Genomic DNA, 115,343 nt, shown 5'->3' with positions numbered 1-115,343 from the left:
TCTCATAATAAATAATTCCTCCTTCGACTTGTTCTGGAATTATTGTACAGTCTCCCCATATGGGGAGAGTCAAGGCCCTTCTTTATCTTTTATGAATCATATTATCCCTTTCTTTTTCCTGCAAGCAGTACATTCATTGCCACATAGATCACTATGGCAATCACAATGGCACTGATCAGGATCACATACATATTGCTTAACGCTACTTTATCACCAAAAAAGTATAGATTACAATCTACGCTGTCACGGATAGCTTCCACTATTTCATCCGGAAATCCCTGATTTCCCATTTCTTCAAACACTCCTCGCAAAGCATGGTTACGCAACAGGCTGGTTCCGTATGTACCCGGCAGAAAAGAAATCACTTTCTGCAGCCCTTCCGAAAATTGAGAGATTGGCATATAGGCACCACAGACAAATCCATATCCTGCACTAACGATTGTTCCTACTGCAGAAGCCTGCCCCTGGGTAGACAGTGGGAAATTCACACAGGAAGACAGTGCTGTACCAAATAGTACCAGTAAAACCACATCCAAAAACAGCTTCGCAATATCACCAGCAGTCAGATACCATCCCACATATGACAGATACCCCAGACATACACCTGTAGCAATAAAACAGATCAGCATCGTGGAAATCAAAGTAGACAGATAATAACTCAGAGCCAGCGTGCTGGGTCTTACAGGTGCGATCGTTATATCTCTTCTGGCACCGGTGATCTTATCCTGCACCATAAGAAGGTTAGAACAAAATGCTACTGTCACACAGCTCACAGCCAGCAGGGATGAGACCAGTTCTCCACCGACACAGCCGCCGATCAGTTTATCGGACACAGTAGCTCCTGCCGCTTCTATGGCACTGCGGAATGTGTCCTCATAGACATTGCTCAAGAATGTGCCATACAGCACCAAAAGAATCAAAGGCGTGATCAGAGAAGTAAAAAACATCCCTTTATCTTTAAAATATAATTTAATATTACGCTTTACAAGTGCGCCAATTCCGGTCATCATTTCTCTCCACCCCCGATCAGCTTCTTGCCCGTCACGGCAAGAAATACATCATCCATCTTCCCTTTTGTAATCTCATAATCCTTGAAAAGTTCCGGATACTGTAAAATCAGCTTTGTTGCTTCGGCTGTATTCGGTACAGATATCCGATAAGCATCACGGATAGCCTCATAAGGAGCTCCTATCTCTTTGATCTGCGATTCTTGTATACCATATATCGTGATAAAATCCCCAGTATATGTATTTTTCAATGTCAGTGGCGTTCCCTCAGCAACAATCTTCCCGCTGTCCAGAATCACTACATAATCTGCATCTGCAGCCTCTTCCATATAATGAGTCGTAAGAAACACTGTCATTCCCTCATTCTTTCGAAGATCTCCAACAACTTTCCATAAAATATTTCTCGTCTGGGGATCAAGACCTGTCGTAGGCTCATCCAGGATTAATATCTTCGGTCTGTGAATCAATGCCCGAGCTATATCGACTCTTCGCCTTTGACCGCCAGAGAGCTTACCTACCGTACGCTTCAGCAGATTCTCAAATTCCAGAAGCTTTGCAAGCTCTGCCAGACGTTCTTTAAAATCCTTTCCGGTAATTCCGTACAAAGCCGCTCGGCTCTGCAGATTATCCCATACAGAGAGATCTTTATCCAGAACAGAATTTTGGAATACCACACCCAGACTGCGTTTAATACTGTCCGGATCAGTGTCCAGATCAGTGCCGCCAATATATACACTACCTGTATCCTTGGAAAGCTGCCCACACATGATATTAATTGTAGTGGATTTACCCGCTCCATTAACGCCAAGAAATGCAAATAATTCTCCATCTCTGACTTGAAAGCTTAGATCCTGTACCGCTTTTACTTCCACAAAGGTCTTGTTTAGATGACTGATTTCGATAATATTTTTCATTATATCTCTCCTTCCGGGCGGCGTGGAATAATAATAGCTGCAATAATATAAGCAAGGAAACCGCTTCCACCCATAGCGCAGAATAACACCCATCCAAGTCGAATCAGAGTGGGATCAATACCGAAATACTCTGCAATTCCTGCACATACACCGTCTATTATCTTATTTTGATTTGATTTATATAGTCTATCGTTCATCATTTTCATATCATTGCTCCTTCCTGGACATGCTTCTCATGTCTATACCAATATTATAAGAAATATTTTGATTATCCGATAGACATATTTTTCAGGTGAATGTGTCAGTTTTATAGGGAGAGGAATTTAGATTAGTTAGTTGGTAATTGGGAGGTGTACGGCGAGAGGATGGATGGGATGGTTGCCATTGCGGAGTCCTTCGCTAAGAATCCATAACCGAAAAAGAAGCAGATATTTTGTGACCAGGCTGATTCACCCCGAAATCTTGATGATTTCGAGGCTCAGCAGTCTTCTCAGATTTGGCTTGAGGCCAAATCTTCGCACAAAATATCTGCTTCTTTTCCTATGGTTCTGCAAACCGGGATTTACTTTATCGCCACAATTACTGAAAACTTATGGTATGAGTATACGCATCTTACTTCCGAATAATTGCTTCTTCGCAACATCTCTACCTCTTTCTCAACAGAACACTCTCTGTCTAATTTCCTGCGATCTTTCCACAATTCAATATCCCTGTCGGTTAATTCACTTTCCGTCAATTGTTTTTCCCAATACAGATCAAACCAGCGATTCATTTTTTCAGATCCGGCGCAGAACTGGTCGTAATTTACAAATACCCCGCCTTTCGGTAACTTGTCAAAAATCCTCTGAAACAATTTTTCTTTTTGATTGTCTTCAAGGTGGTGGACCGATAATGCTGAAATAACAGCATCAAATTCTCCCTCCGGCAATTTCTCGGTATAATCACAGATTACATGCCGTATGCTACTAATACCGGGAAATTCATCGCATTTCTTTCTTATCAATCAAACAATGTTAACTGTCTACCTACTTCTTTATCTTCAAATTGATGCATATATTCAAATATTTTTTCTGTTCTCCATTCTATTCCTGCATCACTGCATTCCTGACGCACCAGCTTCATCAACTCTTTTCCTCTTGGCACAGGCAATTCATATGCATTACCATATGTTTTTATATATCGTTCTTTCATTCCTGAGAAATGCTGATCCAGCTTCTGATAGAAGTACTGCCGGTTCCCATCTCTCAATGTTAAACCAATTCCAAAAGTCATGATCCCATATACTTCCGCTTTCCTGCATGCACTAAGAATGCTTCGGATATTCTCCTCTGTATCATTAATGAACGGCAGAATCGGTGTCATCCATACAATTGTCGGAATGCCTTCCTCACGTAGAATATTCAACACTTCAATTCTTCGCGATGTCGTACAGACATGGGGCTCTAATATCTGGCAGAGCCTTTCATCAAAAGTCGTCAATGTCATCTGCACCACGCATTTTGTTTTCTGATTAATTCTCTTCATAATATCCAGATCTCGCAGGAGCATGTCTGATTTAGTCTGGATTGCAAGCCCGTATCCATATTCATCAATTATCTCCAGACACCGTCTTGTCAGGCAAAGCTCTTTCTCCAGATGAAGATATGGATCACTCATGGCTCCTGTCCCTATCATACACTTTTTCCTTTTTCTGCGAAGGGCCTGTTCTAAAAGTTCCGGTGCATTCACCTTTACAGCAATGTCTTCAAACGCATGATCCATCTGATAACAGGTACTTCTGGCATCGCAATAGATGCAGCCATGAGTACACCCTCTGTATATGTTCATCCCATTCTGGGCAGAAAGGATTCCTTTTGCCTTCACTTCATGCATATTTTTCTCCTTTTCTCTCACATGGACGTGGTCTGTTACGTTTTGCATGGTGGGCTCTGCATTCATTGCATCTTCCGTGACGGATGCACTTTGTTTTGGGGCATGGACAGTTTGCATTTATTTCCATTCTGTATTCCATCGGTATATACTGAATGTCTCCATCGTTCTGCATCTTTCCTGTAATCACAAAACCTAGTTTCCTATGACTTAATCTCTTAATTTTCATCAGCTGACCACTGCTCCTTTGTGATATATGTGAAATGTTCTGTCCGAATATCCCCCATCAATTCACAGTGTTTATTCTCTTCTGTATGATGGTAGATAAATCCGCACTTTTCCTGACAACGTCTTGACCTCTCATTGCCTTCATAATAACCACACCACATTGCCTTACATCCCAGGTCTTCAAAAGCATGCCGCTGTAATCTTTTTACTGCTTCAGGAATGTAACCATTTCCCCAGAAAGGAACTCCAATCCAATATCCTACTTCGATCTCATCTTCTGCGGCAACTGTATGGGACTGCATTGGTGGTATAAGACCAATGCTGCCAATTGCTTTATTATCTTCCTTCAGGCACACAGCATATGTCTCTGGCGCCGATAAGACAGTTCTTATTATATCAAGGCTGTTTTCAACACTGGTATGGACCGGCCATCCTGCAATTGGACCAACTCTGGGATCTTTTGCATACTCATACAAACTCTCGGCATCTGTATCCTTCCAGGGACGTAAGATTAATCTTTCTGTTATTAATTCCACACTTCCACTTCCTTCCCCTATGATTCAGCCTCTCCAGATCAATGACAGGACAATTTCCTGTACCCCTTTACCTGGATAAACTTTGTTCTATGACATCCAGCTTCTTAAAATCCACAAAATCCACTTGCTTTCCATAAGTCTCAATCATCGCTCTGACTTCTGCATTCTTTTTATCCTCCGGGAGATTCTTAGCCTTTGTGTAAAGCAGCTTCATCATTGTCTTATGCGGGAAACTCAACTTACTATAATCAATTCCGCCTCTTAAGTGATATATTTCCGCCTTCTCATACACTTCAGCAGAAAGCTGGTTTTGTAAGGCATTGCGTATATTATTAATATTCTCTGCATCTTCTACATCCGCAAGACCGACTGTAACAATAACGAATCTTTTATACGCTGTCTTGCAAATTGCCGGCAGTGTCTCCTTTAATCCTTTTACTCCACCTGCATATAACCCGCCAAGGTAAACGATGACCTCACAATCTTTTGGTATATCAGCCTTATCATAAGAAGTCGCCGGAATATCCGTCTTTTTAGACAATTCCTCTGCATACCTTCTGGCTGTTCCATAGTTTGATCCATATATAATGATAGCTTTTGACATCTCATCCACTCCTACTTTCATTTTTCTCTTAATCTCAATCTATAAGCTAATCGTCCTCTTAACAATATTGTAACAGATATGCGCTTCCAGAGATATCACACCAATACAGATGTTTGTGTCAATTTTATAGATATTTTGTTGATATTATCTGGTCTGTTGCTCAAAATGTGCGCCGATGAAATAATCATTTACTTCGATTCACAATCAGAATTCCACTGCAGACAAGAATCAAAGCTAACAGTCCTTTCAAAGTAAATGCCTGATTTTTTTCACCTAACAATATAGCCGAAAGAATCACTCCGAACATGGGATTGCTGAATCCAAATACTGCCACTTTACCGACCGGATTATATTTCAGCAGAAGGCTCCATAAGGAATATGCAACTGAGGATATAAGACCTAAATATCCTATTAATAAAGTCGAAGCCGGTGTGAAACCTGTTACGCTTCCGCCATTCAGCAATCCAATCAAAGTCAAAACAATCCCTCCAAGAAGGAATTGATAACCGCAGAGCGTGAAAGTCTCTTCTTTTTCCGAATACTGCTTTATTAACACGGAAGAAAGTGCCGCTGCGAATGCCGATACGAACATCGCCCCTTCTCCGGTTAAAGACACCTGAAGATCTAATCCTCCACCTTCCAGATTAATAAAAATAACACCTATGAATCCAAGCAGGCATCCGACGAACTTATGAATTGACAATTTCTCAGAAAAAACAAGCGCTGACAGAAAAATCGCAATAAAGACATTGGATGCAGTTATAATAGAAGCTTTTACTCCCGATGTATGTGCCAGTCCCATATAAAAAAACACATATTGCAAAACCGTCTGAACAGACCCAAGTTTTATTACCATCGGCCACGAAGATTTCCTTGGATAAAGGAATTCTCTCTTTATGAAACTTCCTATCAAGATGACCATAATTCCTGCCAGTGTAAATCGATAACCGGCAAATAACAGTTGGGACATTGCATCTGCATCCGATATTTGAAAAAGGCGATATCCAATCTTAATACTCGGGAATGCACTTCCCCAAAGGAAACAACAAATCAGTGCAAATATGCAGACCAAATAGGGCTTTGTAAATATTTGTGACGTATCATTCCATTTTTTCATTTTCATTAACTCTCTCTTTGATATATTTTGATTATAAATCACGATCGAAGTATCTTTCCACCTTCTCTCGATTCTCATACAAAACGCAACCACCAACATGATCATCCAACAATGTTCCATTGCTTTGTAATTCCCTGAATAGACCAGAGTGCAATGCATCTTTTAAAGATGTGTCTCTTACATTCACATCCGAATATGGAGAAAATGGACATGGTTCTGCTCCTCCATGAGAATTGATATGGAAAAATCCTCTTCCTGCCGCAATACAGCCGCCGGATGATTTTTCATCTCCAGGGAAAGACAAAAAAATCATATCCTGATACTTTTCTCTGATTTCTACAAGACGCTGATTCATATACTCCCGTTCTGCATCTCCCGGCGCTAACTCCTTAAGCTCCGGTGTCATCGGCACAAATTCTACAAAAAATAAAGCTTTACAATCTCGTTCTTCCAGTTTTTTTATAAATGCATCAGACGTTACCTCTTCCAGATTATCTTTTGTAACCGTTACAGAAGAACCAAACAGCAGTTTCTCTTTCTGCATTTCTTCCATGGCAGTAAGAACCTTCTCATATACACCTTCCCCTCTTCTGGCATCCGTCTGTTTTTCTCTACCTTCAATGCTGAATATTGGAACCAGATTCCTGCATTTTTTTAACATTCTGAAGTATGTATCATTCATAAGTGTTCCGTTTGTAAAAATCGGAAACAAAATGTTCTGTCTGTCTCCTGCCTTCTCTATAACATCCCGTCGAATCATCGGTTCTCCACCTGCCAGAAGGATAAAGCTGATTCCCATCTCTTCTGCCTGTTCAAAAATATGATCCCATTCCTGCGCAGAAAGCTGCTCTTCCGGCTCTACATCTGCACACGAATGAACCGCCCGGGCATAGCAGCCTGCACAATGCAGATTACAACTGCTTGTAATACTGGCAATCAGAAAAGCAGGAATATGTTCTCCTTCCTTTTCAGACATCGCACGTTTTCTGGATGCTGCTTTCGCCGCCACTGCAAACCTGGTCATAAAAATACTCTGTGCCGGATTAGTCAAAGTAACTTTTACTGCATTTTTCATGATATTTTCAACACCAGCTGTCATATATTCCTGTAGATCCATCTTTCCTTCCATCTTTATGTTCCTCCACTTCCTAATCCTTCTTCCGATAGATTCGGAAAAATTCTTCTATCTGTTTATCAAGTATTTCAAGAGCTTCTTCCTTGTGTTCCGGTTGATTATTGTACATGGACAATAGTAAATAAATTGGAGAATAGAAATTGAGCGCCGCTGCTTTTGTATCTCCCCGATAGAATACGCCCTGTTCCATCATCTCCTCAAACAACCTTTCCTGATAGGAAATCGCATTTTCCATAAATATCTTCCTGAATATCGTATAGATCTTGGGATTTGTATACTGCTCCATATGGGCAATCCTCCAGAACTTGGAAATATATGGATCTGTAAGATAAAAGACAAATACCTCCCTCGAAAGGTTCTTGAGTCCTTCAAGATCCAATTTTTCATAAAACACAGAAGCGGATGTATATCCGTTATCGTACTGAGGCATTCCCAATGTCTCCGAAAGACCTGATATATGTTCCAAAATCAGCTCCACAATAGAATCAAAGATCTCCTGCTTACTCTTAAAATGGTTATATAACGAAGCATCTTTAATCCCGACTGCATCGGCAATATTCTTTACACTTGTTCCTTTATAACCCTTTTCTGCAAAGAGGGTTAAGGCTTCTTCCGTAATCCTTTCCTTAGTTGTCAAGTATTCTACATAAGTTTTTAGTATATCATCTTAGAAGAAATTTTTCCACCTCACTAATATCCAAGTTTGTGAAACAGTTTTTCTACATCTGATACTTCATATTTTTTCATATCTTAATCCCCGTATTATATCAATAGATATTGAAATATATTGAACAAATATCCAACCACAATAATGCCACCTGTACAAATTCCAACAAACAAGCCTAATAATCTTGGTTTTACCGCCTTTTTAAGCATAATGATGGAAGGAAGGCTAAGTGTCGTAACCGCCATCATAAAACTAAGAATTGTTCCAAGCTGAGCTCCTTTTGCCAGTAATGCTTCTGCAACCGGGATTGTTCCAAATATATCTGCATACATTGGAACACCAACTAACACAGCCAGAATGACTCCAAATGGATTATTACTTCCAAGAACAGTCTGAATGATATGTTCCGGTATCCAGTTATGGATCACGGCACCGACTCCCACACCTACAAGAATATATGGAAATACTTTCCGAAATGTGTCGGTCATCTGCTCTTTTGCATAAGTCAATCGGTCCTTAACTGTTAAATCCGGTGCTTCAATGTCTACTGCACTTGCAGTACGGATAAATTCTTCCACATATTTTTCCATGCGCATTTTTTCAATTAATGTACCACCAATAACAGCAATAATCAGTCCTACAATCACATAAACAACAGCAACCTTTGCCCCAAAAATGCTCATAAGAAGTACTAAACTTCCCAGATCGACCATTGGTGAAGAGATCAAAAAGGAAAAAGTAACTCCTAAAGGAAGTCCTGCACTTGTAAAACCAATAAATAACGGAATCGAAGAACAAGAACAAAATGGTGTTACTGTTCCAAGAAGCGCAGCAATCATATTCGCCCCTATTCCATGAAAGCGCCCCAGAATTCTCTTACTTCGTTCCGGCGGAAAATAACTTTGAATGTAAGAAATTACAAAAATCAAAAAGCACAATAACACAGTAATCTTAATTACATCATAGATGAAAAACTGTACACTGCCACCTGCCTTTGTTGAAACATCTACTCCTATCGCAAATAAACTGTTACGAATCACCACATTTAGCCATTTCATTCCCAATACCTGATCTTGAATAAATAGCCCTATCGTTTTTATAGCTTCCATTATTTCCTCTGCCATTTATTTCATCTCACATTCCTCAATTTTATAATCAGCCTATTTTTTACTCAATAAATATTCTCTCATTACAAGTGCAATGTCTTGTGCACAACATTTACCGCTAGGATTCAACTCAGAACATTTACAACTGCAACACGCACCTGTCATTCTTTTGATATCAGCAAGTGTTTTTGCTCCTTGATCCATAGCTGCAATTATCTCTCCCTTAGTCACATTATCGCAATAGCATATAAGTTCGTTATTTTCCATAATCTACTCCATTTCTTATCCTATATAGTATCACTTGAACCATAAGTATTAGTAAATTCAGATTGTAAAAATCCTTATTTCATTATCTTTGCCAATTCATCAGGCTTAGCAACTCTGCCTGATACTACTAATTTCCCATCAATCATCACTGACGGTGATGTCATAACCCCCAGTTTTACAATTTCCATTAAGTCTTCTATTTTTTCAACCTCAGCAACACATCCGGTTATCTTTAAAGCCTCTTGTACATTTGCATAGAGCCTATCACATTTTTCACATCCTGTACCAATTACTTTGATATTCATTGTTTCCTCCTAATTTCGCAACTTCATTTCTAAACCAACCTTATCTTCCCACGCCGCAAATATTTTCTTAATAATCGCCGGACCAATTTTAGATATGAATACCAACTGTGATTTTTCACAACTGTCACATTCTTTGAAATCAATCTTACTGCCCACAACATCTACCTGACTCCAGCCTTGTCCTTCGATTTTGAAAAATCCTTTGATGCGATAAACATATGGAATCATTTCATTCAAAAACGAAACAAGCACATCCTTTTTGATTTCACCTTCAAAGTCCATAAACAGTGTTTTCGGCTTTGTCTCTTCTGAATTCGTGGTTTCTTCTCCTTCTGCCCATTGATAAAGAAGTAAGTCTTCCCTTAAAAATCCATAATCCAGTTCCCCCATATTGCTGATTTCAATTTTGCAAACCGGATTAATTTCTCTGATTTTCTTCCTGAGTTCCTGAATTCTGTCATTATCAACAAGATCTGATTTTGTAATAACAGACAGATGACAATGCTTTAACTGACGATACACTGTCTCCAGATCATCCAATTGCTCCATAAAATTCACAGCATCAATCAAACAGATAACTCCTTTAAAATCATATTCTTTCCCCGAAACTGCCTGTGCTGCCTGAAGTATCTCCTCCACATTAGATGGATCTCCGAGACCGGAACTTTCCACAAATAAATATTCAAAATCCTGTTGTGCCATTTCACTCAGTGCATTTACGAAGTTAAGTTTCAGGCAAGAACAGAAAATCGAACCTCTGTTAATCTCCACCATCTGAATATCATCATTACGCAGAATAGTTCCATCTATTCCCAATTTTCCAAATTCATTCTGAATAATTCCTACCCTGTGTCCTTTTAATTGTTCTAGAATTTTCAAAAGAACCGTTGTTTTTCCTGCACCCAGAAAACCTGTCACTACATATAATTGTGTGTTTGCAGATTCCATTCTTTTTCCTCCTTACATTCATACATTCAAATCTTTCTATTTATTTTATATTTTTTTACCGGCATAAAGCCGGTTATTATCTATTTATTACAATCACAATCTACAATTTTCTGAAATTCATCTGGCACCATTAACTTGCCTATCACTTTATAAATTTCATTCATTTTTTCCAAATTCAAAGAGTAATGCATCCACTTTCCTTCTTTTCGTGAGATAACAACTCCTACATCACAAAGCAGTTTCATATCATGAGATAAAGTCGGCTGTGTAATCTGAAATTCTTCTTGTATTTTACACGCACATAATTCTCCATTAGACAACATATCAATGATCTTAAGTCTCTTTGGATCAGAAAAAACTTTAAAAATTTTCGAATACTGTATATAATCTATATCCATAATCTTTTCCCTTTTTTAATACATCGAACATCTTCTATGTATGATCATAATATTACTTACAAAGATATTTGTCAATACAAATATAGAATTTTTTCAATTTGATATTGACCTGTTCTAAATAAGGGCATATAATAACAAATAGAAATATTTCTATGATTAAGTAAGGGGTAAGCAATTTGGAACAAAGATATAAAGAATTAGGTAAGATTTTAAAAGCCATTTCAGATCCTAAACGTCTAAAAATTGTTGACATGTTATCATGTGGAGAATTGTGTGCATGCAAAATTCTGGAAGAATTCCATATCACTCAGCCTACGTTGTCTCATGATATGAGAGTATTGATTGAGGCAAATATTATAACGGATCGAAGAGATGGAAAAAATACTTACTACTCCCTGAACAAAGAACAATTGGATTCATTTTACCAGACTCTCGGACACATTTTTTCAGACAAGGCTGACTGTATATGCCATAAAATCAGTCATTGTGATTGCGATTGAAGCCGATGCTTTTTTTAAGAAACAATCAGCATCGGTTTTCATATGATCATCAAATAGAATAATTTCTATAATTCAATTTGAGGAGGAATGAATATGATAAAAGAAGAAAAAAATACAGATATTAATTTTTTCCAGCGATTCCTGACAGTGTGGGGATTCCTATGCATGATTGTTGGTGTCCTGCTAGGACATTTTGCTCCTGCACTTCCGACACTTTTGAACAAATTTGAATATGCCCGGATTTCTATCCCAATGGCTATACTTATCTGGGTTATGATCTATCCAATGATGCTGAAAGTAGATTTTCAGAGCATACAAAATGTCGGCAAAAATCCAAAAGGTCTATTTGTCACATGGATTGTCAACTGGCTTGTTAAGCCATTTACCATGTATGGATTTGCATCCTTGTTCTTTTTTATAATTTTTAAAGGATTTATCACACCAGAACTGGCAACCGAGTATCTGGCAGGAGCAGTTTTGCTCGGAGCGGCACCTTGTACTGCTATGGTCTTTGTATGGAGTACACTGACACATGGAAATCCGGCTTACACAGTCGTTCAAGTGGCAACAAATGATCTGATTATTTTGATTGCTTTTGTTCCTATTGTAAAGTTCTTGTTAGGTGTATCGAACGTAACAGTTCCTTTTGATACGTTAATCCTCAGTGTTGTGTTATTTGTAGTTATTCCACTAGCTGGAGGTATCCTCACCCGGATATTGATAACAAAAAACAAAGGTAAAGACTATTTTGAAAATATATTTATCCACAAATTTGATTCAGCAACAACCATTGGATTATTACTCACACTCATATTGATTTTTATGGGTCAGAGCGAAGTGATACTTGAAAATCCATTTCATATCGTGCTGATTGCAATACCACTGATTTTACAGACATTTTTCATTTTCTTTATTGCCTATGGAGCCTGCAAGTTACTGAAACTACCACATAACATAGCATCTCCAGCCGGAATGATTGGAGCATCCAATTTCTTTGAATTGGCGGTTGCAGTCGCTGTTGCATTGTTTGGTACAACCAGCCCTGCCGCACTCGCCACAACAGTCGGCGTATTGACAGAAGTTCCTGTAATGTTAACTCTGGTAAAAATTGCAAACAATACTACGCACTGGTTTCCCCAAAAGTAATCTTATGTTTATGGTTTCGCATGAATCACCGGTATTGGAACGCTTCGCAAGTATTCCATCAGGCAGATTGTACCTTTTAAGACGGCATCTGTAATCATCGGCAGTGTCTGGTTTTTATATCATGCCCCTGTGATTCTTTTTTCGAACTATAACAAGGGAAACATCCCCTATTCTTTGCTATGCTTCTTTCTCATGGTAATGGGATTTACGATTACAGCAAATTATCTATGTATAAAAGCACCGAGTTTTTGGCCCGCAGTATTGATTCATGCCAGTCATAATGTATTTGTGCAGTCTGTGCAGTCAATTTTTGATTCTATAACAGTAACCGGAAAATATACAAATTTTTTTACCTCCGAGTTTGGAATAGGGCTTGCAGTCGCATATATAGGAGCAGCAATCGCAGGACTCCTCATCCTCCATATGAAGGAATATTATCATAAATAATAATCAGAGGTTATTCATTAACTTTGTCAAGATTTTTCCATCCATAACGAACAATTGAGATGATCATTGAGCCTTCACTGAAAATCTCATCTAGAATTCCTGCCCATGAACCAACTATGATATCGTATATGATCCACAGAGGAGAATTTACAAACATACCTGCAATTCGTATTTTGCGTGCGTTATATGTATATCCTCCGATGGTTGATGCAATATTTGCTGCAACTGGCAAGAGAGATATCCACCCTGACCAAGTAATAATAAGTGCTGCAATCTGCAATGTACAAATAATCATGCACATTTTTTTGCTACGTGCGAATTCTATCTTACTTCCAAGACAAAATGAACGGAAAGTATTTAAAATATAGCTTATTCCGCCTGTAATCGCTCCTAATAAAAGAAGGTGAGTGGTATAGCACAAATATGATAAAAACTGCACTCTAAACAAATTCTTGTTGCTTTTACATTGGAAAGACATAAAAAACAGCATCGTACCAGCCAGTCCAATCGCCTGTATCCCCACATTACTTTCCATCTGCCGTTTCTCCTTCCGATTAGTTGTTCCAGTTTTTCACAAAATAATCTCATTTGCTCTTATGAAATATTATAATTCAATCCTATATTTTCATCAACATATTAAACAACTCAGAGCAATTGATCCGCCAACTTTTCAAAAATCTCGGACAGACCATACTGTTTCATTTTAATCTCGTTTCTCATATCACTCTTTTCTCCACCTTTCTTCCAATCATTTTCTTATATTATCACTGAACGAAAAAAACAGGTCTCCATCTGAATTCTTCCATTTTCTTCAATAATCGTCTTCAGCTTTGCTTCTACATCTGCATCATATTTTTTGTTTGCAAAGATACGGTAATACATATTCAGATTATATCCGCTGAAGGAGCGAAGCCCCTCTTCTGCCATGATGAGATAATTATATCTTGTAAATCCCAGATCATAGTCTCCAATCGCTGCAATCTCCAATTGTTTCCGACACTTCTCGCCACCGTCCCAGGTTACGACATCGATAACATCTCCTATGCTCAGGTCCGGATACCAGTGGAGCAGATTCTTATCTATGATTACTTTATTTCCACTCTTTAGCTCCTCGTAAGTGGCATTTCCTTCTATGATACCATCTTCCAGTAACTCTTTCCCGCTTTCAGGAACTCCGAGCATTCCTTCTCTGTTGCCATCAAATGCATCCGATTCCGCATCATTTCCCAGATAACATTCCACAGAATCGATTCCGTCAATCTGTAAAATCTGTTCTCTTAATTCTTCCGTAAGCGGATTGTTTTGCTGCACCTGACTCCACTCCAGTTCCGGATGCTCTTTGTCGTTGTTATCTATGATCGGAGCAATCTGATATTCTCCCATGACTGAATGATCTGCCGCTTCATTTGGATCGGCGCATGACAATACCGTTGCAACCACCATACATAATAATCCTGTAATGGCCATAGAACAGATCGTAATCAAGCTCTTTTTCTTATTACCCGCAAGATAAATCATGGCAAGACGAGTGACGGTAATATCAGAGTATCCTTTTCTGATTTTTTTCTTTGTCTGTTCACTCCGGTATCGCATAGCTTCCACTTCAGAGACCTTCGCAGCGATTCCCATAGGGCGAAGTAGTGACAGGAAAACCGTAAGCATCGCAACTCCGATTGCGAGCAGATAGATCCACGGGACAATCAGCTTAATTTCTCCTCTTTGAATCAGTTCCTGAATCGTAGACATCATCATATTCTCATTCTGGTACAGCTTGAAAATACATCCAAATACGTATCGGACTAACAGAGAACCCGTCAAAAGTCCGAGTGGAACTGCGATTGCGGCAACAAGAAATCCTTCCAGCAAAACGATTCTTCTCAACTGTCCTGTCGTTGCACCGATTGCTTTTATCTTTCCCAACTGCTTCTATTCCATGTACGTGTTTCAGACTAAAAATTACACGATTTAATTCTTCTATAGTAGAATCCTTTACAATTCCGTACTCCAGTTCTTTGGAAATTCGTTCATTTACCAACACACGTGTGTCATAGTCAGGCACAACAACCTCAATTCCTTTTTGAACGAAGGCATTTCTTAAAAAATCTTTCTCCATTGTAAAGATTGTCCCCAGAAGCCCAACACGATGATAACCTCTTGAATAAGCATATTCTGCTACTGTCTCCAGAATACCTCCTTCTCTGCTATACCATATTTTACAAAAATATTTTAATTGTGTATAGGTAATTATTCCATCCATATGTGTCAATTCTTCAGATATCATTTTTTACTTCTTATTTTGGACAGTAAAGAGGAAAACAAATCTCTACTTTTGCTCCACCGTTTTTTTTCGAATTTGTGAGTAATATTCTTCCACCATGAGTTTGGGCTATTGATTTTGCAGAAAATAGTCCAATGCCATAATGCACACCGCCGCTTCTGCTTGCATCATCCATAAAAAACTGTTCTGTTCCGTGCAGCAGTGCTTCTTTTGTAAAACCACTGCCGGTATCTTCCACTGTAAATATTAACTCTCCACTCTGCTCTTCGATATAAATATTTATTATTCCGCCTTTCGGTGTATGTTCTGCTGCATTTTTAATAATATTCATAACAGCCCTTACAACCTGGTCGTAAACAATATTTGCTGTTTCACTGATATATTGTTCTTCCCAGTTAATTTTCAGATTAAAAACTTCAGAGAGGCCTAATGTTTGTTTTTTGATGTCACCAAGTACATCTTCTGTCCTTATTTTTTCGAATCTATATTGATAACCATCTACGGACTTTGTTACTTCTATTATTGTCTGTACATAGTTTTGTATCTGCAATACACTGCTCGTGATATAATCCATATATTTTTTCTGTTCTTCTGTCATTTCCATTTCAGAAAGAAGTTCTGCATTGCCTCTTATGACCGTAAGCGGGGTTTTTATGTCATGCGCCAATGCAGACATTTGTCTGTTTTTTTCCTGCTCCGTCTTCCATTGTCGTTCCAGGGAATCCTTCAATGCATTTCTCATCTCATCTATAGATGACAGGCAATCATCAATCTCTTTCACCCCGGAATAAGACACCTCATATTCAAGATTCTGATTCTTGATTCTCTCTACCGCATTCATGACCGGTTGCATTTTTCGTTTCATCTTTTTTCCGAAGCTTAGAGATGGTAACAATATCATTGTAATTCCGCTCAGAATAACTATGATCGTCATCAGATTCTGTGGTTCGATAAAATGTTCTCTGAGAAACGCAGACTGATACTGTGGTGTCAGGCTGTACTGCAGAACAACAGATTCGTCCGGACGCGGAATCACCTTATAAAAATAGTCTCCTGATGCGGTTCCATGATTTGCAACGTTCCACGCAATTTTCACCGAATCTTCCGCCATATTTCCTCCAAGTACCTCGCCGTCCTCAGAAAAAATGACATAACGGCAAAGAACCGGTATCATCTCCTCCGTCACTTCATCTGCATTCTGAATCGTATCATAAGCTTCATTGATCTTTCTTTCTGCGTAATTAGCCGGATAAATACCTCCCAGGTTCACAAGAATATTAAATATAAGAGCTGTACATATCCCCAAAGTTAACAAAAGTCCAAGCATAGCCAGTACATACCTCAGAAAGATTCCACTAAGTGTACTGCTTCTTCTCTTTTCTACTCTTCCCATTTATATCCAATCCCCCAGACTGTTTTGATCGGCATGCAAGGAAATTCTGAGAGCTTTGTTCTTATATTTTTAATATGAGTCGTAATTGTACTTTCATTGCTCTCGCTGTCAAATCCAAATACCTGCTCCAGAATCTGTTCTTTTGAAAAAACCTGTCCACGGTTTCTTGCAAGAAACTCACAGATTTCATACTCCGCCTTTGTAAGCGGAATTTCCTTATCATCAACCATCATCTGTTTGAAAGATAAATGAAAGCAGACATGCCCAACGACCATTCTGACAGAATGTTCCCGGTGTTCTCTCCTAAGATGCGCAGCAACTCTCGCCCGAAGTTCCATAACCCCAAAGGGCTTACAGATATAGTCATCTGCTCCCAATGACAAACCATTTACCAGACTGCTTTCTTCTGTCTTTGCTGTAAGAAACAAAATGGGGCAGTCAACAAGCTGCCTGATTCTTGAACACAATACGAATCCGTCCATTCCGGGCATCATAATATCCAGCAAAATCAGATCATAAAGATTCACTTTTTCCATATTTATCTCAAGCGGGTTGCTTACTTTTGTGACCAGATGTCCATCCTTATTTAGAATTGTTCCTATCATATCAAGGATTGCTGTATCATCATCAACTACTAATATTTTCGCCATATTATCCCTCTATTCTGATATTTTACTTCCTTCCCAGTGGGATGACCAGAATAAATAATATACCATAGTAATCACTGTAAATACGCAAAATACTGGTATTACAGACTTCATTTCATCGATTGCTCCCGGTTCTCCGAAAGCAGTCTGTAAATATGTGTATGGTAATCTTCCGGTCCATGAAACAGGTATATACTTCCAGACATACATTCCAAGATTCGTGAGCATTAATGTACTGACAAGTCCGGAAATAATTCCTACTCCAATGGACACGCCTTTTCCGAATCGGAAGGCCAAAAGCATTTGCCAGATATATAACGGAATACTGCCACACCACATAACAAATACTGTCATCATATATGTCCCTGTACTTACTGTACTACACCCAAGGATTTTATGAAACCCGAAGCAAAAGATTCCTGCTGCTAAAAATACAGAAAACAAGCTGAATATAAGCAAAAGTATCACCTTAGACAAAAATGCTGTTGTCTTTTTTCGTAAGGTGAGCAGATTCTGGTATGCTCCGGCATTTTGCTCCTGTTCCATGATACATGCAGTAAATATTCCGATCAGAACAGGGAATCCTGCTCCAACTGCCTGGTAGAAAGCAATGATTTTTGTATTCTCATTCCAGGCAGAGAAAGCATAATACGCCAGAAACACCCCACTCGTTATAACAGGAATTAAAATATGCGCAAGCGTAATGGACAGCCCTTTCATTTTCAGCAAGTCCGCATGGAGGTTTCTTCTAAGCATTTCTATTTCCCCTCTCTCTTATCAAACCAGTTTAAGAACAAAAAAGTTGCAGCAATGAACCAGATAATGGATATGCAAATCCCCGGGAAAACGACTCCCGCATCCAAAAGCGGATTGCCTTCTTCTGCTCTGATTCCATTTGGTAATATATGAAGGAGTGGGCAAAGAATCCTCATCGGGATGGATGAAACAAAAAAATACCATTTTCCTGTCGGCGCTATGATAACGCCTCCAACCGTGAGAACCAAACATACCAGTAATTCCACAATCATTCCAAAGCGTTCACTTAAAAATAAAAGCAACGGTATCTCCCATAGCTGCGTAATCGTAAGAACCAATACTGCAGCCAAAGCTCCTCCGAACGGAACACAGGTGGTCAATAGAAATCCTCCGAAAGTGGCACCCACAAATATAATCATATCAGACACCAGAATCACACATCCCATATAGATGATTTTACCCATCACTAATTTTCTTTTGCTGATAGAAAGCGTCATGAGATGATAGTATCTTGTTTTTTTCTCCCGCATTATGGAAAGATAGCAGATAATGGCAAGCATTCCGGGCAGCAGCAGTGTATACCACCAATTCCAGACACTCTCTGCATATGCATTTGTCATTTCTAATGTAAGTACAAATGCCAAAGCAAATGTAATAATTGGAAATCCCCAGATCAGTACCCGTCCCATTGACTTTCTTGTTTTCAGATATTCTGCTCTCACAATACTAAGCACGACCTTCACCAGCCTTTCTGTTTTCTCTTACAACATTCATAAAGAGTTCTTCCAGATTCTCCCCCTGTTCCACTGGTCCTTCATATCCTAAAATACCATCTGAAATAATTCCCACATGATCGGCTAATAATTGTACTTCCGAGAGAATATGGCTGGAAAGTATGACCGTAATTCCCTGTGCCGGGAAGGATTGTATCAGCACTCGGAGTTCTTCGATTCCGATGGGATCTAACCCATTCGTGGGTTCATCTAATATTAGAAGCTTTGGCTCGCCCAGTAACGCCATTGCAATGCCAAGCCTCTGCTTCATTCCCAGAGAAAACTGCCCGACCTTCTTTTTTCCTGTATTTGCAAGAGAGACAATCTTAAGTACCTTATCAATCCTTTTTTCATCCACACCAAGCAGTAATGACCGGACTTTCAGATTTTCCCGTGCAGACAAATTCTCATAGACTGGTGGATTCTCGATCAATGCCCCAATTTCAGACAACGACTCCCTGCGCCATGGTTTTCCATCGAAATAAATCTCACCTGCTGTCGGTTTTAAAACACCGGTAATCATTTTCAGAGTAGTTGATTTCCCGGCCCCATTCGGTCCAAGAAGCCCATAGACTTTTCCCTTTTCAATATTTAGCGAGACTTTATTTACAGCCTTCTGTTTCTTAAATGACTTACAAAGATCTTTCGTTTGAAGCATCATTTCCATACTTATACCTTCTTTCTCTCGTTTCTATAGAAAGAGGATAACAGAAAAAAATAAAGATTTAATAAAGAACTCCATACCATTCTCGGTATAGAGTTCCTAACTATTATTTTGATAATAATTTTAAAAATCTCTTATCATTCATCTGCTCATTTGTAATATACTCACCATCACAGAACAACGCATAGGTTGTAATCGGTGTTGGTGCATTCTGAGCTTTTTCTCTACTCTTTATATGAATCGCCTTAAATCTGATATCTTTTTCTTTTGCAAGATTCTCTAAAACAGGAACATACTTTGCATTATAAGGACACTGATATGTGTAGAAAAGAACATAGCCTTTTTCATCGATATGCGGATGCCTGGCATTTTCCTTAAACTTTGGCGGCTCTGCTTCTTTTTCAAATGGCAGATACCAGAGCTGTACTCCATTGTCTGCTTCATCACAGGGGTCAAATCCTTTATATTTCAAGAACTTAGGATCTGAAAGAAACGGTTTCTTTTTCGCACACGATAAAATGCAAAGTCCTTTCTTTCCTTTCTGTTTACTATCTTCCATACAATAATTGAGCAGTTCGTTTGCGTACCCATGTCCCTTGAAAGAACCTGCAACCCACAAACAATCAATATACATATATCCTTTGGCATCAATTGGGTTCCACGCATACTCTGCAGGAATATATTCGATAAAACATTTTCCTCTCTCTTCACTTTTCAAGAAAACCAAGCCTTCATCAAATCGTTCCGAAAGCCATGATTTTTTCGATGTAACCTGTACATCCTTATTATTTGAGATTGCACAGCAGATGTGCTCTTTTTCCAAATTATCTTTTGTAACTTGGATAAATTCCATTTGAAATTCCCTCCCTCAACGCTCTTCAAGTGTCTATATTATTCTATATTAGAATGATTTTTTACATATTGGATGCCTGATTACAGTCTTCCACTTTTCAGGAGCAACCTTTCTTGCATCAGACATATATATCTCATGGTGAAACCTGTCATCGCTAAAGTCATTGCGGTATCCATGATCTTCCAGATATTTATCCATAATTGCAACAGTTGCGGGCTCATCATCAAAAGGTCCGTGATGCATAATCTGAACACACAACCCCTCATCAACTGTAAGGAATTCGGCTCTGGAACAATCCATTTTTTTCTTCGCAGATACAGTTCCCACCGCCCAATCAAAATCCTTCTTTGTCACAAAATCCGGAAGTCTGATGACTGATATCCAATAAAACTCAGCTTTTATACTGTAATCACAGCCATCCACTCCGTCTTGCCACCAAAAACCTTCCAGCGGCGGTACTACATACTCGAAAAATCCTTCTATCTTATAATCTGACTTATAGCTCATCTTCAAAGTATATGCTATCGCATATAATATGCCTACCGCCTGCTTGTACTCGCCACCTTCTTCGTTCGGATTACCTTTTCCTCTTACTGCGATGTAATTTGCCTTCGGAACAGTCACTATTTCCGGCTTGTTCTTTGGCATGTAAAATTCTTTAAATTCTTTCTTGAAATCAAATGCCATTTTCTCTCTACTCCTGATAATATTTACCTTTGTAAAAATTCTCTGCGCCTGTCTTTTCGACTGTCATTCGAAAGCATACACATCCGTCCGGACAAACATATTCCTTCACATTTGCTTCAATTCCTCCAATAAGTGTTAAATCTCCGCCACTTCTAACAGCCTGCATATCACCGTAAAGGATCTGCATCATTTTAGAACATATTCCATAGCCCTGCTCATTCACAGGACAGCCGTAGGTACAGGTGTATTTATCACCTATTTCTTCACCGTTCCTGCATAGGTGTTCTGTATGGTCGCCTCGCAGAAAACCTGTTACCTCTATTGAAAATCTATATTCTTCATCATACCATTTCTTCATTACCTTAGTCCCCCTTATTTCTGCAGACTCTGCATCATAGCAAAAAATTCATCTGCGTTGCCTGTACTGAAATACGCATACCAGTGTTCCAATGTATCTGCCGCAAATAAATCCAGGTATTCCAAAATCAATCTTGTCATATCAAGTGCGCCTGTAGCTGCAGCTGTTATCAAATTTCCGTCTCTGACAGCCGGCTTATCAATATAATGGTCTGTTCCCATATACTCCGGGCAAAACATATTTAAGAAACCTGCTCCGTTGCTCGTGTGCTTCTTATCATCCAAAATCCCGATATTTGCCAGTGCTACGGTAGCTCCACATATTGCAGCAACCAGTCCTCCGGCTTCCAGGAATTGCTTAGCAATCCCAAGAATCGGGGAGTTTTCAGATTCACTCCATCTGTCTGATCCGGGAAGAATCAGCACATTATCTTTATTTGCCTGGACATCCTTTATCGTCAGGTCCGGAACAATCGTAAGACCTCCCATGGATTTCACCGGCTCCTTTGAAAGAGATACTGTTTTCACCGAAATCTCTCTGGCGTCCTTCCTGAAAAACCTTTTTGAATGAAGTTCCGCAAGACAATAGCCAATTTCGCAATCAGCCATTGTATTCATTACATAAACATATACCGTTGTCATTTTGTCCTTCTTTCCTGTATTTTTCTGCAAGTTCAGAAGCGATACGAAACAGTTTCTCCCTTATAGATTCTGGTTCAAGAACAGTGACCGTGTCCCTACATGAAAGTATCCAGGACAACAGCCCCTCATCATCCGCATAATCATGTTCAAATAGAAGATTTCCATCCGGCATCTCTGCAAATGACTCTATACCATATTCTTCAATAAGATGCCATTTCATTGACGGATGAAAAACTGCTTTTACTTTTGCCTGTGGCGGAAACACCTTCTCATTTGATAAATCTGGCATTGGCACTGCACTTCTTTTTTCAAAATTTCTGCCATGCTTAAGCTCTGCCATTCGATTCAGTTTGAACATACGATAGTCGTTCCTTAGCAGACAATATCCATAGATGTACCAGCTTGACCATTTGAAGATCAGAAAATACGGTTCCATTTCCCTCTCCGTATTACCGCCCGGAGCATAATACTTAAACCTTAAGGTCTTCCCAAGCTCGATAGCATCCTGAATCAGCTCAATCTTTGGTGACAGAGAATCCTTATTCCATGATGACAGGTCGATAAGAACAGACTCATTTCCACTGACAAAATCAGATGATCCAGCCTTGAGCTTTTCCATAAGCCTAACATAATAATGGCTGCCACTTACGCTATCAAGACTTCGAAGACCTGCCATGATCATCTGCATATCCTTCGATGACAGAATCGTTCGATCCATCTTATAACCTTCCATTATGCTGATACCACCGCCTGCACCCTGTGATGTAAAAATCGGAATACCAGCTTTGCATAAATCTTCAATATCTCTGTTTATTGTTCTTCTTGAAACCTCAAATCTTTCTGCCAATTCCGGAGCAGTTATTTTCTCTTCCTGTAAAAGAATAGAAAGAATACCGATAAGCCTATCTATTTTCATATCACTTTCACTTCCTGATTCATCATACCACCTATAACACGACATCTATATGTCATGTTCAATTTATATTATACACAAAAAATAAGGTGTTACATTCAAAATCCTATCTTTTGAAAACTACTCCTGAAATAATTGACCCGGGAGTTTCAATTTTTCTTTTACCGGAAACTCCTTATCAAATGTTTCCACCTCAGCTTTATCCACAAAATATCCCTGTGGTGTCGCATACTCACCTGTAATCCCATCTAAATATCCCGGAATCAATTCCTTACACAAAAAGAAGGAGGCATCTTCGCTTTCCGGCAAACCATGATAACGAATGCCAAATTCACTGGCATAAGTAAAACCACTCTTTCCATAAAAATCAATGTTTCCTTCAAAGCAAACAGCGCCACAGCCAAGCTCCTTCGCTTTTTCCAGAGAGTAATCCAATAAAATCTATCCATACCCTTTTCTTTTCAGTTCAGGGGTAATGCAGATCGGTCCCATCGTCATGATGGGGATAGTCTTGCCATCATCAGCTTTGATATTTGCTCTCATAAACATGTTCTGACCAATCAGCTTGCCATCCTGTTCCACGATAAAATCAAGTTCCGGAACAAAAGCCGGATCATCTCGCAGCTGATTTAACACATAATGCTCAAAGCATCCCGGACGATATACATTCCAGAAGCTTTCTCTTACCAGATTTTCTACTTCCCGATATTCTTCTTTTTTCTCTAAACGAATAATAATGTTGCCTGTATTCATTTTTTCTTTATCCTTTCCTATTCCTTTTATTGATCTTTGCAATGTTCTTAAATTTTTGCCTTTTCTCAGCCAAATAACCTTGTGTATCTTTCACATACCGATTCTCATTCATCAGTTTCTGATAAGAGCGAAGTCGATCGATCGGTAATTCACCACGCTCTACCGCCTCTTGTACTGCACACCCTGGCTCACTGCCGGAATGAGTGCAATCACGAAAGCGACACTTTTGTGCCAGCTTCTCAATATCCGAAAAAGTCTGATCGATTCCGTCTCCGGCATCCCACATCCCCAGTTCACGCATCCCCGGTGTATCAATCACCATACCGCCGGATGGCAAAAGAGTCAGTTCACGAGAGGATACTTCAATCAGTTTACTATCTGGATTCTCGCACAAATCGCCTTTTGTCAGGACGACAACGGGCACTGCACCACTGTTCCAGGCAATCGCGACATAGCGCTCTAAACGCCTTAGATTAAAATCGTTATTCAGGGACATACACAAAAATACAGTATCAATATTGGTGGCAACGACCTGCTCCTCGTTTTTTTCACCAGCAGCTTTTCGGATAAAGGAGCTTTTTCGCGGAAGAACATAATGAATCACTGCATTTCCGCCACTTTTGTTCCAGTCAACCATAACAAAATCACCTACTGTCGGATAATCTGATTTTGCCTGTACGTCATAATGGTATCTGCCCGATATTTCTCCCCATTTTTCTCCCTGGGAAGAAATCAGCCGATATACTCCTTTTTCCTGTGAAAGAATTCTCGAAACAGTCAAATCCGCAAAACGTTCGGCCAACTTTTCGACTGTCTCAGACAGACCATACTGTCTCATAATAATCTCATTTCCCATATTACTCTTGTTCCTCTCCTGAATCCTTAACGTAATTCTCAGTAAAGTGTTTTACATGATTGCTGAGAATTGTAGCATAATCCTCACCTTCTCCGCTTTTATCGTACATACTGATAAGAAGAAAAAGTGGGGCGAAATATTCTACTGCAAGCTGTCTGGGATTTTCCTCTTTCAATACCTCTTTCTGAATCAGTTCACGGAACAGATCTTCCATATAGGCAACCGGTCCTTCGACAATACACTGGCTGTAAAGTTCTGCCATTTCTTTATTCCGGTATTGTTCCAAAGTTAACATTTTACGAAAGTAGGATGCAAACTCATCTTCTGTCCAGAACCTAAATTGTTCAACGGTATACTTTTGAATACTCTGCAAAGTAGTATTTTCATAAACATCCGGCTTAGTATCATATGCCTCATCCGGCATATGGTATTCCCTTGCTCTTTGAGCATCAATCTGTATCATTCTTTCTACAATGCAATCAAAGATATCACGCTTGTTTTTATAATGCCTGTATAAAGCACCTTTCGTCATATCGAGTTCCTCTGCAATGGTTCTAACAGAAACAGCTTCATACCCATCTTTTGCAAATAACTGTAATGCTGTCATCAATATCTTTTCCCTCGTATCCACCATATTATATCCCTCCACAATATAGTAACTGAATTCCCTTCTTCGCTGTAGTGAACGGTCGTTTACATTCATTTTAGTGAACGGTCGTTTATTTGTCAAGTATATTATCCCTAAAGAATTTGAATCTGACTATCAATATTTTCACAATATATGGATTTCGGCTGCTTGCCATGGCGTTCCACCATTTCAAGCGATGGCTGATTACTGATTTTTCTTGCAAATTCCATAATCTCATAAGTAAAACGATAGCTTTTAACATTAACTGTTTTACAAATAATTCTACGGAATTGTGAAGCACAGACACAAAGTGTTTACGATATTCCAGAGTTGCCTTTCCCTCTAAAATATAGTCACAATATCTAATCGCCCTTGCCCTTGCTTCGATCGCATTATTCTGTAAAATTTGATTTTTTATATAATTCATTTTACCTCATTTGGTAATAAGGTATTGTCAAAAACTATCTTCTCTAAATACTCCGACTTTCGTTTATCCCCCAAATCTGAGAACAAAGCGCTTGCCGCAACCAAAGCAGTTCTCATGTATTGTGTATTATCTTTAAATATATCGGATTCATCTAATGTTCCTTCATATCATTTATTAAAACTCTTTTGTTCTTCCACTAACCCCTCCGAAAAGTAAAAGGATGACTGGGTAGCCATCCTCTTACTATTTTTTCACAGTTTATTCTGCGATGGAATGGGTTTTCAGTCTCCATCCCGACCGCTGAGACAGGTTTTAGGTCTCTGACCCGACCATAATTAATATCTCTTTTTATAAGTATATTATCCTTTATTATATGTATTCATTCAAAGATATTTTCCATAAGAACAGAAAACCCCTATAAATAGCATAATCACTATTTATAGGGGTCTATCTTCATCATAATTCTAATGCAAAGTTTGCATTATGCGTTCATCTGATTTGCGACTTTTGGATTACATTCCAGCCTGATTTGTGAACTTTGAAATTATATTCTGCCTGTATTGCTACTTATATATAATACAGCTATGTATTTATCAGTATTTTCAAGAAATTGGTCTTTCCGGCTAATTAACGATTTCCTGTGTTCCCCAATTTTTTAAGTTGGGGAATGATTCTGAGCATTTGTTGCTTGATTTCAATTTCATTTTTTCTTATTTGGGGAATCCTTTTTATAAAGTTGGGGAGTATTTTCGTTCCCCAACTTTATAATCAGCAATGACTCATAGCTGAAATTCTCACTTTTCGAATTTCTTCATTATAATATTCTTCCGGTGTCTGTGTCTTCGCCACTCCAAATTTCTTAATTTCTTCTTCCATTATATTATCCAAGACATGTGTATAAATGTTTAATGTGATGCTGATACTCGAATGTCCCATCAACCTCTGGACAACCTTCGGTTCCATTTTCTTTTCAAAGCATCTTGTAGCAAACGTATGTCGTAAACTATGTGGGTGGAAGTCCCTGATCTCTCTGGGTTCTCTATTTTCTTGTACTGCCAGAACTCCTTCTTTTTCTCTCATTCTCTTTAAAGCCTTTTTTATTTCTTTCTCTACAACATATCTGACACAGGGACTTCCCATACCTGTTGTAAATACCAAATCTTTTAAATCATCCGTACTTCTCCAGCGACTGCCCAGTTCCTCTTTTAGCTTATTCTGTTTTTTCTTCTGAGCTTTTAATATTTCTTCCATTTCTCCTAAAAACGGAATCTCTCTGATTGAATTTACCGTTTTAGGAGTTACAAGCATCATTCTCTTTTCTCCATTATAATAACTACAACTCAAGGAACGTCTGACGTGAACTACTTTCTTTTTAAAATCTATATCGCTCCATTTCATTCCACCAAGTTCTCCAACTCGGACACCTGTCAGACACATGAAATAAAACATTTCTTTATACCAGCTATCCTCCATCTCACTCAGGAAATTGTCCTGTTCTTCCTGGGTTAATGCAATTTCTTCTTTTGATTGTTTAAATGTCCATGGTACTTCTACAATCAAACATGGATTTACTTTAATCAATTGGTTTCCTAATGCAAAATCTAAGCATTCTCTTAAACGCCCCAATGCTTCTCGCATTGCACTGTGCGATACATAATTCTGTTCCATTGCATTTAATGCTCTCTGAACATCCAACGGTTTAATATCTTTCAACTTCATTGAACCAATATAAAAGCCAAATGTTCTTTTGAAATTATTTTTCATCGGTGCAATACTCGTTTCCTTCACCCGGTGTTGCTTTACCTCTGAAAACCATTCTTCAAACCACTCATTCAATGTGATTCTGGTTTTTCTATAATCCAATGTATCCCTGGCATTTTCTTTTGCCTTTTCAAATTCTTCCATCAGTTCATTTAGATCTGTTCCATATAAATTGATTCTAATTCCGTTTACAACCGCTCTTGCTTCATATGAACCGTTCTTCTCTCTAACTCCTCTTGGTAATGCTTTTGCCATAATTGTTTCCTCCTGAAAAACTTCTTATCTGTTGCTCCTTCAAATTACCATTCATAAACGTGCAAAACAAACATGCGAATTTTTGTTTCGCATTCTTGACTTACTTTCTGACCTGTGCCAACAGCCATTTATCGAGTAAGAGCTTATGTGCATAATTACGATTGCCAATTCTGACAACAAATATTTTTTCATTTTCTCTCATCAATTCTCTAGTTTTCGTCATCCCAAGATTCAAGTAAGCTGCTGTTTCTTCTACATTTAAAAGTACCTTTTCTTGCTCCATATACTACCCTCACACTCGCTTCTTTCCTATATAATAGTCATATCCTTTTCTGATATTGCAAAACATACAAGTATCCTTATATCGCTGTTCTGGATTCACTCGCCGGATATAATATCCCGGCACATCATAAAAATTGCCTGCACATACTCTGCACAGGCTCACGACCAACGGTTTTTCAATGATCTTCGGTATCCCGGTACTTCTTCGGATTGCTTTATTGATTTTCTCCATTTCAGTACAATCTAAGGTACACACATAATTTTCCAACCGTCTTTTATCTAAAGTTCTAAGCTGCTCCAACAGCACTACAGAATCCTTTTCCAAACCTTCCATTTCCGGGACTGCAATGTGTGTCGGCAGTTTCATTTTTTCTTTACTAGTAATTGCTGCCACGATCACTGTCGGACTGTATTTATTTCCTATATTATTCTGAATCACCAGCACCGGACGATAACCGCCCTGTTCACTTCCAAATACAGGATCAAGGTCGGCGTGATAAATATCCCCACGCCTGACGTTTCTATCTTCCATCTTTGCTTTATCTCCTCTCGTCTTTCTAACTGTTGTTATCCCTAAATATGTAAAATACAAGCCTATTTGTCCCCGACGCCCCGACTTGTAATTGGGAAATCATCAGACGGCTGACTGCTAATCAGCTCCACAGGATTTTATCTAAAATAAATATATGGGATTAGGAGTTTTCCTCTCCAGGGATCTCCTGAAGCTGCCCTCACTTGTTGCGGCATCAAAGAAATATTTTGTATACACGACTTTATGACCGGACAGGAGTATCATTATGCCTGTTGTCTGTCATCGCCCTGCTAGAAGCAATCTGACAGTTATAACCAGATATTTTTCGCTCAACAGTCCGGGTAATACAAACTGAAATCAAAAGGAAGTATACGGGTGGGATTTCGCTGTCTTTACCCAGCCTGTGTTATGGCGTATCTGTTAATGTGGCTTACGCTCATCACGATAACAACAGGAATGTGTCTGATGAATGTATATGAATTTGTCAAGGTTCGTCCCGCTCCCCAGTCTTTTCGTGACAAAAGAAGAAACAGGCGGATCAGAATATTTCTCTTTCCACCTGTTTCCTCACTTAAACGCTATTTTTCAACCCACTATCTCAAAATCTTTTTCAAATTTCTGATTGCTGCTTTTACAGACTTTGCTACCATCTGAAAAGAGCAGCCTTCTTCCTGTGCAATCTGCTCATAATTCTTATCTTCAAAATAATACTTCATCAATCGTCTTCTCTGAATTTCCGACAACTGCTGGATTGCACTATGTAACCGTTCTGCTTCCAGTTTATTCAGAACAGTATCCTCTACACCTTCCTCTTTCTGAAATACTCGTTCATATAAACTGGAATCCCAGATTTCTGACTGTTCCAAATGCCTGTCCACAACATTCATATGCGACACATCCTGCAATTCAAACGTATTAAAAGCTTCATATACATTCTTTCCTATTTCCAAATCCTTGTACTCTTTTTCACCATTATGAAATGAAACATAATATTTTCCGTCCTTCTTATAGATTTCATATGGGTTGTATTTATCTTTTCTTCTTTTTGGCTGTCTGCCTTCCATGTCCTTTCCTCCGATCTGAATTTTTTTGAATTCAGATCAGTAGGCGGGGCACGAATACGAACAATCGTCCTTGTTAGGAATTGTTCATTCTCAATATTTAGGTAACAAAAAACGCCCTGACAGATTTCACTCCTATGGACGCATTTAATTCGATATTTTATTACCCTGGATTCATTATTGGCTCTTACCCTAGTTTCAATTCCAACATTTACTAATGAAATTGTTGAGATTTTTTTAATTGAATACCTTCTGTTGAACAGAATTTTTTAGCTGAACTCTTGCTAAGAACCATATTTTCTCCGGTTAGATTCCGGAAAAGAAAATAAGCATACAAATACTGCTCTTTCGGAATCTGTTTTTTTTAACCGAAAGAGATTTGTATGCTTTCTCATTCATTGGGTAATACCCTGTATTTTTTCTAATGTTACACCCTTTTCACTTTTCAAATTTAGGGTAATACACTAAGTTTATGGAGGTATATAAACATGGATATTCCAAAAACATTATTTGCCACTTTAGTAAAACAAGGGCGTATGGAAATGCATTTAACACAAGAAGCTCTTGCTGAAAAACTCGGAATATCGGCGGCTTATCTTGGAGACCTCGAACGCCATAAAGGCGGTCCCAGTCTGGAATTATTTTGTAAAACCATGCAGACTTTAAATATTTCTGCTGATGACTACGTTTATCCAAATCAGAATAAAAATAATTCTACATATGATCAGATTCTTCGGCTCTTAAATCAGTGCAATGATTATCAGTTACAGGTAATTCTTGCAACTACGACAGCTTTGCTAGATTCTAATCCTTTTATTTCTAACGTAGACACTACTAATGATACAGAATAAAACTTGTAAAATACCGATAAATAGCTGATAATTACCGATATTTAAAATTAGTGGAATAAATACTATTACCATATGTTAAAAACAGTTATGCTATATCATTACAACTTGATATAACATAACTGTTTCTTCTTTACGAACATCCTTTTATCTATCAAATACTACATTTTCCTCCACAACACACTTAATTGCTTTTCATCTCGCTAATTATTTTTTCCATATCCGTCGATTTTTTCAAGAGTCCTAAACCAGCCAATAACTGAATACAATCTACATATCCTTGACAATATGCCCTTTGTTCTGACACAAACGCTTCTTCTTCCAAAATTTCTCCATATTGCTTCAACTTCTCCCTGTCCTCATTACTTATATGATCGAGAAGTTTATTCACCTTTTCTTTTTCCATTTTCTTCTTCAACTGAATATTTGCAAGTTCTTGGAAATAGATATAACTTTCTCTGTTTATATTCTCACAACGCAACTGGTTCAAAAAAGAGGATATTTCATTCCAAATATCATTTTCCATAAAAATTTCTCCTGCTATTTTGGGTATCTTTACTTATTATGCCCAATTTTATATTCCATCATTTCATCAATTCACCATTAAATTTATATCCCATACCCCATACATTTAAAATGTATCTTGGTTTTGCAGAATCTGGCTCAATCTTTTTTCTGATTCTCCGAATTATGCCCATAACATTATCTTCTGCCCCATAATATGGTTCTTTCCACACCTGTGTATATATTTGTTCCTTTGAAAATATCCGTCCTGGATTTTTTGCCAGCAAATATAATATTTCAAATTCATAATTCGTCAATTGAACCAGCTCACCATTACTTTCTACAGAACGATATTCCGCATTTATTTTTAATGCTCCATAATCAAGTACCCTATTTTGTTTACCAGGCATCTCAGAGTATTTTTTAGCAGACAGAAAATGTAATAATTCATTTAATTTTTCTTCCTCATTTTCATCAAATGTTACAACAACTACCCTTCCCATTTTTATAAAAACCTTTCATATTCCAAATCTTACAAGTGTAATTTTTATATATTATTACATCTGTAAGATTTAAAGTCAAGTTTTTATTTCGTTGACAGAATAACCTTTTAAGATATATAATATTTTTATTACATTTGTAAGATTTGGAGGAATATCACATGAACAATCTGCCTCAAATTTCAGAAGCTGAATTTGAAGTTATGAAAATCGTTTGGAAATACGCACCAATCAGCACCAATGAAATTACTGAAAAATTAACACAAATTTCCCGTTGGAGTCCTAAAACAATTCATACATTAATTAAACGTCTCGTTTCTAAAAAAGCACTAACCTACGAAAAACAAAGCCGGGTTTTTGTCTATACTCCATTGGTCAAGGAAGACGAATATATTCGGCAGGAAAGTAATTCTTTTTTAAAACGATATTATAATGGTAATATCACTTCTATGCTTGCCTCTTACATTGAGGATGATAAATTGTCTGAAGAAGACATTGCCAGCTTACGGAATCTTCTTTCCAATCATTAACCATGGGAGGAGGAGCATATTTTGATATATTTTAGTTTTCGATTTTTACTGTGTAATGCCATCATTTGTATTTTTTTAGGTAGTTTACTGGGATTAAAAAATTTATTGCAAAGGCAATTATCCGCACGTATGCAATATAATCTTTCGATTATATTTCTTGCCGTTCTAATTGTTCCCTTTTTACCAATAAGCTCTGCCCCATCTTCTATATCGTGGAGCCATTTGCTGACAGCCAGTTCAAGTACCAATGGTGACATTCAAACCACTTTTCTTTCTGGTAATGGTTATAATTTGGATAAAATAAATGATTTTGCTGTCTCTGTCAGCACCCAAATACCAACTTTTATTCACACATTACTTGTATTTTTCTGGAGTATCGGTATATTCATAATGTTTTTTCTTCTCTACCGCTCAGTAAGACAAGTAAACGCCTTACATAGTTCTGCTTTACCTCTTCAAAATGAAGAACTAAACGCTCTTTATATAGAATGTTTAAACGAAGTGAACAGCAAGCATACCATTCCGATTTATAGTACAGCATTTTTGAAATCTCCTGTTTTGGCTGGTTTCCTGCATCCTCGCATTTATCTTCCAATTCACTTGATTTCAGATTTTAACGCTGGAACTATAAGCGCAACTGATATTCGATATATGCTTCTTCATGAACTGCAGCACTACAAGCATAAAGATATTCTAATTGGATATTTGATAAATACAGTACATGTTTTCTACTGGTTCAATCCCCTAATCTGGTATTTTCTAAAAAGAATACGGCAGGAACGCGAACTTGCCTGCGACAGTGCTGTATTACAATTATTGAAAGAAACAGAATACAAGTCATATGGAAATACACTGATTAACTTTGCCGAAACAATAGCTCTGTCTCCATTCCCTCTTACTATGGGAATCAGTGGAAATATAAAACAGTTAAAAGGACGCATTTTAAATATTGCATCATTCCACCAACCTACTTTTAAACAAAAAATTCGTGGATATCTTATATGCATATTCGTCTCTACTATCATCATTGGATGCATTCCCATACTTTCTGTTTATGCTTCTGATCAGACTGGCTATCATTTTGACACAACCGAAAAGAATATTACTCAGCTAAATCTTTCTTCCAATTTTGGGGACTACACCGGAAGTTTTGTTTTATATAATCAGTCTGCTGATAAATGGAATATTTATAATATGGATCATGCTTCCACACGTGTATCACCGAATTCGACTTATAAAATATATGATGCATTACTTGGCTTGGAATCTGGAATTATTACACCAGAACATTCCACTTTCACATGGAATGGAGAACCATATCCTTTTAATTCATGGGAAGCCGATCAAGATTTAACCTCGGCTATACATAATTCTGTAAACTGGTATTTTCAGGCAATTGATTCACAGGCAGGTTTTGAAGCCGTAAGAACATTTTTACAGACAATAAACTATGGGAATCAAAATACTGGAACAAATCTAAATCTCTATTGGACAGATTTCTCTCTGAAGATATCACCCATAGAACAGGTGGAATTGTTACAGGATTTCTATCAAAATAATTTTCATTTTGACAGTAAAAATATCCAGGCTGTAAAAAAAGCCCTGCTGCTTTCCACTACTTCTTCCGGTTCTCTTTACGGGAAAACAGGAACTGGGCGTGTCAATGGTAAAGATGTCAATGGCTGGTTTATCGGATACATTGAAACAGCGAATAATACTTACTACTTCGCAACAAATATTCAATCCTCTTCTGGTGCAACTGGAAGTCAGGCTACCGAAATAACAGAATCTGTACTTTCTAATCTTGGTATTTGGAAATAAATAAAGAGAACTGATAGCATAATTTCCTGTTATCAGTTCTCTTTATTTCATTCTTCTCTACTGATCAATTCTGCAAATTACCTAACCGGTACTGATACCTCGGTATATTATCAATACCATTATCTAAAATCCTGTTTCCAACATACTGAATCGTTCCATCATCCTGAATTTTCATCGTAAGTTCGTGTGTAATAACAGCATCATTACATACAACAGAATCACATACTGCATGAATTGTCAAAACAATGGTTCCATCTTCATTATGCCTGACTTCTGTTACTTCCGGTAAAGACAAGCCAAAATGTGTTGGTGAATAATTACCATATCCCAATCGTTCCCAGATAAACATATTACTTTGTTCATCGTAGACCGCCCATTCTTTCAATTCTTCTTTTGTAACAGGAAGATATGTCATAATTACATTTTCGAACTCTTCTGCTGGAATTCCCACAACCTCTTTTTCTGCCGTAAATTTTTCTCCATATTTCATTTGATAAAAATATTCATAAAGTCCATTATAATCCAACCCCTGCATATCCTCCGCATTCCAGTTTGAACATAACAGATTGTTTCCATGATAGCCGAACGTACTCACATATTTTTTTAAATATTCCCGACACTCCTCACTCAAAGGCTTTACCCGGATAATACAACTTCCATCTACAATCTCTGTCACTTCCGGTGGTTCAGGTACGCATAATTCATAACAGAAATTCCCATTTTCAGTATATGCCCATTCTTTTATTTTTGATAGCGATATGTATGTAAGTACAGGCTCTGTATCCTCACTCCAGATCATTTTTGCGGACATCACACTCATTTCTTTTCCATCATAACTATATTCTTTTCTGGTAATTCCACCATCTGTATCTGCTTCATATAAAATTACACTTCCTTTTTCTTCTTGTTCTGCAGATTTTAAAAATTGTTCCATCTTCTGATAATTATCCATAACAGAATAATGATCGGAACCAATGACCGGATTCCCATTTTGTTTGATAATTTCTTTCATCCGATTCATCATTTGCTCAGCAGTGTTCTGATCTGCTTCTTGTATTCCATTATATTCAGAATAAATATCTCGGATAATGCCCATAATTTCTTCACAATCGTTCACAGCTTCCTTTTTCTTGTCTTCATCGATTGGTAGATTATATCCCTTATCCGGATTTTCCATGGTAGTGTTTTTCTGATTCTTCTCATTTTTTACATCTGTGCTGTTTAACGATATCTTACTTTCACAGGAAGTCAGAATCATTCCTATACAAAGTACTAACAAAATACTTTTTCTTTTCATATTGCCCCCTAATTATTACTGTAATTCTCTTCCCACTCTTCTTCTGTTAACCTTGGCATATACCACCCTGCATTTGCATTTTGATCTGACTTGATTACCTTATTTGATAAATACTGGAAACTTCCGTCTTCCATAGGTTTTATCATCAATTCACTGGTGATTGCCTGATCTAACATTCTGATTTCCCATACTGCTTCTATCGTAAGTTTTAATGTTCCATCTTGTAATTTTTCATATGAGATAACTTCCGGATATGGCTCATATGGGAATTCACAATCATATAACCCTCGCGGTCTGTATCTAAAAGTTCTATTATCAGAGTTATAAAAAGTTCCTTTTTCAATCTCGCTATTACTAAATGGTAAATAGGTCTTTATAACCTCTTCAAACTCATCTTTTGGAACTTCATATTCTGCTCCACCATAATTTGCTTCATATGGAACTTGCTTTCCATATTTCATATAATACATTTTTTCATAAAGATCATAAAAATCAAGTTCCGTATAATTCTGGTTATCCCAATTTGTAATCAACAGATTATTAAGTGCATACCCCAACGGCATAACATATTTTCGATTCAATTCTCGGCATGTTTTATCTAATGGCTGCACTCTGAATCCAGTTTCACCCGGTGCTCCATTAAATCCCGGTGGGTGATATTCCTCCAGAAACAAGTATCCTTTTTCTGTATATTTCCACTCATATGCTTCATATTCATCATAATAATTAGCCTGTGGGCTATTATCCTTCCATTTAACCTGACATAATCGAACATTTATCTTTCCATTCATTGACTCTAAATGATATTGTATAATTTCCCCTTCATCAAATACAACAACAATATCTACTGCTGCCTGTTCTTCTTTCTCTGCTGCTTTGCAAAAATCTTCTACTTTTTCACGATTGACCATATCAATCTGATTATCACAATCTACTGCCGCATATCCTTTTTCTTCCAGACAATTGATAATTTTTCTTTTCGCCTTTAATGTATTTAACTCCGACTTCTCCTTCATATAAACAGACCGAAAAGTTTGCGCTGTTTTTTTTACTTCTGCATTCATTTCAGATTCTACGGTTTCTTTCTTTTCTTCTTTTTCCGTAATTCGATTTTGGCCGCATCCTGTAAAAACAATAAGAACTATCAATATCATCGCAATTTTCTTACATATGTAATAATTCCACATAAAAATTTTTTTATTCTTCAAAATACTCATCCAATATTGTTGCATCTTTTTTAACAACATAACCACTTCCACCGATTCCTTTCTTCTAATTTTTTTGTTCCTTAAATCTTACGCTTGTAATATTTAAAAATCAAGTCTATTTTCAGGAATTGTATACTCCAGATTCACCATCTTTATGTGCGATATATCCTATTTTATTACCATCCTCTATATCTTCTCCATTTTTGTTACCCTGTCATTTTAAAGAACATCCTTACTTACACTGTTACATATTTTTCCGCTTCTTCTTTGCACTTCAACGTATTTCCATGCCCAATTACATATTCCATACATTCTTTTCCCTGCTCTTCTTTTCCGATTCGGTAGTAACATACTCCCAGCAGGAATCTGCGTGTAACCTCATAATAAGGCAACTTTTCCGTATCATTTTCCAGTAATCTTACTGCTGCCTCATCTTCACCTTTCAGCATCAAATTTTTTGCCATAAACAGTGGATTCTTTTGAAATACTTTCCCTGCTTTTTCTAATGTAGCCGAATAACCTGCCGCATCTTTCTCCTGATATTTCTTCGACAGTTCGAGATTCGTCATGACCTGCTGCCAGGAACGTCCCTCTCTTTTTCCTTCCCATTCATTCTTTATATACTCTTCTGCCTTCTGCAACTGCCCATTTATGATCAGTGCAACTACATATTTAGACTCAGCTATCAGCATGACACTTTTTTGAAATCCATGATAATCCAAGCTCTTTCCGTACTTTATCAACTCTTCCAGCATTTCTGAATATTTTTCTGCATCACATTGCTGTGACAGAATCCGGTCAATTTTTGAAAAATCTCTGAGAATGTCCCTGATTAAAATGAATATACCTGCAATCAGATCAACCACCACGCAAATCCACAGAAGCCAGGGATCTGTCGTGACCCAGCCCGGCTGCTTCACATCGAAAAAGAGTACTGTCTCCTGATGCGGGAACGGATTTCCTTTGAAAATACTCACCACACAGATCAATGCTGCATAAATCAACAGCACATTCCGTATCATCCTGATGCGTCCATTTTTCTGCTTTTCATAAATCTTTTTTATCTGCTCTTCCATTTTCTCTACCTCGCTGTCACACTATTTTTGTACCTACAACATAATTATACATAAATTAATATTGTAGCGAATCTCTGTTCGGTTGTACAATATCTACTGCTGCCTGTTCTTCTTTCTCCGCTGTTTTGCAAAAATCTTCCACTTTTTCACGATTGACCATATCAATCTGATTATCACAATCTACTGCCGCATATCCTTTTTCTTCCAGACAATTGATAATTTTTCTTTTCACCTTTAATGTATTTAACTCCGACTTCTCCTTCATATAAACAGACCGAAAAGTTTGCGCTGTTTTTTTACTTCTGCATTCATTTCAGATTCTACGGTTTCTTTCTTTTCTTCTTTTTCCGTAATTCGATTTTGTCCGCACCCTGTAAAAACAATAAGAACTATCAATATCATCGCAAATATCTTACATATGTAATAATTTCCCATAAAAATTTTTTTATTCTTCAAAATACTCATCCAATACTGTTGCATCTTTTTTAACAACATAACCACTTCCACCGATTCCTTTCACATTCTCAACCATACTGATAAGAAGAATTGGTTTGTCCACGCTTTTATCTGCCGTAAACACCGAAAACCACCCGATTTCTTTGCCAGAAGTATCTTCTTTCGTTGCCTTCAACTCGGCTGTCCCTGTTTTTCCAGCCAGCAAAATATCGTCACGATGTGCAGCATATCCGGTTCCTTCCGGATCATTTACAACACCTTCCACCCCTTGCATAATTTCTTCTACATTTTCTTTGCTAAACGCATTTTCTATCCATGTTTCACCGGATGCTTCTTCTTTGTATTTCAAATACGGTTTTATCATATTCCCTTCATTTAAAAATGAAGTATAAATACTTGCCAGATGTAATGGATTTACAAGAATCTGACCTTGCCCATAACCACTATCTGCCAATTGTATTTCTGTTTCTATTTTATCTGTATTGGAATATGTTGATTCCTGCATCGCAATCTCAAACGGCATATTCTGATTAAATCCTATTTCATTTAAAGTATTCATAAAATTCTCACTACCAATTTTAAGAGCTGCCTTTGCAAAATAAATATTATCAGAATAGATAATTGCATTTTTCATAATAACCGGTTCATATTCATGAAGTGTTGTCACTTGATAAGATCCCCAAGACGAATCTTTCTGCCATGCCAAACCTTCATTTCCAAAATCTTCTTTTGGATCTATGCTTCCCGTTTTCAACCCAATTCCTGCCACAACTGGTTTAAATGTTGAGCCAGGACACCATACTTGACGGAAACGATTATATAATGGTTTCTTTTCATCTTCGTTTAATGATGTCCATTTCTCTGATGATATGCCCCGTATAAATTCATTATTATCATAAGATGGGGTACTTACCAAAGCCAATACTTCTCCCGTATAAGGATTCATTGCGACAGAACACCCCGGATCTTCTTTAAACTGCTCGTATAATGATTTTTGCAAATCGGAATCTATCGTTAATCTTATATCCATACCATCTTCTTTAAAAATACTTGCAAGAACCTCTTTTACTTCCCCATCACTATCCAAAATCTTTATATCACAACCATCTTTTCCTTTTAATTGCTTTTCGTATAACTTTTCCACCCCAGATCTTCCGATTACACTTTCTGCTGAATATCCTTCCCCTGGATGATTTTCCAAATCTTCTGCTGTTACAGACTGTACATAACCTATTAAATGAGCTGCTGCCTCCCCTAACTCATAGGTTCTAACTTCCACATCTGATAGCATAACCCCTGGAATTTCCAAAAGTTTATTCTGACAATCCTGCTCCTCAAGTGTCTTTTCTTCTGGCTGTATTTTCATTAAATCTATTTCTTCTACTTTCGGAATAGTTTCAATTGGTACAAAAGAATCTTCTTTTACCCACTTTGCTGTGAGTTTGTTATTTATTGTTTCTACATCTATCTCTAATAACTCCGCTATTTTTTCAATAGATACATTCCTGTCTTCCAGCTTTCCCGGTATAATGCCAACTGATGTTGCTACTCCTTTTCCTGCAAGCATTTTACCATCTCGGTCTAATATTTCTCCTCTCTCCGCTTTTGATGTAGTAACACTTATTTTATCATCACTCTCTAAATCTGGAAAAATCAGGCTATCCTGCCATACTAATTTATATCCCTGTTTCGTCTTCTTCAGTTCCGCCATATTGTCAAATTGTATTGTTCCGGCAATTGTATTACATGATGTTTCATACGAAAGCGTAACTGTATCTGCTTTTTTCTCTTTCACAGCTATATGACTGATTTTAATGTCACTGACCTCTATTCCTTCGTATATCTTAGAATTTCGTTGTATGTATTCTTCTTTTGTCAGATAAACTTTTTCATCTGAATCTATCATAGTATACATTACTTCATATTCCTTTTTTTCAATATGGTTCATATATTCCACAAGTGTGTCTTCTGGTGATTCCGTTATCGTCCTTTTTAATAAAACACCTCCTGAAACAGCAATTACTGTTATAGCTACTATCAGCCCAAAAATCTTACAAACGTAAGATTTTTGGATATTTTGCTTTTTTCGTCTTCTTTTCATAGATATTCCTTTCTTCTAATTTTTTTGTTTCTTAAATCTTACGCTTGTAATATTTGAAAGTCAAGTCTATTTTCAGGAATTGTATACTCAAGATTCACCATTAGACTATCACACTTTTTCTCCTGCCTTTTAATATGCCGGAACACCATATCCATAAATATTACTACTTCCGATACTGTAACTTCGTCTTGCCACTTTATCTCCACTGTTACCTTCTATGGTATTGACGGTTCCACCACTGACACTCTCTACAATTCCAACATGGTCAATCGTTCCATTATTCCCCCAGTCAAAGAAAATAATATCTCCTACCGCCGGGGTATAACTGGCGTCCCGGAACCTGCCTTTACTTTCAAACCATTTCACACCGTCCGAACAAAGAGAGAATTTTGGAATAGCTCCACTCTGGATATAACCACTCTGGTCTGCACACCATGACACAAAGCAGGCACACCACTCTACTCGGCTTCCAAATCCATACCAACTCCAGTAGGTTGTTCCGCCTTTTCCTTCCTGAGATGCTGCTACCTGAACGATTGCCTGATTACCGATGCCTGTCGGGATTCTTCCAAATGCATAATACTGAAGCACATGCGGTACATACTGCTTGTCCCCATAACTGCTCCACCCCATTCTCTGTGCCATCATATCAGAAAATTCTGCTGCATTTGCAAGGGTATATCCACCTCTGGCTTTCGCCCATTCCAGATATCCATTTCCATAGTTGTAACTTTGCAATGCCAGTTTAATATTTTCCATATCCAGAGGATTTTTTACCCCTGCACGTTCCAGACAGCTTTTTATTTCCTGCACACCACAAGAAATCGAATACTCTGGATCTGTGATTCCATTTGGCTGTCTGGGATATTTTGTATTAAAGCTCCCTTCTGAACACTGCATCGGGTCAAGTCCTCTCCCACCTGATTCCTGCATCATAATGGCTTTGATTAGTTCCACATACTCTCCAATGCCATATTGCTTTGCATACTGACGGATTAGTGGTTCGTATGCTTCTACTTCTGCACTAACCGAAGAAACCGTACTGGAATTATCCCCACCTGTCATGCATAGAAATCCACCAAATAAAATGACGATAATCAAAATCATAACCGCAATCCAACCGCCTGCAGTCAATGCACTCAGTAATGCTTTTGTAGCTTCCATCAACGCTTTTATCGCATGTGTTACCGCTTTTGCTGTCTTTTTCACTGCAATCGTGGTATCTCGTGCTGTCTGTCTTGCTGTCTGCACTGCTTTTTCTGCCTTTTTCATGGAATAATGCATTGCCTGGACATAAGCATTTGCTGTCTGCTCCGATGTTTTGATACTGGTCTTTGCCGTTTGTTCTGCAGTCTTGACCGCTTTTTCAGAAGTCTTGATAATACCTTTTCCGGTATTCTTTACAACCTGTTCCGATGCTCTCCCGGTCTTGATGGTTCTTTTATCCCGTTCAATGGTCTTGATTTTTTTGACAGCAAGTTCTTTTCCCTGCTTCTGTGCCGTTTCTCCGCCTGAAGACGGTACTGGTCGGATTTGTTCTTTCGGCTGGTAAACTGTTTCTTCGACAGGCGAAGAAACAGAAGTTTTCTCTTTCCTCCGTTCAATAATCTTTCCTGCCTGTCTGCGTACCTGATGCCCTGTTTCGTGAAAAATGTGGTCAGCATACTCGCTGGCCACATCTTCTGCATAACCTACCGGATTATTCTCTCTATCACTGGATTTCTCCGTCGATTGCATGACAGTTTCTTTTGTTCTGACATAAGACTGCTTAATATGGTCTGTCACTGTAACCGTCTTATCTAATACTTTAATATCCTTATGGACTTGGCGTGTTTTTATCTTACGATCCATCGCTTTCCTCCATTTGAATTTTTATCTAGCGTTCATGATTGGTTTCTTTTTTGCTCACCTGTGGCAACTCCCGACAGTATTCCGGGTACTTTATGCGGATTGCTTCATAGAAATATGGTGCATAACCACAATCAAACATCTCGTATGGAGTAGACAAACTTTCTTCTCCCTTCTCCACATATCCATTCCATAAGTTAAAAGCCAGTCTCGTCAATCGTGCCGATCCGCCTGTTTGCCACCCTTCATGCAGTGCTTCCGGTTTAATCAAACGCTCCTTAAAATCAAACATGCGATCAACATGATTTCTGGTATCTTCAGAAATTCCCACACAATAAAAAAATGAACTGTAATAACTGTCGTGCTTTCCGCATTTTGCTAACATCTGATAAAAAAACTTTTCGTGTTCCTTTGATGAAAATCTGATTTCTGACATAGTTGCCTCCTTTTCCGGCACTAAAAAAGCGCCACAAATTGTGACGATTTCCAGTGCGTTGCTTTTCATTATTCAAAATATTTTTAGTTTTACATTCTTCCCCGGTTGATACTGTCCTCTCCCGGCTTTGTGGTCATCAGTTTATACAACCTTGTATTGGTCGGGAATCTATTGACGAACGGTACAAGTGAACTTCCGTATTTCACCAAACCGCAACCGGCATCTGCATTTGTGATATATCCCATTTGCTCAGTGGAGATATTCAGAAGTGTTGCCAACTTTGCTCTGTCCGGCTCTGCCTGATTAAGCATCACGATATACTCACTGTTGGAAATCATCGTACTTGCAAGAACAGAATCTAACAGATATTCCACGTTCTGGGTAATTGCTGTCGGAAATGCATTACGCTTACGAAATCTTCGCCATGCAGAGTTAAAAAATGCTCCGGAATACTCATTTTCAAATACTACATGAAACTCGTCTAAGAAAATATGGGTTCGTTTTCCCTGTTTCCAGTTCTCCGTTACCCGGTTCAACATTGCATCAGTGATTACCAGAAGTCCCATAGTCTTTAACTGTTTTCCTAAATCCAGAATGTCGTATACCATGATACGGTTATTCACATCAACATTACTTTCATGTGCAAATGCGTCCAGACTTCCATTGGTAAATAATTCTGATACCAGTGCCAAATCCTGTGCTTCCGGTTCTTCCTGTTCTAAAAATTTTTCACGCAGCACCCGCAAAGTCGGCACTGCTCCGCCATGCTGATATTCCTCATAAACTTCTCCTACACATCGGTCAATAATGGAACGTTCCTTTGCATTGATTCCTTTTTTATCCAATTGCTCAAACAGAGATAAAATAAACTGTGACTTCTCAATCACTGGATCACCGCCATCTCCATATCCGTCTACCATATCCATTGCATTGATATGGTCCCGGCTTCCTGCAGCAATGCGAACCACTTCTCCGCCCATTGCTTCAACTAATGATGCATACTCTCGCTCTGGATCACAAATCAGGATATCGTCCTGCGTTGCCAGTGCCAGGAATACAATCTGCATTTTTGCATTAAAGGATTTTCCACTTCCCGGTACTCCTAAAAGGAATGAGTTTGGATTTAACAGTTTTTCTTTATTGCACATGATTAAGTTATGGGAGATTGCATTTTCACCGCAATAGATTCCTCCTGCGTCCATAATCTCCTGCACCCGGAATGGCATCAACACTGCTACACTCTCCGAAGTCAGTGTGCGGACTGCCGGAATCTTTCGGTGTCCGATGGGAAGTGCTGTATTTAGTCCGTCCATTTGCTGAAATTTCAAAACTGAAAACTGGCATAACTTTTTCCGTCCAATGGTCAGAAGTGTTTCCGTATCTGCGTCAAGCTGCTTTTTCGATTCTGCAGTATGCACCATAGTCAGTACACCGAACATCATACGCTGGTCACGTGTAGTCAGATCATCCATGAACTCTTTACTTTCTTTTCTCTGCTGTTCCAAATCATAAGGAATCACTGCGGAAAAGTTGTTATTCGCATTCTGCCGTCTCTGCCAGTTCGTGATATTTGTCTCCACACCAAGCAGACGTTTTTCCACTTCCTGTACTGCTTCATCAGTCGGGACCGGAATCACATCAATGCTCAACATCAGATTTCGATTCATGTCGGTCAGTTCTGCTATCATATCGTCTTTAATGTAAGAAGCATACTCCCGAAGAAAGAGTACCCTTCCGTAACGCTCTCCCATGCGGAAATAATCTTTTTCAAATTCAAAAGTATCCGGGCAGATATAATCTTTGAAGCTGTGCCCTTTTCTCATACTCTCCTGAATATCAAAATGGAAACCAGATTCTTCTCCTGTACGGTAAAAATCATGCAGAATCCGTAACTTATCTTCTCCATTTACCTCTGCACATTTGGAACCCAGTCTTGCAAAATGGCTGTTCAGCTCTGTTGTCACTCGTGCAAAATACGTTCTCGCTTCTTCGATCGTTTTCTTATAGCAGGATACTGTCACATATTTTTCCTGCACCATGCTGTTGGAACTGGTTGCCTTATCTAAAAGCATGTTGTTATACTCTTTCCGGTATAAATCCAATCCGTCCTCCTGCATCGGAATCAGAATTGCTTTTTCAAAATCCACTTTATTCAAGCGACGATTATTGATCGTTATTTTTGTTGTTCCACCGCAATCGAACGAATTTAATAAATCCATATATTCCAGGAACATTGTTTCCTTATCAACTTTGCTCGCCACTGCATAGTTAATATCGGTAAATTTATAAGTACGTACAAATTTATTTCTCCCGATTTTAAAAATCCCATCTGACCAGATGGTCTCGATGGGAATTACCTGCTGTACGCTTCTTGGAATTACAAATTTTTCTTTATCCTGCTTGAAGATATTACTCAGCGTTTTCATCATTTTTCTTGCGTCCCTCCTTCTTCAGACTTTCTTTCTCATATTTTTTAATGACTGGTTCTACCGCATCAAAATAAAGATTTTCTGACCGGAACACCAGTTTTTTCGGCATCAGGATTTCCGATTTAATCCATGCCCAGATAAACTGCTCCGCTGTCATTCCATGATATTTTACAAACCCGAACACTACACATGGGGCAGCTCCCAGTACACAAATCCAACTCACTGTTTCCATACTCATGTATGGGTGAAGCAAAAAATAAAGCCCAACGGCAATCCCGCAGGCTAATCCTGAAAAGATAAACTGTCTTAGGGACAATCCGAAAAAGATTGCTTCCGTGTAATCCCTGATTTCCTTGTTAATTTTTACTTCCAAAACGATACACCTCCAAATCGCACATTTGTTATATTTTTCCTGTTCTGTTACACTTTGGGTAAATGAAAGGGGGACTGACCTATGCCAATCACTGTTATGATTTCACTTGTTGTTACCGTTGCTCTATTCCTGATTTCTCTGCTGTTTCGGATTGCTGCCAGATTAAATCTGACCTTACCACTGTTATACTTCCTTGCTGTTTCCACGATTCTGAATCCATGGGCAGCAAGCCATGAGAAACTTGCATTTGCAATCCTCTATCTGCTGACTGCCTTTTCTATTCTTAGCTGGATTTCTGCTATACGACGCAAGTGGCAGGAACATCAATACTACAAAGCTATGAAAGACGATATGTCATTCCAGATTTCTCGTGCCAGACAGAAAGGGATTCCTTTAGATTCTGTTCATTTCGACTCTCAGGGAAATATGAGATATAATGACAGCAAAGACATTGTAGAATAGGCTCATAACATACTCTGTTTTTTATAATCCCATCATTTCCCGTACTACTCGGTCTGACATTTTCACTGCCCCGACCAGTACAAGCATATTAAAAATCAATTCCCCGATATAACTCCACACCATGGTCACTGCTGCTGCATCTGGATCAACTACTGGCGGTGATGATGCAAATAGTGAAAAAATAATGCAGGCAAGCACCACGATTGCTCCTTCCAGACACACTGCTGCATAAGACTTTAAAAAACTTCTTCCGATATTCTGGCTTGGTTCTCCTGCAAAGGAAGATAACGGAATCGGTGCAATGGCTGTATAAAGATATAATCGAAAAAATCTTCCATATACACTCATAATCATAATGAAGCTCAATACCGTAATGAACAGTCCACCGATCAGTGTCACCGCCCATAGTGGGATACTTTCAAAAAATCCACAATCTTCTACTGCCTTTATAATCTCGTCCGGTAATACTGTATCTTCCGTACTTCCAAATCCTGCTGTCTTCATAATCGTACTCGTTACTCCCTGTACAATATTAAAAAGTGCCATCATCAATTCCAATCCATACGTGACTACGCCTTTTGCAATCGCAAAGCGTATAAAAATTTTCAATGCGTGTTCCGGTCTTTTTACCTCTGTGAAACTGCCACAAGTCTTGACCACTCCGACTACAAAGAAAAGCACTAACAAAGCATAGCCGATTGCCTGCAATGCTCCATGGATCTGCACAATCACCTGCCAGATACCGCCACCCTTAAAGGTCTCCGGCGACTGTGTGAGTATCTGCCAGATTTCCGCAAGTTTACTGTTCCAGGTGTCCAAAGCATTTTGCAAGTTCTGTACTACCCAGTTATCTGACACGTTCTAAACACCTCCTGTCTTAGTCGGAACGGTGCGGCTCCATAAGGACCTGCACCGTCCCATTTCTTTTATTTTTCTATTCTTCTTAACCCGTAATCAAATTCAGGATTTCTTTTGCAAATGTAATGATTACACCACCTGCTAATGTTAAGAATCCATTGGCTCGCTGACTTGGATCGTGAGATTTCAGTGATAAACCAACCTGCACAATTCCAAATCCCAGTAAAATCATTCCGATAGCACGAATCAGTCCAAAGATAAATGTGGACAGATTATTGATTACGGTCAGTGGATCGTCTGCTGCAAATACGGTACTTGCTCCTGCTGTCATAATCAGTACCATTGCAATATACACTGCCATGGCACGTTTCATTTTTACTGTCATTGGCAGCTTTTTCGTTACTTTTATTGTTTCTTTCTTCTCCTGCTTCTTTCGCATATCTAATTTCATTTTTTGATTGCCTCCTATATATTTTTCTTGGATTTACACATATTTCTGGATAATTTCTTCCAAATCTTCATCAGATAATAATTCGTAATCTTCCGATTCCAGTGCATCGTCTGTGAGTTCACCTTCTAAGCTGTCTCCCAGTGAGATACTTGCCACTGCCCGGTCAACTGCTCCATGCAGATATGGTTTTCCGTTTCCGTCAGTTGTAAGTCCCACATTGGGGTGCTTTAAAATATCAAATTTCTCGTCTAAAATTGGTCTTTCTCCACGAATAAAAAGAATCGCATATCGGTTATCCAACATGCGAACTTCATCGGGTGTCATCAGCTCCCGCCCTGTATTCTGATAATTGGTGGAATAATTCCCAGAATGTCCCGTTGACTTTCCATAGGTGTTCGTGTCAATCGTTGCCTTTCCCAGAAGTTCGCTGACATATTTATGCGTCCCCTGCTCGTTGCCACCCAAATATAAAAATTCGTCACAGTTTCCCATAATGCTTTCCCACTGCTTTTCGAACAATGCCTTTAACTGTGCCAGATTCTGCAAAATAATACTGACTGATACTTCTCTGGAACGCATAACGGACAGAATCTTATCGAAGTCATCTGGCAGTGAAACATTTGCAAATTCGTCCATGAGGAAATGCACATGAACCGGAAGTCTCCCGCCGTATTTATGGTCTGCCAGATAGAACAACTGCTGAAATAACTGGGTATACAAAATTGACACCAGAAAGTTGTAACTGGTGTCGTTGTCCGGGATTAACGCAAATAAAGCCACTTTTCGCTCTCCCAGTGATGGCAGGTCTAAATCGTCCGTTGCGGTCAGTGCTGCCAGACTGGATAAGTTAAATTTTTCAAGTCTTGCTGCTAATGTGATTTGAATGGATTTTAATGTCTTGGCACTACCAGAGTGATAATCTTTGTAATACTTCACTGCGATGTGTTCCGGGTTCTTCATTTCCAACCGCTCGAATAGTTCATCAAGTGGTGACTGGTACTGGTCATCATCCTCTCTGACTTCTCCGGCACGTAACATTTCCATTACCATCGGGAAATTCTGTTCTTCCTCTGGTGCTTCATACCGTAAATAGAAAATCAGTGCCAGCAACAGCATGGAAGCTGCAGTATCCCAGAATGGATCGTTCGACTGACTTCCCTTGGGTGTAGTCGCTTTGAACAGGTTCGTTACCAATCTCTGCACATCGTTATCGTCCTTCAGATATACAAACGGGTTATAGCAATGGCTCTTTTCCATGTTGATCAGGTCAAGCACTCTTACCTCATATCCTTTTTCTTCCAGAAGATACCCAGTATCTCTTAGATTTTCTCCTTTTGGATCTAAAACCACAAAAGAAGTATTCGCCTGCATCAGATTCGGCTTTGCAAAAAATCTGGTCTTTCCGGAACCAGAACCGCCAATTACAACCGTCAATACATTTCGCAAATGTTTCCTCATGTTATAACTGATCTGCACATGCATGGTCAGCAACTTATTTTTTGTAAACCGCTTCTCCTTGTATCTGCGATTTATTTTCTTCACATTTCCCCATTTAGCAGAACCATGTTCTTCACCTCGTCGGTAATGTTTCTTGGTAGAAATATAAATCCCGATTCCCATGCCGTAAGACAGCAAAAAAATAAGGACAGTTTTTACACTGTCCCCACATAACCGAATGGAAAACGGATGGTTCATTGCTTCCGGGACTCCATCCAGAATCCCCATAAGACCAGACGAAAGATAAGGTGCGACAAGTAACGCAAACCAGATAACCGGGATAATTCCAATCACCGCCAACATCAGACTGCTCTGCTCATCATCGTTCTTCATGGCTTCTGCGTCCTCGCTTTTCCTTCTCCGGCGGTACTTCGATTTTCTCAATGACTTTCATTAAAACATCATCGACAAGCTCCGTATCTTTTCCCTCTTTCAGCATCTGATTCCGCTTGTCCTTCAGGGAATGGAACACTACACCGCTCTCATATTTGTCCAGTTCTAACGTAATCGTATCACTGCTCATTTTGCATTCTCCTTTCCCGAATTTTTCTAGCGTGCTTCTCCCCGGTCATGCTCCTGTGCTTTCTGTTCTCCTGTTTTTGCTTCAGGTTCTTTCTGCTCAGCTTCTGTCTTTCCCTGCTGGCGATAATTCAGATTTTTATCCTGTTCCAACACTCTCGCCATTCTTCCGGAAATTGCATTGGCTGCATCTCTCGCTTTGGAAAGTTCCCCTCTTACCTCCTGCGGTTCCATATTTTCAAAGAACTCTGGTGCATGGGTAAAATCAAACTGGCTGATATCCATTCCATACTTTTTAGACAACATATAAGACACACAATATGCATGGAATGCATCTTCATTCCGGTCATAGTGCGGATTGCCTTCTGCATATCCTGCAAATACCAGTTCCGGCACAAGACTTTGAAAAATTTCCTGTGCGTCCATACCTTTTCTCACATAAATGCAATTTTCTTCCGGTTCAAAATATGCCCCCTTTTCATCAGGCATCTGATCAGGCTCTGCTGCAACAATATTTGCCGGAGGATTGCTCACTAATGCCCGGATCAGGCTTCTCTCATCATACTGATTTTCTTTTGCCGTCTTATCCGTCATCGTTGTCTGGGAAATATCATACAACTTTTTCGCATTGTAATACGTTCCTATCGAACCGTCTTCACGTTCATAAGTCTTTCCCGGCTCCATGATCAAAATTGGATTTTGACGCTCCATACGTTTTACATAAGTTCCATGGTCTCTCCAATATCCATAATCCCCTAATCTCTGTGCATCTGGTCTCTGTGCAAGAATCAGAAGTGCATTATTTGCCGTATAACGGTCAAAGGTACTCTGCACGTCCAGATATTTCTGGAACATCTGACCGTCTGTCGCTACCTGTGCGGTTACCTGTTCTGACAACTCATAGCAACGATTCCGGTTATTCTTACTCTCTGCGATAAATGCCTGTACCTTATCGTCCTGTGGTACGGCAGATACATTTAATAAAGAATCAAAACTGTTATCCATAAAATTTACCTCTCTTTCCCTTTTCTTGGCTTTCGTTTCTGTTGTGGCTGTTGGTGGCGAATCTGATTCCGGTCTTTATTGCCCTGATTTCTCACCGGATCATTTCTATGCTCACGCCGCTCCGCTTCTTTCTTCCTTGCATTCTGTATCTCCCGGAGTTCTTTTCTGACCGATGGTTTCTCTGGTTTTTCCGGAGCGTATAACTTAGAAGTACCCTCTGCGGTTTTCTCTTGCTTCTTTGAGGTAGGCTCGGACAGACGGGATTTGATCGTCTTTGCCAAAGAGGGGTTTTGCTCCTTACCCTCTTTCTTCACCGGCTCTCCAAACAACTCGTCCATAAGCTGATCCTCCTTGGATTTCTGTGGATAATCTTTCTCCGGCTCCGCCTGTCCCTGTTTTTCCTGCTGAATCTGTACCTTTTCCGGTTTCTTTTCCTGCTTCTCCGATTTTCCGGCTTTCGCTTTTTCTGCACGTGTCCGTTCAATTTCCGTCTTAATCTTCGCCGCTTCTGTAACAGATGCGAACTGGAATCTGTCTACGATACGGTTGATTCTTGGTGCATCTTCTTCCTTTACAATCACATCTACCAGTCCGTCACTGCTTCCTTTAGGATTTCGGACTGCACAATACAACACGCCATATCGTTTTGCTTCCTGCACAAACTGCTTCAGGTCACTTTCTTTCACTGAAAACACCGTCAGTGGTCTACCCGATTTGACCAGTGTCTCAAGTCTTGCCCTGCCTTTTGTCTTTTTCTTCTCTTTTAAGACTGCATACAACATCACTGCCAGATGCTTCGCACCTGTACCGCTGATCTTCAATGCAGCTTCACCGACTTCCAGAGACATTCGTACCACCTGGTCAGCGGCTTCGCCTGATGTGTTCATGGCTTTGTTCCTCCTTCTTCTCTTTTTCTTCCCGCACCATCTTAAATTTTTCTTCAATCACCTTGGAACGTGCGGCAATCCCATCGCAAACCACCACCTCCCTTCTGAGCGTTCCAATTTCTTCTGTCAGACCTTTGATCTGTTCTTTCAGCTCCTGTATTTCTTCTTCCGGTCTGTTTGCCCGAATCTTATAACGCAAGTGTTTCCGCTCCTCCACACACTGCTCCATTTGTTTCTGCAAACGGTCTTTCAACGAAAAAAGCTGCTCCGCAGTATCAATGTGATAGTGGCAGAGCAGCTTTGTCTCTTTGGAAATGGTATTCAGTTTTAATAAATCCTCTCGGAACAATACATGAATTTGTTTGGCAGACATTGACGGGCGGTTCTTCGGTAGGATTCCTAAAAGATAACAGTAATGCAGATACAATCCCCGAAGTCCTCCGATCTTTCTTGTCTGCTTGAAGTTGCCGGATACCCGAATCCGGTAAGTCTTACGAACCGAAAGTTTCTTCTCGGCAGGTAATTCATTTTCTTCCAAAATCCGAACCCGGATCGCTTCCAGTGAATAATTCTCTCCAAAGTTACGCTTTAACTTCAGACCACGCTCCCGCCCTTCTGGACGAATGGTAATGTCTTTTCCAAACTTAAAAGAATATCCTTTTTCCCGCAAATAAAAAAAGAACTGTTTTTCAGTCCTCGCTTTTCGGATTGCCTCATCAACATCTGCTTTTACCATGCTGTGATAACTTGGCTTTCCTTCCTGTTCCGCCTGCCACTGGGCATAATGTTTCCCTTTTCCTTGTTCCGGCTTCTGCACAACCGACAGCTGATATTCTTTGCATAAACGGTCAGATACCTTTCGCATATCCCGGTAGTCCTGATTCGTTCGATGGTATCTTTTTCCGTCAAGAAATGAAACTGAGTTCACCACAAAATGATTGTGCAAGTGATTTGTCTTATCCAAATGAGTCGCAATCAATACCTGATACTGACTGCCCCACAATTCTTCTGCCATCTTCTTTCCAATCTCATGTGCCATTGCCGGATTACATTCTCCCGGTGCAAAAGACTGGTATCCATGAAACGCTACAATCCCACCTTCCTTTCCAAAACGCTTTTTGACTGCAATCATTTCTTCTCTTGCGGTTGTCGGTGAACAATTAACTCCGGATACATACTGTTCCATCAATTCTTCCGATTCTCCGACAAGTTCCATTTCCATAGATTCAGATTGTATCAGTCTGGTCTTTTCTTCATTTACCGCATAGGTAATTACATCATTAAGTCCCTGTAATTGCCCGGTTTCATTTTCTGAAACCAGTTCCTGGTTCGTCTGTTCTTTGGTCTTATCTGGATTTTTCGCATAATTGATTACTTTTCCCATCCAACCTTTAATGCTCCAGATTGATGTCACTGCCATAATTCATTTTTCTCCGGAAGTATCACTGTTTCTGTAATCTTACGGACTACTTCATTAAACTTCCGCACTTCCTTATCGTAACGCTGCACATCTACCACATTTAACACATGTGCTTTCTGTGCGATCTGATTTAAGTTATTTCCAATCTTATGCAGCTCCCGCATCATAGAATAATAATCTGGCGGCGGTGCGTCTCTTGGAACAACACCAGAAATCAACTGTCTCAGGTAAGCTTCCCGGTTCAGTCCGCTTTTCTTTACTTTCTTATCCAGTGCTTCTGCTTCTTTTTTATTCAACCGGAAAAGAATTGCTACATTACGTTTTCTCAACGCTCCATCTCCTTTGCTTTCTGTATAGAATCTGGTTCTTGGCGAATCTGGTGTTTTTCTTTATCGTAGCTGTAAACTCTGTCTGAGAGAACCTCCTCACGCTTAACCTCTGCCCGGTTTACTTCCCGCACCATTTCGCCCAATCTTCTTGGTTCAACTTCACCATTATCCGGTACAATCAAAACTTCATGGACTGATGACGGAAGAACATAAAATCCTTCTGGAAAAAGCTGATTAAGTTTATTTAAAACCTCTGGTTGAGTAATCATAGATGCTCCATACTGCTTTTCCATATTCGTAAGTACATAGGCTGTTTCATGCGAACTAAGTCCAAATTCCGTTGTATTCTCATCTAATAGATTCTTTACAAATGCGTCTTCATCAAAAAGGCTTTTCCATGTTCCAAACATTGTCTGAAGAACTGGTGTATTTATCGGCTGTGTGTTTGCCCTTGCCTGTTGAAACAACGCTTTTTCATCAATATTCCAAATACTGAGATATTGATTTCTTATCTCCATAGTCGCTTTTCCTTCTCTGGAATCTACTGGGAAATCCACATAGCAGATAGCAGATAAATCTTCAATATTTTCATGAGGCATTTCCTGCAGCAGCTTTCGATTTGCCTGTGTGTTCACAAGTTTAATTGCCAGATGCTCTTTTAACGAATCATAATTTGTCAGATCAATCCCGCTATTCATAAATGGAGCCCGGCTCGATTTCTCTATACAACTTGCAATCCTGTTCATTACACGCTCAACAGGTTCCCCTTGTCGGATTTCATCAAAGAATTGTTCCATATAAATAATCGGACTTGCATTTCTTTCCGGAAGATTTACCTGTACTCCTATTAACTGAATTCCATTATTTTTATTTTTCTGCACGACCTGAAAATCTGCATCTTCGTACTCTGGTGGAAGATAATTACGAATATCCTTTGCCACTCCTTCCGCAAATACTTTTTCTGCTATCATTTCTTCTGTTCCCCTTTCTTCTGTTCCACTTTCTTTTTGCCCAACTTCTTTAAATACGCTTCATAACGTTTTGCTTCTTTTTTCTTATTTCTAATTGTCAAATCAATACTTGCCATTTTCTTTCTCCTTCACTTATTTTCTGTTCACCTGTAAAATGCACATTGCACTTACACCGACCGCACTTCCTACAAATATTCCTGCAACAAATAAAATCATTTTCTTCATGTCTCCTGTTTCTCCATATTGTAAATTTTTCTAAGGGTTTCAGGGATTCTCCCTGACAAGCTGCCGCTGGACTGACAGACAGGAAACCTGTGTGGCAATCCAAAGGCGTTGCTTGCTAGTATTGTGTATTCCTCTGCACCCGTCTCGCTGTTCCGGGTATCAGAGAATTTACCGTCCGAAAAACAAATGCTTTCCTGGCTGCAATTCCAACATTGGATTTGTACAGCAACCACATTTTGTACAAGCAAATCCACACTCTTTACACTCCTGACCACAATCATGTCCGAAGTCTTTTTCCTCTTTCAGTTCACATCGCCCACAGGTTTTACACAAATATTCGCACTCTGTGCAGCGTACATTTTCATCAGTTGCCATACATTCTTCACTCGCCGGACAATACTTTTGACAGCTTTCACACTGCTCCGTACAGCTTTCTTCTGATACCTTTTCAGCAATAATTCCAAGCAATCCGTCCTGTTCTTTTTCTTCTTTCACCTGTGTTTCCAGAAAAATCTTCAACAGATCTTTACTGTCCACATCATCTTCCATCGTTAAAATCAACTCTTTTTTATGAACCAGTGACAGCTCATACTTCACTATTTTCATGTAATTCCGTCTCCTTTCTTCCTGCTCACCGTTCCCATAAGCGGCTGCTTTTCTGATTTTTTGACTTTTCCCGCCTTGTTAATCCAAGATTTAATCTCAGACATAACATATCATTACAGTCTTTTCCTTTAGCTGGTGGTTGATCTTTTACATGATATTTTTCGGGTGCAACCGTCTGGATTGCTTTTGTTGCAAGTCTTCCGGTGCGATCATTATCCAGATGCAATACAATTTCTTTCACGTCTGTATGTTCCTTTAGAAATTGTGCCAACGCTGCCGGAATTTTGCTTTTTTCAATCTCTTTTGCAGGCTGATATACCCCCGCCAACGACAATAAATGCTCCGTCTGCCACTCTTTCCCGTCCAGTTTCTGCATCGTTGCATAAGATAACAGGTCAATCGCAGATTCAAATACATGAACCTGATCACTCATTTTCCCTGCCGGAATTGAAAAAGAATAGTTCTTGTCACTTCCATTTGCTTCTCCGATAAAATCCGTATTGATTCCACGAAGTGCTGCATATTTCGGTTCTCCCTGCTGATCCATGCCAACAAAAACGGCATTATGATGATACGCACTCTCATAAATTCTTCCAGTTTCTATGCAGAATCGAATAATTTCTTTATCAATTCCCCGTCCGGTAAGATAACTGAATACATTTGTGTGATACCGATTTTCTTTTGGTAACAGCAGATGTTTTTCCACTGGAAGCTGTTCTGATACAGAAAGAGGCGGTTGAATATTCGCCCGCTCCGCAAGCAATTCAACCGCCTCTAAAAAGCTGTATCCTCTTACTTTGATTAAATAATCCAGTGCTGACCTGCCACCAGTTCTCTGGCTCCACCACATCCATTTACCATTAGATATCTTCAGACTGTCATGCGTTCTGGTAGTATAAGTGTTACCGGAAAAATGAACCAACTCATATGGTTCATAATTTTTCAGATAAGTCAGCAAGTCCATTCGCTTTACTTCCTGCACAACCTGAGGTGGTATATATGGCATAAGCTCCTCTCCTTTCCTGCCCTGAATTGATATTTTTCATATCCGGACATAAAAATAACCGGGTAATTTCCCTTTTAGGAAACCACCCGGTTATGTAGCATTTTCATGCTAAGCAATTTCTTTCTCGTCCAGAGCTTTGACTTCTTCTACTGTTAGTTTTGCTATTTCTGCAATTTCTTCATATGACAATTTTTTTAATTTCAACAAACGCTCTGCTACTTCTATCAATTCTTCTTTTCGCATTTCTTCCATCGCTTTGCACATAGTCGCAACTCCTTTCTCATCTTCTTTGAAATATCGGACTCGATCTGCCAAGATTTTATATTTCATATCCTTGGCATCGGTACAGGAAAAATCATGCATCAACATTCCTAATGCGGATTCGTCTTTAATTTGTGAGTTCACATATATAATATGTGATTCATCGCCAAATAATTCGCCTGTTTCTTTTACCGTTCTGTCAATATGATAGATTGGTAATCCCGCTTTCATTATATCATTTTCTGTAATAAAAATAACATAGGATTCACACAAATTTTCATATTTTTCACCAGGCTCTGTCACATTTGCGTCGATAAGGCTGCTGTTATATCTTGCTCTTTTCACTCCGGCACCCTTATCACTTCTTTGTATCTCGATATTGTACACTCTGTTATTCGCATCAACAGCCAAGATGTCCAGTCTTACCGAACGTCCCTGCAAATTCTTAATATCCTGCTGTCCGTTCACTCGCAATACTTTCAAATCTGTCCTGTTTAAAATAATTTGAAGCAAAAATTCTGTACACGCTTTATCCTCAAATACTTTTTGCATGAAATCATCGTCCAACAATCTCAGTCCCCTCAGACGCTGTAAATCTTCTTCATGCTTCCGGTCAAAATCTAATTCTTTTGTAGTATTCTCTGCCATAGTATCACCTCTTTCTTTTTCCGTATCTTCCTTTTCTTCCGTTTGTTTATAACAGATTAACATAGTTTCTTCTCCTATACAAGCTCCATGTTTTTACTAATCCAACTTCAATAACTCAATAATCTCCATCGCATGTGCAATCCCTAATAAATACATCTGCAACCGTTTCCAACAGTTTATATCGTCTTCCACTAAACAAAATTTCGCCAAAGCTTCTGTCTCTGCATAATTCAAATCCAATGCTTTCGTGACCCCATTGCTGTCGGTAATCATATTTAAGAATGGATATTCATCCAGTAATGCATGGTCTTCTCTCTGCAACTCAATAAATTGTGGCGATTCCTGCAGCAATCTTTCACATTCATTTTCAAGATAATCTACAAACATTCCCATTAAAGGCGGTAAGTGATAAATATCAAAATCACTGATTTTCATGTTTTATCACTCCAATCTTTTTCATATATTCATAACAATGGATATGTCCGTACAAATAATGGTACAAGCGTTCTTTGTTCTCTATTTTATCTCTGACTTGCAAATACTCCAATACTGCCTGATGTTCCTGCTCTGATATTCTAACTTCACCGTTATCATCTAATAATTTTTCTATAACTGGATACTGGTTCAGCAATTCTTTTCTCTTTGCGCAGAAAGTCTGATATTCCTCGTGTTCTGCAAGTAATTCCTGAACCGTATCTCTGTCTACTTTTTCCAATAGAATTCCCAACCACTCAGGTAAAACAATATCGTTTTCTGAAAATAATGATTTCATGCTCTACTTCCTCCTGTTCTTTTTTGCTAACTATAACAAGTTTCTCAGGAGAAAACGACTGTGCGATTTTCACATTCAATCTGCCAGAAACTCTCTGGCAGACTGAATCCCTTTTACCGCTCACGCTCTTTTTTCTTTTGTTCCGGTTCTATCTCCACTCCTTCTCCATCGTCCAACAGCACCTGGTCTTTCTTATCCATATCCAGAAGTACGTTTAATTCTCCAAGCCTTGCTACCTTTTCTGCCAGTTCTTCTTCCTGTGGAAACTCTTTCTGTGCTTCCTCTTTGGCATTTTCCAACTGTACCTTGAGGTTTTCTAACTCGTCCTGCCACCGTAACATCTTGTCAGGCAGTTCCTGAATCTTATTATCCAGACGGGTAATATTACCATGAATATCTGAACCAAGCGGTACATGATATACTTGTTTTCCATACATGGAAATGATAAATACCTTTTGAAAAGAATCATAAGATAGTTTCATTGGGAAGCCACGATACCTTCCAAGCAGCACCGCTTCTGCTGACTTCATTGCTTTACAGGCTTCTATGATTGCCTGTCCTGCCTCTTTCTTTTCTGTATATACAACATCATGAATCTGCATCGCCGGAAAGGTCTCCCGGTCTGGCGGCGTATTTTCCTTTGCCAATGCAATATCTGATTCGTAATCCGCAATCCGTTGTTCGCACTGTTTGATTTCATTTGGGAAATATCGCACTGCTTTATCTTCCATTTCATACTTCTGGCTGAGAAAACTCTGTTTCAATAACTGAAGCTTTGATACCTGAATATCCAAATCCATCTTCTCTTTTATATACGGATTTCCAACTGCTAAGGCTTTGATTTCTGCATAAGACAGTGCCACTTCATCAATATCCTCCACTGACCTTGCCGGACTTTTACTGGTCATGATTTGAGAGATGAATTTCTGCTTATTCTCTATAATCTGATATAGATAAGCATCGAAAGTTCCTTCTGTAACGTAACGGACAATATCTACTTTCGGATTTTTGTTTCCCTGCCGGACGGTTCGTCCTGCTCTCTGCTCCAAGTCTCTCGGACGCCATGGACAGTCCAGGTCATGGCTTGCAATAATCAAATCCTGCACATTCGTACCGGCTCCCATTTTAAAAGTGCTGCCCATTAAAATACGGACAGCACCTCTTCTTACTTTTGAAAATAATTCTTTTTTTCGTACTTCGGTATTAGCATCATGAATAAATGCAATCTCCTCCGGCGGAATCCCTTTGGCAATCAACTTATCCCTTACATCGTTATAAACACTGAAACTTCCATCTGTTTTCGGGGTAGATAAATCACAAAATACCAACTGCGTCAATCTCTTTTCCTGCCCCTGCTCCCAGAAGTTATAGACTTCCTCTACACACGCATTGACTTTACTCTCTGGATAATCCGGTAACAATTCATTCATCATTCGCTGATCCAGAGCCAGTTTTCTTCCGTCATTGGTAATCAGCAGCATGTTATCTTCAGTGGCATTGACCATTCCATCCCTTACACGCTCCGCACGTTCTCCCAGTTCTGCAACCATGTCACGCTGCATTTCACTTGGTTTTACAGATACAACCCGGTACTCTACTTCCGGTACTGGAAGATTCAACATGTCAGCAGTCTGAATATCTGCCACCTCCCGAAACATCTGCATAAGCTCCGGAAGATTATAAAACTTTGCGAATCTCGTTTTTAGACGGTAGCCTGTCCCTTCCGGGGCAAGCTCGATTGCTGTCACTGTTTCTCCGAAAGTTGATGCCCATGCGTCAAAATGCTGTAGGTTATGCTCCACCAATGTATGATGCTGCAAGTATCTCTGCATGGTATATAGTTCCACCATACTGTTGCTGACTGGTGTTCCTGTAGCGAATACCACACCTTTTCCTCCAGTCAGTTCGTCAAGGTACTGGCATTTCATAAACATATCAGAGGACTTCAACGCTTCTGTCTGGGCAATGCCTGCTACATTTCTCATTTTCGTATATAGATACAAATTCTTGTATCCATCCGCTTCATCAACAAATAAGCGGTCAATTCCCAATTCTTCAAAGTTGATCACCTGGTCTTTTTTACTCTGGTCATTCAGTTTTTCCAGTCGCACAAGCAATGACTTCTTCGTCTTTTCCAACTGCTTGATTGTAAATTTGTTTCCATTCCTTGCTTTTTCCTCTGTAATTCCCTGCACAAGTTCCTCAATCTGACTGCGGATTGTCCTTTGCTGACGTTCAATGCTCAATGGAATACGTTCAAACTGACTATGCCCGATAATTACCGCATCTATATCACTGGTAGCAATTCTGGCACAGAATCTTTTTCGGTTTTTGGTTTCAAAGTCTTTCTTGGTTGCCACCAGTAAATTTGCTGCCGGATAAAGCTGTAACCACTCGGCTGCAAACTGTTCAATGATGTGGTTCGGTACAACAACCATGGACTTGTGACAAAGTCCCAGTCGTTTACTCTCCATTGCAGTCGCAACCATCGTATACGTCTTTCCTGCTCCAACTACATAGGCAAGCAGCGTGTTCCCGCCGTACAGGATTCTTGCAACACCATTTTTCTGATGTTCCCGTAGCCGGATTTCCGGATTCATTCCATAAAAGTTCAGATGACTTCCATCATATTCCCTTGGTCGGATTGCATTGAAATTTTCATTGTAATAATCAGTAAGTCTCTGCCTGCGCTCCGGTTCTTTCCAAATCCAATCCTGAAATGCCTGCTTGATCAGATCTTGTTTTCCCTGTGCTATGGCAGTTTCTTTCTTATTTAGAACAGCTTTTTTCTTTCTGTCATCGTCCTCCACATAATCGTAAATCCGAACGTCTCTTAGATTCAAGGTATCTTCAATAATCCGATACGCACTGACTCTTGTTGTTCCATAGGTATTGTTTGCCTTTACATTCCCCTTATCCAGACTTCTTCCCTCTACCTGCCATTCTCCCGTATATTTAGAAAAATGTACTTTTATTTTCCACTGCATATAATTGGGCGTATTCAATAACTGGAACACAAAATCTTCAACATCACTCTCCGGAAGCCACGTTGTCCCCAGTCGGATATTGATTTCTGAAGCACTTAAATCCTTTGGCTGTACTTTTTGCAAAGCAGTTACATTGACCTGATACCTTACATCTGCCTGTGCCGCAAGTTCTGCCACTTTCAACTTCTCTCTTACATTCCCTGACAAATATTCGTCTTCGGAAACATACTTTGGATTCTCTGTATCACTTTCCGGTAAACGAAAAACAACGCCGGACAACTCCTGTTCCAGTTCTTCTTCTGTTTTCCCGGTCAGTTTCGCCATGAAAGGCATATCCACTTTTGCTTTTTCTGCAAGAGAAATTGACAATGCTTCACTGGCAGTATCCACACTGTTCACTACCTTATGTGCTTTGATTGTCCGCTTAGAAAACATATCCGCTTTCCGTTCCAGTGTTCCGTCTTCTGCAAGAATCTCCAGTGAACTCAGCAATGGATAACTATTATCGTCTGCAAATACACGCATATTGGCACGATCATTTAACAGTCCGTATTTACTGCGGAAGAGATCATACAGACGGTTTAATTCCTTCTGTTGTCCTTCGATTACTGCATCAGAATATCCTTCTGTCTGATACCGGATCAGTTCTCTTGCACAATCCCGGATTGCAATCATACCTTTCACACGATTTACTCCAGTCACCGGAAGTGTTACCGGCTTCATACGACTGTTTTCCCGATAGTAAATCTTTCCATCTACCAATGTGTAAGAATAATTGCTCACCGATGGATCTGCAGGAATCGTATGGTCTTCTTCCTCCACCAGTTCTTCCATTTCTACTTCTTCAATCGTACCCTTTAACGCTTCAACTGCAACTGAAAGAAGTTCTGACAGTTCTCTGCCCTCATACGGTCTGCAAGTACTTCTCATGCCATACGGACCGGATTCCATAACCATTTCTCCCAGTATCATTTCCGGGTGCTGTACATAATAGCGGTTCTGTTCAATGCCGTTGTCATCATAATCCAGATATACCCAGTCCGGTTCCTCCAGTGTCATATGGTCACGCTTCTGAAGGAATAAAATATCCGATGTTACTTTCGTTCCTGCGTTTTTGGTAAAGGTATCATTCGGCAGACGGATTGCACCGATCAGCTCTGCTCTCTGTGCCAGGTATCTTCTGACATATGGATTCTTCTTATCCATGGTTCCTGATGAAGTAATAAATGCAATCACACCGCCCGGTCTTACCTTGTCCAATGTTTTCGCAAAGAAATAATCGTGAATGAAGAAATTGTACCTGTCATATCTGCTGTCAAATACTTTAAACTCCCCAAACGGTACATTGCCGATTGCAACATCGAAAAAACTGTCTGGAAGATTTACTTTCTCATAACCCTCAACCGCTATCTTGGATTTCTGATAAAGTTGTGCAGCAATTCTTCCTGAAACAGAATCCAATTCCACACCATACATCTTACAGTCCGAAAGAGATTCTGGTTTCATACCGATAAAGTTACCGACACCACAACTTGGTTCCAGAATATTTCCACTCTTTAGTCCCATGTTTTCCAGTGCCTGATACATACTCTTGATTACAATCGGCGGAGTATAGAACGCTGTCAGCGTTGATTCTCTTGCAGATTCGTATTCTTCTTCACTTAATACAGTCTGCAATTCCAGATACTCGGCTGCCCATGCGGATTTCTTTGGATCAAATGCATCTGAAAGACCGCCCCAACCAACATATTTTGCCAGTATTTCCTGTTCTTCCGGTGTTGCATAACGATGTTCGTTTTCACATTTCTTCAGAAGTTGAATCGCTGCAATATTTGCCCTGAACTTTTCTTTGGCTGAGCCATACTCCGGCACTTCCTCCATAATCTGATACTGATGTCTGTTCTGCCCGGAAACTTCCGGATACAAATCGTAGCTCTGCGCTTTCTTTGCAGGTTCGCCCTGTTCCCAGGAAGGGGCTAATTCCAAAGTATTTTCTTCTTCGGCTGGTAATTCGCCTGCTTCCAATTCCGCTGCTTCCTGTACCGGAACATATCCTTGTTTCTCGATTGTCTGGAACCACTCATGTGCAAATAGATTCAGTTCTTCTTCCAGCTCCTCATTATATCCGTCATCGCCATAAACTTCATCGTATCTTTGTAATGCGTCCTGCTGATAAGTTCTTGCCTGAAGCGTTTTCCTGTCATTATCATAAGCAAATTCCATATCCGGATCTGCCATGGCATCTCCATTCTGCTCATAGTAATGAGAGATTGCAATAAAGTTGTCACCAACCTGCTCAATCGTAAGGGGCATGAAGCCTGCTCCTGCCTCAAAGGTTTTGGAATCCACTTCTCCCCGTAAAACTTCGCCTGCCATCTTCATCACAAACTGATAATTCTGCTCCGGAATACTCAGCTCTGTCTCTGTTTCTTCTGATGGAACATCTGTCGGCTGTGCCTCTTTTTCTTCTTCGGCTGGTAATTCCGGCAATGGCCGTTTGATTTTCAAATGGTCATTTGCCGGATTCTCACATATCTTACGGTCAAATTCTTCTCTGGATAGTTCTTCGCTAAAAATCGGATATTGCTGATCCCGAAGTACCACTCTCTCTGCTGACAGGAACTCAACTTCATAATCTTTCATTCCTATCGTAACAACAGTATCCTCAGAAATGTCATAATCTGCCGATTCGTTTTCCGATTCTGTTACAGCTCTGTCTGATATTAATTGTTGCTCAGATTCTTCCTGCAAAGGTCTTCCTCTGGCAATTTTTCTTTTTTCATACTCTGGAAATTCTTTCTGTTCCTGCTCTGAAAGATACCTTCCAACAGCAATAAGTTCTCCAACTCTTTTTACGACTACGTTCCATTTCAGTAAAATTTCTGGTGAATCTACTTCATATCCTTTCCGTAGTTTTATTCCTTTACTGTCATAGTTTTCATCAAGTTTTATTCCATTTATATTTAATGTTCTTCCACCTATGCCATATGCACCCTGCAAGAATTTCACATTTTCTGATGTGCTATGTTCCTGTTTAAGATAAGAATAGATATCGTATTTTCCATCTGCAAAATGCGGACCGTCTTGAAGAACCTCATCAATCAGTTCCTGTGAAAAAGAAAAAGCAGGGGATTTTTCCTCTGCCTTCTCTTCTAATATTTGAAGTTGTTCTTCCTCACTTGGAAGTATGTCACTACTCCTATTATTTTCTTCTAATTCTCCAGGATTTCGTTCCTCACGATTTCCTGCGCTCTCTGCCGGATATTGTTCATTCTCCCGATCCACTCCATCTGATCTCTGGCTTTCAGTTCTTCTGTCACGCCCTCGTTCTCTGCCATCTGCTGAATAAGTGTCTCCATTCTGTTCTGTGCTTCTTCCTCCGTCTGAATCAGATGCTGGTTCAATGTTCCCGCTGTCAGAAGATTCAGATACATTCCGTACCGATTCTTCATCAGATATTGTTTTCGGAGATATGCGTACTTCCCAAGGTGAACTTCCTCGCCCTCTGGAATTGTAAGATTCGGCAGGAGATAATCTCCCTGTCTGCTGTATGTGATTGCTGCCATTGTCCTGTCCCCTTTCTGTTGCGATTTCCTGTTTGTTATCCACATTATAATCTGTTGTTTTCTGTTCAACAAATGTGCGTTGCTTCCGTTCCTGTATCTTTAACTTTCGTATTGTGTCCGCAACTTCTCCTAATGCCATTTCTGACATATCACTCGCAGCCACGCCAAAGAGATTGACTAACTCCTTTGTATGAAAGTCCCGAATATTTTGAAAGTCCCTTGTCTCCAGATAAATGTCCGGTTCAATTCCACAACGCAAAAAAAGCATATAAGAAATGCTGTTTGCAAGCAGTTGTTTCATTTTCAACCGGATATTAAACTCATCAATTTCTTCTAACGGACTATCCTTTGTCGCAAGTAGGATATCCGGAAGATAATCTCCAATGTTATCCTCTGCAATATTCAGAGACGCTTCCAGAATCACCATCGCAAACTCTTTTCTGTCTCCGTCCGTCACGCCAAATGTATTTACCAAGGCTTCTTTTACTGGTTCCTGTTGTTCTTCTGCCACACTCCACAAAGAGACCGGACGCACCAGACGCTTATACTTTCCTTCTCTGGTATCGGATACATCAAAATAATATTTTAACTTTAATCTATCGGAACTCTTATCAAATACAGCAATTCCTTTAGAATCCCGTTTTACCCACCGTCCAAACTTTTCATTCCATTTTTCCATAGGAAGTACTGCGGTTGCTTCTGGACGCTGCACATGAATCAAAAGCTGTTCATCAAATGGCAATCGGTAATTTTTACTGGCTGACTGAAGAAAGGCTATCCACTTTTCCGGTGACTCTGTCACTTCCTGCGTTGCTTCCTCATACAGTTTTGTAATGACATCAAATTTCTTTACCACGTACCTTCCTCCTATCGTTCTCTTTCTTTTTGTCTGATTGGATATTTTTCTAAAAACTCCTGCACTGTCCGGCACCCCTTATCTTTATATTTCCAGTCTGTTTTCGCTTCCAGGTCAAGATAACCATTCGCTGGTATTTTTAACCGTTCGCGTGTAAGAACCGAACCCAAATGATTCGCTAAAATGCCTTTTGCAATCTGGACTGGTTCCCACGTTTCATCATCATATCTGACTTCATATAAATATAACCCTTTCGGAACTGTCTCCTGATCCAAACGCATATCGTTAAATAATGCAGGTTTTCCAAACAAACGGATTTCCGTATAATACTCATTCATAACGTCATATCTCATACTGCTCCACCTCCCAAAAAAGTAATCACTTTATTGGCTTTGATTGCTTTCTGCAAATCATTGATCATTCCAATCTCTGCAACCGTAATCCCTTGAATTTCCAAAATCTCGTCCAAGGTCATTGCAGAAATATCTTTTTCCTCTGTAATTCCTGCTTCAAATATCTTATTGATAACTTTTACCGCTTTCTGGTTCACTACCATTCTTTTGTCCTCCTTGCCTGTTTCGCTATGTAAGAGGGTGGTATTTCACCACCCTGTAATCCTTATTCGTCCTCGCTTTCTTCTTTCTTTTCTTCAATCGCCAGTGGTGCTTTCTTCTTTTTTCTTGCATGGATAGCCACCCCACCAACGCCCATTGCAGACAATGCAGCAATGGCTAGCCACAATCCTGCTTTTGCGGTGTCTCCTGTTTTTGGAGGATTGCTTGTCTTTGTAGTAGTACCCGGTGTCTCTGGGGTTGGTGTTTCCGGTACTTCTTTGATGGTTACGGTCTGTCCTTCATCGTTGATATCCTTATGCTCTGTTACCTTTTTCGGTTCTTCCGGATTTGTCATATCATACAGTTCTTCAAAAGTTACAAGCTGCTTTCCTCCAAGAGTGCTGCCGTCGAAAGTAAACTCAACCTGCACTTCCATGTTTTCCTTATCAGCAATAAATTCATAATCATTGGTAACTTCTTTGCCATCAATAATCAGCTTTGCATTTTCTGCCTTAACCATCTGCCAACCAGACAATTTATACTTTGTACCGATTTCCAATCCATCTAAAGTAACTGTATCTACAATCGTCAGATCTTTTCCGGCTTCGATTTCTTTCTTACCGTTCTTATCAGTTGCTGTGGTATGAATCGAAATCTTTCGCTCTGTAATCAGGACCGTCTGTCCTTCATCGTCAATGTCCTTATGCTCTGCAACTTTTACAGGTTCTTCCGGATTCTTCAGGTCATATAATTCTTCAAATGTAACCAGATTCTGTCCGCCAAGTTCTGATGCATCGAACGTATAAGAAATCTCTACTTTCATTTTCTCGCTGTCAGCAACAAAAGTATAATCACTTTCCACACGCTTTCCATCAATGAGCAGTTCAGCATTTTCCTCTTTCAGCATCTGCCAGCCTTTTAACTGGTACTTTCTTCCTTCTTCCAGACCGTCCAGAGTAACTGTATCCACAATCGTTACTTTCTTTCCTGCAACAATTATCTTTTCGCCCGTTTTCTTGTCTGTTGCGGTTGTATGAATGCTAATCTCTTTCTCATACTCATCGGTCAGTGTTCCAAGGTCGATTTTCACTTTATTTCTGCTGACAACAACTTCAAATGCAGGGATCAGCTTCATGCCTTTATTGGATTCACAAGATAATTCCTCAATCTCATAAGTATCATAAAGCAATGCACCTTTGCTATCGTCCGGCTCAGAAGTTCCGAACCAGATACCGTCCTCACTGGATTTTCCTGCATTTGTATTTTTCTTATGAGACGCCCAATCGGAAGCGGTTGAAAACTGACCATTTTTATCTGTCACTACGATATGGCTCTCTCCGGTTGTTTTGCTCGTAATCTTAAAAGGAACATTCGCAAGTCTCTTATGTGTACCTGCTCCAATCTTTACGCCTTCCAGATCTCCACGTTTAATCTGGTTGTAAATGGAATGACTTTCGTCTGTTAAATCCACGATTTTTCCATTTTCTGTAATCGAAAATTCAATCGCTTTTGCCCCGTCAGTCAGATAACCTTCCGGTGCTTTGGTTTCTTCCATTTTGTATTTACCATACGGAAGTAAATCTGCCGTCGTTGTTGCAATTCCGTCAATTCCTGTCTGAATCATCTTAACTGTCTCATTCTTCTTGTACAGTTTTCCTTCTACCAGAACCGGATTCTCGTTCAGAGAAATAATTGCAAATGCTGTATCTTTTAATGTGGCACTTCCCTGTGCTTTGGTATCTTTTGTCTCTAAATCACGTTTCTGAATCTTCACCCCACCTCGGATTACCTGATCAGATACGGAATACTGATTGCTTCCGGAAAGAACTGCAAGTTCTCCGTCCTCTGTGATCTGTGTCAGATACATTCCTTTTATCTGTTCTGTACTGTCTCCTGCCTGCATATAAGCTCCGTCCAGTAAATATCCGTTTGGTGCTTTTGTTTCTTCAACAGTCAGTGTTCCAAGTGGTAATACGCTTTTTTCATTCTGAGTGTAAAATGCATCTCCGGATACTTTGTAGGCATCTGCCAGTTTTGTCACATAATGAATGGTTCCGTCACTGTCTTTTTCTGCTACCGTCTTTGTAACCCAGGTACGTGTTGCTTTCTCCGGTAAGTTGTCTTTTGTATAAAGTCCGTCATAATAATGCCAGGTAAACTCTGCTCCTGCCAGTGCTGCATTTCCCTGTGCAGTTGCTTTTCCTGTCTCCATATCAATCTTGAACAGGTCTACCAATGTTTCTGTCACTTTCGGAACATCTGAAACATTTAATACGGCTGTTTTTCCGGCTTCAACTTTCAGACTGCGTACTGTCGTATCCAGCTTATATCCCTTCGGTGCAGAAAGCTCTTTGATATAAACAGTTCCGGCAGTTACTTCAACCTCATTTGTATCTCCATTTTCGTTTGTTGTAAGTGTTCCAATCTGATTACCACAATTCTGGTCTGAGAATATACCAAAGGTTGCTCCCGCAATGGAATACATCGCATTTCCATTTGTGACTATCTCATTTGCGGTTGTTTTCTTTACCTTTGCATTTCCAACATTCAGTTCTGCCCAAAACTGTCCGATGTCCTGTCCTTCTCCAGTATAGATATATCCACCGCATTTATAGCGTCCCTTATTTGCCTTTACAAATGCTTTCGCTCCAGCATACACTTCATTCTGAATATCCTGAGAAATCTCGGAATATACAGCTCGGACATTATCACACTGCCAACCCAAATGCTCACTTAAACGCTGCCACACAAGGCACTGCTCTAAAAGATATGCCTGATTTGCACTCAGATTACTGTGACTGCCTGTATACTGTTTCATATACTCAAGCGACAATGCCACATCTTCAATCTGATCTGCACTCATGCTGGCACTTGCGTCATGTCTAGTTTTATAGCCATTCTTAAATTTCATGTTGATATTTACACAGTAGGCGGTTTCGCCCTCTACTTTCATATGTCCTTCGTTGAAAGTACTTTTTATTGTTCCGTCGTTCATCAAATGTTCCACATGTCCAACTCTCTCTGCGGACTCTGTCCAATACTGTGTTTCCGCTGCCTGAACCGATGTAATCGGCAATGCAGTTAAAATCGTGGTCAGGGCAAGAATCCCTGTACACACTCGTTTCCATATCTTCTTCATTTTCTACAATTCCTTTCTTTTCAATCCAATAAAAAAAGACGTCCGTCTGAAACGCCTGCTATTGCTTTATTCTGTTTACTTCTTGCTGTCATGCAGGTGTGGGAATCTCTGACCTGCCGAAAGAAAAGATGTTCCCGGCTCCTTATTGTCTTTTCGGCTGGTAATCTGCTGGTAAACCAAAGGGGTAGGGTGTGGGGAGGGGAAAACAGGAAAATGCTGATTTCTCATTGACTGCCAACGGATAGACTGCTCCCTTGGTGTCAAATTGCTTATCGTTCCCTGCTTTTTTCCCGTCTTCGGTATAATTCCAGTGCTTTGATGATAGTTTCTTCCATTTTCTGCTGTGTAGTTCCCGATGGAAAATATTTCTTCAGTCGATTCTTCGGAATTTTCCATTGCTCTACCTGATTTGGCTTTTCTTCTGACATAATCGACAGTAACACATCTTCATTCAATCTGCCTTCTGCGGAAAATTTGCGTATTTTGATTGCCTGTGCATGACTTGGAGTGCAATCTTCCGATTCCATGGTATCGTACAATATCTCCTGTTCTTCTTTTGGCAAATAAGACAGCTCCACCGCCGGACGCATGGCAATTTTCTTGTTATCGACCATATCAAGAATTTCCGGTATCAAGTAGGTTAATCGAATATATCTTCTTATTTGGTCTTTACTTTCTCCAACCTCCTCACCCAATAATTCATCAGAACGTTTCCCTTTCAACTTTGTCGCCAATGGCGACGAAGTTAAATCAGTTCTTTGTCCCTGTCTTTTCATGACATCTAACTTCATTTTGTAAGCAAATGCTTTTTCTGATGGTAATATTTCTTCCCTTTGAAGATTGCTGTCAACCATGACAATAACTGCTTCGTCATCACTGAGATTTCTTACAATACAAGGGATATTTTCTAACCCTGCCAGTTCACTTGCCATTTTTCTACGGTGTCCAGAAATCATTTCATACCCACCTGTTGGCTTCTCTCTGACAAGAGCAGGAACCAATACACCATGTTCACGAACACTTTCGATAGTCTCCACCATCTTAGCATCCATTCTTACCTTAAATGGGTGATTAGGAAAATCAGTAATCTCAAAAAGAGAAATATTTTTTACATATTCCTGATTCTTATGGTCCCTTTCTTCCTGAGTGGTAAAAAGGTCATCGGCTGAGGGAAGATTCATGTTTATTTCTCTGCTTTTCGCCACATTGAATCACCTCCCTCGTAAATTCTGCATATGCCTTTGCAACAGTTCCATTCTTGTCATACTCATAAATGCTCTGTCCTGCTGCACTGCTTTCTGCTGCTGTGATAGCCACTGGAATAATCGTTTTGAAAATCCGAATATGCTTTCCATAATTCTCTCTAAGGCTATCCTCTGTTGTCTTTGCAAGTTTTGTCCGCATATCTGCAAGTGTCAGCAATACTCCATCAATCTTCAGATTAGGATTTAGCTGTCTTTGTACCTTACCAATTGTTTTCATTAACTGTGTCATGCCCTTTAGTGGAAGATAATGAGCCTGCACTGGAACAATTACACTGTCTGCGGCAGCTAATGCATTGATTGTCAGCATACCAAGACTAGGCATACAATCAATCAGGATATAATCATAATCTTTTTTCAAATTTGCCAGATACAGCTTTAATGTCTGCTCTCTGCTCATGGCATTTACCAGTGATATTTCCATACCCGATAACTCAATGTTGGTCGGAACAATATCTACTCCTTCTTTATGATGCAAAATGCCTTCATTATACACAAATGGTTCGTCTTGTAATATCTTCTTCATTTGCGTTTCCAGTGTAATCGGAAGACTGTCTGCATTCGTCCAACCCAATGCAGTTGTTAAATCTCCCTGTGGATCAGCATCAACCAATAATACTTTTCGCCCCTGATGTGCAAGACCAATTCCAAGATTTAATGTAGTTGTAGTCTTTGCGGTTCCTCCCTTCTGATTTGCAAGGGCGATTACTTTACACTTGGTCATATGGTTTCCTCCTTCCTCGAAAAATTTAATAGCCAATCCTTTTTACGGGACTGGCTATGTATAAAAGTGGGCATAGAAAAACCGACTGATTCTTAGTGAACCAATCGGCTATGTACATTTAATATGGATTACACATTTTATTTATAAAAGCTCCTATAAATGCCGTTAATGAATATACTCTCTTATCCGTTTCTTTTTCATATATATAACATAATTTTGCTTTTCCTTCAGATGTAAATTGAAGATATGGATTTATTTCATTTAATACGTTTTGTAATTCTGGTTCTAATGCTTTTAAAAGTTCTTTATGCATAGATGTAAATATTTTTTCAAATCCTAACATTAATTCATATAAATCAATTTTTTCATTATCATCACGCATTTTCTGCAACTCTGTAATAATCTTTTTTTGCAATCTGCTCGAATTTTGTAACAAATTTTCTGGTTCAATATATATATACATTTCCAATTTTCCAGGCCAAAACTCTATTTTTGTAATCGCCATTTCACAATGAGTCATATAAATCCGAAGATTATACATCATTCGATACTCAAAATATTTATCATAATATTTTTTCTTAATGGGTTCAAAAATTTTTTTATAATGGCTTTCATAATATTCAATCCATGCATAAAAAGTGCCTAATACATTGTATGTATATCGATTAATTGTATCAATTGAATACTTATCTTGCATCTTTATTGTAGGCAAAAACGCAAGTAACTCTTTTATATTATCTCTAACTACAACATAATAATCTTTACTCAACATAGATATTTGAAGTTGTTTTATATTAGACATAATAGTTTCATATTCTTCCTCCGATATTTCAGCTACAATTGTTTTAATTGTTGTATCATTATTAACAGCAATAATTTTATATTTCATTTTTTCTCCATTTCTACTACAAATAGTTTTCATCTATCTCTATTATAATCTGTATATTTAATTTCATCAATTGAAAAATATTTTCATAACAACTTACAAAATGTTAAGACATCTCATATTATCATACACCAAAAGTTGGGGAACTACGCTATCCCCCAATAAAATAAAACAAGCAATCTTCGCCCTTTTATTTCAGAAGAATGAGGCAAAGTTTCATACTCCAGTTGGGGAATTGAAATTCCCCAACTCACTCCCCAACTTTTACCCAATTCCATGCATAAATAGCGATAATTTACGATAAGTCAAAATTTATTCCCCAATACGCAAAAAAACCTTGAATTATCCCATTTTCATAGGAAATTCAAGGTTTTTCGTTGATTTACATGATAATCATACGGTTCAAATTCTTATGCGAACTGTAAGATTATGCGTTCATCTGAGCTGCAACTTCTGCTGCAAAGTCTTCATTCTTCTTCTCAAGACCTTCCCCTGTCTCGAAACGAACGAATTTCTTAAGTGTTACATTTGCACCATTCTCTTTTGCAACTTTTTCTACGTACTTGCCAACTGTAAGGTCGCCATCCTGTACATATACCTGATCAAGCAGGCAGATCTCTTTCATCTCTTTGTTGAGACGTCCGATAATCATCTTCTCAATAATGTTATCCGGCTTCGGTTTCTTGCTCTCCTCGTTCTCTTTCTTAGCCTGTGCAAGCAGGATCTCTTTCTCATGCTCAAGATAATCTGCCGGAACTTCTTCACGAGACACATACTTTGGAGACATAGCTGCTACCTGCATAGCTACATTCTTTAAGCAAAGTTTGATTTCGTCATTAACAACATCTGTATCAGCCTCTACCAGAACACCGATACGTCCACCACCGTGGATGTAAGAAACTACACATCCATCTGTAGCAACTTTTTCAAATCTTCTGATATTCAGATTCTCTCCAATTACGGAAATCTTAGCTGTCAAAGCATCTTTTACAGTCATAGATGTATCTTCATTCCAAGCTTCTGCCATGAATGCGTCCATATCAGCAGATTCTGTAGCGATTGCCTGATTAACAACAGCTTTAACGAATCCCTGGAACTCTGCATTCTTAGCAACGAAGTCTGTCTCAGAGTTAACTTCTACGATTGCTGCAACCTTGTCATCTTTTACGTCAGCCATAACAATACCTTCAGCTGCGATACGTCCAGCCTTCTTCTCAGCTTTAGCCTGTCCGTTCTTTCTTAAGTATTCTACAGCTGCATCCATATTACCGTCTGTTTCGTTAAGAGCTTTTTTACAGTCCATCATTCCTGCGCCTGTCATCTCTCTTAATTCTTTTACCATCTTAGCTGTAACTGCCATGATTATTTCCTCCATTTTATCATCTTATAAAATGTATCACCCGATACAAAAAATCAGATTACTCTTCTACTGCTTCCTCAACTGCTTCTTCTACTTCTTCGTATACTTCGTCTTCACCAGTCATTCCCTGGTTTGCTTCGATAACAGCATCTGCCATCTTAGATACGATTAATTTTACTGCACGGATTGCATCATCGTTTCCTGGGATTACATAATCCAGTTCTTCTGGATCACAGTTTGTATCTGCGATTCCGATAAGTGGAATACCAAGTGTATGTGCTTCCTGTACACAGATCTTTTCCTTCTTAGGATCTACTACAAAGATTGCATCTGGAAGTTTCTTCATATCTTTGATTCCACCAAGGTTCTTCTCAAGCTTCTCCCATTCTTTCTTTAACTGGATAACTTCTTTCTTAGGCAGTACATCAAATGTTCCGTCTTCGGACATTCTCTCGATTTCTTTCAGACGTGCAATTCTGCTCTTGATTGTCTTGAAGTTTGTAAGCATACCTCCAAGCCATCTCTCATTTACAAAATACATTCCACAACGTTCAGCCTCTGTCTTGATAGCATCCTGAGCCTGTTTCTTTGTTCCTACAAACAGGATTGTGCCACCATCTGCTGCGATATCAGATACCGCCTGATATGCTTCATCTACTTTTCCTACAGACTTCTGTAAGTCGATAATATAGATACCATTTCTCTCTGTGTAGATGTATGGAGCCATCTTAGGATTCCATCTTCTTGTCTGATGTCCAAAGTGAACACCTGCTTCTAAAAGTTGCTTCATTGAAATAACGCTCATATTTCTTTCCTCCATTTGGTTTTGTTACTTCCGCATATGTGTAAGTCCTTGAAACCGGCTTATTATCAAGCTTTGGCACCATCTTGGACAAACAAATGCGTGATTTTTTGCGACTTTTTTATGATAGCATAAAAGCCCTGCAAATGCAAGGCTTTTTTCTCATTACCATGTGATCTCATTAACTTATATTTCACAATGTATTACCAGAATCTTCTTACTGCCAGAACCGTCCTGTAATTAGCTGGCGATGTCGTTTTAATACCACCGACCGGATATGGATTACTATTTGACGCGTGAACTACAGTATTATTTCCTATATAAATTGCCACATGCTGGCTATAACAGATTACATCTCCAGGAAGCATCTCAGAATAACTTACCGCTTTTCCAGCAACCTGAATGGAATCCGTAGTTCTTGGAGTATATATTCCAAACAATGCATGTATCTCTTTTACAAAGCCCGAACAATCAATACCATTTGTCAGACTGTTGCCACCATAGACATATTTATTACCAATATACTGACATGCCTTGTTGGCAATCTGCTGTCCCAAAGCTACATTGCTTGGTTTCGAAGTCGTCGTCGAGCCGCTTCCGGTACTTCCAGACGTTCCCCCAGAAGGTTTACTGGTATTCGTATTATTCGAACTACTTACAGAAGAATTAGAATTTCCTGTAGAAGTACTTGTACCGCCAGTCGGGTTGGATGGCTGAGAAGCAGGTTTTGATACTGATGCATTACCGCCTCCCTGCTCTGCCGCAGCAACCACATTCTCTGTTGCCTGCGTCAACTGCTGTACTTCCGCCGCCGCCTGCGCTTTTGCACTCTCCAGTTGACTGTCAAAATCTGCAATCCGGCTTCTCATATCCGCCAGCGTTGTTTCAAGTCCTGCCTGCTGCGTGCTCAAATCAGCTGCCATTGCCTCCATATCTGCCTGTCCAGCTTCCAATTCTACTTTCAGGTTCTCAACTTCCTGCTTTGTATCTATATACTCTTGTAACTGCTTTCTGTCATAACTATGTACATTCTGAATATATTCTGCCTTATTCACCAACTCAGAGAAAGACCTGGACGTTATCAGGGCTTCTAGAAGTGAATCATCACTTTCTTCGTATATATACTGAATCCGAAGCTTCATATCTTCATATTGTGCTTTCTCTTTTGCTTCGGCTTCCTGAAGATCTGTCTCTGCCTGTACAATTCTCTGGCTTTGATTCTCTATATCCTGCTGTAACGCATTAAAATTAACCAAAAGACTGACCAGTTGACTCTGAATATCTCCTGCCTGATCTTCCAATTCACTTTTTTGTATTTCCAGCGCCTGCACTTCATCGTTAGGTTCTGCCATAACAGGCATTACAACTAAAGAACTCATCACAAGAACCGTGATGAGTGTCTGCACATATCTTTTCTTCATACTCTCACCCGTCCTATTAATTATTATCCGCACAAACAAAGGCTCCCTCTTTGTCTATACATACTATTCTCCCTGAGATATCTTAAGGTCAGAATACTACATTATGTGTCAATTTTCAATTATTTTATCAAAAATCCCAAAAATTTACAGCTCAGTTAAAAAATGAGCTGTAAATTAATCTTTATTAATTCGAATATTATCTGCGAACATATACCATACCAGCCTGAACCGGTCCAATCTTAACAACATCTCCTGTATGTGGAGCATGAATCATCTGACCACCTCCAATATAGATACCACAATGGGTAGCTGATGTTACTACATCTCCCGGCTGCGGATTACTTACTCTTGTCCATCCCATGAAAGTCATTGTCGTTCCGATACGAGTATAACTTCCAGTCAGGCAATAGCTTACGAAACCAGAGCAATCAAAACTATTCGGTCCACAAGCTCCCCAAGAATATGGTTTACCAAGCTGGCTGTATGCTCTACTTACAACAGTGCCTCCATTTACGCTTGGTGGCACATTCGATGAACCAGAATTACTTGAACCAGTATTTGTATTGCCTGTGTTCGTATTGCCTGTGTTCGTATTTCCTGTATTCGTATTATTCGCTGCCTGCTGAGCCTGCAATTGTGCCTGACGCTGTGCCTCAGCTTCTCTGGCTGCCGCCGCTTCAGCCGCTTCCTGAATCCGTGCATCAAGATCAGAAACTTCTGCCTGCTTAGAAGCAATCACTGTATTCAGCTCTTCTTCTTGTTCTTCATACTCTACCTGCATAGATTCCATTTTTTGCTGGTCTTCTTCCAGAGTTGTCTTCAGATCTGCAATCTCTTGCTTTGTCTCTACGTATTCCTGTAACTGATTTCTATCATATGTATGCACATTCTGTACATATTCAGCTTTATTTACCAGATCAGAAAAATCTTCGGATGTTACAAGTGTCTCAAGTGCTGTAGAATTTCCCTCTTCATACATGAACTTAATACGCTTTTTCATCGCCTCGTACTGTTCCTGCTCTTTTTCCTCTGCCGCCTCCAGATCTTTCTCTGCCTGACTGATCTCTTCACCTTTCGAGATCAGATCTTCTTCCAGATCGCTAAGCTTTGTCATAATACTGTTCAATTCATCCTGCAGAGACTTCACTTCGCTCTCCTTCGCAGCTTTATCTTCCTTCAGATCATCTACCGAAGGAGCAGCCATAACCGGCATTGCAATCATAGAACTTGCAACCACAACAGCTAACAGTCTTGTTCCAAATTTCTTCATAAATCTTATCATCCTTTAACTTATTTTTATACTCTTTTACCCTTATTAACATAGATAATCCTATATCTGGAACCAATTATACCTTAATACGATATTTTTTGCAATATTTTTTAACATTTTTGTAACATCTTAAGAAATATCTTTGAGAACTAACAAGGTATTTACTGTATATTCATATTTGTATATCCCATCAGACTAATATCAACTTCTTGTGCTGCCTCCCGGCCTTCCCGGATTGCCCACACGACCAGCGACTGACCTCTGTGCATATCTCCTGCTGTAAATACATCCTTCATGTTCGTGTGATATTCTCCTGTTGGTGTTGCAACATTCGTTCTTTCGTTTACATTTACACCAAATGCCTTGGTAACGTAACTTTCACTTCCCAGGAACCCGGCTGCGATCAGCACCAAATCTACATCGACAGTATATTCACTTCCTGCTACCTCTGCCATCATCGTTCGGCCCGTCTTTTCATCTTTTTTAGACTCCAGTTTTACAAGAACTGCTTTACATACATTGCCATCTTTGTCTTTCTTGAATTCTTTTACAGTGGTCTGGTATTCTCTGGGATCTTTTCCAAATACAGCGATTGCTTCTTGCTGACCATAGTCTGTCTTGCAGATTCTCGGCCATTCCGGCCATGGATTCATCTCTGTACGTTCATCTGGTGCCTTTGGCATCATCTCTAATTGAAGGACTGATTTGGCACCATGACGCATCGAAGTACCAACACAGTCATTTCCAGTATCACCTCCACCTATGACCATAACTTTCTTGCCCTTTGCAGAGATATAAGTTCCATCTTTTAGCTGCATCTTATTCGCCCAGAGAGCCTTTGTTGTTGACTTCAGGAAATCTACTGCAAAGTAGATGCCTTTTGCATCTCGCCCCGGAACCTTGATGTCTCTTGGATTTGATGCTCCACAACAGAGGATGACCCTGTCAAATTCTTTCAATAATGTTGACGCCTTCTTATCTTTTCCGATATTACATCCTGTTACAAAAGTAATACCTTCTTCTTCCATAATCGCAATCTTACGGTCAATAATCTGTTTCTCCAACTTCATATTAGGGATACCGTAACGAAGCAGGCCCCCAACTTTGTCTTCACGTTCATAGACAGTAACACTGTGGCCTCTGCGATTCAGCATATCTGCAGCCGCAAGTCCGGATGGCCCTGAACCTACGATTGCCACTTTCTTTCCAGTACGCACTTTCACTGGTTTTGCCGACGCATATCCTTGTTCATATGCATTTTCAATAATTCCATATTCATTGGCTTTCGTTGATACAGAATCTCCATTCAGGCTGCAGGTACATGCTGCCTCACATAAGGCCGGACACACACGTGAAGTAAATTCTGGAAAATTATTCGTTTTTTTCAAACGATGGTATGCTTCCTCCCAATTCCCATGATAAATCAAATCATTCCACTCCGGTACCAGATTATGCAGCGGACACCCACTGGCCATCCCTGCGATCATCTGTCCCGCCTGACAAAATGGCACACCACAAGCCATACACCTTGCTCCCTGACGTTCCTGTTCTTCTCTGGACAGAGGGGTGTGGAATTCGTTAAAATGCTTGATTCTCTCTTTTGGTTCTTCAGCTATCTTATCCTGTCTTTCATAATCCATAAATCCTGTTGCTTTTCCCACTTTTCTCGCCCCCTATCTTCCATTTTTGATTGCATAGAATGCTTCGATTTTTGCCTGTTCACTACTCATACCCTGCTCTTCCATCTGTAAAATGGTCTTCAACATACGTTCATAATCAATCGGAATAATCTTCTTGAACTTCGGCAGATATTCTGTGAAGTTATCCAATATTTCTTTTCCAATCTCTGAGTTCGTATTTGATACATGTTCCTCAATCATACTTTTCAGTTCATTTACGTCATACTTGGACGATACATGTTCAATATTGACCATCTGCTTATTTACATTCATGTACAGATCGCTGTCCATATCCAGGACATACGCTACGCCACCGCTCATACCTGCCGCAAAGTTCTTACCAGTTTTTCCTAAGACTGCCACACGTCCTCCGGTCATGTATTCACATCCGTGATCACCCACACCTTCTACTACTGCAGTCACACCAGAGTTACGCACTGCGAAACGTTCTCCCGCAACACCATTGATAAATGCTTTTCCACTGGTAGCACCATAGAGTGCAACGTTTCCTATTATAATATTTTCATTATGTTTATATTGAACACCCTTTGGCGGATAGACTATCAACTTACCACCAGACAGGCCTTTGCCAAAGTAATCATTACTGTCACCGACCAGTTCCAGAGTCAGGCCTTTTGGAATAAATGCTCCATATGACTGACCTCCGGCACCTGTACATTTCACAACAAAACTGTCTTCCGGCAATCCTTCTGGATACCGTTTTGTAATCTCTGAACCAAAGATTGTTCCAAAAGTACGGTTGGTATTGGTAACATCCACTTCTATGATTCTCTTCTGTTTCTTTTCAAGAGACGGGAGCAATTCTTTCACCAGAACTTTTTCATCCAACGTCTTCTCCAATTCAAAATCGAATACTTTCTTTGGGTTAAATGTAACAGGAGTCTTCGTGCCTTCATATGGATTATAAAGAATCTGCTGCAGATCCAATGTCGCCGCTCTGTTAGAAGTTGGTTGTTCTTTCACTCGCAACAGATCCGTACGGCCCACCAGTTCGTCAATAGTACGCACGCCCAATCTGGCCATATGTTCTCTCAAGTCCTGTGCAATAAAACGCATAAAATTAATTACATATTCCGGTTTTCCGGTAAATCTTTTTCTCAATTCTGGATTCTGGGTCGCCACTCCGACCGGACAAGTATCCAGATTGCATACACGCATCATAACACATCCCATTGTTACCAATGGTGCCGTTGCAAATCCAAATTCCTCGGCTCCCAAAATAGCTGCAATCGCCACATCCCGTCCACTCATCAATTTACCATCTGTTTCTATGCGGACACGCTCTCTTAATCCATTTTGAATCAAGGTCTGATGCGTCTCTGCCAGACCCAGTTCCCACGGAAGACCTGCATTGTGAATCGAACTCCTCGGTGCCGCTCCAGTTCCACCGTCATATCCAGATATCAGAATCAGTCCTGCACCCGCTTTTGCAACACCTGCTGCAACGGTTCCTACACCTGCCTCTGATACTAACTTTACAGAGATTCGCGCATCTTTATTCGCATTCTTACAGTCATAAATCAACTGCGCCAAATCCTCGATGGAATAGATATCATGGTGTGGCGGCGGGGAGATCAGACTTACACCAGGAGTAGAATGACGAGTATTGGCAATCCATGGATATACCTTTCCTCCTGGAAGATGTCCGCCCTCTCCTGGTTTTGCTCCCTGTGCCATCTTAATCTGAATCTCTTTTGCGCTCACCAGATATCTGGAAGTCACACCAAAACGTCCAGAAGCCACCTGCTTAATCGCAGAGCATCTGTCACTGTCAAGACGGTCGATCTCTTCTCCACCTTCACCACTGTTAGATTTACCATGAAGACGATTCATAGCGATTGCCAATGTCTCATGTGCCTCTTTGGAAATAGAACCATATGACATCGCTCCTGTCTTAAATCTTGTAACAATAGAATCTACGCTTTCTACTTCATCTATTGGAATTCCTTTCTTCGGATAATTGAACTCTAATTGTCCGCGAAGATTGATGTGTTCACCTTCTTTATTGACCATTTCCGTGTATTTTTTAAACATCTCATAATCGCCACGTCTGGTAGACTGTTGTAACATATGAATCGTCTGTGGATTATAAAGATGTTTTTCTCCGCCACTCTTAGACTTATGCTGACCCACACTATTCAATGTCAGATCCACTTCCAATCCTAATGGATCAAACGCCTGAGAATGGCGTGCAATATAATCCTTTGCTATTTCTTCTATTCCAATACCACCCACACGGCTTACCGTATCCGTAAAATACTTGCGGATAAATTCTTCTTTTAAACCAATCGCCTCAAAGATCTTTGCACCCTGATAAGACTGAATCGTGGAGATTCCCATCTTGGATGCGATCTTAACAATGCCATTGATAATTGCACGATTATAGTCATCTACAGCTGCATAATAATCTTTCTGGATCATGTTCGTATCAATCAGAAGCTTAATAGATTCATGTGCCAGATATGGGTTGATTGCACAGGCGCCATAGCCCAGAAGTGTTGCAAAATGATGTACCTCCCGAGGTTCACCGGTCTCCAGAATAATCGCCACCGATGTTCTCTTCTTTGTACGGACCAGATGCTGCTGTAGTCCGGACAACGCCAGCAAGGATGGCATCGCAACATGATATTCATCGACTCCCCGATCAGAAAGGATCAGGATGTTCGCGCCTTCTCGGATTGCACGGTCTACTTCAATGAACAGATAATCAATAGCTTTTTCAAGGCTGGAATTCTTATAATACACTGTTGGAATCTCTGCTACTTTGAATCCATCCTGCTTCATATTCTTTATCTTCAGAAGATCTGTATTGGTAAGAATTGGATTATTTACCTTCAGCATCTTACAATTCTCTTCTTTTTCTTCGAGAAGATTGCCGTCTGATCCAATATAGACGGTTGTAGATGTAACAACTTCTTCACGGATCGCATCAATTGGAGGATTTGTAACCTGGGCAAAAAGCTGTTTAAAATAACCGAACAGGTTCTGATGCTGATCAGACAATACTGCTAACGGTGCATCGATACCCATTGCAGCTGTACCTTCCGAACCATTCATTGCCATGGTCAAGATAGATGTCTTTACTTCTTCATAAGAATATCCAAATGCTTTCTGAAGTCTTTTGCATTCCTCTGCTGTATAAGAAGGAACCTTCTGATTCGGAATCTTCAGGTCTTTCAGCTGTACCATATGACTGTCAAGCCATTCACCATATGGCTGTCTGCTCGCATACATTTCTTTTAACTCTTCGTCATCAATCACTTTTCCTTTTACGGTATCGACCAATAACATTTTCCCTGGATGAAGACGTTCTTTTACAACGATCTTTCTCGGATCAATATCCAGTACTCCAACCTCAGATGAGAGAATTAAGGTATCATCATTCGTAATATAGTAACGAGAAGGACGCAAACCATTTCTGTCAAGCACTGCCCCCATACAATCACCATCACTGAACAGAATGGAGGCCGGGCCATCCCATGGCTCCATCATCGTTGCATAATACTGATAAAAATCTTTCTTTTTCTGAGACATGTTCTTGGTATTCGCCCATGGTTCTGGAATAGCAATCATAACTGCTAATGGCAGATCCATACCACTCATCACCATAAATTCAATTGCATTGTCCAGCATTGCAGAATCAGAACCCGCAGTATTGATTGCCGGAAGAACCTTATGAAGTTCGCCCTTCAGATATTCTGATTCCATATTCTCTTCTCTGGCGCGCATCTTATCTGCATTTCCACGAATCGTATTAATCTCACCATTATGTACGATAAAACGGTTCGGATGTGCACGTTCCCAGCTTGGATTCGTGTTGGTACTAAATCGGGAATGCACTAATGCAATCGCAGAGTCATAATCCTCATTCTGCAGATCTTCAAAAAATGAACGAAGCTGTCCTACCAAAAACATTCCTTTGTAGGCAATCGTTCTACTGGAAAGGGATGCTACATAAGTATCATCACTGCTCTGCTCAAAGATTCGGCGTACGACATATAGTCGTCTGTCAAAATCAATTCCTTTTGCAATCTTTTTCGGACGTTCAATGAATCCCTGCATAATACAAGGCATACATTCTACCGCACGACTTCCCAGCACATCAGGTCTTACCGGCACTTCTCTCCATCCCAGGAAATTCATGCCTTCCTTTTTGACAATCACTTCAAATATATTTTTTGCCTGATTCTTTTTCAGCTCATCCTGAGGAAAGAAAAACATTCCCACCCCGTAATCTCTCTCTGAACCTAAAAAGATGCCGAGAGGTTCGCAGACTTTGGAGAAAAACTTGTGTGAAATCTGTAATAAAATTCCAACTCCATCGCCTGTCTTACCTTCGGCATCCTTGCCAGCTCTATGCTCTAAATTTTCTACTATCTTCAAGGCATTTGCCACTGTATCATGACTTTTTTGGCCTTTGATATTAACGATCGCACCAATTCCGCAGTTGTCATGTTCAAACTGAGAACGATACAATCCAGCTTGATTGCTTACTGTCTGCTCGTTCATATATCTAGTCCTTTCTGTTTTTATTTTTTCCTACTATACTACTTTTCTGTTAAAATGTAAACAATTATTTTTATTAAATTGTCAGATAATTAGATTATTTAATATTTTTGCAAAAAAAATCTGGCAGTTTATGCATCTGCCAGATTTTCATTTTTATTCATTTGTTCTTCTATATCCGGTCTCTCATCGATTCTCTGAATCAATACAAACATCGTTGCTGAAACAGCCGCACACACTACTGTTATAATACCAATTCTCAAGGAATCTTCCACTAACCACTCGTACAGTTTGAACTCCGTTCCAAGTACAGACAACAAATTCATAGCCATATGTGCCACAATCGGCGCCTTCACAGAACCATACTTTTCATAAACATATGCCAGCATCATTCCAAGAATAAATCCGTAGATCATCTGTACCATGTTCATATGCAACAATCCGAATACAATTGAAGAATACAACGCAGCCTGCATAAATGCTCCCTGCTCCCGTAATCGCTTAAAAAGCAATCCCCGGAATACCAACTCTTCACTTATTGGTACTAAGACCGCCAGGGAAATGATCTGCACGAATAATGGAGCTGAATAAAGTGCATCCATCGTCTCCTGATATCCATCACTGACGGAAGACAGGTTCGCAATAAGAATCAAATTATTCAATCCCATACTCAACGATAATGCCAAGACAATCTCCGCCAGATACTTCCAGATTGGAGCTTTCTTGTTCGGAATCACACCTCGTAACTTTTCTGCAACCCTGTCTTTATGAAACAGTACCAGCATCACAGGAATTGTAACCAATGCCGCAATTCCTTCTACAAGTGTCGTTGCATTGACATATTCCTCCAACAGATTCGCATAGAGATTCATCATCTGTGTTTCATCCTGCATTGCACTCATCGCAGCATCATAATGTGCATATATATACGTAAAACTCAATGCCATCATCGCAGCCATACTGACACCGAATCCGATTGCCCATTTTATAACAAGCGGTCCGCACAAATGCCACATTCGCTTTCCATTGCTTCTCGGCGGCATAGGAGGGACCTGTCTATTCTGCTCTTCCATATTGATCCTCTCTTTCATCTATCACTACGTTACCTATTCTACTTCTCATGACCAGAACATGCAATAAAAAAAGTATTAAATTTGTTCATTGGTCGAGACCCCTGGGTAGGAGATGGGTGGAACTTAGGAATGGCAGGATGTTCGAGAGCTGTCGAACAAAAGATAGAATCTATAACTTAATCTTCACAACATCTACATCGAGATCCCAAAGGAATTTATCCAGATCTTTGAATGACAAGAATACGGTCGCGGTATTTTCCAGTGGATGTATTCCCAGGCTCTTGCATCTGCTCAGGTCTTTGTCTATAAAGAATTCTACTGCATGATCTGTATCATTCATAAGTCCAAATGGAGATACGCTTCCTTGCTTCAGTCCCAGATATTTTTCCAGACGATCTTCGGAAGCAAAACTGATATTTCCAGCTCCCAGCTGTCTGCCTAATGCTTTCAGGTCAACCTTCTTTTTTTCATCACAGGTCACAAGAAAATGTCTCTTTCCTTTTGAGTCTCTTAAAAATAGATTCTTACACAGAGTTCCTTTCTCCGGTAATCCTAATCTATCCATATCTTCCATCGTATGTACGGGTTCATGTTCCACGACCTCATACTTGATCTTCAACTTGTCCAATGCGTCATATACACGTTTCTTCTGGTCTTCCATGCTGCAAAACTCCTTTCTAATTCGGATAATGGACTACAATACAGGCAGTCACCATACCCTTTCCTGTGTTTTTGTATATGTATTCATCAAAAGCATTATAAGACGCAGAGTCTCCTGCTTCCAATACATATTCCCTGTCTTTAAAGATCATTGTCAACTGTCCGGCATACACTGTGATGAACTCTCTGGTTCCATTCATCTGCTGATTTCCAGCCATCATACCACCTTCATCAAATTCCAGGTCAAATATTTCAAAATCCTGCCCGTCCCGAAAACTAAAGATTGGATACAGGCGATATTTCCCCTCGTTTCCAACCAGAGGAATCACTTCTGCTTTCCCTGTTTTTGAAAATGGCATCGGCTTATCTGCTGTAAATGCAGTAACCGGAACTTTTAAGCCAAGAGAAAGCTTGTATACTGTTGAAATCGTCGGATTCACTTCTCCACGTTCAATCTGACTCAGCATACTCTTACTGATTGTGGTAAGTGAGGATACCTGTTCTAAACTTAATCCCTTTTTCTTGCGGATCTCTTTCAAATTCTCTGCAATTAACTGATTCAAATGTTCCAAACAAACGCCTCCCCAAAAATTCCTGTATATGGAATTTTTTTCTATTATATTGCAAATTTATGCAAAAGTAAAGAAAAACTATAGAATCTCTCGCACGGCCTCTTCATATTTATTCATATGTTCTGCCTTTTTTATCTTCTTAAGAGGCTTTTCACAATCTGGGAAGAGATGTCCCATATAACACCATATTTCCTTCATCTTGAAAAGTACATTCCTCTCTCCCATATTGAGACTCTGATATTCATCAAATATCTGATCATGAAACTGACGAAGACGATTCTTATCTAATTTATCTCCATCCTCCATCTCGCTGACAAGACCCGGATTGTATATAATTCCTCTTCCCAGCATAATCGTTGATACTTCCGGGAATCTCTGTTCAAGCCGTCTGACATCTTCAGTCCTGAACAGATCCCCATTATAACAAACTGGATTCCGGCTGTTCTTGAGTGCCTCACCAAACACCTCATAATTCGGTGTATTTTTGTAATAATCCTGCTGCACTCTGGGATGGATAATCAACTCTTCTACAGGATACTGATTATATATTGACAACAGCCGTTCAAATTCATCAGGCTGATATTTACCAAGTCTGGTCTTAATTGAGACCTTAACCTTCACATTCGCATAGATCTCATCCAGGAATCGATCCAACTCTTCTGGCTGAGCAAGGAATCCTGACCCCCGTCCTTTTGACACTACCGTCTTCGATGGACAACCCAAATTCAGGTTGATCTCATCATATCCAAGTTCTTCCAGTTTCTGCGCTGTTCTGGCAAAATCCTGCGCATGATTCGTCAAGATCTGGGGAATCGTCCTCATTCCCATATGATTCTCAGGTGCAATTTCTCTCAATTCTTTCGTTGTAAATCCCTTCTTCATATGTGGAGATAGAAAAGGGATAAAATACTTATCCATCGGATGAAAATAAGTATGGTATGCTCTGCGGTAGATATAAGTCGTAATCCCCTCCAAAGGGGCCAGATAATACTTCATCATTTGTCCTCCTGGCAAAATACTGTCGAGCTCTATTGTACCCTATCTTACCCTCCGATTACAACCAACTCTTAATGAAAATCTCTGGTTAGCAGAGAATCTTCCTCCAAAAGTTCTTCCACTGTCCCAAATCCCAGTTCTTCCAGAATCTTCAATACATAGGGATTCTCCAAGGGCGTCTGAAATGACGCTTCATCACTGTATATATCTACCCGTTTTCGGCTTTCTTCTTTCTCAACAATTGCTTTCGGTCCACCTACACACCCGCCGATACATCCCATTCCCTCAAAAAAGTTTGCTTCTGTCTGATTTTCTTTGATCCGTTGGATCATTTCCATACATTCTCTGGTTCCATTTGCCTGCTCTGAACAGACTTGAATCTTACGGTCAGGCTGCAGTTGTTCTGCCATCTCTGAGACAGCCTGACTTACCCCTCCAGTTCTTGCATAGAGCCTTCCCGCCTTTGATGCATGTTCCTTCCACTCGTCTGTCAGTTCTGCCGGATGGATGTCTGCCACCTCAAAGATATCACGGACTTCCTGAAATGTCAGTACATAATCGACAGCATCGTCAATATCCGGCTCCTTTGCTTCTTTCTTTTTCGCAAGGCATGGACCGGCAAATACCGTCAGAGCATCTGGATGAATCCTTTTAATCATACGTCCACACGCAATCATCGGTGATACAGCGCCCGGTACATGAGGCATCAACTCATGATAACTCTTACGTATCATGGCAATCCACACTGGGCAGCAGCAGCTGGTCAACTGATAATCTCCTTTTTGCTTCACATGGCTATCAAATTCCAGCGCTTCTTTCAGTGTTAGAATGTCTGCGAATAACGCGACCTCCACCATTCCGGTAAATCCCAGAGCCTTAAACGCAGTCCGAAGCTTTCCCGGTGTCACATCTTCTCCAAACTGTCCGAGAAAAGCCGGTGCAATCATCATATATACTGGTTCTTTTGCCTCTCTTACTGCTTTCATAGCCGGCAGCACATCCTTCCCAGCAACAATGTGATGATCCTTACAGGCTTCGATACATGCCTCACAGCCAACACAAAGAGAGGGATTGATCCATAATTTCCCGGATGCTTCCCTCTCAATCGCATCAAAGATACAACTGTTCTGACACGCTCTGTCATAGGCACACTGCTCACATGTACTGACCGGAAGGACGGGTGCATACTTTTCTGGATGCAACAGACAATCCAGATGATATGGATCATATCCGTCCGGCAACGGTTCCTCTAACGATACCTTCCTTTCCAAGAGATCACGATAAAGTTCTTCAAATGTCTTCATACTCTTCCATCCTCAATTCTTATGATTCTGTCACATTGCTTTGCAAGATCCAGATCATGTGTAATCATAAGAATAGTCTGCTCCAATCGTTGGTTAAGTATTCGGAATAAATGCATGATCTCTAATGTATTTTTCTGATCGAGATTACCAGTAGGTTCATCTGCAAGGATAATCGCAGGGCGCGTAATCAGAGCTCTTCCAATTGCGACTCTCTGTTGCTGACCTCCAGACAACTGACTTAGCAAATGCTCTCTGCGCGCCTCGAGCCCTAACATTTTCACAATTCCAGAAAGTCGTTTTGTATTTATTTTTTTCCCATCCAGCAGTAAAGGAAGTAGAATATTTTCTTCTACAGTCAGTATCGGAATCAAATTATAAAACTGATAGATAAGCCCAATATGTCTTCTCCTGAAAACAGCCTGTTCATTTTCATTCAATGCTAAAATATCTGTATTTCCTATCAACACCCTTCCTTCTGTTGCTTTTTCCACACCTCCCATTAAATGTAACAGCGTAGATTTTCCCGAACCAGACGCACCAGTAATTGCAATAAATTCTCCTTTTTCTACATTAAAAGAGACATGGTCCAGAGCTTTCACCTTCGTTTCTCCTGTACCATAAATCTTTGTTAAGTTTTCTACCCGTAATATTGTCATAATACCCCCTTAATCAATCATTTTCATTACAGATATATTGCATATCCAATCTCTTCATTTTTGTCAGACCATACAGCGTAGGCAGCAAAACCACCACCAATACCAGCAATATTTCCGCGACAACAATTTGATACGGCATACTCAATTGGAACTTTACAACCCAGGCATCCTGTGCCGTTTTTACATACACACCTCCAATTGCAATCTCTTTATACTGCTCATGCAGCAGAAAAATACTGAACGGAATCCCAATGATTCCTGTTGCGATCCCATAAATAGAATTTTCAATGACCATCATCTTAGCCAATTGCCTTTTTCCCATGCCTAACGACTGATAGACCGCAAATTCTCTTCGTCTCATACGGATATCAGCTGCAATCTTTTGAATCATACTGGTCATACAAAACGCTGTCAGAGCAATCAGCATACCACATTGGAAAACAAGCCGAAGAGGTTCCCCATCTAGCTGAACTCCTGTTATCTTTGTATATTCCCTTCTCCATTGCATGCCAAAACATGCCCATACCATAATACAGCAGATAAGACTTAACATAGCAATGCAGATAGTATACTGTTTTTCATGAAAGAATACATTTTTCAAAGCAATCGCACCTTCCGTTCCCAATATACGATGTTGTTTTTTTTATGTTGTAAGCTTTTGCCCTTCCAGTTTTGAAGGATATCTGCGAATTACCATATCCATAATGGATGCATTTCTGGCTCTTGATGCTGGTATCATACTTGCCAGAGATACTATCAGGAGTCCACATAAAAGAATCATTCCTATATCGATTCTGTTTATTATAAATTCCATATCACTTTTCCTTGAGAGTACTTGCTTTTCTATGAAGATTCCCTGAATAAGTCCAAGAAAGATTCCTGACATTCCTTCTATTATTCCTTCAAAAAATATACAATTTGCTTTCTGCCATCTGGTAGCACCCACACTTCCAAGCATACCTAAGTATCTGATTTTTTCACTGACAGAGATTGCAAACACATTATAGATAAACACACTGGAAAAAATGATGATAATTACAATCATTGTAAGTGTCAATGCCCCTGATCCTTGCGCTCCTTCGTAAAATATACCGTATAGTTCTAACAGACTATAATGATAAGTAATATTGTATTTTATTTTTTCATGCCCGATATCTTCATACTGCTCTTCTTCGGGAAGTATGCTCATATTAATCTTTTCTGCAAAACGTTGTGTCCTGCCGATTGCAGATACTCCTGGATGCTTTAATTCCACATCCACACAATTGCCGGCATGCTCTTCACAATTGGACGTCACCGCTATCTGCTTTGTTTTATTCCACGTTGCAATTTCCTGAATCTGTTTTTCCGTCACCTGATGAAATCTGGCATGCCATCCTCCTTCTTTTTCTATAATCTTACCTTCTTCAGCATTGCGAAACGCTGAAGAGAAAAGGACAACAAAGGTTAACGCTGCAACAGACAATGCAATCCCAAGAATTGTCAAAATTGTTCGGTGCTTATTTCTTTTCATATATTTCCATGCCAAAATCCATATTATCTTTACAGACGAATTTTTCATTTTCGTTCTCCACTTCGTATATAAATCGGGTATCCATAATGTTCCTCTTCCAACAAATAATATTGATCTGCTTTCTTTTGAATCTCTGGCGGGGCTTTCTCTACTGACTGCCCTTCTTTCCAGATGATTGCTTTATCACTTTTATTTTTTCCTGTGTAAAAAATAGATGAACAGGTATAGAGGTAATCATAATGCACCGTCTGTGTCATTGGAAATATAAAACTGATCTTTCCATTACAGTCTGAATAAAAGCTGTCTTCTTCATCTTGCCATGGCATCAGATATTGAAAGTGAAGCTCATACCATGCCTCATCATTATCACCATCTGGATTACCATCTATCTGTATCCCATAATCTGTAATATGTGCAAATGGTCTGTCTGTCTGAATCGTACAATAGATATCACCCGTATCAAGCTGATATAATTCTGTAATTTTGACATCTTTTGCTGCAACAGAATTAATCCAGACCGAAAAATATTCTGACCACGCATAATCAATCATCAATACGAGCAGCAGAAAAAGTGCAATCGGGATAATATAGAATGAATTTAATTTTCGCTTCATCTTTTTGGCAAATCTTACAAAACGCTCTTCCTCCTGACGATCTTCCATTGTGACTGGAACTGTTTTCATTGCTTTCTCATAGATATCTCTGCACACCTCACACTTCGAGAGATGATCTTCAATCAGTTTACAGCTTTCCTCACTGCATGCCTCATCTTCATACAGAACCAGCAGATCTTGAATCACATTACAGCTTATCTTATCACTCATTACGATTCCTCCTTGATATGTTCCTGGATCTTTAATTTAGCCCGATGATATGTCACGCGTGCCCATCCTTCTTTTCTCCCAAATATCTCCCCGATTTCCTTATATGACAAATCACCAAACGTTCTTAACATAAACACTTCTTTAAACGGCTCGTTCAGACAATTCATTATCCTGTAAACAGACAACTCCTCTTCTTTCTGGAGCACCAGATCTTCCATCGTTGCATCCGCATACACTTCGGAGATATCTTCGTGAGTCAATCGTTTTTGTTTTTTACAATGTGTCAGATATGTATTCTTTGCGATCTGACAAAGCCAGGTTTTTAGCGAACATTCTCCTTTAAATTTATGGATATTCTTTAACGCTTTATAGAATGTTTCCTGTGTAATCTCTTCTGCAATATCAGGGTTTTCACTCATTGCAAGCAAAAAAAGATATACATCTCTGAAATACAAACGATATATTTCTTCAAAACTCACGATTTCCACCTCCTTTGATTATTAGACTACCAAAAAATGAGATTCGTTACACGTATGAATGTATTTTATCATTATGAACTGAAAAACCTGATATCCGCATCTTTCTTCAGATACATAACAACGTAAAAAGATTCCAGAAACTGGCTTGTCGAAAATGTCCTTTAGTGCTATGATGGATAACAGTAATATGAAAGGAAACGAAGAACGTGACCTATAAAGAAGCAAGGGTATATTTAGACAATATGTCAAAATACGGAAGTGTACTTGGTTTGGATACGATTCGTGAACTGTTGCATGAACTGGGTGATCCTCAGAAAGATCTAAAGTTTATACATATCGCAGGGACTAATGGAAAAGGATCTGTGCTTGCATACACTTCTTCAATTTTAAGTCAGGCAGGATACAAGACCGGACGATATGTATCGCCAACAGTGGTTTCCTATTTGGAGCGGATTCAGATTGATGGAACATGGATATCTGAAGAAGCATTCGCCAGATGTACACATAAGATCCAGGAAGCTATTGCGCGCATGGAGACAGCCGGCAAGAGAAGCCCGACTGTGTTCGAAGCTGAGACAGCAATAGCTTTTTTATATTTCAAAGAAGAGCACTGTGACCTGGTTGTTCTGGAATGTGGACTTGGCGGTGATCAAGACGCAACGAACATTATTGAAAATACGCTGTGCGCTGTATTTACTTCTATCAGTCTTGATCATCTTGGAATTCTCGGCAATACTATAGAAGAGATTGCACAGACAAAATCCGGTATCATAAAATCTGGATGCAGAGTTGTTTCTGCTCCTCAGAAACCAGAAGTATTGCAGATATTAGAACAACGAGCCAACTCTTTACACTGTCCATTTCACACTGCAGAACGCAATAAAAGAACGATTCTGAATGAAAGCTATTCCGGTCAGACTTTTTCCTATAAAAAGCGAGAACACATCTTCTGCCCTCTCGCTGGAAAATACCAGGCCGATAATGCCATCACTGCACTGGAAGTTATAGATGCACTTATAGAACTGGGATATAATATCACAGAAAATGACATTGATACAGGATTTTCCCAGACTTCCTGGCCGGGCCGCTTTACCTGTCTTGGAGAACACCCTCTGTTCTTCATCGACGGGGCACACAACGAAGATGCTGCAAAGCGATTAAAAGAATCCATTGATACTTATTTCCCAGGAAAGCGTCTTATCTATATTATGGGAGTATTCCATGATAAAGAATATCAAAAGCTTGCTGCAATCATGGCTCCATCGGCAAAGTCTGTGCACACGGTTGATCTGCCCAATGCAGAACGTACACTTTCTGCTGGTGATCTTGCAGAAGTGATGAGGACATACTGTTCACCTGACATTCCCGTATCCTGTGAGCGAAGCATCAAAGATGCTGTGAAAAATGCTCTGGCAGATGCCAAAGCTATGGATCCATCCGATGGAGATAATATCATCCTTGCTTTTGGCTCCCTTTCCTATCTGGGACAGGTACGCGAAGAATACCACCAACTCACGCAACAAATAATAGAAAAAAAAATGATAGAAGGAAAGAAACTATGATAGATCAAGAAAAAATCAAACAAGCCGTTCAACTCATGCTGGAAGGCATCGGAGAAGATATCCACCGCGAGGGTCTGCGTGAGACACCAGACCGCATTGCGCGTATGTGTGAAGAGCTCTATGGTGGGATGAACGAGGATGCCGGCACACACCTTTGCAAGGTATTTCACGTGGAGAACAGTGAGATGGTGTTAGAAAAAGACATTACTTTCTATTCCACCTGCGAACATCACATGCTGCCATTTTACGGGAAAGTGCATATTGCCTATATCCCGGACGGGAAAGTAGTCGGACTAAGCAAGCTAGCCCGCACGGTAGAGGTATTTGCAAGACGACTGCAGCTTCAGGAGCAATTAACCGGCCAGATTGCAGACGCTCTGATGGAGCACATGCAGCCGAAAGGTGTGATGGTTATGATTGAGGCGGAGCATATGTGTATGACTATGCGCGGCATCAAAAAACCCGGAAGCCAGACTGTGACGATTGCAAAACGAGGGGAATTTGAGAACAATCCTGTGTTGGAAGAACGATTTTTCCATATACTGAACCGCTAAAGTTATTTCTATTGGAGGAAACTATGTCTGAGACACAAGTAATACCATCTGACTGTTATGATTCCATGCAGCAGGTCGCATTTCTGCGAAAACATCCTTTATACCGTTCCTCTTACCAGCGGCTTGAAGAATTAGAATATGACCGTATCTTCTGCCGCCATCAGATGACGCATCTTCTGGATGTGGCAAGAATTGCATACATTCATAATCTTGAACACGGACTTGGCATCCGAAAGGAACTCATCTATGCCGCTGCTCTTCTGCATGATATCGGAAAATACCGTCAATATGAAGACGGTACTCCACACGAAATCGCAAGTGAAGCGATTGCAGCTACAATATTATCCGACATGCCTGAACCGATCTGCTTTACACCAGAGGAAAAGCAACAAATCCTGACTGCAATCCGCGGCCACCGAAGGCTTCGACAAGATGCCGAACCGCTGGAAGCGCTTCTATATGAGAGTGATAAGGCATCCCGGGCCTGCTACGCATGTCAGGCAGAAGCAGATTGTAATTGGAGTAATAATAAGAAAAATATGGAGATTCTATTATGATTATTGGAGAGAAAAACTTTGATGCTACAAACCATACCTATATTATGGGAATTCTAAATGTAACCCCTGATTCTTTTTCCGATGGAGGAAAATATCAGCATCTGGATGCCGCACTCAGACATGCGGAAGAAATGATCCATGATGGGGCTGATATTCTGGATGTTGGCGGAGAGTCCACACGTCCCGGACATACACAGATTACGGATGCCGAAGAAATCGAACGTGTTGCTCCCGTCATTGAACAGCTAAAACACCATTTCGATATTCCAGTCTCTATTGACACTTATAAAAGTACGGTTGCAAAGGCAGCTCTTGATGCCGGAGCTGATCTGGTCAATGATATCTGGGGATTAAAATACGACGAACATATGGCCAAACTAATTGCCCGTTATCAGGTGCCCTGCTGCCTGATGCACAATCGAAAAGAAGCCTTATATCAGAACTTTATTGCTGAGTTTTTGGAGGATATGAAAGAATGCATCTCTCTTGCGAAAAAAGCAGGAATCGAAGACGATAAGATCATCCTTGATCCCGGAGTAGGATTTGGCAAAACTTATGAATTGAACCTGGATATTATCCGGGAAATTGACTGCATGCAGGAACTCGGATATCCGATTCTTCTTGGAACTTCCCGAAAATCAGTCATTGGACTTACCCTGGATCTTCCTTCTGATGAACGCGAAGAAGGAACCCTTGCTACTACAGTATATGGAATGCTGCACGGCTGTTCTTTCGTAAGAGTTCACGATGTCAAGGCGAATCACAGGGCAATTACCATGATAGAAGCCATCTTGCAAAGGAGTAAGAACCATGGATAAAATCAAGATATCAAACCTGGAAATCTTCGCCAATCACGGGGTATTCCCAGAAGAAAATGTACTGGGTCAGAAGTTTATCGTCTCAGCCATTCTGTACACCAGCACTCGAAAAGCCGGGAAAACCGACGAATTAACCGACTCTATCCATTATGGCGAAATAAGCCAGTTCATCGATCATTTTTTAAAAACACATACGTATAAACTACTCGAGCGTGCAGCCGAAGCTCTGGCAGAAGAATTATTACTCCACACTGCCGGTCTAGAAAAGATTCAATTAGAGCTCAAAAAGCCCTGGGCTCCGATTGGTCTTCCTCTGGAAACCGTATCTGTTGAAATCGAGCGCCAATGGCATACCGCCTATATTGCACTCGGCTCTAATCTTGGGAATAAAGAGCAATATCTAAACGATGCAATTACTGCCTTAAACACGACTCCTTACTGTGAAGTAACTAAAGTCTCTTCTTTTCTGATAACAGAGCCTTACGGAATGACCGAACAAGACGACTTTCTGAATGCCTGTCTTGAACTTCGTACACTTCTGCCTCCAGCGGAACTGTTAAGCGAACTTCATCGTATTGAGCAGGCTGCCGGGCGAGAACGCATCATTCACTGGGGTCCTCGTACACTGGATCTGGATATTATTTTCTATGATGATCTCATCTATGAGACTATGGACTTATGCATCCCTCATGTCGAAATGCACAAACGAGACTTTGTATTAAAGCCACTTCATGAGATCGCACCATACAAACACCACCCTTGTACCGGCAAGACTGTTCATGAGATGCTGGAATCTCTAACATTATAATTGCATCATCCAGTTTCTTTTCCGAAACACCACAAATGAGATTCCTAATCTGACACATTCCTCCAGCGAAAGGATAAAGTATACGTATGGGATTTCCAGCTTTAGCACAAAAGCAGTGAGAAATCCCAGCGGTACACCGAATAACCATGTTCCGACAAAATCAATCCACATAATATATTTTGTCTTACCGCCACTTCGGATAATTCCACCGCCAAGAATCATATTCTGTACTTTGACTGGTGCTATCAACGCAAATGCGAACAAAATCTGACACGCCAGCATCCTCACATGACTTTCCACCTGATAAATGGAAACATACCAATTACTTAGAAAGATCAAAAGAACCGACAGCAATATAGAACCGATAAGTCCATATTTCATCAACTTTTTCGACTCCTCATACGCCCGTTCATTGTCTCCACTTCCCAAAGTCTTACCGATTATCACTCCCGCTGCCTGTGAGACCCCGCTCAATGCTCCAATCATCAGTACTTGAATTGGTGTCGTTAATGTCATGGCTGCACAAGCTTCTGTCCCTATATGCCCATAGATAACCGCATATATGTTTTCACCAAGTGTCCACAAAAACTCGCAGATCAAGATTGGGAGCAAGATTCCCAAATATTGTTTATACTTTTCAGAAGTCATTTTTAGAGTAAATTTTAATACTAATTTCTGTCCTTTATTTCCATAATATCCCAAGAACAAAACAAGCAATAATACACAATTCACCGATTGGGAGATTACAGTCGCTATTGCCGCACCCTGTACTCCCATTTTAGGAATACCACACTTTCCAAATATCAACACGTAATTCAATCCTGTGTTCATAACTGCCGAACAGATACTCGCATACATCGGAAGTTCCGCCTTTTCCATACAGCGAAGAAGTACTGATGTCAGAGAAGATATAGCTATTGGGAGATAAGTCACAGACACAATCCGAAGATAACCTGCCGCCACCTTTCTCACAGTCTGATCTCTCGTATATATCCTCATGATTATCTGCGGACACATCGCACTCAGCATCGTAAAAAACACCGCCAGAATGACTGCCAGAAACAAGTTGACGCAAAAACAACGACTTACTTCTTCATCGTCCTTCTGACCCACATATTGTGCAATCATGATTCCTGCCACTGCTGCAATCGCTGATACCAATACTGAGAAAACAGATGTGAACTTAGAACTCAATCCAATTCCTGCGATACTGACACTTCCGAGCTGCCCTGTCATCATCTGATCTGCTACCCCAAAGGAAGATTGAAGCAAAGACTGAAGTGTCACCGGAATTGCTATCTTTATCACTGTTTTATAGAATCGATTTTCTGTAAACATAATATTCACCTCACCGTAATTGTAAAGTGAACACCTTATAACCACAATAGGTTAAACGCATAACCAGTTCCAAAAACAGCACGCATCTTTTGTGCAAATTGTCTCATTTCTCTAATTATCGTGTACTTTCACGCACCACCAAAGTTGTCGATAATCTGATTGTTGCCGCTTCTTCTCCATTCTTTAGTTTTTGAAGCATAGAGATTGCCATTTTTGCCCGTGTCTTTCCATCCTGTTTTATAGTCGTCAGTGACGGGCAGACATTCTCACAGATTGGATTATCATCAAATCCTGCGATACTGATTTCTTCCGGAATCCTTACTCCCTGTCTCTGCAAAAACTGCATCAGCTCAACTGCATAGTAGTCTGACACTGCAAAAATTGCCGGATAACTCTTAATCTGCTGCAAATGTTCTTGATAAAACGGCTGTCTTTCCCGCTTCACCATAGGTACAATCATCAACTCTATCTCTTTTTTCATACCTTCCCGAAAACCTTCCAGACGTTCGTGATCCATACAAATATCATTATCAGATATACATAATGCCTTTTCATAACCCTGCTGCCGAAAATATATCCCCATCTGTTTCCCACCATTATAATCATCTATTGACAGATTACAAATTCGCTTCGCTTCCTCAAAAAAGCCATCATATACAACAAATGGAATTCGCATCTTTTCTCGTAATTTCTGATAATCCTGCTCACAAAATCCGATGATTATCATTCCTTCCATATTCCACATCGAGGCAAATCTGATGATCTCATTCCAATCTTGGGTTACTTTTATCATCATAAACAAGCCTGAATCTTCTATCTCTCTCGACAGGTGATTCAAAGAAGTGCTAATAAACGCATCTTCCAATACATGACCCTCATATTTTTCATGATCATTTATCACCACCCCAATAATTCTCGAATTATTCTGCGCCAGTAAAATTCCGGCCATACTCGGAATGTATTGTTTCTCTTCTAATAATTGCTGCACTCTTTTCACTGTCTCATCTGATATCTTCTTTGTCTTGCCATGGATCACATTCGAAACTGTCGCCGTACTGACACCCAGTTCTTCCGCTATATCCACAATTCTCACTCTTCTGTTCTCCATGATTTTCTTTTTCGTCACTCCAATCTGTCTCTTCCTTTTTCCGTAAAGCTTCTGGATACCCTTTCAGTGCAGCAAATGGCATAAACTGTTTTGCCCGGTCTTCACGGCTCATTTTTGTTCTAAACGCCACTTTTATGCCCTCCTATCTGCCGGTTCCGTTCTATTGTCGTAGCCCCTGCCTGAAGATTCATTCCTCTTAGAATAGCATTCTTCCCATACCGCTTCTTAATCTCAAGGACTGCTTTTTGCAGACGATGTTCTTGTTCCATTCCTGTAACATCTGTAAACAGATCATACTGCTGATAACATTCATCCACCACATGGTTATAAGTCAGTGTCATTCTCCGAATCTGCTTATACTTATCTACAATCTGCTCATAGAGCCGTATTGTATAAGCGATAATCTGCCGTGCCGAACTTGTGGTAATTGTCATATGAATCGTTCCATGCGCCGGCTTTGACTCTAACCGGTTACTATACCCAACATGCAATGTGATAGAATCCGTCACCAATTCCTTTTCCACCAGTTCCAGACATAACAGATCTGCCATCTCCTGTGCGATTAATTTTCCTTCCTCAAAGCTATAATCTCTTGGCAGTACCTGACCACTGGATATCGAATTTGATCTTGGTCTGTATGCTTTGATATCCGCCATAGTTGTCGTCTCTCTTCCCCATGCATGGTCGATCAGAAGTTCTGCATCAACACCAAACATACGATACAGCATCTCTTCATCTGCCTTTGCGATCTCTTCCATCGTATAGATACCCACACGACTTAAGCTTCTTGCAATTCCCGAACCAATTCTCCAAAAATCAGTAAGGGGCTTATGATTCCACAATGTCTTCCGATATGTCTCTTCATTCAACATTCCGATATGATCTTCTACATGCTTTGCAGTAATATCCAGTGCAATCTTCGCAAGATAAAGATTCGTCCCAATCCCGCACGTTGCTGTTATACCCGTTGTCTTTAACACATCCTCCATCATCTTCATGCTAAGCTCTTTTGCTGTCATCTTATAAAGAGAAAGGTAATCCGTAATATCCATAAACGCTTCATCTATAGAATAAACATGGATATCTTCTTTCGCAATGTATTTAAGATAAATCGAATATATCTTTGCAGAATAATCAATATAAAGCTGCATACGCGGAGGAGCCATGATATATTTTATCCCTTTTGGAATCTCGAATACTCTGCATCTGCCGGGAATTCCTTTTGCTTTCATTGAAGGTGAAACAGCAAGGCAGATTGTCTTTTCTGTACGCTCAGGATCTGCAACTACAAGGTTCGCAGTCATAGGATCTAACTTACGTTCTACGCATTCCACAGATGCATAGAATGATTTTAAATCAATGCAGATATAAACTCGTTCCTGACTCATAACTAACACTTCACTTCTTTTCATTGATCTTTCTACGACCATTTTATCAGAACATATGTTCTTTTTCAAGACAAACATAAAATAAAGACCTCAGGAAAATTTTCCCAAGGTCTTTATCTCACCAAACATCTTATCTTATATGTTCTTCTGGATGTTCATCCTCAAAATCAAATACGCAACGTTCATATGCATTGATCACATGAGTATCTTGATATTTATCATATCTCTTATGCCTTCTTCCATATGATATATGTACATGCCCATGGATAAAATATTTCGGATGAAACCTTTCCATCAATGTATTAAATACCTGAAATCCCTGATGTGGCAGGTCTCGTCCATCATTCAGCTGATAAGCCGGAGCGTGGGTGACCAGAATATCAAATCCCCGCCTTCTCAGCAACTGAAACCATAATTTGCTGACTCTGTGCCGCATCCCCCATTCTGTATACTGATGTTCTCCCTCACGGTAACGCATGGAACCTCCCAAGCCCAGGATGCGAACTCCTTTATATACATAGATCTGGTCTTCTATACATATACAGCCTTCCGGTGGAATCTGTTTGTATTTTTCATCATGATTTCCATGGACATATAATACCGGTACAGATGCGAATGTAGCCAAAAATGAAAGATACCTCGGATTCAAATCCCCACAGGAAATAATCAGATCGATTCCCTCTAGCCTGCTTTTATCAAAATGATCATAAAGGGCAGGAGCCTCTTCATCCGCAAGTGCTAATATTCTCATAATATTCTAACCTTTCGTTATATCGATTCCCTGCTGTGAAATAACAGGTCTGGATGCCTCTTGTAACTCCTCTTCTTTTGGAATAGATCCAACGACATTCTCTGCCAGCCAATCCATAGTAAGAATCTCTTCTGGTGTCAGACTCTTATTTGGATTGTTCTGAACCACTCCTTCCTGAGAATAAAGAACTCCTGAAAATGGATTAAATTCTCCTGTACAGATTGTATTCTTCAGAAGATCTACCAGTCTCTTTGTTCCTATCGGAAGGTTCTGAGAACAGATAACATCTACTACTCCCGAAGACATCCCCCACCAGTAGTTGATTGCCTGCATCGTTGACGGATTATCATCATACTTCCAGGTCCCATCCATAATCGTCTGAATCAACTGCTCATAGAATTTACCCCAATGCCATAATGGCATTGCAAGATTGTGAGGAACTTCTCCATCCAGTCGATAAAGTCCAAAATACCGAGACGCTTCTTCCGGTATTACCATATCCTTTCCAGATACACACATGGGCTGTAACTGTCTGATATTTTCAATAACATTGCCTTCTTTCTTCGTTGACCATTCCAGATATACTTTTGCCCTTGGATTGATCATCTTCGCTCCCAGCGCAAATGCGTTAATATTGGCTATTGCACCATATATCGGATAATCTGCTATATAAGCGATCTTATTATTCTCCGCCATTGCTCCTGCTATAGCCCCCATCAGGAATTTTGCTTCATGCATCCTGGCATAGTAAGTTCTGATATACCGATGTGAAGTATTTACTGAACAGCTTAAAATACGAATATCTGGATGTGCAATTGCAGCCTTTACACTTGCCGGTACAAAAGAAGGCGTCGTTGTAAACACGATATTGCATCCCTGCTGTATCGCATCTTCGATGCGTTCCTCTATATTATCCAATGTTGTATTATCATAATAGATTGTACTTACCTCTTCCGGGAATTTTTGTTCCAGATGCATTCTTCCTAATTCATGTGCATAGGTCCACGCAGAAGATGTTGCTGTCTTTTCATAGATAAAGGCTACTTTCAATTTTGGTGCACTGATTGGAAGCAGACGGCTTAAAATAGGTTTTTTCTCCTTTCCTGGATCCATCTTAAGATCAACTTCCTTATCTTCTTCCAACAACTTGAACTCTTCCCAGCTCTTCGTGATTAAAGCCTTCAACTCACTTGTTGTCTTATCTTTTAACGCTTCATATCCATATAATGTAATAAATGACAAGAATGCGTCCCCTGCTGTGATAGAAAGCTTTTCTCCACCCCTTGCTCTATATTCTCCATTAAATCTGGAATATACAGAATTAAAATCTAACCGGTCTTCGTCATTCCACTCTTCATCTTCACTTTTGCCGACCGCTTCTAATAATTTTGCAAATCTTCCTTCCTCAGAAAACCAGATATAATTAATCTTTGTCTTATCATAAAAATCCATATATTCATAATATATCTTGTTTTCTTTTTCCTCTGTACGCTTTGGTACGACACGAGTAACGATGGCCGGAGTAGACACGACACCAAAGAACTTCATGACACTGACACGCTTATTTCCTTCTTCTACATAGAATTTATTCATATATTCATAAGCCTTAATTGGTTCACGAATTCCTTCATTTTCGTGAGCAGTACAAAGATGCGCCCATTTAATTGCAAATTCTGTATTTTCTCTCAATATCGGCATAAAATTAGACGCAAAAGCTTCACTTCTTCCATAAGTTTTCGTTCCCACGATCTGGTCGACCGGAATCTGAACTAATCCCAAAGGCACTTCAGATAATGTACCTTTACCTGGAAGGATGTCATCCAGCACCTCCAGTGTCGGTTTCAGACCACGAAGCATTCGAGATTGATACTCTTTCTTGCCCATTTTATATGCTTTGATATATTCTTCTATTGCCATAATATCCTCCTAATAACTAATAATTAGAAATTATCTTTGATATTAACATCATTTCCAACTTATTATATACCATTCTCTAGAATTTCACCAGTATCCGACTTACATAAAAATAGGAAGCATATGCTTCCCATTTTTATATATAATACATATCCTGACTGTATGCATTATGCTCCTGATATTCTCTTTCAAGATCTGCCAGAGTCAGATTTGTAAGTATATTCTCTAACTCTTGATTTACCTTATCAATGACCAATTGCTGAATAGTAATCGATATTCCAACATTTTTACTGTCTTCTGATATTGATTCACTTTCGAAACGATAATCTCCTTCTAAAGCTTCCAGTATCTCAGACACCGTAATCTTACCGGCTTCCCGGCTCAGGAGATAACCACCCTGCGGACCTTTTATACTTTTTACAATACCCGCTCTGCGAAGTGCAGCAAAAATCTGTTCCAAATATTGTGAAGATAGTCCATTTCTCTCAGCAATACTGTTCAACGCCACATGATCTGTTTTTGAATTCACCGATAGATCTATCAAAGCTATAAGCCCATATCTGCTTTTTTTCGAAAATTTCATATTTTTCTACCTGCACATCTTTCAATTCATCTATTCTGTAAACAGTGGTGTAGAATAATATCTGTCGCCTGTATCCGGCAATAATGCTACAATCGTCTTGCCTTTGTATTCCGGGCGTTTTGCCAGCTGAATTGCTGCTGACAACGCAGCTCCAGAAGAAATTCCCACCAGAACACCTTCATATTTTGCAAGAAGTTTTCCTTTCTCAAATGCATCTTCATTCTCAATCTTGATAATCTCATCATAAACAGATGTATTCAATACCTCTGGAACAAATCCCGCACCAATTCCCTGAATCTTATGCGGACCACCTTTTCCTTCTGACAATACCGGAGATCCCGCCGGTTCCACTGCTACCACTTTTACATCTGGATTCTGAGACTTCAGATATTCACCTACACCTGTAAGTGTTCCTCCTGTACCTACACCGGCAATAAATGCGTCTACTTTTCCGTCTGTATCTTTCCAGATCTCCGGACCCGTTGTACTTCTATGAATTGCAGGATTTGCAGAATTAACAAACTGTCCAGGGATAAAACTATTTGGAATCTCTTTGGAAAGTTCTTCTGCTTTTTCAATGGCTCCCTTCATTCCTTTTGCACCTTCTGTCAACACCAGCTCTGCTCCATATGCTTTCAAAATATTTCTTCTCTCAACACTCATGGTCTCAGGCATCGTCAATATAATACGATATCCCTTTACGGCTGCAATGGAAGCAAGCCCAATTCCTGTATTGCCTGATGTTGGTTCAATAATGACAGAACCTTCTTTTAATATTCCTTTTTCTTCTGCATCTTCAATCATTGCTTTGGCAATTCTGTCTTTTACGCTTCCTGCTGGATTGAAATATTCCAATTTCACCAGAACCGTTGCTTCTAATCCTAATTCTTTCTCAATATTAACCACCTCTACAAGTGGTGTATTTCCAATCAGTCCTAATGTTCCTTTATAAATCTTTGCCATGTCTCTATTCCTTCCTTTTCTTTATTTTCCGTTTTCCTACTTTTTTAATGGGTTTAATAGGATTATATTCCTACTTCTCATATTTGTCAACTATATTTTATAATTATTTTTTCAAAAGCACAAGAAAGCCATCAGAGATATCTGTATATCTCTGATGGCTTTTATCTAAGAAATCATATTCAAAAAATATTGATGCACTTTAAGATCATCTGACAGCTCTGGATGAAACGCGGTCACTAACTGATTGTTCTGCCTTGCGGCTACGATCTTTCCGTCTACCCGAGCCAGAACTTCTGCTTCGCCAAAAACTTCTGCTATATATGGTGCACGGATAAATGTCATTGGAATCTCTCCTATCCCCCGGAACTCATCTTCCGTATAGAAACTTCCAAGCTGTCTTCCATATGCATTCCGCTTCACACGGATATCCATAGTTGCCAGATGTGTTGCTTCCTCTTCTATATCTTTGGCCAATAAGATTAATCCTGCACAAGTGCCGAATACCGGCATTCCCGCCAATATCTTATCTCTGATTGATTCATATAAGACTAAGTCATGAAGTAATTTCCCCATTACGGTACTTTCTCCACCCGGTAATATCAGTGCATCAAACTCTTTCTCCAAATCTTTTTTCTGTCGTATCTCAAAATGATCTGCACCAAGCTTATCCAACATCTGTCCATGTTCCGCAAATGCGCCTTGTAAGGCTAAGATTGCTACTGTCATATTATTTTCCTCGCTCTGCCATAAGAAGTTCAATTTCCTGCTCATTGATACCGACCATGGCTTCACCCAGATCTGTGGACAATTCTGCGATTAATTTTGCATCTGTATAATTAGTCACTGCTTTTACAATTGCAGAGGCTCGTTTTGCCGGATCTCCAGATTTGAAGATTCCGGAACCTACGAACACGCCTTCTGCTCCAAGCTGCATCATCAGCGCTGCATCTGCTGGTGTAGCTACACCGCCGGCTGCAAAATTAACCACTGGAAGTTTTCCATGCTCATGCACATATTCTAACAAATCTACTGGAACCTGTAATTGCTTTGCTGCTTCAAACAATTCGTCTTTACGAAGATTCACAACCCGACGAATCCCTGCATTCATAACTCTCATATGTCTGACTGCCTGAACAACATCTCCGGTACCTGGTTCTCCTTTCGTGCGAATCATAGATGCTCCTTCTGCAATACGGCGAAGTGCCTCTCCCAGATCTCGCGCTCCACAGACAAATGGAACCTTGAATTCTGTCTTATCAATGTGATAAATATCATCTGCAGGAGAAAGGACTTCACTTTCATCGATATAATCAATCTCAATTGCCTCTAATATCTGAGCCTCTACAAAATGACCAATCCTGCACTTCGCCATAACTGGAATAGACACCGCTTCCTGAATTCCCCGAATCATCTTTGGATCACTCATACGAGATACTCCACCTGCTGCTCTGATATCCGCAGGAATTCTCTCCAAAGCCATTACTGCACAAGCACCTGCTGCCTCTGCAATTTTGGCTTGCTCTGGTGTTGTAACATCCATAATAACGCCGCCTTTTAACATCTGTGCCAACTGCTTATTTAATTCATATCTGTTTTCCTTCATTCGATATACTACCTTTACTATATATTTAATATGTTATATAGGAGTATTATACTTACAATTGGCATTTTTGAAATATCCAGTTTTGCTTTTTTTGTACATGCCACTTTATTATTTTCTTTTTATTTATCTTTATCTTCCATTAGATCTGCCAATGTATAGCGATCTGTATATTCATTGATAACCTTCCACAATCCTTCCCAAAACGGCAATGTTGTACATTCTTCACATCTTGGGCAGCGGTTTGGCTGATCTTCAATACACGCAATTGGTGCCATGCTTCCTTCTGTTGTACGTAAAATATCTCCCACAGTATATTCTTCCGGTTTACGTGCCAACATATAGCCACCATTATTTCCTCGGTAACTTCTTACATATCCGGCTTTTGTCAGAAGCGGCATGATCTGTTCCATGTATTTCAATGTGATATTCTGCCGTTCTGCAATATCTTTTAACCGAATATAGCTTCCCTCATCATGTCTGGCCAGATCAATCATAATTCTTAACGCATAACGTCCTTTTGTTGAAATCTTCACCAAAATCCCTCCTACAGAATTTTCTCAAAAGCAATTCTTGGATCCCCATCTTCACATCCGCCAACTAAACGGATATTACCACACGGGACGAATCCTGCCTTAGTAAGTGCTCTCTGCATCGGAAGATTTCCCGGATGTGTATCAATCCTTACTGCCCGGAATCCGGCCTTCTTCGCCATCTCAAATCCATACTGGAACATCTTTCCGGCAACACCCTTACCTTTAAAGTCATCAGACACACAAACACGATGCATAGATGCATATTCTCCGTCTGTCAACCACTTCCCGTCAATCTGCGCATAAGATGGATCTGGAGTCGTCTGAAATGCAAATACTCCCGCAATCTCTCCATCCTCCACTGCGAGATATGTACAGCCCTCTTTCGCATCCTGTAGCCACACTTCTCTGGAAGGATATCCCTTCTGCCATTGATCGAGCCCCAGACCACGTAATTGTCGTTTTGCCTGTTCTGTAATCTCGCACATCTTATCAATATGCTCATAAGAAGCTACTATAAAATCCATACACACCCTCCTAATCTTATATATATCTATTTAAAATGTTTCTTTATCTCACATACAGTCAATACTTGCTCTCGTACTTGAAATTTAATCTCCATCCCCGCATACTCCATTCCATATACGCGTTCAGGATCTTTTTGATAAGCCGGTCTGGGATCCTGGCTGAGAATCTGTTTCAACACCGTTTGTTTTTCCTCAGGAACGATTGCAATCCATTGTTCTGGAATCTCTACTTCAAGTCTATACTCTCTTACTTTCTCCGAGAATCCTCCTCTCGCCATTGGGTAACTGTCTACATAAGAAAGATACGGCTTAATATCATAAATGGGAGTCCCATCCAAAAGATCGGCTCCCTTTACATGTAACACAATTCCTAACCCTTCCCTTAATTCTATTTTCTCTAATTCAACACAAGACAGTCCGATAGGATTTGGCCGAAATGGAGAACGCGTAGCGAACACTCCTACTCGCTGATTCCCACCTAATCTTGGAGGTCTTACCGTCGGACTCCATTCCTTTTGCACTGCCTCGGTAAATTCCCACAACAGCCAGAGATGTGAATATCCTTCCATTCCTTTGCATGCATCTGGATTACGATACTCTGGCGTAAAAACAATCTCTGCTTTCGTATCCGCCAGTCCACTCTGGCGGGGAATTCCAAACTTAGACGAAAACTCTGTATGTATATATGCAATCGGTCGTAATGTTAATCCTGCATCCATAAATCTAACTCAACTTCTCTCTGATCATCTGTATCTCTTCTTTGTGTCCCTGATCATCCAAAGGTGTCTCAAGATAAAAAGGAAGTTCCCTTAATAACGGATGTCTTAATACATGTAGCAGCGTATTCATTCCTATCTCTCCCGAACCAATCGTCGCATGTCGATCTTTGTGAGAGCCAAATGGCATCATACTGTCATTCAGATGAATCGCTTTTAAAAGCTCCAGACCAAGGACCTGATCAAATTCTTCCAGAACGCCATCCAGATCATTGACAATATCGTATCCTGCCGCAAATACATGACAGGTATCCAGACAGATACCAATACGCTCCGGATGCTTCACACCATCACGAATTGCTTTCAGATGCTCGAACCTTGCACCAATCTCTGTTCCCTTTCCCGTCATAGTCTCTAATAGTATCGTGATATTCTCTTCACCGGTAATTGCCTGATCAAGACCAGCAATAATATTCTCTATGCCTGCCTCTATTCCGATTCCGGTATGGCTGCCCGGATGAAATACCATATTCTCAATTCCAAGCGCATCCATCCTGGCCGTATCTTCCCGAATCACTGTGCATGCGAATTCATACACTTTTTCCTGCGCACTGGCAAGATTCATGGTATATGGCGCATGCGCCAAAAGCGGGCCAAACTGATTGTCCCGCCGTATTTTTTGAAATTTTGCAATCTCTTCATCCGCATATGTCTTAAAATTAGAACCTCTGGGATTGCGGCTGAAGATCTGCATAGTATTTGCTTCCATCTCCACCACATTTTCTGCAGTTTTTGCCAGTCCTTTGGCAATCGACATATGCGTTCCAATTGTCAGCATCTATACCCTCCCTATAAGTCACGTATCTTCTATGAACTCTTACTGATATGATATTCTCTCTTCAATGTGCGCATAATTCCCCTTGAAGCTACATCTACAATGATAAAACCAAATGCAATAGCAAGACAGGTTGCAAGTAAAACAACCGTTTCGCTGAATGCCATCTCCATATCCCTGCTCACACATCCATACATCATATAATACAGATTTGGTCCTGGAATCAACGGAAATACTGAAGCTGTCAAAAAGATGGTAGATGGAGCTTTGTTAATTCTAGACATAATAAATGCATAAAATGCCACGAAAATCGATGCTAAGAGAGTTGCCAGAAAATTACTTGGCTCTAACTCGAATACTACAAGATAAATTGCCCATGTAAAAAACGCACCAACACTGGTATATAATACCTGTCTTCCCTTAATCTTGAACCACCATGCAAAACCAGTACATGCAATCGTACAGGAAATCAACTGAATCGGAATACTGTTATTTAAAATAAATCCTTCCAAAGATACGCCATCCAGCAGGAGCATAGCAAGCGCAATTCCAAACGCAATTCCGGCTGCACCTAAAAACGCATTCATGATATTCAAAGATCCAGAGATAAAGTCTCTCTGCAAAAGGTCACGGATTCCATTCGTCACTCCAAGTCCACTGATCAGAAGCATAACAATTCCAATCATAATCCATTCCGCATGGCTTCCAATTCCAAGTCGCACCAGCAGAATGATAATGACCTCTGATAAGAAAGACAGAATCATATTATATACCATAAGATTACTTTCTCTTTTACTCAGCCATTCGCCAACCACTACGATCATCAATGAGACAATGACTGCAACGATTGCATCCATAAATCCGCATCCAAAGAAAACCGCAAATCCGGTTCCACCCATAACTCCTGCAAAATACTTAACAGCAGGATGCTGCTCTTCCCGATTCATAACCTCCAGATACTTTTCGCGTAATTTTTTCTCATCTGGTTTATTCTGACAGACATAACGGGACAAATTATTCAAATAATCTAAACGATCAAAATTAATATCTGTTGATTCAATATGCCGGATCTGAGTGATAATATCCCCTTCCGGTGTTTCCACTGTTATCTGGATATTACTCGGAATTACAAATACATCATACCGTGTAAATCCATAACTTTTACACATTCTGTACAGACTGTCTTCCAGTCTGAAATTCTCTGCACCACTTTGCAGCATTGCTTCTCCAATATCAAGAATCCCCTGTAAAATTTTGTTATAATTCATAAAACTACCTCAATAACTATAATTATTTTGCATTTGATAAACACCGACATACGAATCATATACACTGATTTTCCAGAAGTCAAGCCATTTTTTTAAACTTTTCATATGATATTTTTTTCACTATTATCTAGTACAAGGATAGCTATTCTTATCAATATGCGTTATAATTATGTCAATAAATAAACAAAGGCAGGGAATTACTATGATTATTAGCGCAAAACACATGATTACCGGCGACGGAAAGACCGTTCTTGAAGATCAGGCGGTTGCCATTGAAGATGGCAAGATCAAGAAAATCGGCACCAAAGAAGAACTCATCGCAGAGTTTCCTGAAAAAGAAGTAAAGGATTATGGGGATGCAACGCTCTTACCAGGACTTTGTGATATGCATGTGCATCTTGGCTACTGGTTTTCACAGCCGGACAGCTTCAATTACAACGATCAGCTGATCACATTATTTGCAGTCCAGCATGCGCAGTCCGCTTTTGAACGCGGCATCACCAGTGTACGTGATATGACATCTGCAAGAAAACTGTGTGCGACTTTAAAATTAGCCGCAGAAAAGGGATTTATCACGATTCCAAGAATCACGCATGTTGATAATGGAATGTGCATGACCGGTGGCCATGGATGGGATGATGATATCGCACAGGTGGATGGACCTTGGGAGATTCGTAAGGAGATTCGTCGTCAGGTGCGTGACGGTGCTGAATGGATCAAAATCCTCACAACCCACCGCAGCCACATTCCAGAATATACCCAGGAAGAACTGGATGCAGCTGTCGATGAATGTCACAGAAGAGGAATTAAATGTGGAATTCACGCCGGAACACAGCCAGGTATCCAGATGAGTATTGATGCTGGATTTGATACCATTGAGCATGGTACCTTTATGACCTATGAACAGGCACAGCAGATGGCTGAAAAGGGACTTGCATGGACGCCTACAATCATGGCTTATACATATCTGTATGAGATTACCAAGAAGAATCTGGAAGAATGTGCCGGCAAACCGGTCAATGATCCAGTCATGCAGAAAGAAATGGCCAACTGGGAATATTTCGAACCAGCATACAAGGCTTACCGTGACAATTTCAAGAAATTTTACGACACAGGCGTAACCGTTCTTGCCGGAACCGATATGGTAGTCTATGGTTCTCCTTTGCTGCCACTTCCTAGAGAGCTGCAGTATATGGTGGAATATGGAATCACACCAGTTCAGGCCATCCAGACTGCAACCTCCAATCCTGCAAAAGTGCTTGGTTTTGAAAATGAACGCGGATTGGTCAAAGAAGGCTTGGATGCAGACCTCCTCGTGGTCGGCGGTGACTTAAGTAAAGACATTACTCTTCTAAACGATGTCAAACTGGTAACTCTTGGAGGAAAAAGAGTATTTGAAGATGGCATCCGTTATGTAGGAACACAGAATATGTTCATGTAATTAAAAAATAGCTTTCTCAAGGTTCCATTCCCTGAGAAAGCTATTTTACATTTTAAGTATCATTTCTCTGCCCGTTCATCCCAGAACGTACAGTCTGTTCTTCCAACCACTTCCGAAGTAAATGGCGTCCCATCATTTTTCTTATAATGCTTTGTAGCACGAAGCACATATTTCGCTCCCACATAGACGATCGGAACGTTGAAGAACACGATCAGGATATTTCCAAGATCCGAAAATGCCCATAAGTTTCCCAATTCCAGACCGGCAATATTACACAGAATACCAAATGCTGCTACAAAAAGTGCAATTCCTCTGACTACATTAATGAAGCCTTTATCCTTACGGATTCGATTGGCTGCAATCTCAGAGAAGCTGATCATTCCCAGAAGACAGGTATATGCAAACATGCAGAAACACAATGTAATCACAAAGGTCACCAGTGCATTGGCTGCTGTTCCCGGTGTCAGTGTCGCAATAGACTCTGTAAACTTCGGAAGCTTGTCAAGTTCTGCCCAAGCCGCTGCATCCGGTCCATCCCAGCAGTGCGCCATAACTACAACAAACCCTGAAAGTGTGCAGATCACGATGGTATCCAGGAACACCCCGATAGATGCCAGGATACCCTGTTCACATGGATGCTTTGCGTCAGAAGCGGCTGCAGACATGGTGATTGTACCCTGACCAGCCTCGTTCGACATCAATCCACGCTTCACACCTTGTGCCAGGACGGTTCCGAACATTCCGCCAAAGAACGCTTCCGGCTTAAACGCACCGCCAAAAACTGCACGGAAGAAATACGGAACCGAACCAAGATTTAAGAGAATCAGTATCAACACCGTTATGATATAAAGTACCGCCATTACCGGAACCATCTTATCCGTCCACTTGGTTACTTTCTTAATTCCGCCAAAAGCTATGACAGCTGTCAATACAATGATCAACGCTCCCACTGCATAATAAAATGCAGAATCTGTCGCAATCGTTGCTCCTGTTACGATCTCAGCCATTCTTCCCACAGAGGATACCACGTTGAATCCCTGTGCCGGCAGACAACAGAGGGCATATAAGATATAAAGCACGGATAGGAACACTCCAATCCAGACTTTATTTCCCAGAAGTTTTCTTCCATAGAATGGAAGCCCTCCGATAAATTCATCATTTTTCTTCTCTTTAAAGATCTGCGCCAGCACACCTTCCATGTAAGCCACTGCCATTCCGAAAAATGCAGATATCCACATCCAGAATAGGGCTCCCGGACCTCCCACCGCTATGGCACCTGTAACTCCGATAATATTTCCCGGTCCTACACGCATGGCAGAACTTAACAGGAACGCTGCAAGTGGAGAGATTCCGGTATCAACCTTCCTCTTCTCCGTCATAATCTTAATTCCCTTTTTGAAATAGGTCACCTGCATAAAACCGATTCGGAAACTGAAAAAAATTCCAGAGCCCAAAAGCAATATGATTGCAAATGAAAAATTTCCAAGAAGCGGAATCGATGAATACCACTCAAAATTCGTTGGGAAATCCCACAGAAAATCCGATAACGGACCTACAAAGGCAAAAATCCCATTAATTGATTCAAAAATCCCCTGCATACACTAGCCTCTCTTTCGTTTTTTTCATTGTATCAAAAAAGTACCCTGTGGTAAAGATACCCTGGAACACTCCGGAGCATCCAGATTTCATTATTTACACTTAAAGTCTGTCGGACTGTCAATCAATGTTGCAGCCTGAAATTCATGCTTGTGGTTATCCTCTTCTTCGGTACAATCCTTGATAAAATGAACATGTTTTCCATTTCCCACGTCAATCGCACCCGTAGTTTTGCCACAGAATTCATGAAAATATTCATCGGAAAAAGGTATCAGAATTACAGGCTCAGATTTCTCCTGCCACCAGGAACTCTCTCCTATATTGAGACGGTGTGATTCCTTCCGCTTTCTTGAACACTTTTGTGAATACCCGGTAGTCTCCATATCCCGTCTTCTGTGCAATCTCCGCAATCGGAAATGAAGTTGAGAGCAATAGCTTCTTTGCTTTTTCCATCCGAATATTGGTCAGATAGGCAAGAAATCCTACTCCAATCTCATTCTTAAAAAGCTGGCTGATATATTGTGGGTTCAGGTGAAATTCTTCGGCAAGAACGGAAAGGCTCACCTCTTCTTCCAGATGTTCCTGCAGATACCGGGTAATCCCTATGATTACGCGTTCCCCTTGTTCTTTCGGCTCGTGTTCCTCTGCCATCCGCTGTTCATACAGAGAGATTTTCAGATTGTCTATACAGATACCGAATTCCTCATAATCTACTGGTTTAAGAATATAGTCCGTAATCTGCAGTCTGAGTGCCTGCTGACAATAAGAGAAATCATCATATCCTGATACGATCACATAAGCGATCTTCGGATGCTTGATGCGGCTGACCTGAATTACTTTTAGTCCACTCATAATAGGAATATTAATATCCATGATTACAATATCCGGGCGCAATGCATCAATCTGGGCTAATGCTTCCATGCCATCTGCTGCCTCGCCTACTACTTCACAGTCATGTGCTTCCCAATCAAACAATCGCTTGAAGCCTTCCCGAATCATAATCTCATCATCTACCAGCAATACTCTCAGCTTTTTCATCTCGCACCCTTCCCTTCATCCATGGTCAACAACAGATGTGCCGTCACACCTCCTGTAATATTCTCTGTATACCATAATCCACATTCTCTGCCACAGAGCAGTTTGATCCGCTTCTGAACATTCAAGATACCGATACTGTTCCCTTCCAGCTTCGGGGCCTGCTTATCATAATGTCGAAGTAAATCCTCGATTTTCTCTTTCTTCCCTTCTGCAAAACCACTGCCCGTGTCAGACACCTGAATCTCCATAAACGATTCCTTCAGTTTTGATCTTTGAGCGGAGATCTTCACTTCTCCCCGATATCCCTTATTTTTCAATCCATGCAGCAAGCTGTTTTCCACAATCGGCTGCAGGATAAAATTCGGAACCAAAACACCTCCGAGATTCGGGTCAATATCATAATTGCACACCAGTTCCGGATACCGATAACACATCAGATCCATATATGACTCCAACAATTCCAGTTCATCATCTAAGGCAACCATCTGACGATCTATCTTTACACTCAGGCGGAAAAAGTCTACCAGCCGCATCAGAAGATCGGCAACCGGCTTATCATGATTCAATTGTGCCTGAATACGGATCGTATCAAGAGTATTATAGAGAAAATGTGGATTGACCTGACTTTTCAGGTATAGCATGGACATCTTCTGCTCCGTCAGTTCTGCCCGGAGGATGTCTGGATTCTCCAAAGTCAGATAAAAAGACATGGTCATTAAGGTAAGCCCCATACCGCTGATCAGCCAGGTCGGATTGACTGCTTGCAACAGTGATACGCATACCTCAATTACAAGGGCTGCACCAATGGCAAACTTCTTTTTCCGGTCAATCTCTCTCCAGTTAGACAATAACATCCATACACACAGGAGAAGATAGAATGCCATGCTGACATAGCATACATTTGCATGGATTCCATCGGAATAATTCCCCTTCTCTGTAACGGCATAGTGAACCGGCAAAAGCATCGCTCCCAATTCAGCCACCACAAGATAGATTCTTGCTGCAAGGTCAAAATTCCGAGGCTTTCCGGTCTCTTCTTCTACCAGTATCGCAATATACTGATAAAACAGATATACAATCAGCACCATCGTTCCGATGAAAAACCGATGCAGAATATCATTCAACGTCAACGGTACCGCTTCCAGATGATTCACCGTATAGATCGTAACAGCATCAAATACCAGATGAATCTGAATCACAACCAGCAGGATTGAAAATGTCCGATGCAGCATTGTATGTTTTCTTCCCGCCGAAAAATAAATCATAGCCACAAAAAACAATATCAGTAATAAGGCAATTTCCATTCGCAGCATACTCATTCACCCCTTTACTGATATTGTAACCGAGACCGCTTCTCAAAGATAGCAGAAAAATGTGTTATTTTTATAGAAAAGGTCATAACTGCTTTTTATGAAAGCAAATACAAGACATTACCAGACATAATACAGCCATTCCCACAGCCACTGCCAGACTCACATAATAATCTTCTGGTTTTGCACCGCCCTGAAGCAATGTCATTCCATCCATCAATTTTGTTGGCAGATAATCCTGTAATTGTGGGAACATGCCTATAAAATATACCCCCAGAGCAATTGCACCCGTTCCCAGCAGAACCTGAGTATTGCTGTCACATATCGCAGAAAAAAGTATCAATACTGCAATGACCCATAGACCAAATCCCCAGTAACAGACAGCGCCAAACCAAAGATGCTCTGCGATGCTGTTGTCCCAAAAATACGCATTATATCCATATGTGATTCCATAACAGAGAGTATACAGTACTGTCCACATTCCAAACAGCATCACCGCTTTCGCCAGAAGAATCTTTCCCCGTGACAGTCCTTTAGTCACCACCGGAATCAATGTTCCTCTCTGATATTCTGTGGTAAATATTCCACTGCACATCAACACATATATGATCAGTCCGATGGGGATGTTCTTATAGAATTGTGTCCAGGAAGACATTGCATCTATCTTAACATCTGTAAGCAAAAAGCCTGCATCCGCCAGAGAATCTGACATCATCTCCATCATCCACGGTGTAAGCTTCGCCATAGCAGGATTCATAATCCCAAACAAAATAAAGATCAATAACAACATCCACACACGACCCGTACGAATAAGCTCCATCCATTCCTTTTTCAAAAATGCCATCATTTTCCAATCACCTCCATGAACAGATCTTCTAATGTCGGTTCCCTTCGTTCTATGCGCAGAACAGGCATCTTCTTATCTGCCAGAAAATGCAGTATATCTGGTAATTGTTCTGGATTCTCCAACAGCAGACGATGAGAGCCGATTAATTTCAGAAACGGAAATGCCCTTCGAAGTTTTTCAATCCCTTGCCGATCTTCCATCTCCAGTTCTGTTCCTGTAGCTTTCCGTATCTTCCGTACTTCTTCCATGGTTCCCTGAACAGCAATCTTTCCGTCATGTAGAAATGCAAGCTCATCACAGATGCGCTCCACGTCAGAGAGAATATGGGTAGAGAACAGCACTGTTGTCTGTTCTTTTGCCTCCACCAGAATATCCAGCAATTCTTTACGTCCGACCGGGTCAAGAGCCGAAGTCGGCTCGTCACAGATCAACAACTTCGGCCGGTTCAAAAGTGCCTGGGCAATTCCAAGTCTCTGCTTCATCCCACGTGAGAAGCCTTTAATCCGACGTTTCTCTTCTGCCAGCCCTACCAGTTCCAGTAATTCCTGGCTGCGGTTTTTGATTTCCTTTGTCGGCATACCTGTAATCTCGCCACAGAATCTCAAATATTCCCGAGACGTCATAAAGGAATAGAGCTCCGGTACATCAGGTAGATAACCGATAAAACGATTGGTCGCTGTATTGCCATACCTCACCGGCATTCCATTCACCTCAATCTCACCGCTGTCGCAGGCCAGAAGCCCCAGGATCAGCTTCATAGATGTGGTCTTTCCAGCTCCATTTTGTCCAACGAATCCAAAGACCGTATGCTCCGGTACATGAAGGCACACATCTTTTAACACCTGTTTTTCTCCAAAATGTTTTGCAACATGAGAAAGTGTCAACATATCCATATCAACTATCCTCTTTTCCGAGAAGGAAGTATAGAATTGGTCCGATAAATTCCATACCGACAATCGCAACGATCATCCATAGAACACGGTTCCCTCTCTTATAAGTCTGATGTGTCAAAATATGATGAACAGTATAAATAAGAAATACAAATTCTACAATGACAAGTGGTATAATAAATGGTAATAATTCTTGAACCTCTGGCATATTATTTTCCTCCTTTTTCCATAT

The 115,343-nt window shown here is 40.0% G+C and carries 125 protein-coding genes and 1 pseudogene (1 of these 126 running past the window's edge); 14 read left to right on the top strand and 112 right to left on the bottom strand.

What is annotated here, in order from left to right; all coding sequences use genetic code 11:
- The 17 genes from ACQRD1_RS05395 to ACQRD1_RS05315 form a co-directional block, all read right to left on the bottom strand.
- Positions 1-6: the 5' portion of a GyrI-like domain-containing protein gene (locus ACQRD1_RS05395; RefSeq protein WP_235233081.1), read on the bottom strand. It extends 288 nt beyond the left edge of the window; 6 of the gene's 294 nt are visible here — the first part of the coding sequence; the start codon lies at positions 4-6; the stop codon falls past the left edge of the window.
- Between the two features lie 95 nt (positions 7-101).
- Entirely contained in the window at positions 102-1,010 is a 909-nt protein-coding gene (locus tag ACQRD1_RS05390; RefSeq protein ID WP_328282607.1) for an ABC transporter permease, read from the bottom strand.
- Complete coding sequence (locus tag ACQRD1_RS05385) at positions 1,007-1,921, bottom strand: ABC transporter ATP-binding protein (RefSeq protein ID WP_235233080.1); 915 nt, start codon at positions 1,919-1,921, stop codon at positions 1,007-1,009. The genes ACQRD1_RS05390 and ACQRD1_RS05385 overlap by 4 nt, the downstream gene beginning before the upstream one ends.
- Entirely contained in the window at positions 1,921-2,121 is a 201-nt protein-coding gene (locus tag ACQRD1_RS05380; RefSeq protein WP_235233122.1) for a PspC domain-containing protein, read from the bottom strand. The genes ACQRD1_RS05385 and ACQRD1_RS05380 overlap by 1 nt, the downstream gene beginning before the upstream one ends.
- Before the next feature lie 362 nt (positions 2,122-2,483).
- Positions 2,484-2,924 (bottom strand): class I SAM-dependent methyltransferase, encoded by a 441-nt coding sequence (locus ACQRD1_RS05375; RefSeq protein ID WP_235233079.1) that lies wholly within the window; start codon positions 2,922-2,924, stop codon positions 2,484-2,486.
- Entirely contained in the window at positions 2,921-3,793 is an 873-nt protein-coding gene (locus ACQRD1_RS05370) for an SPL family radical SAM protein (RefSeq protein ID WP_235233078.1), read from the bottom strand. The genes ACQRD1_RS05375 and ACQRD1_RS05370 overlap by 4 nt, the downstream gene beginning before the upstream one ends.
- Positions 3,786-4,019, bottom strand: coding sequence for a hypothetical protein (locus ACQRD1_RS05365; RefSeq protein WP_235233077.1), 234 nt, complete (start codon positions 4,017-4,019; stop codon positions 3,786-3,788). Before ACQRD1_RS05365 ends, ACQRD1_RS05370 begins: the two co-directional genes overlap by 8 nt.
- On the bottom strand, positions 4,009-4,554 hold the full coding sequence (locus ACQRD1_RS05360) for a GNAT family N-acetyltransferase (protein WP_235233076.1): 546 nt from the start codon (positions 4,552-4,554) through the stop codon (positions 4,009-4,011). Before ACQRD1_RS05360 ends, ACQRD1_RS05365 begins: the two co-directional genes overlap by 11 nt.
- Before the next feature lie 67 nt (positions 4,555-4,621).
- Positions 4,622-5,158, bottom strand: a complete 537-nt coding sequence (locus ACQRD1_RS05355) for a flavodoxin domain-containing protein (RefSeq protein WP_235233075.1) — start codon at positions 5,156-5,158, stop codon at positions 4,622-4,624.
- 184 nt (positions 5,159-5,342) lie between these two features.
- On the bottom strand, positions 5,343-6,281 hold the full coding sequence (locus tag ACQRD1_RS05350) for a DMT family transporter (protein ID WP_328282606.1): 939 nt from the start codon (positions 6,279-6,281) through the stop codon (positions 5,343-5,345).
- A 25-nt stretch (positions 6,282-6,306) separates the two neighbouring features.
- Positions 6,307-7,404 carry a radical SAM protein gene (locus ACQRD1_RS05345; RefSeq protein ID WP_235233074.1) on the bottom strand — a complete coding sequence of 366 codons (1,098 nt, stop codon included), beginning with the start codon at positions 7,402-7,404 and terminating at the stop codon, positions 6,307-6,309.
- 19 nt (positions 7,405-7,423) lie between these two features.
- Entirely contained in the window at positions 7,424-8,047 is a 624-nt protein-coding gene (locus ACQRD1_RS05340) for a TetR/AcrR family transcriptional regulator (RefSeq protein ID WP_328282605.1), read from the bottom strand.
- Between the two features lie 125 nt (positions 8,048-8,172).
- Positions 8,173-9,186 carry a permease gene (locus ACQRD1_RS05335; RefSeq protein ID WP_235233120.1) on the bottom strand — a complete coding sequence of 338 codons (1,014 nt, stop codon included), beginning with the start codon at positions 9,184-9,186 and terminating at the stop codon, positions 8,173-8,175.
- Positions 9,187-9,237: 51 nt separating this feature from the next.
- Positions 9,238-9,450: a (2Fe-2S)-binding protein gene (locus tag ACQRD1_RS05330; protein WP_235233073.1), complete on the bottom strand. Its 213-nt coding sequence runs from the start codon at positions 9,448-9,450 to the stop codon at positions 9,238-9,240.
- A 74-nt stretch (positions 9,451-9,524) separates the two neighbouring features.
- Positions 9,525-9,755 (bottom strand): thioredoxin family protein, encoded by a 231-nt coding sequence (locus ACQRD1_RS05325; protein WP_235233072.1) that lies wholly within the window; start codon positions 9,753-9,755, stop codon positions 9,525-9,527.
- A 9-nt stretch (positions 9,756-9,764) separates the two neighbouring features.
- Positions 9,765-10,703, bottom strand: coding sequence for a CobW family GTP-binding protein (locus tag ACQRD1_RS05320; RefSeq protein ID WP_427786996.1), 939 nt, complete (start codon positions 10,701-10,703; stop codon positions 9,765-9,767).
- Between the two features lie 80 nt (positions 10,704-10,783).
- Positions 10,784-11,101, bottom strand: coding sequence for an ArsR/SmtB family transcription factor (locus tag ACQRD1_RS05315; RefSeq protein WP_235233070.1), 318 nt, complete (start codon positions 11,099-11,101; stop codon positions 10,784-10,786).
- A gap of 176 nt (positions 11,102-11,277) precedes the next feature.
- Here ACQRD1_RS05315 and ACQRD1_RS05310 point away from each other — a divergent pair, with 176 nt between their 5' ends.
- The 3 genes from ACQRD1_RS05310 (at position 11,278) to ACQRD1_RS05300 (ending at position 13,194) form a co-directional block, all read left to right on the top strand.
- Positions 11,278-11,601 carry an ArsR/SmtB family transcription factor gene (locus ACQRD1_RS05310; protein ID WP_235233069.1) on the top strand — a complete coding sequence of 108 codons (324 nt, stop codon included), beginning with the start codon at positions 11,278-11,280 and terminating at the stop codon, positions 11,599-11,601.
- A 93-nt stretch (positions 11,602-11,694) separates the two neighbouring features.
- Positions 11,695-12,747, top strand: a complete 1,053-nt coding sequence (gene arsB, locus ACQRD1_RS05305) for an ACR3 family arsenite efflux transporter (protein ID WP_235233068.1) — start codon at positions 11,695-11,697, stop codon at positions 12,745-12,747.
- A 24-nt stretch (positions 12,748-12,771) separates the two neighbouring features.
- Positions 12,772-13,194 (top strand): CPBP family glutamic-type intramembrane protease, encoded by a 423-nt coding sequence (locus ACQRD1_RS05300; protein ID WP_420370575.1) that lies wholly within the window; start codon positions 12,772-12,774, stop codon positions 13,192-13,194.
- Positions 13,195-13,204: 10 nt separating this feature from the next.
- Here the strand turns inward: ACQRD1_RS05300 and ACQRD1_RS05295 are convergent, their stop codons facing one another.
- From ACQRD1_RS05295 to ACQRD1_RS05190, 22 genes are all read right to left on the bottom strand, one after another.
- Positions 13,205-13,729: a YgjV family protein gene (locus ACQRD1_RS05295; protein ID WP_235233067.1), complete on the bottom strand. Its 525-nt coding sequence runs from the start codon at positions 13,727-13,729 to the stop codon at positions 13,205-13,207.
- 221 nt (positions 13,730-13,950) lie between these two features.
- Complete coding sequence (locus ACQRD1_RS05290) at positions 13,951-15,060, bottom strand: hypothetical protein (protein WP_235233119.1); 1,110 nt, start codon at positions 15,058-15,060, stop codon at positions 13,951-13,953.
- Complete coding sequence (locus tag ACQRD1_RS05285) at positions 14,951-15,475, bottom strand: aspartate/glutamate racemase family protein (RefSeq protein ID WP_235233066.1); 525 nt, start codon at positions 15,473-15,475, stop codon at positions 14,951-14,953. Before ACQRD1_RS05285 ends, ACQRD1_RS05290 begins: the two co-directional genes overlap by 110 nt.
- Positions 15,476-15,485: 10 nt before the next feature.
- Positions 15,486-16,865: a sensor histidine kinase gene (locus ACQRD1_RS05280; RefSeq protein WP_235233065.1), complete on the bottom strand. Its 1,380-nt coding sequence runs from the start codon at positions 16,863-16,865 to the stop codon at positions 15,486-15,488.
- Entirely contained in the window at positions 16,853-17,515 is a 663-nt protein-coding gene (locus tag ACQRD1_RS05275; protein WP_235233064.1) for a response regulator transcription factor, read from the bottom strand. Before ACQRD1_RS05275 ends, ACQRD1_RS05280 begins: the two co-directional genes overlap by 13 nt.
- A 9-nt stretch (positions 17,516-17,524) precedes the next feature.
- Entirely contained in the window at positions 17,525-18,268 is a 744-nt protein-coding gene (locus tag ACQRD1_RS05270; RefSeq protein ID WP_235233063.1) for a lantibiotic immunity ABC transporter MutG family permease subunit, read from the bottom strand.
- A gap of 2 nt (positions 18,269-18,270) precedes the next feature.
- A complete protein-coding gene (locus tag ACQRD1_RS05265; RefSeq protein WP_235233062.1) occupies positions 18,271-19,002 on the bottom strand; it encodes a lantibiotic immunity ABC transporter MutE/EpiE family permease subunit in 732 nt (243 codons plus the stop codon).
- Positions 18,995-19,708 (bottom strand): lantibiotic protection ABC transporter ATP-binding protein, encoded by a 714-nt coding sequence (locus ACQRD1_RS05260; RefSeq protein WP_235233061.1) that lies wholly within the window; start codon positions 19,706-19,708, stop codon positions 18,995-18,997. The genes ACQRD1_RS05265 and ACQRD1_RS05260 overlap by 8 nt, the downstream gene beginning before the upstream one ends.
- A 103-nt stretch (positions 19,709-19,811) precedes the next feature.
- Positions 19,812-20,558, bottom strand: a complete 747-nt coding sequence (locus ACQRD1_RS05255) for an N-acetyltransferase (protein WP_235233060.1) — start codon at positions 20,556-20,558, stop codon at positions 19,812-19,814.
- Between the two features lie 48 nt (positions 20,559-20,606).
- A complete protein-coding gene (locus ACQRD1_RS05250; protein ID WP_235233059.1) occupies positions 20,607-21,245 on the bottom strand; it encodes a GyrI-like domain-containing protein in 639 nt (212 codons plus the stop codon).
- 7 nt (positions 21,246-21,252) lie between these two features.
- Positions 21,253-21,603 carry a TIGR04076 family protein gene (locus tag ACQRD1_RS05245; RefSeq protein ID WP_235233058.1) on the bottom strand — a complete coding sequence of 117 codons (351 nt, stop codon included), beginning with the start codon at positions 21,601-21,603 and terminating at the stop codon, positions 21,253-21,255.
- A 14-nt stretch (positions 21,604-21,617) separates the two neighbouring features.
- The gene (locus tag ACQRD1_RS05240) at positions 21,618-22,244 is read right to left on the bottom strand and encodes a type 1 glutamine amidotransferase family protein (RefSeq protein ID WP_235233057.1); all 627 of its coding nucleotides are present in this window, start codon (positions 22,242-22,244) and stop codon (positions 21,618-21,620) included.
- The gene (locus ACQRD1_RS05235; RefSeq protein ID WP_235233056.1) at positions 22,204-23,160 is read right to left on the bottom strand and encodes a helix-turn-helix transcriptional regulator; all 957 of its coding nucleotides are present in this window, start codon (positions 23,158-23,160) and stop codon (positions 22,204-22,206) included. Before ACQRD1_RS05235 ends, ACQRD1_RS05240 begins: the two co-directional genes overlap by 41 nt.
- A 117-nt stretch (positions 23,161-23,277) precedes the next feature.
- Positions 23,278-23,592: a GNAT family acetyltransferase gene (locus tag ACQRD1_RS05230; protein ID WP_328282604.1), complete on the bottom strand. Its 315-nt coding sequence runs from the start codon at positions 23,590-23,592 to the stop codon at positions 23,278-23,280.
- Between the two features lie 6 nt (positions 23,593-23,598).
- On the bottom strand, positions 23,599-23,910 hold the full coding sequence (locus ACQRD1_RS05225) for a hypothetical protein (protein ID WP_328282603.1): 312 nt from the start codon (positions 23,908-23,910) through the stop codon (positions 23,599-23,601).
- A gap of 7 nt (positions 23,911-23,917) precedes the next feature.
- A complete protein-coding gene (rsgA, locus tag ACQRD1_RS05220; protein WP_235233055.1) occupies positions 23,918-24,766 on the bottom strand; it encodes a GTPase RsgA in 849 nt (282 codons plus the stop codon).
- Between the two features lies 1 nt (position 24,767).
- A complete protein-coding gene (locus ACQRD1_RS05215; protein ID WP_235233054.1) occupies positions 24,768-25,400 on the bottom strand; it encodes a TetR/AcrR family transcriptional regulator in 633 nt (210 codons plus the stop codon).
- Between the two features lie 85 nt (positions 25,401-25,485).
- Positions 25,486-25,821 carry a hypothetical protein gene (locus ACQRD1_RS05210; RefSeq protein WP_235233053.1) on the bottom strand — a complete coding sequence of 112 codons (336 nt, stop codon included), beginning with the start codon at positions 25,819-25,821 and terminating at the stop codon, positions 25,486-25,488.
- Positions 25,822-26,589: 768 nt separating this feature from the next.
- Complete coding sequence (locus ACQRD1_RS05205) at positions 26,590-27,837, bottom strand: tyrosine-type recombinase/integrase (RefSeq protein WP_235233052.1); 1,248 nt, start codon at positions 27,835-27,837, stop codon at positions 26,590-26,592.
- Positions 27,838-27,937: 100 nt separating this feature from the next.
- Positions 27,938-28,120, bottom strand: a complete 183-nt coding sequence (locus tag ACQRD1_RS05200) for an excisionase (protein ID WP_028088126.1) — start codon at positions 28,118-28,120, stop codon at positions 27,938-27,940.
- A gap of 9 nt (positions 28,121-28,129) precedes the next feature.
- Positions 28,130-28,651, bottom strand: coding sequence for a type II toxin-antitoxin system PemK/MazF family toxin (locus tag ACQRD1_RS05195; protein ID WP_235233051.1), 522 nt, complete (start codon positions 28,649-28,651; stop codon positions 28,130-28,132).
- A 593-nt stretch (positions 28,652-29,244) separates the two neighbouring features.
- Complete coding sequence (locus tag ACQRD1_RS05190; RefSeq protein ID WP_235233050.1) at positions 29,245-29,715, bottom strand: RNA polymerase sigma factor; 471 nt, start codon at positions 29,713-29,715, stop codon at positions 29,245-29,247.
- Positions 29,716-30,200: 485 nt separating this feature from the next.
- Here ACQRD1_RS05190 and ACQRD1_RS05185 point away from each other — a divergent pair, with 485 nt between their 5' ends.
- Positions 30,201-30,563 (top strand): helix-turn-helix domain-containing protein, encoded by a 363-nt coding sequence (locus ACQRD1_RS05185; RefSeq protein ID WP_055181100.1) that lies wholly within the window; start codon positions 30,201-30,203, stop codon positions 30,561-30,563.
- A gap of 181 nt (positions 30,564-30,744) precedes the next feature.
- On the opposite strand, the gene ACQRD1_RS05180 is transcribed toward ACQRD1_RS05185, so the two are convergent.
- On the bottom strand, positions 30,745-31,086 hold the full coding sequence (locus ACQRD1_RS05180) for a hypothetical protein (protein WP_026649399.1): 342 nt from the start codon (positions 31,084-31,086) through the stop codon (positions 30,745-30,747).
- Between the two features lie 58 nt (positions 31,087-31,144).
- A complete protein-coding gene (locus ACQRD1_RS05175; protein WP_028087872.1) occupies positions 31,145-31,567 on the bottom strand; it encodes a winged helix-turn-helix domain-containing protein in 423 nt (140 codons plus the stop codon).
- 158 nt (positions 31,568-31,725) lie between these two features.
- On the opposite strand from ACQRD1_RS05175, the gene ACQRD1_RS05170 reads away from it, so the two are divergent.
- Positions 31,726-32,094, top strand: coding sequence for a BlaI/MecI/CopY family transcriptional regulator (locus ACQRD1_RS05170; RefSeq protein WP_235234291.1), 369 nt, complete (start codon positions 31,726-31,728; stop codon positions 32,092-32,094).
- Between the two features lie 21 nt (positions 32,095-32,115).
- A complete protein-coding gene (locus ACQRD1_RS05165) occupies positions 32,116-33,915 on the top strand; it encodes a BlaR1 family beta-lactam sensor/signal transducer (RefSeq protein WP_235234292.1) in 1,800 nt (599 codons plus the stop codon).
- A 64-nt stretch (positions 33,916-33,979) separates the two neighbouring features.
- Here ACQRD1_RS05165 and ACQRD1_RS05160 read toward each other — a convergent pair whose 3' ends face one another.
- From ACQRD1_RS05160 to ACQRD1_RS05115, 10 genes are all read right to left on the bottom strand, one after another.
- Complete coding sequence (locus ACQRD1_RS05160; RefSeq protein ID WP_235232919.1) at positions 33,980-35,212, bottom strand: DUF6070 family protein; 1,233 nt, start codon at positions 35,210-35,212, stop codon at positions 33,980-33,982.
- Positions 35,213-35,220: 8 nt separating this feature from the next.
- Positions 35,221-36,429 (bottom strand): DUF6070 family protein, encoded by a 1,209-nt coding sequence (locus ACQRD1_RS05155; RefSeq protein ID WP_235232923.1) that lies wholly within the window; start codon positions 36,427-36,429, stop codon positions 35,221-35,223.
- Between the two features lie 227 nt (positions 36,430-36,656).
- Positions 36,657-37,496, bottom strand: a complete 840-nt coding sequence (locus tag ACQRD1_RS05150; protein ID WP_026649394.1) for a hypothetical protein — start codon at positions 37,494-37,496, stop codon at positions 36,657-36,659.
- A 55-nt stretch (positions 37,497-37,551) separates the two neighbouring features.
- Positions 37,552-37,761: a DUF6070 family protein gene (locus tag ACQRD1_RS05145; protein ID WP_028087876.1), complete on the bottom strand. Its 210-nt coding sequence runs from the start codon at positions 37,759-37,761 to the stop codon at positions 37,552-37,554.
- Positions 37,758-37,952, bottom strand: coding sequence for a hypothetical protein (locus tag ACQRD1_RS05140; RefSeq protein ID WP_028087877.1), 195 nt, complete (start codon positions 37,950-37,952; stop codon positions 37,758-37,760). The genes ACQRD1_RS05145 and ACQRD1_RS05140 overlap by 4 nt, the downstream gene beginning before the upstream one ends.
- Positions 37,942-40,053 (bottom strand): penicillin-binding transpeptidase domain-containing protein, encoded by a 2,112-nt coding sequence (locus tag ACQRD1_RS05135; RefSeq protein ID WP_195508604.1) that lies wholly within the window; start codon positions 40,051-40,053, stop codon positions 37,942-37,944. Before ACQRD1_RS05135 ends, ACQRD1_RS05140 begins: the two co-directional genes overlap by 11 nt.
- 129 nt (positions 40,054-40,182) lie before the next feature.
- On the bottom strand, positions 40,183-41,904 hold the full coding sequence (locus tag ACQRD1_RS05130) for a lysozyme family protein (RefSeq protein ID WP_235232918.1): 1,722 nt from the start codon (positions 41,902-41,904) through the stop codon (positions 40,183-40,185).
- A 25-nt stretch (positions 41,905-41,929) separates the two neighbouring features.
- The gene (locus ACQRD1_RS05125) at positions 41,930-42,337 is read right to left on the bottom strand and encodes a DUF6075 family protein (protein WP_055181113.1); all 408 of its coding nucleotides are present in this window, start codon (positions 42,335-42,337) and stop codon (positions 41,930-41,932) included.
- Positions 42,338-42,426: 89 nt separating this feature from the next.
- A complete protein-coding gene (locus ACQRD1_RS05120) occupies positions 42,427-44,766 on the bottom strand; it encodes a VirB4-like conjugal transfer ATPase, CD1110 family (RefSeq protein ID WP_427786995.1) in 2,340 nt (779 codons plus the stop codon).
- The gene (locus ACQRD1_RS05115) at positions 44,747-45,139 is read right to left on the bottom strand and encodes a PrgI family protein (protein ID WP_055171577.1); all 393 of its coding nucleotides are present in this window, start codon (positions 45,137-45,139) and stop codon (positions 44,747-44,749) included. The genes ACQRD1_RS05120 and ACQRD1_RS05115 overlap by 20 nt, the downstream gene beginning before the upstream one ends.
- 81 nt (positions 45,140-45,220) lie before the next feature.
- Between ACQRD1_RS05115 and ACQRD1_RS05110 the strand changes: the two genes are divergently transcribed.
- Positions 45,221-45,601, top strand: coding sequence for a hypothetical protein (locus ACQRD1_RS05110; protein WP_427786994.1), 381 nt, complete (start codon positions 45,221-45,223; stop codon positions 45,599-45,601).
- A gap of 21 nt (positions 45,602-45,622) precedes the next feature.
- On the opposite strand, the gene ACQRD1_RS05105 is transcribed toward ACQRD1_RS05110, so the two are convergent.
- From ACQRD1_RS05105 to ACQRD1_RS04960, 30 genes are all read right to left on the bottom strand, one after another.
- Positions 45,623-46,459: a hypothetical protein gene (locus ACQRD1_RS05105; RefSeq protein WP_235232916.1), complete on the bottom strand. Its 837-nt coding sequence runs from the start codon at positions 46,457-46,459 to the stop codon at positions 45,623-45,625.
- A gap of 85 nt (positions 46,460-46,544) precedes the next feature.
- Complete coding sequence (locus ACQRD1_RS05100; RefSeq protein WP_427786993.1) at positions 46,545-46,910, bottom strand: glutamyl-tRNA amidotransferase; 366 nt, start codon at positions 46,908-46,910, stop codon at positions 46,545-46,547.
- Between the two features lie 33 nt (positions 46,911-46,943).
- Complete coding sequence (locus ACQRD1_RS05095) at positions 46,944-48,740, bottom strand: VirD4-like conjugal transfer protein, CD1115 family (protein ID WP_270366780.1); 1,797 nt, start codon at positions 48,738-48,740, stop codon at positions 46,944-46,946.
- Complete coding sequence (locus tag ACQRD1_RS05090) at positions 48,727-48,930, bottom strand: hypothetical protein (protein ID WP_005342524.1); 204 nt, start codon at positions 48,928-48,930, stop codon at positions 48,727-48,729. Before ACQRD1_RS05090 ends, ACQRD1_RS05095 begins: the two co-directional genes overlap by 14 nt.
- Before the next feature lie 26 nt (positions 48,931-48,956).
- The gene (locus ACQRD1_RS05085) at positions 48,957-49,931 is read right to left on the bottom strand and encodes a hypothetical protein (RefSeq protein ID WP_427786992.1); all 975 of its coding nucleotides are present in this window, start codon (positions 49,929-49,931) and stop codon (positions 48,957-48,959) included.
- 5 nt (positions 49,932-49,936) lie between these two features.
- Positions 49,937-50,818 carry a DUF3801 domain-containing protein gene (locus ACQRD1_RS05080; protein ID WP_427786991.1) on the bottom strand — a complete coding sequence of 294 codons (882 nt, stop codon included), beginning with the start codon at positions 50,816-50,818 and terminating at the stop codon, positions 49,937-49,939.
- Positions 50,793-52,238 carry a relaxase/mobilization nuclease domain-containing protein gene (locus ACQRD1_RS05075; protein WP_427786990.1) on the bottom strand — a complete coding sequence of 482 codons (1,446 nt, stop codon included), beginning with the start codon at positions 52,236-52,238 and terminating at the stop codon, positions 50,793-50,795. Before ACQRD1_RS05075 ends, ACQRD1_RS05080 begins: the two co-directional genes overlap by 26 nt.
- The gene (locus tag ACQRD1_RS05070) at positions 52,229-52,567 is read right to left on the bottom strand and encodes a plasmid mobilization protein (RefSeq protein ID WP_427786989.1); all 339 of its coding nucleotides are present in this window, start codon (positions 52,565-52,567) and stop codon (positions 52,229-52,231) included. The genes ACQRD1_RS05075 and ACQRD1_RS05070 overlap by 10 nt, the downstream gene beginning before the upstream one ends.
- Entirely contained in the window at positions 52,564-53,538 is a 975-nt protein-coding gene (locus ACQRD1_RS05065; RefSeq protein WP_427786988.1) for a DUF5688 family protein, read from the bottom strand. The genes ACQRD1_RS05070 and ACQRD1_RS05065 overlap by 4 nt, the downstream gene beginning before the upstream one ends.
- A 132-nt stretch (positions 53,539-53,670) precedes the next feature.
- Positions 53,671-53,763, bottom strand: coding sequence for a DUF3789 domain-containing protein (locus ACQRD1_RS05060; protein ID WP_427786987.1), 93 nt, complete (start codon positions 53,761-53,763; stop codon positions 53,671-53,673).
- 168 nt (positions 53,764-53,931) lie between these two features.
- Positions 53,932-54,369 carry a hypothetical protein gene (locus ACQRD1_RS05055; protein WP_427786986.1) on the bottom strand — a complete coding sequence of 146 codons (438 nt, stop codon included), beginning with the start codon at positions 54,367-54,369 and terminating at the stop codon, positions 53,932-53,934.
- 25 nt (positions 54,370-54,394) lie between these two features.
- Complete coding sequence (locus tag ACQRD1_RS05050; protein WP_235232910.1) at positions 54,395-55,375, bottom strand: DUF3991 and TOPRIM domain-containing protein; 981 nt, start codon at positions 55,373-55,375, stop codon at positions 54,395-54,397.
- Positions 55,376-55,483: 108 nt separating this feature from the next.
- Positions 55,484-56,284 (bottom strand): Rpn family recombination-promoting nuclease/putative transposase, encoded by an 801-nt coding sequence (locus ACQRD1_RS05045; protein ID WP_173739917.1) that lies wholly within the window; start codon positions 56,282-56,284, stop codon positions 55,484-55,486.
- A 96-nt stretch (positions 56,285-56,380) separates the two neighbouring features.
- The gene (locus ACQRD1_RS05040) at positions 56,381-56,719 is read right to left on the bottom strand and encodes a hypothetical protein (protein WP_173739900.1); all 339 of its coding nucleotides are present in this window, start codon (positions 56,717-56,719) and stop codon (positions 56,381-56,383) included.
- Complete coding sequence (locus ACQRD1_RS05035; protein WP_173739899.1) at positions 56,706-57,056, bottom strand: DUF6664 family protein; 351 nt, start codon at positions 57,054-57,056, stop codon at positions 56,706-56,708. Before ACQRD1_RS05035 ends, ACQRD1_RS05040 begins: the two co-directional genes overlap by 14 nt.
- Before the next feature lie 113 nt (positions 57,057-57,169).
- Positions 57,170-62,686, bottom strand: a complete 5,517-nt coding sequence (locus tag ACQRD1_RS05030) for a DUF6908 domain-containing protein (RefSeq protein WP_427786999.1) — start codon at positions 62,684-62,686, stop codon at positions 57,170-57,172.
- Positions 62,687-63,255: 569 nt separating this feature from the next.
- A complete protein-coding gene (locus tag ACQRD1_RS05025) occupies positions 63,256-63,609 on the bottom strand; it encodes a TnpV protein (RefSeq protein ID WP_081472153.1) in 354 nt (117 codons plus the stop codon).
- Positions 63,610-64,476: 867 nt separating this feature from the next.
- Complete coding sequence (locus tag ACQRD1_RS05020) at positions 64,477-64,818, bottom strand: LPD28 domain-containing protein (RefSeq protein ID WP_005340070.1); 342 nt, start codon at positions 64,816-64,818, stop codon at positions 64,477-64,479.
- Positions 64,815-65,021 (bottom strand): hypothetical protein, encoded by a 207-nt coding sequence (locus ACQRD1_RS05015; protein WP_129900414.1) that lies wholly within the window; start codon positions 65,019-65,021, stop codon positions 64,815-64,817. The genes ACQRD1_RS05020 and ACQRD1_RS05015 overlap by 4 nt, the downstream gene beginning before the upstream one ends.
- A 62-nt stretch (positions 65,022-65,083) precedes the next feature.
- Positions 65,084-68,158, bottom strand: coding sequence for a VaFE repeat-containing surface-anchored protein (locus tag ACQRD1_RS05010; protein WP_235232908.1), 3,075 nt, complete (start codon positions 68,156-68,158; stop codon positions 65,084-65,086).
- A gap of 269 nt (positions 68,159-68,427) precedes the next feature.
- Positions 68,428-69,363, bottom strand: a complete 936-nt coding sequence (locus ACQRD1_RS05005; RefSeq protein WP_235232907.1) for a ParB/RepB/Spo0J family partition protein — start codon at positions 69,361-69,363, stop codon at positions 68,428-68,430.
- A complete protein-coding gene (locus ACQRD1_RS05000) occupies positions 69,317-70,144 on the bottom strand; it encodes a ParA family protein (RefSeq protein WP_105309246.1) in 828 nt (275 codons plus the stop codon). The genes ACQRD1_RS05005 and ACQRD1_RS05000 overlap by 47 nt, the downstream gene beginning before the upstream one ends.
- 118 nt (positions 70,145-70,262) lie before the next feature.
- Positions 70,263-71,033 (bottom strand): hypothetical protein, encoded by a 771-nt coding sequence (locus tag ACQRD1_RS04995; RefSeq protein ID WP_005340077.1) that lies wholly within the window; start codon positions 71,031-71,033, stop codon positions 70,263-70,265.
- A 424-nt stretch (positions 71,034-71,457) separates the two neighbouring features.
- Complete coding sequence (gene tsf, locus ACQRD1_RS04990; protein ID WP_347376641.1) at positions 71,458-72,390, bottom strand: translation elongation factor Ts; 933 nt, start codon at positions 72,388-72,390, stop codon at positions 71,458-71,460.
- Positions 72,391-72,448: 58 nt separating this feature from the next.
- A complete protein-coding gene (gene rpsB / locus ACQRD1_RS04985) occupies positions 72,449-73,195 on the bottom strand; it encodes a 30S ribosomal protein S2 (RefSeq protein WP_235232899.1) in 747 nt (248 codons plus the stop codon).
- A gap of 200 nt (positions 73,196-73,395) precedes the next feature.
- Positions 73,396-74,613, bottom strand: a complete 1,218-nt coding sequence (locus ACQRD1_RS04980) for a C40 family peptidase (protein ID WP_235232898.1) — start codon at positions 74,611-74,613, stop codon at positions 73,396-73,398.
- Between the two features lie 196 nt (positions 74,614-74,809).
- Positions 74,810-75,883, bottom strand: coding sequence for a coiled-coil domain-containing protein (locus ACQRD1_RS04975; RefSeq protein ID WP_235232897.1), 1,074 nt, complete (start codon positions 75,881-75,883; stop codon positions 74,810-74,812).
- Between the two features lie 161 nt (positions 75,884-76,044).
- A complete protein-coding gene (locus tag ACQRD1_RS04970) occupies positions 76,045-77,544 on the bottom strand; it encodes a glutamate synthase subunit beta (protein ID WP_427786985.1) in 1,500 nt (499 codons plus the stop codon).
- A gap of 12 nt (positions 77,545-77,556) precedes the next feature.
- On the bottom strand, positions 77,557-82,092 hold the full coding sequence (gltB, locus tag ACQRD1_RS04965) for a glutamate synthase large subunit (RefSeq protein ID WP_427786984.1): 4,536 nt from the start codon (positions 82,090-82,092) through the stop codon (positions 77,557-77,559).
- Positions 82,093-82,220: 128 nt separating this feature from the next.
- Positions 82,221-83,162 carry a CPBP family intramembrane glutamic endopeptidase gene (locus ACQRD1_RS04960; RefSeq protein WP_427786983.1) on the bottom strand — a complete coding sequence of 314 codons (942 nt, stop codon included), beginning with the start codon at positions 83,160-83,162 and terminating at the stop codon, positions 82,221-82,223.
- Positions 83,163-83,209: 47 nt separating this feature from the next.
- Here ACQRD1_RS04960 and ACQRD1_RS04955 point away from each other — a divergent pair.
- Positions 83,210-83,434 (top strand): annotated as a pseudogene (locus ACQRD1_RS04955) (hypothetical protein); the annotation flags it as partial.
- Here the strand turns inward: ACQRD1_RS04955 and ACQRD1_RS04950 are convergent.
- The 9 genes from ACQRD1_RS04950 to ACQRD1_RS04910 all read right to left on the bottom strand — a co-directional run bounded on the left by ACQRD1_RS04950 (position 83,332) and on the right by ACQRD1_RS04910 (position 90,166).
- A complete protein-coding gene (locus ACQRD1_RS04950) occupies positions 83,332-83,823 on the bottom strand; it encodes a prolyl-tRNA synthetase associated domain-containing protein (protein WP_235232890.1) in 492 nt (163 codons plus the stop codon). The pseudogene ACQRD1_RS04955 and the gene ACQRD1_RS04950 sit on opposite strands and share 103 nt — an antisense overlap.
- 16 nt (positions 83,824-83,839) lie before the next feature.
- Positions 83,840-84,394, bottom strand: a complete 555-nt coding sequence (locus ACQRD1_RS04945) for a helix-turn-helix domain-containing protein (RefSeq protein ID WP_235232884.1) — start codon at positions 84,392-84,394, stop codon at positions 83,840-83,842.
- 78 nt (positions 84,395-84,472) lie between these two features.
- Entirely contained in the window at positions 84,473-85,390 is a 918-nt protein-coding gene (locus ACQRD1_RS04940; RefSeq protein ID WP_427786998.1) for a tRNA dihydrouridine synthase, read from the bottom strand.
- Positions 85,391-85,461: 71 nt separating this feature from the next.
- Positions 85,462-86,694, bottom strand: a complete 1,233-nt coding sequence (locus tag ACQRD1_RS04935) for a [Fe-Fe] hydrogenase large subunit C-terminal domain-containing protein (protein WP_427786982.1) — start codon at positions 86,692-86,694, stop codon at positions 85,462-85,464.
- The gene (locus ACQRD1_RS04930) at positions 86,691-87,350 is read right to left on the bottom strand and encodes an ABC transporter ATP-binding protein (RefSeq protein ID WP_427786981.1); all 660 of its coding nucleotides are present in this window, start codon (positions 87,348-87,350) and stop codon (positions 86,691-86,693) included. The genes ACQRD1_RS04935 and ACQRD1_RS04930 overlap by 4 nt, the downstream gene beginning before the upstream one ends.
- A gap of 13 nt (positions 87,351-87,363) precedes the next feature.
- Positions 87,364-87,951 (bottom strand): FtsX-like permease family protein, encoded by a 588-nt coding sequence (locus ACQRD1_RS04925; RefSeq protein ID WP_427786980.1) that lies wholly within the window; start codon positions 87,949-87,951, stop codon positions 87,364-87,366.
- 42 nt (positions 87,952-87,993) lie between these two features.
- A complete protein-coding gene (locus ACQRD1_RS04920; RefSeq protein WP_427786979.1) occupies positions 87,994-88,863 on the bottom strand; it encodes an FtsX-like permease family protein in 870 nt (289 codons plus the stop codon).
- Between the two features lie 44 nt (positions 88,864-88,907).
- Positions 88,908-89,687 carry a zf-HC2 domain-containing protein gene (locus tag ACQRD1_RS04915; protein ID WP_235232874.1) on the bottom strand — a complete coding sequence of 260 codons (780 nt, stop codon included), beginning with the start codon at positions 89,685-89,687 and terminating at the stop codon, positions 88,908-88,910.
- Positions 89,687-90,166, bottom strand: coding sequence for an RNA polymerase sigma factor (locus tag ACQRD1_RS04910; protein ID WP_328282601.1), 480 nt, complete (start codon positions 90,164-90,166; stop codon positions 89,687-89,689). The genes ACQRD1_RS04915 and ACQRD1_RS04910 overlap by 1 nt, the downstream gene beginning before the upstream one ends.
- A gap of 206 nt (positions 90,167-90,372) precedes the next feature.
- Between ACQRD1_RS04910 and ACQRD1_RS04905 the strand changes: the two genes are divergently transcribed.
- The 5 genes from ACQRD1_RS04905 (at position 90,373) to folK (ending at position 94,465) form a co-directional block, all read left to right on the top strand.
- Positions 90,373-91,728 (top strand): bifunctional folylpolyglutamate synthase/dihydrofolate synthase, encoded by a 1,356-nt coding sequence (locus ACQRD1_RS04905; protein WP_235232873.1) that lies wholly within the window; start codon positions 90,373-90,375, stop codon positions 91,726-91,728.
- On the top strand, positions 91,725-92,282 hold the full coding sequence (gene folE, locus ACQRD1_RS04900; protein ID WP_235232872.1) for a GTP cyclohydrolase I FolE: 558 nt from the start codon (positions 91,725-91,727) through the stop codon (positions 92,280-92,282). The genes ACQRD1_RS04905 and folE overlap by 4 nt, the downstream gene beginning before the upstream one ends.
- A 65-nt stretch (positions 92,283-92,347) precedes the next feature.
- A complete protein-coding gene (locus tag ACQRD1_RS04895; RefSeq protein WP_235232920.1) occupies positions 92,348-92,839 on the top strand; it encodes an HD domain-containing protein in 492 nt (163 codons plus the stop codon).
- Positions 92,836-93,657: a dihydropteroate synthase gene (folP, locus tag ACQRD1_RS04890; RefSeq protein ID WP_235232871.1), complete on the top strand. Its 822-nt coding sequence runs from the start codon at positions 92,836-92,838 to the stop codon at positions 93,655-93,657. The genes ACQRD1_RS04895 and folP overlap by 4 nt, the downstream gene beginning before the upstream one ends.
- Entirely contained in the window at positions 93,650-94,465 is an 816-nt protein-coding gene (gene folK, locus ACQRD1_RS04885; RefSeq protein ID WP_235232870.1) for a 2-amino-4-hydroxy-6-hydroxymethyldihydropteridine diphosphokinase, read from the top strand. The genes folP and folK overlap by 8 nt, the downstream gene beginning before the upstream one ends.
- On the opposite strand, the gene ACQRD1_RS04880 is transcribed toward folK, so the two are convergent.
- The 15 genes from ACQRD1_RS04880 to ACQRD1_RS04810 form a co-directional block, all read right to left on the bottom strand.
- Positions 94,460-95,803, bottom strand: coding sequence for an MATE family efflux transporter (locus ACQRD1_RS04880; RefSeq protein ID WP_427786978.1), 1,344 nt, complete (start codon positions 95,801-95,803; stop codon positions 94,460-94,462). The genes folK and ACQRD1_RS04880 overlap by 6 nt on opposite strands.
- 115 nt (positions 95,804-95,918) lie before the next feature.
- Positions 95,919-96,911 (bottom strand): LacI family DNA-binding transcriptional regulator, encoded by a 993-nt coding sequence (locus tag ACQRD1_RS04875; protein ID WP_427786977.1) that lies wholly within the window; start codon positions 96,909-96,911, stop codon positions 95,919-95,921.
- Positions 96,805-97,041 (bottom strand): hypothetical protein, encoded by a 237-nt coding sequence (locus ACQRD1_RS04870; RefSeq protein ID WP_427786976.1) that lies wholly within the window; start codon positions 97,039-97,041, stop codon positions 96,805-96,807. The genes ACQRD1_RS04875 and ACQRD1_RS04870 overlap by 107 nt, the downstream gene beginning before the upstream one ends.
- Positions 97,031-98,323, bottom strand: coding sequence for a DNA repair protein (locus ACQRD1_RS04865; protein ID WP_427786975.1), 1,293 nt, complete (start codon positions 98,321-98,323; stop codon positions 97,031-97,033). The genes ACQRD1_RS04870 and ACQRD1_RS04865 overlap by 11 nt, the downstream gene beginning before the upstream one ends.
- Positions 98,324-98,429: 106 nt before the next feature.
- Complete coding sequence (locus ACQRD1_RS04860) at positions 98,430-99,050, bottom strand: metallophosphoesterase family protein (protein ID WP_235232869.1); 621 nt, start codon at positions 99,048-99,050, stop codon at positions 98,430-98,432.
- 6 nt (positions 99,051-99,056) lie between these two features.
- A complete protein-coding gene (locus ACQRD1_RS04855; protein WP_235232868.1) occupies positions 99,057-100,967 on the bottom strand; it encodes a BMP family ABC transporter substrate-binding protein in 1,911 nt (636 codons plus the stop codon).
- A gap of 133 nt (positions 100,968-101,100) precedes the next feature.
- Entirely contained in the window at positions 101,101-101,547 is a 447-nt protein-coding gene (locus ACQRD1_RS04850; RefSeq protein ID WP_427786974.1) for an RrF2 family transcriptional regulator, read from the bottom strand.
- A 30-nt stretch (positions 101,548-101,577) separates the two neighbouring features.
- On the bottom strand, positions 101,578-102,510 hold the full coding sequence (cysK, locus tag ACQRD1_RS04845) for a cysteine synthase A (protein WP_427786973.1): 933 nt from the start codon (positions 102,508-102,510) through the stop codon (positions 101,578-101,580).
- Positions 102,511-102,675: 165 nt separating this feature from the next.
- Entirely contained in the window at positions 102,676-103,236 is a 561-nt protein-coding gene (pdxT, locus tag ACQRD1_RS04840) for a pyridoxal 5'-phosphate synthase glutaminase subunit PdxT (protein ID WP_427786972.1), read from the bottom strand.
- Position 103,237: 1 nt separating this feature from the next.
- The gene (pdxS, locus tag ACQRD1_RS04835; protein WP_427786971.1) at positions 103,238-104,113 is read right to left on the bottom strand and encodes a pyridoxal 5'-phosphate synthase lyase subunit PdxS; all 876 of its coding nucleotides are present in this window, start codon (positions 104,111-104,113) and stop codon (positions 103,238-103,240) included.
- 119 nt (positions 104,114-104,232) lie between these two features.
- Positions 104,233-104,646, bottom strand: a complete 414-nt coding sequence (locus ACQRD1_RS04830; RefSeq protein WP_347376749.1) for an Rrf2 family transcriptional regulator — start codon at positions 104,644-104,646, stop codon at positions 104,233-104,235.
- A gap of 11 nt (positions 104,647-104,657) precedes the next feature.
- On the bottom strand, positions 104,658-105,170 hold the full coding sequence (locus ACQRD1_RS04825; RefSeq protein WP_235232862.1) for a GNAT family N-acetyltransferase: 513 nt from the start codon (positions 105,168-105,170) through the stop codon (positions 104,658-104,660).
- A 26-nt stretch (positions 105,171-105,196) separates the two neighbouring features.
- Positions 105,197-105,889, bottom strand: a complete 693-nt coding sequence (tsaA, locus tag ACQRD1_RS04820; protein WP_235232861.1) for a tRNA (N6-threonylcarbamoyladenosine(37)-N6)-methyltransferase TrmO — start codon at positions 105,887-105,889, stop codon at positions 105,197-105,199.
- A 4-nt stretch (positions 105,890-105,893) separates the two neighbouring features.
- On the bottom strand, positions 105,894-106,724 hold the full coding sequence (locus ACQRD1_RS04815; RefSeq protein WP_235232860.1) for a deoxyribonuclease IV: 831 nt from the start codon (positions 106,722-106,724) through the stop codon (positions 105,894-105,896).
- A 29-nt stretch (positions 106,725-106,753) separates the two neighbouring features.
- Positions 106,754-107,989 (bottom strand): threonine/serine ThrE exporter family protein, encoded by a 1,236-nt coding sequence (locus tag ACQRD1_RS04810; protein ID WP_235232859.1) that lies wholly within the window; start codon positions 107,987-107,989, stop codon positions 106,754-106,756.
- Positions 107,990-108,191: 202 nt separating this feature from the next.
- Here ACQRD1_RS04810 and ACQRD1_RS04805 point away from each other — a divergent pair, with 202 nt between their 5' ends.
- The gene (locus tag ACQRD1_RS04805) at positions 108,192-109,430 is read left to right on the top strand and encodes an amidohydrolase family protein (RefSeq protein ID WP_235232858.1); all 1,239 of its coding nucleotides are present in this window, start codon (positions 108,192-108,194) and stop codon (positions 109,428-109,430) included.
- 59 nt (positions 109,431-109,489) lie between these two features.
- Here the strand turns inward: ACQRD1_RS04805 and ACQRD1_RS04800 are convergent, their stop codons facing one another.
- From ACQRD1_RS04800 to ACQRD1_RS04770, 7 genes are all read right to left on the bottom strand, one after another.
- Positions 109,490-111,028 carry an alanine/glycine:cation symporter family protein gene (locus tag ACQRD1_RS04800; protein ID WP_235232857.1) on the bottom strand — a complete coding sequence of 513 codons (1,539 nt, stop codon included), beginning with the start codon at positions 111,026-111,028 and terminating at the stop codon, positions 109,490-109,492.
- 90 nt (positions 111,029-111,118) lie between these two features.
- Positions 111,119-111,409: a YmaF family protein gene (locus ACQRD1_RS04795; protein WP_268826469.1), complete on the bottom strand. Its 291-nt coding sequence runs from the start codon at positions 111,407-111,409 to the stop codon at positions 111,119-111,121.
- Complete coding sequence (locus ACQRD1_RS04790; protein ID WP_235232855.1) at positions 111,312-112,064, bottom strand: response regulator transcription factor; 753 nt, start codon at positions 112,062-112,064, stop codon at positions 111,312-111,314. Before ACQRD1_RS04790 ends, ACQRD1_RS04795 begins: the two co-directional genes overlap by 98 nt.
- Entirely contained in the window at positions 112,061-113,377 is a 1,317-nt protein-coding gene (locus tag ACQRD1_RS04785; RefSeq protein ID WP_235232854.1) for a sensor histidine kinase, read from the bottom strand. The genes ACQRD1_RS04790 and ACQRD1_RS04785 overlap by 4 nt, the downstream gene beginning before the upstream one ends.
- Before the next feature lie 82 nt (positions 113,378-113,459).
- Positions 113,460-114,221, bottom strand: a complete 762-nt coding sequence (locus tag ACQRD1_RS04780; protein WP_235232853.1) for an ABC transporter permease — start codon at positions 114,219-114,221, stop codon at positions 113,460-113,462.
- The gene (locus tag ACQRD1_RS04775) at positions 114,218-115,114 is read right to left on the bottom strand and encodes an ABC transporter ATP-binding protein (protein WP_235232852.1); all 897 of its coding nucleotides are present in this window, start codon (positions 115,112-115,114) and stop codon (positions 114,218-114,220) included. The genes ACQRD1_RS04780 and ACQRD1_RS04775 overlap by 4 nt, the downstream gene beginning before the upstream one ends.
- Before the next feature lies 1 nt (position 115,115).
- Positions 115,116-115,343: PLDc N-terminal domain-containing protein (locus ACQRD1_RS04770; protein WP_427786970.1), on the bottom strand; the 228-nt coding region annotated here is incomplete at its 5' end.

The sequence above is a fragment of the Bariatricus sp. SGI.019 genome, assembly GCF_050315235.1.
GTDB lineage: Bacteria > Bacillota > Clostridia > Lachnospirales > Lachnospiraceae > JAFBIX01.
This window is presented reverse-complemented; position numbering and strand designations above follow the sequence as displayed.

What these genes read in the sequence shown, in the direction of transcription:
- ACQRD1_RS05390 (WP_328282607.1), bottom strand. Translation starts at nt 1,010, where the DNA reads ATGATGACCGGAATTGGCGCACTTGTAAAGCGTAATATTAAATTATAT.
- ACQRD1_RS05385 (WP_235233080.1), bottom strand. Translation starts at nt 1,921, where the DNA reads ATGAAAAATATTATCGAAATCAGTCATCTAAACAAGACCTTTGTGGAA.
- ACQRD1_RS05380 (WP_235233122.1), bottom strand. Translation starts at nt 2,121, where the DNA reads ATGATGAACGATAGACTATATAAATCAAATCAAAATAAGATAATAGAC.
- ACQRD1_RS05370 (WP_235233078.1), bottom strand. Translation starts at nt 3,793, where the DNA reads ATGCATGAAGTGAAGGCAAAAGGAATCCTTTCTGCCCAGAATGGGATG.
- ACQRD1_RS05365 (WP_235233077.1), bottom strand. Translation starts at nt 4,019, where the DNA reads ATGAAAATTAAGAGATTAAGTCATAGGAAACTAGGTTTTGTGATTACA.
- ACQRD1_RS05355 (WP_235233075.1), bottom strand. Translation starts at nt 5,158, where the DNA reads ATGTCAAAAGCTATCATTATATATGGATCAAACTATGGAACAGCCAGA.
- ACQRD1_RS05350 (WP_328282606.1), bottom strand. Translation starts at nt 6,281, where the DNA reads ATGAAAATGAAAAAATGGAATGATACGTCACAAATATTTACAAAGCCC.
- ACQRD1_RS05345 (WP_235233074.1), bottom strand. Translation starts at nt 7,404, where the DNA reads ATGGAAGGAAAGATGGATCTACAGGAATATATGACAGCTGGTGTTGAA.
- ACQRD1_RS05335 (WP_235233120.1), bottom strand. Translation starts at nt 9,186, where the DNA reads ATGGAAGCTATAAAAACGATAGGGCTATTTATTCAAGATCAGGTATTG.
- ACQRD1_RS05330 (WP_235233073.1), bottom strand. Translation starts at nt 9,450, where the DNA reads ATGGAAAATAACGAACTTATATGCTATTGCGATAATGTGACTAAGGGA.
- ACQRD1_RS05325 (WP_235233072.1), bottom strand. Translation starts at nt 9,755, where the DNA reads ATGAATATCAAAGTAATTGGTACAGGATGTGAAAAATGTGATAGGCTC.
- ACQRD1_RS05320 (WP_427786996.1), bottom strand. Translation starts at nt 10,703, where the DNA reads ATGGAATCTGCAAACACACAATTATATGTAGTGACAGGTTTTCTGGGT.
- ACQRD1_RS05315 (WP_235233070.1), bottom strand. Translation starts at nt 11,101, where the DNA reads ATGGATATAGATTATATACAGTATTCGAAAATTTTTAAAGTTTTTTCT.
- arsB (WP_235233068.1), top strand. Translation starts at nt 11,695, where the DNA reads ATGATAAAAGAAGAAAAAAATACAGATATTAATTTTTTCCAGCGATTC.
- ACQRD1_RS05295 (WP_235233067.1), bottom strand. Translation starts at nt 13,729, where the DNA reads ATGGAAAGTAATGTGGGGATACAGGCGATTGGACTGGCTGGTACGATG.
- ACQRD1_RS05285 (WP_235233066.1), bottom strand. Translation starts at nt 15,475, where the DNA reads ATGATATCTGAAGAATTGACACATATGGATGGAATAATTACCTATACA.
- ACQRD1_RS05280 (WP_235233065.1), bottom strand. Translation starts at nt 16,865, where the DNA reads ATGGGAAGAGTAGAAAAGAGAAGAAGCAGTACACTTAGTGGAATCTTT.
- ACQRD1_RS05275 (WP_235233064.1), bottom strand. Translation starts at nt 17,515, where the DNA reads ATGGCGAAAATATTAGTAGTTGATGATGATACAGCAATCCTTGATATG.
- ACQRD1_RS05270 (WP_235233063.1), bottom strand. Translation starts at nt 18,268, where the DNA reads ATGCTTAGAAGAAACCTCCATGCGGACTTGCTGAAAATGAAAGGGCTG.
- ACQRD1_RS05260 (WP_235233061.1), bottom strand. Translation starts at nt 19,708, where the DNA reads ATGGAAATGATGCTTCAAACGAAAGATCTTTGTAAGTCATTTAAGAAA.
- ACQRD1_RS05255 (WP_235233060.1), bottom strand. Translation starts at nt 20,558, where the DNA reads ATGGAATTTATCCAAGTTACAAAAGATAATTTGGAAAAAGAGCACATC.
- ACQRD1_RS05250 (WP_235233059.1), bottom strand. Translation starts at nt 21,245, where the DNA reads ATGGCATTTGATTTCAAGAAAGAATTTAAAGAATTTTACATGCCAAAG.
- ACQRD1_RS05245 (WP_235233058.1), bottom strand. Translation starts at nt 21,603, where the DNA reads ATGAAGAAATGGTATGATGAAGAATATAGATTTTCAATAGAGGTAACA.
- ACQRD1_RS05240 (WP_235233057.1), bottom strand. Translation starts at nt 22,244, where the DNA reads ATGACAACGGTATATGTTTATGTAATGAATACAATGGCTGATTGCGAA.
- ACQRD1_RS05235 (WP_235233056.1), bottom strand. Translation starts at nt 23,160, where the DNA reads ATGAAAATAGATAGGCTTATCGGTATTCTTTCTATTCTTTTACAGGAA.
- ACQRD1_RS05225 (WP_328282603.1), bottom strand. Translation starts at nt 23,910, where the DNA reads ATGAATACAGGCAACATTATTATTCGTTTAGAGAAAAAAGAAGAATAT.
- rsgA (WP_235233055.1), bottom strand. Translation starts at nt 24,766, where the DNA reads ATGGGAAATGAGATTATTATGAGACAGTATGGTCTGTCTGAGACAGTC.
- ACQRD1_RS05215 (WP_235233054.1), bottom strand. Translation starts at nt 25,400, where the DNA reads ATGGTGGATACGAGGGAAAAGATATTGATGACAGCATTACAGTTATTT.
- ACQRD1_RS05210 (WP_235233053.1), bottom strand. Translation starts at nt 25,821, where the DNA reads ATGAATTATATAAAAAATCAAATTTTACAGAATAATGCGATCGAAGCA.
- ACQRD1_RS05205 (WP_235233052.1), bottom strand. Translation starts at nt 27,837, where the DNA reads ATGGCAAAAGCATTACCAAGAGGAGTTAGAGAGAAGAACGGTTCATAT.
- ACQRD1_RS05200 (WP_028088126.1), bottom strand. Translation starts at nt 28,120, where the DNA reads ATGGAGCAAGAAAAGGTACTTTTAAATGTAGAAGAAACAGCAGCTTAC.
- ACQRD1_RS05195 (WP_235233051.1), bottom strand. Translation starts at nt 28,651, where the DNA reads ATGGAAGATAGAAACGTCAGGCGTGGGGATATTTATCACGCCGACCTT.
- ACQRD1_RS05190 (WP_235233050.1), bottom strand. Translation starts at nt 29,715, where the DNA reads ATGGAAGGCAGACAGCCAAAAAGAAGAAAAGATAAATACAACCCATAT.
- ACQRD1_RS05185 (WP_055181100.1), top strand. Translation starts at nt 30,201, where the DNA reads ATGGATATTCCAAAAACATTATTTGCCACTTTAGTAAAACAAGGGCGT.
- ACQRD1_RS05180 (WP_026649399.1), bottom strand. Translation starts at nt 31,086, where the DNA reads ATGGAAAATGATATTTGGAATGAAATATCCTCTTTTTTGAACCAGTTG.
- ACQRD1_RS05175 (WP_028087872.1), bottom strand. Translation starts at nt 31,567, where the DNA reads ATGGGAAGGGTAGTTGTTGTAACATTTGATGAAAATGAGGAAGAAAAA.
- ACQRD1_RS05170 (WP_235234291.1), top strand. Translation starts at nt 31,726, where the DNA reads ATGAACAATCTGCCTCAAATTTCAGAAGCTGAATTTGAAGTTATGAAA.
- ACQRD1_RS05160 (WP_235232919.1), bottom strand. Translation starts at nt 35,212, where the DNA reads ATGAAAAGAAAAAGTATTTTGTTAGTACTTTGTATAGGAATGATTCTG.
- ACQRD1_RS05155 (WP_235232923.1), bottom strand. Translation starts at nt 36,429, where the DNA reads ATGAGTATTTTGAAGAATAAAAAAATTTTTATGTGGAATTATTACATA.
- ACQRD1_RS05150 (WP_026649394.1), bottom strand. Translation starts at nt 37,496, where the DNA reads ATGGAAGAGCAGATAAAAAAGATTTATGAAAAGCAGAAAAATGGACGC.
- ACQRD1_RS05145 (WP_028087876.1), bottom strand. Translation starts at nt 37,761, where the DNA reads ATGAAGGAGAAGTCGGAGTTAAATACATTAAAGGTGAAAAGAAAAATT.
- ACQRD1_RS05135 (WP_195508604.1), bottom strand. Translation starts at nt 40,053, where the DNA reads ATGAAAAGAAGACGAAAAAAGCAAAATATCCAAAAATCTTACGTTTGT.
- ACQRD1_RS05130 (WP_235232918.1), bottom strand. Translation starts at nt 41,904, where the DNA reads ATGGATCGTAAGATAAAAACACGCCAAGTCCATAAGGATATTAAAGTA.
- ACQRD1_RS05125 (WP_055181113.1), bottom strand. Translation starts at nt 42,337, where the DNA reads ATGTCAGAAATCAGATTTTCATCAAAGGAACACGAAAAGTTTTTTTAT.
- ACQRD1_RS05120 (WP_427786995.1), bottom strand. Translation starts at nt 44,766, where the DNA reads ATGATGAAAACGCTGAGTAATATCTTCAAGCAGGATAAAGAAAAATTT.
- ACQRD1_RS05110 (WP_427786994.1), top strand. Translation starts at nt 45,221, where the DNA reads ATGCCAATCACTGTTATGATTTCACTTGTTGTTACCGTTGCTCTATTC.
- ACQRD1_RS05100 (WP_427786993.1), bottom strand. Translation starts at nt 46,910, where the DNA reads ATGAAATTAGATATGCGAAAGAAGCAGGAGAAGAAAGAAACAATAAAA.
- ACQRD1_RS05095 (WP_270366780.1), bottom strand. Translation starts at nt 48,740, where the DNA reads ATGAAGAACGATGATGAGCAGAGCAGTCTGATGTTGGCGGTGATTGGA.
- ACQRD1_RS05090 (WP_005342524.1), bottom strand. Translation starts at nt 48,930, where the DNA reads ATGAGCAGTGATACGATTACGTTAGAACTGGACAAATATGAGAGCGGT.
- ACQRD1_RS05085 (WP_427786992.1), bottom strand. Translation starts at nt 49,931, where the DNA reads ATGGATAACAGTTTTGATTCTTTATTAAATGTATCTGCCGTACCACAG.
- ACQRD1_RS05080 (WP_427786991.1), bottom strand. Translation starts at nt 50,818, where the DNA reads ATGAACACATCAGGCGAAGCCGCTGACCAGGTGGTACGAATGTCTCTG.
- ACQRD1_RS05075 (WP_427786990.1), bottom strand. Translation starts at nt 52,238, where the DNA reads ATGGCAGTGACATCAATCTGGAGCATTAAAGGTTGGATGGGAAAAGTA.
- ACQRD1_RS05065 (WP_427786988.1), bottom strand. Translation starts at nt 53,538, where the DNA reads ATGATAGCAGAAAAAGTATTTGCGGAAGGAGTGGCAAAGGATATTCGT.
- ACQRD1_RS05060 (WP_427786987.1), bottom strand. Translation starts at nt 53,763, where the DNA reads ATGAAGAAAATGATTTTATTTGTTGCAGGAATATTTGTAGGAAGTGCG.
- ACQRD1_RS05055 (WP_427786986.1), bottom strand. Translation starts at nt 54,369, where the DNA reads ATGAAAATAGTGAAGTATGAGCTGTCACTGGTTCATAAAAAAGAGTTG.
- ACQRD1_RS05050 (WP_235232910.1), bottom strand. Translation starts at nt 55,375, where the DNA reads ATGCCATATATACCACCTCAGGTTGTGCAGGAAGTAAAGCGAATGGAC.
- ACQRD1_RS05045 (WP_173739917.1), bottom strand. Translation starts at nt 56,284, where the DNA reads ATGGCAGAGAATACTACAAAAGAATTAGATTTTGACCGGAAGCATGAA.
- ACQRD1_RS05040 (WP_173739900.1), bottom strand. Translation starts at nt 56,719, where the DNA reads ATGAAAATCAGTGATTTTGATATTTATCACTTACCGCCTTTAATGGGA.
- ACQRD1_RS05035 (WP_173739899.1), bottom strand. Translation starts at nt 57,056, where the DNA reads ATGAAATCATTATTTTCAGAAAACGATATTGTTTTACCTGAGTGGTTG.
- ACQRD1_RS05030 (WP_427786999.1), bottom strand. Translation starts at nt 62,686, where the DNA reads ATGAAAGATTATGAAGTTGAGTTCCTGTCAGCAGAGAGAGTGGTACTT.
- ACQRD1_RS05025 (WP_081472153.1), bottom strand. Translation starts at nt 63,609, where the DNA reads ATGGCAGCAATCACATACAGCAGACAGGGAGATTATCTCCTGCCGAAT.
- ACQRD1_RS05020 (WP_005340070.1), bottom strand. Translation starts at nt 64,818, where the DNA reads ATGAGATATGACGTTATGAATGAGTATTATACGGAAATCCGTTTGTTT.
- ACQRD1_RS05015 (WP_129900414.1), bottom strand. Translation starts at nt 65,021, where the DNA reads ATGGTAGTGAACCAGAAAGCGGTAAAAGTTATCAATAAGATATTTGAA.
- ACQRD1_RS05010 (WP_235232908.1), bottom strand. Translation starts at nt 68,158, where the DNA reads ATGAAGAAGATATGGAAACGAGTGTGTACAGGGATTCTTGCCCTGACC.
- ACQRD1_RS05000 (WP_105309246.1), bottom strand. Translation starts at nt 70,144, where the DNA reads ATGACCAAGTGTAAAGTAATCGCCCTTGCAAATCAGAAGGGAGGAACC.
- ACQRD1_RS04995 (WP_005340077.1), bottom strand. Translation starts at nt 71,033, where the DNA reads ATGAAATATAAAATTATTGCTGTTAATAATGATACAACAATTAAAACA.
- tsf (WP_347376641.1), bottom strand. Translation starts at nt 72,390, where the DNA reads ATGGCAGTTACAGCTAAGATGGTAAAAGAATTAAGAGAGATGACAGGC.
- rpsB (WP_235232899.1), bottom strand. Translation starts at nt 73,195, where the DNA reads ATGAGCGTTATTTCAATGAAGCAACTTTTAGAAGCAGGTGTTCACTTT.
- ACQRD1_RS04980 (WP_235232898.1), bottom strand. Translation starts at nt 74,613, where the DNA reads ATGAAGAAAAGATATGTGCAGACACTCATCACGGTTCTTGTGATGAGT.
- ACQRD1_RS04975 (WP_235232897.1), bottom strand. Translation starts at nt 75,883, where the DNA reads ATGAAGAAATTTGGAACAAGACTGTTAGCTGTTGTGGTTGCAAGTTCT.
- gltB (WP_427786984.1), bottom strand. Translation starts at nt 82,092, where the DNA reads ATGAACGAGCAGACAGTAAGCAATCAAGCTGGATTGTATCGTTCTCAG.
- ACQRD1_RS04960 (WP_427786983.1), bottom strand. Translation starts at nt 83,162, where the DNA reads ATGGAAGAGCAGAATAGACAGGTCCCTCCTATGCCGCCGAGAAGCAAT.
- ACQRD1_RS04950 (WP_235232890.1), bottom strand. Translation starts at nt 83,823, where the DNA reads ATGGAAGACCAGAAGAAACGTGTATATGACGCATTGGACAAGTTGAAG.
- ACQRD1_RS04940 (WP_427786998.1), bottom strand. Translation starts at nt 85,390, where the DNA reads ATGAAGTATTATCTGGCCCCTTTGGAGGGGATTACGACTTATATCTAC.
- ACQRD1_RS04935 (WP_427786982.1), bottom strand. Translation starts at nt 86,694, where the DNA reads ATGAAGACATTTGAAGAACTTTATCGTGATCTCTTGGAAAGGAAGGTA.
- ACQRD1_RS04930 (WP_427786981.1), bottom strand. Translation starts at nt 87,350, where the DNA reads ATGACAATATTACGGGTAGAAAACTTAACAAAGATTTATGGTACAGGA.
- ACQRD1_RS04920 (WP_427786979.1), bottom strand. Translation starts at nt 88,863, where the DNA reads ATGAAAAGAAATAAGCACCGAACAATTTTGACAATTCTTGGGATTGCA.
- ACQRD1_RS04915 (WP_235232874.1), bottom strand. Translation starts at nt 89,687, where the DNA reads ATGAGTGATAAGATAAGCTGTAATGTGATTCAAGATCTGCTGGTTCTG.
- folE (WP_235232872.1), top strand. Translation starts at nt 91,725, where the DNA reads ATGATAGATCAAGAAAAAATCAAACAAGCCGTTCAACTCATGCTGGAA.
- ACQRD1_RS04895 (WP_235232920.1), top strand. Translation starts at nt 92,348, where the DNA reads ATGCAGCAGGTCGCATTTCTGCGAAAACATCCTTTATACCGTTCCTCT.
- folP (WP_235232871.1), top strand. Translation starts at nt 92,836, where the DNA reads ATGATTATTGGAGAGAAAAACTTTGATGCTACAAACCATACCTATATT.
- folK (WP_235232870.1), top strand. Translation starts at nt 93,650, where the DNA reads ATGGATAAAATCAAGATATCAAACCTGGAAATCTTCGCCAATCACGGG.
- ACQRD1_RS04880 (WP_427786978.1), bottom strand. Translation starts at nt 95,803, where the DNA reads ATGTTTACAGAAAATCGATTCTATAAAACAGTGATAAAGATAGCAATT.
- ACQRD1_RS04875 (WP_427786977.1), bottom strand. Translation starts at nt 96,911, where the DNA reads ATGGAGAACAGAAGAGTGAGAATTGTGGATATAGCGGAAGAACTGGGT.
- ACQRD1_RS04865 (WP_427786975.1), bottom strand. Translation starts at nt 98,323, where the DNA reads ATGAAAAGAAGTGAAGTGTTAGTTATGAGTCAGGAACGAGTTTATATC.
- ACQRD1_RS04860 (WP_235232869.1), bottom strand. Translation starts at nt 99,050, where the DNA reads ATGAGAATATTAGCACTTGCGGATGAAGAGGCTCCTGCCCTTTATGAT.
- ACQRD1_RS04855 (WP_235232868.1), bottom strand. Translation starts at nt 100,967, where the DNA reads ATGGCAATAGAAGAATATATCAAAGCATATAAAATGGGCAAGAAAGAG.
- ACQRD1_RS04850 (WP_427786974.1), bottom strand. Translation starts at nt 101,547, where the DNA reads ATGAAATTTTCGAAAAAAAGCAGATATGGGCTTATAGCTTTGATAGAT.
- cysK (WP_427786973.1), bottom strand. Translation starts at nt 102,510, where the DNA reads ATGGCAAAGATTTATAAAGGAACATTAGGACTGATTGGAAATACACCA.
- pdxT (WP_427786972.1), bottom strand. Translation starts at nt 103,236, where the DNA reads ATGACAGTAGCAATCTTAGCCTTACAAGGCGCATTTGCGGAACATGGA.
- pdxS (WP_427786971.1), bottom strand. Translation starts at nt 104,113, where the DNA reads ATGAAGGAAAACAGATATGAATTAAATAAGCAGTTGGCACAGATGTTA.
- ACQRD1_RS04825 (WP_235232862.1), bottom strand. Translation starts at nt 105,170, where the DNA reads ATGGATTTTATAGTAGCTTCTTATGAGCATATTGATAAGATGTGCGAG.
- tsaA (WP_235232861.1), bottom strand. Translation starts at nt 105,889, where the DNA reads ATGGATGCAGGATTAACATTACGACCGATTGCATATATACATACAGAG.
- ACQRD1_RS04815 (WP_235232860.1), bottom strand. Translation starts at nt 106,724, where the DNA reads ATGCTGACAATTGGAACGCATATGTCGATTGCCAAAGGACTGGCAAAA.
- ACQRD1_RS04810 (WP_235232859.1), bottom strand. Translation starts at nt 107,989, where the DNA reads ATGAATTATAACAAAATTTTACAGGGGATTCTTGATATTGGAGAAGCA.
- ACQRD1_RS04805 (WP_235232858.1), top strand. Translation starts at nt 108,192, where the DNA reads ATGATTATTAGCGCAAAACACATGATTACCGGCGACGGAAAGACCGTT.
- ACQRD1_RS04800 (WP_235232857.1), bottom strand. Translation starts at nt 111,028, where the DNA reads ATGCAGGGGATTTTTGAATCAATTAATGGGATTTTTGCCTTTGTAGGT.
- ACQRD1_RS04795 (WP_268826469.1), bottom strand. Translation starts at nt 111,409, where the DNA reads ATGGAGACTACCGGGTATTCACAAAAGTGTTCAAGAAAGCGGAAGGAA.
- ACQRD1_RS04790 (WP_235232855.1), bottom strand. Translation starts at nt 112,064, where the DNA reads ATGAAAAAGCTGAGAGTATTGCTGGTAGATGATGAGATTATGATTCGG.
- ACQRD1_RS04785 (WP_235232854.1), bottom strand. Translation starts at nt 113,377, where the DNA reads ATGCTGCGAATGGAAATTGCCTTATTACTGATATTGTTTTTTGTGGCT.
- ACQRD1_RS04780 (WP_235232853.1), bottom strand. Translation starts at nt 114,221, where the DNA reads ATGATGGCATTTTTGAAAAAGGAATGGATGGAGCTTATTCGTACGGGT.
- ACQRD1_RS04775 (WP_235232852.1), bottom strand. Translation starts at nt 115,114, where the DNA reads ATGGATATGTTGACACTTTCTCATGTTGCAAAACATTTTGGAGAAAAA.